This window comes from Desulfovibrio legallii (assembly GCF_004309735.1).
Taxonomy (GTDB): Bacteria; Desulfobacterota; Desulfovibrionia; order Desulfovibrionales; family Desulfovibrionaceae; genus Desulfovibrio; species Desulfovibrio legallii.
Window position 1 is genome coordinate 57,672 of the sequence record NZ_SIXC01000008.1, and the last position, 114,921, is coordinate 172,592.

Genomic DNA, 114,921 nt, shown 5'->3' on the forward strand with positions numbered 1-114,921 from the left:
GACCAGCCGGGTGGACGGGCAGCTGCTGCGTCTGCACTTTACCGAGGGCCAGCGCGTCAAGGCCGGCGAGCTGCTGGCGGAAATTGACCCGCGTCCCTTCCAGGCCGCTCTGGATCAGGCCCTGGGCACTCTGGCCAAGGACCAGGCGCAGCTGGACAATGCCCGCAAGGACCTGCGCCGCTACGCCCAGCTCTCCAAGGGGGACTTCATCGCGGCCCAGCAATACGAAACCCAGCGCGCTCTGGTGCGCCAGTACGAAGGCACGGTGGCGGCGGACAAAGCCGCCGCGGATTCGGCCCGCCTGCAGCTGGAATACAGCCGCATCACGGCCCCGGTGTCGGGCCGGCTGGGCCTGCGCAACGTGGACGAAGGCAATATGATCAAAAGCTCCTCCACCGAGGGGCTGGTACGCATTACCGAGGTCAGCCCCTGCGACGTGGTTTTTACCTTGCCCGAAAGCCAGGTACCCCTGGTGGTGCAGGCTCTGCGCCGCAGCGAACAGGAAGGTTCCGGCCCCCTGCCCGTGCAGGCCTGGGACAGAGAGCAGAAAACCTGTCTTGGCCTGGGGCGGCTGATTTCTTTGGATAACCAGATCGACGCCTCCACAGGCACGGTGAAGCTCAAGGCCCGTTTCGATAATGTGGCGGAAGCCCTCTACCCCAACCAGTTTGTCAATGCCCGCCTGCTGGCGCGCGTGCTGCCCGAAGCGGTTACCGTACCGGCCTCCGCCGTGCAGCTGGGCACGCGCGGCAGCTACGTTTATGTGCTGAACGCCGCGGCCGCCGCAACCGCCTCCGGCCCCAAGGCCGCCGCGCAGACTTCCGCTGTCGCCCCCAAGGGTCAAAAACCGGCAGCCGCCCTTCCGACGGGCACGGTCAGTCTGCGTCTGATTACCGTGGGTCTGACCACGGACAGTCTGACGGTAGTGGAAAAGGGGCTGGCCGCCGGCGAAACCGTGATAGTGGACGGACTGGACCGGCTGCGCGACGGCAGCACGGTGAGCGTGGCGGCCAGTGTGGACACGCCCAAGGCCGAAGCCGTGCCTGTTCTGCCTGCGCAACAGCGGGAAAGTGCAGGCAGTTAAACCGGCCGCGCCGCCCCTCCTCCACAAAAATTCCATCGTCCCGCACCTTACCCCGGAACCCGCATGAATTTTTCGCGCATTTTCATTCTCCGCCCGGTGGCCACTTCGCTGCTCATGGCGGCCCTGCTGCTTTCGGGGCTGTTGGGCTACCGCTATCTGCCCGTAGCGGCCCTGCCGCAGATCGACTACCCCACCATTCAGGTGCAGACCTTGTATCCCGGCGCGTCGCCGGACGTCATGGCTTCGGTGGTCACGGCCCCGCTGGAGCGGCAGTTCGGCGCCATGCCGGGGTTGGTGCAGATGCATTCGCAGTCCACAGCCGGCGCTTCGGTGGTGACTCTGCAGTTTGACCTGACCACAGCGCTGGATGTGGCCGAACAGGAGGTGCAGGCGGCCATTAACGCAGCGGACAATCTGCTGCCTTCAGACCTGCCCACGCCCCCCGTGTACAATAAGGTCAACCCGGCGGACCCGCCCGTGGTGACCCTGGCCGTCACCAGCGACGCCATGCCCCTTACCCGGCTGGAAGACTTGGTGGACACGCGCATGGCGCAAAAAATTTCGCAGCTGCCGGGCGTAGGTCTGGTAACCCTTTCGGGCGGGCAGCGCCCGGCAGTGCGGGTGCGGGTGAACCCCCGCGCTCTGGCCCACGCGGGCCTGACCCTGGCCGACGTGCGCACGGCCATAGACAAGGCCAACGTCAACGACGCCAAGGGCAGCTTTGACGGGCCGGAGCGCGCCAGCACCCTGGACGCCAATGACCAGCTGACCTCGGCAACGGAATACGGCCGCACCATCATCGGCTACAAGGACGGCGCTCCCCTGCGCCTGGAGGACGTGGCCACGGTGGTGGAAGGGGCGGAAAACGCCCGCCTGGCCGCTTATGTGGCTGGGGAAGGCGGAAATTTTCGCCCAGCCATCGTGCTTTCGGTGCAGCGACAGCCCGGAGCCAACGTCATTGGCGTGGCCGACGGCGTGCTGCGCCTGCTGCCCGTGCTGCAGCAGACCCTGCCCGGCCACGTCAACGTGCGCGTGGTCACGGACCGTACCGTGACCATCCGGGCCACAGTGCACGACGTGCAGCTGGAGCTGCTGCTTTCCATCGGCCTGGTCATCGGGGTTATCTGGCTGTTTTTGCGCAACGGCCGGGCCACGCTCATTCCGGCCCTGGCCGTGCCCCTTTCGCTGGTGGGATCGCTGGGCGTCATGCATCTGGCGGGCTTTTCGCTCAACAACCTGACCCTCATGGCCCTGGTCATCGCCACGGGTTTTGTGGTGGACGACGCCATTGTGGTCATTGAGAATATCGCCCGGTATCTGGAAGAAGGACACAAACCACGGGAGGCCGCCCTCATTGGCGCGGGGCAAATCGGCTTTACCATCATTTCTCTGACCATTTCCCTGGTGGCGGTGCTTATTCCCCTGCTCTTCATGGGCGACGTGGTGGGGCGGCTGTTCCGCGAATTCGCCGTCACCCTGGCCGTCACCATCCTCATTTCGGCAGTCATTTCGCTCACGCTCACCCCCATGCTCTGCGCCGTACTGCTGCGGCCGGAGGCGCAGGCCGCAGGCCAGGGCGGCTTTTTCCCCAAGCTGCTGGCCTGGTACGAGCGACGGCTGGACTGGGTGCTGGCCCATCAAGGCCTGACCCTGGCCGTCACCGTAGGCACGCTGGCGCTCACAGCCCTGCTCTATACGCTCGTGCCCAAGGGCTTTTTCCCCGTGCAGGATACGGGCGTCATCCAGGGTTTGGCCGAGGCTCCGCAGGACACCTCCTTCGCGGCCATGGCCGAGCGGCAGCGCGACCTGGCCCGGAGCATCCTGCAGGACCCGGCCGTGGCCGACGTGGTCTTTTTTGTGGGCGTGGACGGCGTAAACCAAAGCCCGGCTACCTCGCGCCTGAGCATCGCCCTCAAACCCCTGGACGAGCGCGACGCCCGCGCGCCGGCCATTGCCCGGCGCATTGCAGCCAGGGCCGCGGCCCTGCCCGGCGTGCGCCTGTATCTGCAGCCCGTGCAGGATCTGACCATTGAAGACCGCGTGGCCCGCAGCCAGTACCAGTTCACCATAGAAGCCCTCAGCCGTGCGCAGCTCGAAGCCTGGACGCCGAAACTGACAGCAGCCTTACAGCGGCGGCCGGAACTGGACACCGTCACCAGCGACCACCTGCCCCCCGGGCGCATGGCCTGGGTGGAAATCAACCGTGACGCCGCCGGACGCCTGGGCATCAACATGGATGATGTGGACAACGCCCTTTACGACGCCCTGGGCCAGCGGCTCATTTCCACCATCTTTACCCAGACCAACCAATACAAAGTGGTGCTGGAAACGGAAGAACATTTCCGTCGCACGCCGCAGGATCTGGAGCATATTTACGTTACCGGCGGGGACGGCAAGCCCGTACCCCTCACCAGCATCGCCAAGGTGGAAGAGCGCCCCGTGCAGCTGGCTCTGGCCCGGCAGGGGCAGTTCCCCGTGGCCACCCTTTCCTTCAATGTGGCGCAGGGCTCTTCTCTGGGCGCAGCCGTGCGCGCCGTGCAGGAAGAGGAACGCGAACTCCGCCTGCCCGCGGCCCTGCGCACCCAGTTTCAGGGCGCAGCCAGCGCCTTTCTGTCCTCCACGGACAATCAGCTCTGGCTTATTCTGGCCGCCGTGGTCACGGTCTACATTGTACTGGGCGTGCTGTACGAAAGTTACATCCATCCCCTGACCATCCTCTCCACCCTGCCCTCGGCGGGCATCGGGGCTCTGCTGGCCCTCATGCTGGCGGGCATGGAGCTGGGCGTGGTGGGCATTATCGGCATTATCCTGCTCATCGGCATCGTCAAAAAAAACGCCATTATGATGATCGACTTCGCCCTGGAGGGCGAACGACGCGAGGGCAAAACGCCCCTGGCGGCCATCCGGCAGGCCTGTCTGCTGCGGCTGCGGCCCATTCTCATGACCACGTTGGCGGCCCTGCTGGGGGCCCTGCCCCTCATGCTGGGCTGGGGCATGGGCGCGGAACTGCGCCGTCCCCTGGGCGTGAGCATGGTGGGCGGGCTGCTGGTAAGCCAGGTGCTGACCCTCTTCACCACGCCCGTGGTCTACCTTTGGTTTGACCGTCTGAGCCGTCGGCTGCGGGGCCGGGGCGCGGCCCTGCCCCGGACGGACGCAACGGGCGACGCAGACGGGCTGGAAGCCCCGGAGGCGCGACCGTGAATGACACGGCGCGCGGCGCAACGCCCGACAACGGCCGCAAGAACCGCGAGGAAGGGCGCGCCCACCGCCTGGGGCCGGAAATCCTGCCTCTGAACCTTTCCGCGCCCTTTATCCGGCGGCCCGTGGCCACGACCCTGCTGACCCTGGCCATTGCCCTGGCGGGCGTGGTGGCCTTTGGCCTGCTGCCCGTAGCCCCGCTGCCGCAGGTGGATTTTCCCGTGGTGGTGGTGCGGGCGAAACTGCCCGGCGCCGGGCCGGAAACCATGGCCGCCACCGTGGCCACCCCGCTGGAACGCGCCCTGGGCCGCATCGCCGGCGTGACCGAAATGACCTCCTCCAGCAGCCTGGGTTCCTCGGAAGTGGTCCTGCAATTTGATCTGGACCGCAATATCGACGGTGCGGCCAGGGACGTGCAGTCCGCCATCAACGCGGCCCGCTCCACCCTGCCCACCATGCCTTCCAACCCCACCTACCGGAAGGTGAACCCGGCCGGCGCGCCCATCATGATCCTGTCCATCACTTCCGGCGTGTTGACCCGCTCCCAGCTTTACGACGCAGCCTCCACGGTGCTGGCGCAAAAGATTTCACAGCTGCCCGGCGTGGGCGAAGTGGTCGTAGGGGGCGGGGCCCTGCCCGCCGTGCGGGTGGAGGTCACCCCGGACGCCCTGAGCCGCGCCGGCCTGGTCATGGAAGACGTGCGCAAGGCCCTGGCCGGGGCCAACGCCTTTCTGCCCCGCGGCATGCTGGAAAGCGACAAAAACTTCTGGCTGGTGGGGGCTAACGACCAGCTGCGCAAAGCGCAGGACTACAAAGACGTCATCGTGGCCCGCCGGGGCGACAAAACCATTCGCCTGGCCGACGTGGCCCGGGTGGAGGACGGCGCGCAGGACGTGCGCGCCATGGCCCTTTCCAACGGCAGACCGGCGGTACTGCTGATCGTCTTCCGCTCGCCCGGCGCCAACATCATCGCCACTGTGGACCATGTTAAGGCGCTCTTGCCACAGCTGCGCTCCTGGCTGCCCGAAAGCGCGGATCTGGAGCTGCGCATGGATCGCTCCCAGACCATCCGCGCCTCCCTGCACGAGGTGGAAAAAAGCCTGCTTCTGGCCATGACCCTGGTGGTGCTGGTGACCTTTCTCTTTCTGCGCAACGGCCGGGCCACGGCTATCCCCGCCGTGGCCGCGCCCGTATCCCTGCTGGGCACCTTCGGCGTCATGTACCTCTGCGGCTACAGCCTGGACAATCTTTCGCTCATGGCCCTCACCGTTTCCACAGGCTTTGTGGTGGACGACGCCATCGTGGTGCTGGAAAACATCGTGCGTCGGCTGGAAGCGGGCGAAAAACCCCTGCGCGCAGCCCTGCGCGGCGCGCGCGAAGTGGGCTTTACCGTGGTTTCCATTTCTCTTTCGCTGGTGGCGGTGTTCACGCCCATCGTGTTCATGGGCGGCATTGTGGGGCGACTGTTCCGCGAGTTTTCCGTAGTGCTGACCACGGCAGTGCTGGTTTCCATGCTGGTTTCCCTCACCACCACGCCCATGATGTGCGCGCGCCTGCTGCGCCCCCTGGAGCACGAAGCCAAGGCCCGCCAAACCGCCAGGCGCTGCGGGGCCGGGGGGCTGGTGGGCGCGCTGCGCCGTTTGCTGGCCCGCGTGGGCGACGCCTGGGGGCATGTCCTGGCAGCCCTGCAGACGGGCTACGCCCGCAGCCTGCCCGTGGTGCTGCGCCACCGCCGCCTGACGCTCTTTTCTCTGCTGCTGGTGGTAGCCGCCAATGTGTGGATGTACGTTGTAGTGCCCAAAGGCTTTTTCCCCGTGCAGGACACAGGCGTAATCATGGGCAGCGTACGCGCGGACCAGAGCGCGTCCTTCCAGGCCATGCAGGCCAAACTCACCCGGCTGGTCAACATCATTCGGGCGGACCCGGCCGTGCAGCAGGTTTCGGCCCACCTTTCAAGCAGCCGCGGCGGGGCCGGGGTCTTTATCGCCCTCAAGCCGCTGAAGGAACGCAAAATCGGCGCACAGGGCGTTATCGGACGCCTGCGCGGCAAGCTGGCCTCGGAGCCGGGCCTGCAGATCTTTCTGCAGCCCGCTCAGGACATCATGATGGGCGGCCGCGGCGCGCGCGCGCAGTACCAGTACACCCTCCAGGCCGACGACCTGGACGCCCTGCGCACCTGGGGCCGCCGCTTGCAGCAGGCCCTGGCTGCGGACGCCGCTTTCAAGGACGTGGACAGCGACATAGAAGAACGCGGCCTGCAAACCTTAATCAGCGCGGACCGCGATGCCCTGGCCCGCTACGGGCTGAGCATGAAGGACATGGACCGCGCCTTGGGCAACGCCTTTGGTCAGAGCCAGGTTTCCACCATCTATGAAGACAAGAACCAATACCGCGTGGTGCTGGAATACGGGCCGGACTGGCTGGCCGGAGCCGAGGCCCTGGAAAAGGTGCGTCTGCCGGGCACGGGGGGGCTGGTGCCCCTGTTGAGCGTGGCCCAGGTAACCCCCGCCTTTGCGCCTCTTTCCGTAGCCCATCAGGGGCAATTTGCCGCAGTGACGCTGGCCTTCAACCTGGCGCCGGGGGCTGCGCTTTCCCAGGCGCAAACGGCCATCGACGCCGCCAGGGTGCGCCTGGGCATGCCCTCCACCGTAGTGGGCAGTTTTCAGGGCACGGCCAAGATGTTCAGCGACACGGTGGGCAACCAGGTGGTGCTCATCCTGGCGGCTCTGGCCGCGCTCTACATCGTGCTGGGCATTCTGTACGAAAGCCTTATCCACCCCCTGACCATCCTTTCCACCCTGCCCTCGGCGGGCGGCGGGGCTTTGCTGGCCCTCATGGCCTGCGGCATGGAGTTCAGCGTCATTGCCCTGATCGGCGTGCTGCTGCTCTGCGGCATCGTCAAAAAGAACGCCATCATGATGGTGGACTTCGCCATTGAGGCCGCCCGCACCCGCAACCTGCCGCCGGAACAAGCCATCTACGAAGCCTGTCTGCGGCGCTTCCGGCCCATTATGATGACCACCTTCGCCGCCATTCTGGGGGCCGTGCCTTTGGCCCTAGGCCAGGGCGACGGAGCCGAAATCCGCCAGCCCCTGGGCGTGACCATCGTGGGCGGCCTGCTGGTGAGCCAGCTGCTCACCCTCTACACCACGCCCGTGGTCTACCTGACCCTGGACCGCTGGCGAAGCCGCAAAGCCAAACCGTAACGCGGCCTGCCGTGTAGCGGCACGAAACAACGCCCTATCGTTAAACGCAAAAACCGCAAAGCCCGGACGTAACGCCGCGTGCCGGGCACTGCCGCATCTTGCGCCGCCGACGCAATGGCAGAGGGCAACGGCTCCAGAGCAGCTTCCCTTTGCGAATATGTATTCTCAACGTTTCGGCACGCTCATTCCGGCGCTTACCCGCGCAAAGAACTTGCACTTGCGCCTCCACGGCGGGCGGCTCTTACGCAACCGCCAAAACATTGCAACGTTGCAACGCTCTATTCGCACTGCCCAAGGATATGGAACTGGTGCACCGGGGTGGTGTAGACAATACCGCTGCCGGGATCGCTGAAAATGCTCATGCTGCAGATGGCCGCCACAATGGTCTGAACCAGATCGGCCTGCGCCACAATCAGCAGCATTTCTTTTTGCGGCACCATGCTTATGCCGAAAAACTTCACGTCCTCTTCCGTGCCCGTGCCCCGCGCGCCCAAAACCGTGCCCCCACGGGCCCCGGCCTGCCGGGCAACGCTCATAATTTCATCCGCATGGCCCTCCGAGGCAATGCACGTAATCAGGATATTGTCGGTATTCATGCGTCCGCTCCTGGCGCAGTACAGTGTGCTGTCATAATCAAAATATCTCCTGCCGGCCGAAAAAGCCCCTGGCAAAGGCCTGGCGCCCATCCATGCCTGTCATTGCAGAAAGAAATACGCCATGGCGCCGCCTATGCTTGAAAGAACAATAAAATACGGTAACATCAGCTGCAACATGCGCAGATAGGACAGCCGAATCACCGGGGACAGGGCCGAAGTAAGCAGGAACAAAAACCCGGCTGTGCCGTTGGGCGTGCCCAGGGAGGGAATATTGGTGCCCATGTTGATGACCACGGCAATATTCTGATACCAGTCCAGGTCAAAGGCCCCGGCATTGTAGGCCTTGTCCATCTCGGAAAGAAAAACCGAAGCCACAAAAACGCTGTCGCTGACCATGGAAAGCAGCCCGTTGACCCCGTAGAGCACAAGCAGCTGCGTCTGCCCCTTGAAGGAAAGCACCCACTGCACCACCGGCGTGACCAGGTGCTGGTCGTGCACCACCGCAAGAATGGCAAAAAAGATCACGATGAGTGTGGCAAAGGGCATGGCGTTGTTGAAGGGTTCTGCAAAATCGTGTTCATGGATCATGCCGGTAAAGGCGGAAAGGACCACAATGACGCCAATGCCGATCACCCCCACCTCGGCCACATGAAAGCCTAAGGCCACAATGAGCAGCAGCGCCACCAGCCCTTGCAGCGCGTATTGATACACGCTTTGCCCCGTGAGTTTGCGGGCCCTTTTTTCATAATCCCTGACAATGAGCTGACGTATTTTGTCCGACAGCTCATAGCCGAAACCGGGAAAACGCAAAAGCTCCAGCAGAGGGCACAGAATAAAGCCGCCCAGCACCACAGGCACGGCAATAACCCCGCAGTGCCTGAAGAAATCGGCGAAATTCCAACCCATTTTCGTACCGATCATCATATTCTGCGGCTCGCCCACCAGGGTCAGGGTGCCGCCCAGAGCCGTGCCCACGGCCGCGTGCATGATCAGATTGCGCAGAAAACCCTGGAAGGCGGCAGTTTCCTGTTCCGCCTGCTCCTTGGGAATGCCCGCGTAGGCATTGCCCACCCGATGATAGATGGCGTAAAAATTAAAAATGACGGCAATAAGCACGGCCAGCACCGTCAGCGCGTCCAAAAAACTGGAAAGCGCGGCGGTGGCCACACAAAACACCAGCGAAACTTGCCATTTTTTCCTGAACTGCAGAAAAAGACTGGTGAAAACCAGCGAAAGCACATCCTTGAGGTAGTAGATGCCGGCCACCATGAAAATAAGCAAAAGCAGGGTGGGCAGGTTGGCGGCTATTTCGCTGTATATCGTTTCCGGCCGGGCCAGGCCGATGGCGGCGGCCTGCAGGGCCAGCAGCCCTCCGGCAGGCACAGGGTACACCTGCAGGGCCAGGGCCAGGGTAAAAATAAACTCCAGCAGAATCAGCCAGCCCGCCACAAAGGGGCTGACCAAGAAAAAGACGGCAGGATTCAACAGCAAAAAGCATAAAATTGAATATTTATACCATAGTGGGGCCTTTCCCAAAAAATTCCTGGCCATAATCCGCAGCATGGTATCCCCTGATGACGTCAAAAGAAGCTCTGGCAACGGCAAGAGCGCCCGCAAAGGGCAGCGCCGCAAAAATACTGCCGGGCGGAGAACCGCACGCAGAGTATCCGTTTCTTATGGAATCATACCTGGTTGTGCTGGGCAAATCAAGACAAGGGGATGCTGCTGAAAAAAGGGTTCACAACTTAATATCTATGCATTTTACACGTAACAATACAAAAAATAATTTTATTATATATCACTATAAATTATATACACATTATTACTTCTAGTCATTGCATAATTGTTAATTGAAATTTTACCATTCTACGGACAAAACAACCCTAATCCAACTCACGGCCCACCCACACGGCACGGCCGATAACCCGCACCAGGTCGGCCAGCTGCCCGCCGGTAGGGGCCTCAATGGGCGCATAAAGCGCGTTGGAGCTGCTCAGGATAAGCCGCCCGGGCACGGCATTGACAATTTTGAGATAGACCATGTCCTCCACGCCCACAGCATAGATGCGCCCCGGCACGGGCACGTTTTGGCTCTGGTCAATAAGCACCACGTCGTTGTGCATGATGCGCGGCTGCATGCTGTCGCCCGAAACCCGCAGCAGCACCATGCGCGAAGGGTTGCCCTTGCGGCGCAAAAAATCCCAGCGAAAGGCGTAGTGCCGCAACACCTCGTCGCTGGTCTCAAAGCTGCCCGTGCCCGCCGAAAGCCGGGCCTCCACCATGGGCACCATCACCAGCCTGGCGTCGGGCGTGTCCAGCACGCCGCCTTCGGCCTCGCCCTTGCCGGCCAGAAGCCAGTCCAGAGAACAGCCCAAAGTCCGGGCCAGGCGCACGGCGTGCCCGCCACGAGGCCACTGCCCACGCTCGTACTGCTGAATAGTGGTCAGGCTCAAGCCCATTTTTTTCGCCAGATCCTGCTTGCGCAGGCCCAGAGCCTCGCGCCGTTGCGCCAGACGCCTAGCAAAGGCTCCGGCCTCGTCGCGTCCAAGGCTCACTGCGTTCATGGCTGTCTACCTTTCTCGCGGTTGTCATTTCTTTTTCCTCTGTCACCGCAATGCGGCCGCCAGAGCCTTAGGGACCGGAAGGCCGCCAGGGCCGCCTTCCGCGGCGGAAAAATCTGAAGAACGCCCGTTACAGCAAACAAAACCGCGCACGCCGCCCCAGCACTGTACCCCGAAGCCTTTTTCTTAGCAAGGTTTTCCTATATTGATATAAAAAATTTTTTGCCTATATGGGCTATTTGCGCGGATATAAATATAATAATAGAATTAAAATAATATATTAAAACTTTTCTTTTATAAAAAAGTTTTCCTTGATTCAGAAACAAAAATTTGTAAATCTATTTTTACGCCATCCGGCAATATCTTCCACGGGAGCATAGCATGTACGCACTGCACGATGACATCCGTAACCTGAGCGCTGTGCTGGACCTCTTGCAGGCCCAGGCGGACGCCGCCCAGCGGCCCGTTCTGCGCCTTATGGGCGACCACCTCCGATTGCTGGCAGGACAGCTGGCGCAAAGACCTGTGGCAGAAGTTCCCTGGTCCGCGCCCCTTTGCCCACCCCCGCACAGCCTCCCCTCCCTGTCGCACCCGCTCCTGACGGAGGCCTGCCGTGTGCCCCAGTAGCGCCAAGCCCGCAGCCTCCCGGCAGGACCGCCAGGTGCGCGGGGCCTGGGGCCGCGCCCTGCGCCTGGCCGAAGAGGAACGCCAGTGGCGCGAGCTCGCGCGGCACCTGCCCGAAAGCGCCCGGCTTATCTGGGATATTCTGGATCACCCGCGCCAATTCCAGCGCGTGCTGCACCTCTACGGCGGCCAGAACCTGCATGTGCCTCGCCGCCTGCCGGACCCGCGTCACCCCCTGCGCCGCTCCCTGGGCACGAGCTGCCTGCGTAAACTCATGGCGGCCTTTGGCGGCACCAGCCTCTATGTGCCCCGCTGCGAGGCCCTGTTTCAGAAAATGCGCCAGCACGACATCATTGACGACTTCAGCCGCAGCACCCGCCAGGGCGTCAGCAGCACCGCCGCCGTGGCAGGTCTGGCCCGCCGTCACGGCATCTCGGAGCGCCGCGTCTGGCAAATCCTGAAAAAAGACGGCTCCGCTCCCCCGCAGGCCCGGCTGCTGCACAGCCTCCGAGCCGCTTCCAGACCCCCTGCACTTTCAGATAATACACCGTAATAATTCATTATATATTTTAATATTTATTAAGCAATACTCATAAGCCTATCATTTGACAGGCTTTTTTTGCACGCATCCGCGCACACGCCCCCGCCCCTGCCGCCGCAACCCGCACCAGGCAAGGTCTGCCCCCTGCTGAAGCCTTTCAGTCTTACACCAAACGCGCTTTGCGGCATGGTGGCTTCACGCGCCGCGCCCGCCGGTCGGATTCAGAACCCGGCGGCCGACAGCTAAGTCCACCAGCAAGGAGCCCGTCATGTCCGCTACCGCGTTTCAGAAAGCCCACGCCTTCACCGCCCTCTGGGAGGGCGGCCTGACCGACCATCCTGCCGACCCCGGCGGCCTGACCAACCACGGCGTTTCCCTGCGCTGGGTGCAGGATCTGGCCCGTCAGGCCAGAGAAGAATGCCTGCGCCAGCAGCGCAACTGCGCCCAGTGCGTCCGCCGCGCCACCGCCGCCTGCCCCTGCGACGGACTGGACCTGGATACGGACGGCGATGTGGACGCCGACGACATCCGTGCCTGCACCAAAGCGCAGGCGCAGGTTTTGTTCAAAAAACACTTCTGGGACGCCCTGGGATGCGCGGCCCTGCCCCTGCCCCTGGCCGTTGTGCTCTACGACGGGGCCGTAAACCAGGGCCCGGCGCGCGCCGTGCGCCAGATGCAGCAGGCCATGAACGCCACGGGTGAAGCCCAGCTGGACCACTACACGGCCATTGCCGAAGACGGTCTTATGGGCGAACGCACGGCCGAACTGGCCGCGGCTCTGGCCGCAGCCGGTTTGCACTGGTACGCAGCCCGCCAGACCTTGCGCCTGCGCGAGGCTTTTTACCGCGATCTGGCCGCCCGTCGCCCCTCCATGAAGGCCTTTCTTGCGGGCTGGCGCAACCGGGTGCGCGACCTGCACAACTATCTGGCCCGGCTGGAACGGGAGGAGGACTGATATGTGGACCCTGCTCGGCAAACTTTTCAGCGGCCTCGGCACCATGGCGGGATCGGCCCTGCAGCGCGTCCTGCCCGACCACAATGCGCAGAACGCGGCGCAAAGTCGTATCAATGAAGCGGAAGTGGCCGGCGCGCCCCAAAGTCGGCTGCGGCTCTGGCGCTCCTTTCTGGGCTGGATGCTCAGCCTGCTGTTCTGTTGGGAAGTGGTGGGAAGGCTCATTGTCATCCCCCTGTTTTTCGCCTCCTGGGGCGCCAGCCTGCCGCCCTCGGCCCTGGACCAGATCATGGGCCTGCTGCTGGGCATGCTGGGCCTGGGTTTTTAGCCGCACAAGGCTTTTGCCGCCGCCCCTTCACCTGCAACCACGGAGCGCAACCCATGCCTATCGACCTTTTTTCCTCCACGGGCGCAAGCCTGCTGGTGCTGGCGGTCCAGGCCCTGTTTGCCTGGGCCCTCTGGAGCCTGCGCCGGGCCTTTGTCCGCCAGGACGACTATCTGCTGCATTTGCAGCGCGAGGCCCGCTGCGAAGCCGCCACCAACCGCCGCCTGGCCGGGCTGGAAAATGGCCTGCGCGCCATCCCCGGCACGGCGGCCCTCACCGGCCTGCACAACGAACTGGCCGCCCTGCGCGGTGAGCTGCAGGCCCTCAGCGCCCGCATGAGCGGTCTGGACCGCCTGCTGACCCGGCTGGAACACGGCCTGGAGCGTCAGGAGGACCGCCTGCACAGCCTGCCCGTCCGCCGACAGCCTTACAGCGGCAGCGCCGCCGGAGCCCGCCGCTGATGGCCGCCCGGCGCGCCCCGGCGCAACCCCGTTCCGGCGTGCAGGGGCTGCTGCGCAGCCTGGAAGAACGCCTCGCCCTGCTCACCAACAGCCTGAATCGAGCCGACATAGCTGAAAAAAGCATTGATATCGTCAAAGAAATCAAAGAACTCCACGCCATCCTCGGCGCGTTGGACGCGGCCGCCGCGCCGGCCCAGGCCCCACGCCTGCGCGTAACCTGGGCCGGTCCCGCTCCGGATCAGCCCCCGAAAAAACCATAGTCGGATCAAAAAGAAAACCGCTCCGCCGGTCCAGGGGTAGCGCTCTTGGGAAACCCTTTTCCCATAAGCGCAGGCTGCCCACGCGCCATCCGCCCCTCCAGCGTGCTGGACCCGCCCGGCGCGGACCTTCAAACAGCAACCCGCAGGTCGCCATGCTCCACGTCATTCCCTATACGCCGCGTCCGTTACAGTGGCGTTTCCACCAGGAACGCACGCGCTTCTGCGTCATGCTCTGCCACCGGCGGTTCGGCAAAACAGTGGCGGCCGTCAACGACCTGATCCGTCAGGCTCTCCTTTCAGGCCGGGAGGACTGGCGGGCGGCCTACGCCGCACCCTTTCTGGGGCAAGCCAAGGCCGTAGCCTGGGACTACTGCCGCCGTTTTGCCGGGGCAGTACCGGGCACGCGCTTTCTGGAAAGCGAGCTCGCCTGTCTGCTGCCCACGGGCGGGCGCATCCGTCTGCTGGGCACGGAAAACGCCCAGGCCCTGCGCGGCCTGTACCTGGACGACCTGGTACTGGACGAACCGGCGGACATGCCCCGGCAGGTCTGGAGCCAGGTGTTGCGGCCCATGCTGGCGGATCGCCAGGGACGGGCGCTGTTTTGCGGCACGCCACACGGCACGGATAACCTGCTCTATGACGTCTGGCAGCAGGCCGGCGCGGACCAAAGCGGACTGTGGTCGCGTTTCCGCTTTCCCGCTTCGCAGACGGGCTACCTGCCGCAGGCGGAGCTGGAGGCCGCGCGCCAGAGCATGGAGGCGGCGGAGTTTGCGCAGGAATTCGAGTGCTCGTTCGCCGCTGCGGTGCGCGGGGCCTACTACGCGCCCCTGGTGGACGCGGCCGAACGCGAAGGGCGCATCGCCGCCCTGCCCGTGGCTCCGGAACTGCCCGTGCACACAGCCTGGGACCTGGGCATGGACGACGCCACGGCCATCTGGTTTTTCCAGGTGGAGCCATCGGGAACCTGGCGCTTTGTGGACTACTACGAAGCCTCAGGCGAAGGGCTGGCCCACTATGTGCGGGTGCTGGAGCAAAAAGCCCGCCCGGCGGGCCCGGCCGCGCCGGGGGAGGATCTGCCTGGCCGGGGCTTTTGCTACGGCCAGCATCTGGCCCCGCAGGACATCCGGGTGCGGGAACTGGGCACAGGCCAGAGCCGCTGGGAATGCGCGGCGCGCATGGGTCTGCGTTTCAGTCTGGCCCCGGCCCTGCCCCTGGCCGACGGCATCGACGCCGTGCGCCGCCTGCTGCCGCGCTGCTGGTTTGACGCGGAGCACTGCGCCACGGGCATCAAGGCCCTGCGCGCCTACCGGCGGCAGTGGCGGCCCGGCGGACCAGGCTCCGGCCCCCTGCACGACTGGACCAGCCACGGGGCCGATGCCCTGCGCTACGCGGCCACGGGCTTTCGTCCCGTGGCGGCAACCGTCGACGGCTGCCGCCGGGCCAGAACCCGCTACAACATGTTCGGAGAAGACTGATGCCCTGCTTCCACTACCTGCCCGCCCAGGACCAGGCCACGCGCGACGCCGTTTTTGTCCGCATGTCTGCCGAAGGGCTGCTGGGCTGCGCCATGAGCGCCTTTGCCGCCCCCAGCCTGGACGACTGGCAACGCATTACGGACCCGGCCCACGGCGTGCTGCTCTGCTGCTATCCGGCCGCAGGCGGGCACGACCCCGCCGCCATGCTGGCCTGCGCCCTGTTCACGCCGCGCCGGGGCAAGCTCTGGGAATTTGATTTCACCACCTTCCGGGCCGCGGCCCGGCTGGCCGTGCCCATGGCCCGCGACGGCCTGGCCTGGGCTTTTACCCGGCTGGACTGCGCGGCGGTGCTGGGCCTTTGTCCCGCGCCCAACCGCCACGCCTGGCGTCTGGCCCAAGCCTGCGGTTTTCGGTTGTTGGCCCGGCTGCCGCAAGCCTGCCGTCACGCCCGGAAAAACCGCTTTGTGGACGGCGTGCTGGTCTGCTGCACACCGTCAGACTTGCGCAACGTCAACCCCAAGGAGGCTCTTATGGGATTCGGAGGAGGCAGCGCCGACACGCCCAGCGTGCCCGAAGTGACGCCCGTACCCAAACAGGAAGTGCAGAAGCCCGTCACAGAAGCGGCCACGGCCGCCCGCCAGATCCAGAAGGACAAGGCCGCCCGCGCAGCCGGGCTCTACGCCGCTGTGCACACCAGTCCGCTCAACCGGGCGGAAACCACCCGCAAAACCCTGCTGGGGCAATAATCATGACCAACCGGGAAACACAGAACGCCCCCACAGGCGAAGACGCGCTACGCGCCCGCCTTCCGGATCTGGTCCGGCGTTATCAGGCCCTGCTGCGCCGACGCGCCCCCTGGGACACGGCCTGGCAAAGCCTGGCGGACCACTTTCTGCCCACCCGCTGTCGGCTGCAGCCCGAAGCGGACGCGGCAGAACAAGGCCCCCTGCTCAACCGTCGGCTGGTAGACGCTACGGGCATTCTGGCCATGCGCACCTTGGCGGCAGGGCTGCAAGGCGGGCTGACCAGTCCGGCCCGGCCCTGGTTCCGCCTCAGCCTGGATGACGCGGACCTGGCCCGCCAACGCCCGGTACAGGCTTGGCTGGACGAGGTGGCCGCGCGCATGCGCGCGGTTTTCCACCGCTCCAACTTCTACAACGCCATGCACACCATCTACGGTGAACTGGGCGCTTTCGGCACGGCCTTTGTGTTTGAGCTGGCCGACGTCCGCGGCGGCTTCCGCTTTCTGCCCCTCTGCGCCGGGGAATACGTCCTGGACTGCGACGCGGCCCGGCGGGTGGACACGGTCTTCCGCCGCACGGCCATGACCCTGCGCCAGCTGCTCCAGGCCTTCGGCCCGGCGGCCCTGCCGGAAAGCCTGCGCCGCCAGGCCGCGGTGCAGCCTGATGCCCGGCACAACGTCATCCAGGCCGTATATCCGCGCACGGAGCGCAACCCCGCGCTGCTCACGGCCCGGCATATGCCCGTGGCCTCGGTGTACTGGCTGGAAGGGCGCGAAGGCCAGGGGCACCCTTTGCGGCAGTCGGGCTTCCGCTCCTTCCCCGGCTTCGGACCACGCTGGGACGTGGCCGGCAACGACGTCTACGGCCGCTCCCCGGCCATGGACGCCCTGCCCGACTGCCGCATGCTGCAACAAATGGGCGTCACCACCCTCAAGGCCATCCATAAGGCCGTGGATCCGCCCATGAGCGTAGCCGCGGGCCTGCGCTCCGTGGGGCTCGACCTGACCCCAGGCGGCATCAACTATGTGGACAGCGCCCCCGGCCAGAGCCCCCAGGCGGCCACGCCGCTCCTGCAGGTCAATCCGGACTTGGCCACGGCCCGCAAGGCTATGGAAGCCGTGCAGAACCAAATCCGCAACGGGCTCTACAACGATCTCTTCAAGCTCATTCTGGAAGGCCGCAGCCGGGTCACGGCCAGCGAGATCGCCGCCCGCGAGGAGGAAAAACTGGTGCTCATCGGGCCCGTGCTGGAACGCCTGCACGACGAGCTGTTCATCCCGCTCATGGACCGCACCTTCCTGTGCATGGCCGAGCTGGACATGCTGCCGCCCTGCCCGCCGGAGCTCACGGGCCGTCGCCTCAAGGTGGAGTTCGTCTCCCTGCTGGCCCAGGCGCAAAAACTGGTGGGCGTGAGCGCCACAGGCCAATATCTGGCCTTGACCCTTAAAGCCTCCGCCGCCTGGCCCGAAGCCCTGGACGCCCTCAACGTGGACCGGCTGCTGGACAGCTACGCCGACAGCCTGGGCCTGCCCGTCAGCCTGAGCCGTCCCCTGGAGGAGCGAAAACAACTGCGGGCCGCCAGAGCGGAATCGTCCCGCGTGGCCGCCCTGACCCAAAACCTGCGCCAGGGCGTGGACATGGCGCGCCAGCTGGCCCAGACGCCGCTGCACGGCCCGCAAGGGCAGGAAGGTTCGGCCCTGGACGGTCTGGCCGACCTGATCCGCGGCCTGGGCCGCCCGGCATGGTCCCCGCCGTCTGCCGCGGCAGCGGCCCCAAGCCCAGCGCCTCCTCGTAAGGAGGCCCGCTGATGGACGCCTTTGCCCCATATGAACAGGCCGAAAAACGACAAAAATTGGCCCAAAGCCGCGTTCTGCAGGCGGAAGCGGCTCTGCGCGAGGCGCTCACGGGCCTTATGGCCCACCCCCAGGGCCGCCTGCTGCTGCGCTGGCTGCTGGAAGAATGCCGCTGCTTCAGCGCCCTGAACCTGGAAGACGCCCCGCCCGGCGCGGACGCCCTGCGCCTGGGCTTTACCGAAGGCCGCCGCTACGTGGGCGCGCGTCTGCTGCGCCTGCTGCGCCGGGCCGACCCGGAATATCTGCCCCGTTTGCTCAACCCACAGGAGGACGAAGACCATGAGCCAGACCACCCCTGACCTGCCCCTTGCCCCCGGCCCGGACACTACCGGGACCAACGGCGCGCCCGCCGCGCCTGCCCCCGCGGAAAGCGCCCCCGCGCCCGACATGCCCGCGCCGGACACAGCGACGCCCGACGCCCCGGCGCAGGATCCCTTGGCCCAGAAGCTGCGGGAGCACGAGGTCGCCCAGCGCGCCTCCTGGCAGGCCCAGGTGGACCAGTGGCGGCGCGAAGCCGCCCAGGATCCACAGCTGGGCGGCGAAAACCTCTCCGCCAGCGTGGCCCGCGCCCAGCTGGCCCTGGACCGCTTTGATCCGGATCGTCACATCGGCCGTTTGCTGGAGGAAACCGGCTACGGCAACAACCTGTCCATCCTGCGCTTCTTCAACAACATTGCCGACGCCCTCATGGAAGACGGCTTGGTGCGCGGCGAGGCCCACAGCGCCGCCATGCCGCCCCTGGAAGAACGCATGTACGCGGGCTGGTCCGCGCGGGGCTAGATTCCCCTTTTTTACTGTCACACCCTGCAACCAACGAGGCAACTATGGCCACTTCTTTGGGTTTTGTGGTTTCTTTGGCGGAAATGGAACAGTTCTACCGCGGTGAAAAAGCCGGGCAGATCATTGAGCTCATGAACAAAACCAACGACATCGTGGACGATGTGCTCTGGATGGAGGCCAACCAGAGCGACGGCCACCTCACCCGCATCCGCACCGGCCTGCCGGAAGTTTACTGGCGCAGGCTCTACCAGGGCACGCCGCCCAGTAAATCCCAGTGGAGCCAGGTCAAGGAAGGCTGCGGCATTCTCGAAGCCATTATGGAATTGGATGTGGAGGAGCTGCGTCTTTACGGCAGCCGCGACCGGGCCTTCCGCATGAGCGAAGGCATCGCCTTTGCCGAGGCCATGCGTCAGAAGGTGGCCGCCACCCTCTTCTACGGCAACAGCAATCTGAACCCTGACGAATTCAACGGCCTGGCCATGCGCTACCCGGCTCAGGACGCCAACAACGTGCTGGACGCCGGCGGACGCGACGCCACCGGCTGCACCTCGCTCTGGCTGGTCGCCTGGGGCGCGCAGTCCGTGCATGGAGTCTACCCCAAGGGCAGCACGGGCGGACTCTCTCACGAGGATCTCAAAACCTACATGACTCAGGATCCGGACGGCCGCAAATACCAGGTGGTGGGCGATAAGTACAACTGGCGTTGCGGCCTGGCCGTGCGTGACTGGCGCGGCGTGGCGCGCATCGCCAACCTGCCCGTGGCGGCCCTGGGCAAACGCAAGGGCCAGAGCGGCTTTGTGGACCTGCAGAAGCTGACCATCGAAGCCAAAAACCGCATGCCCCAGCATCTGCGTCAGAAAGCGGTGTGGTACGCCAATGCCGATGTGCTCACTGCCCTGGAATTGCAGAATTCCGACGCGGGCAACGTGCAGCTGCAGTACGGCGAATTTTTTGACGCCAAAGCCGTGCCCGTGCTTCACGGCCGGCCCGTGCGCCAGTGCGACGCCGTGCTTTCCACCGAAGACCCCGTCTAGCCCCGCGGCTTCCGCCCGGCGGGGCCCCGCGCGCCGGGCGGGGCCATCCTTCAGTTCCATCCCGCCCCTCACTTCCACATCCCGCAAGGAGATCCCATGGCCATCATCGATCGCAACGCCGTTTTTTTTGAAGGCTCCCTCACCGCCAACGCCACGGGCAACACCGTGGCCCTGACCGCCTGCAAGCTGCCGGGCCGCATGGAGCCCATGCCCCTGCGCCTCTCCGTTACCGAAGCCTTTCTGCCCGCCGAAGTCCAGAATCTGAGCATTGACATGGAGCAGGCCGCCCAGCCCGACGGCCCCTGGACCAGCGTGCCGGGCGGCAGCGTCAGCATTGCCCACAGCGCGGCGGCCCCCACTCTGGATCTGGGCGCGCGGCCTTACCTGCGCTTTTTGCCCCAGGGCGCGCGCCAGCCCTACCTGCGTCTGCGTTTTTCCCTCACGCCCGTATCCGGGCAGAACGTGAGCCAGGGCCGCATCTTCGCCGCCCTGACCAGAGAAGAAGACCTGCCCTACGAAGCGGCCCTCATGGTCCGCTGAGCGCGCACCTCTGGGGAAAAAGGGGACGGATGTCTCCCCTTTTCCCCTGCCGCCAGCGGCCTTGTCCCGCTGTCCTGGCCTCCGCAAACCATTTTTCAGGAGCGTGGCATGAGCATCAATCAAATCAGCATCTGGAACCGCGCCCTGGGTTTCCTGGGCGCACGCGGCGTAGCCGCGGAACAGGAAAATACACCAGAAGCCCTGCAGTGTCGGCTGTACTGGGATACAGCCCGGCGGCAGGTTTTGCGCGACTTTCCCTGGAATTTCGCCCAGCGCAGGGCCTGGCTCGCGCCGCAGGCCCTGCCCGAAGGCTACGCGCCCGAATTCGGCTTTGCCTATGCCCTGCCCGACCTGTGCCTCAAGGTGCACGCCGTACGGCACCAGGGCCTTGCGCCGCGCCCCTTTCGCCTGGGCCGCAACGCCGCCGGGGACGCCCCTCTGCTGCTGACGGATTCGGACCGCGCCCTGGCCCTGTACACAGAAGACGTGCAAAACCCCCGCCTGTTCGACGACCTTTTCGCCCACATTCTGGCCCGCAAGCTGGCGGCCCTGGTGGCCGTACCCCTGCTCAAAGATGCGGGCCAGCAGATCGCCGCACTGGAGAAGCTCTATGCCGCCGACCTGCCGCGAGCCCAGGCCGCCGACGCCTCAGAACGCAGGGAGCGCCCTGCGGAAGACCCCTGGCTTCTGGCCCGCTGACATTCTTTAAGGAGCCTCTGCCATGACCATGCCCTTCAGCCCCAGCCGCACCGTTTTCCACGGCAACGGCGTCGCCACCACGTTCCCCTTTGCCTTCAAGGTCTGGAGCGCGGACCAGCTCACCGTCACGGTCACCATGCCAGGCGCCACAGAGCAGACCGAGGAAGACGTCACCGCCCAGTGCAGCATCAGCCTTACCGAAAGCGGCGGCAGCGTCGTCTACCTGCGCGAAGGCAGCCCCTTGCCCGCCGGGGCCGTGCTCTCCATCACCCGCGACATGCCCTTTGTTCAGGAAGTGGACCTGGTTTCCGCCTCCCGCTTCGACCCCCAGGTTATTGAAGACGCCCTGGACCAGGCCGCAGCCGAACGGCAGCAGTTACGCGAGGGCTTGAGCCGCGCTGTCAAGCTGTCGGCCACGAGCGCGACCACGCCGGAGGACATGGTCGAAGATATCTTTGACGCCCGCGACCAGGCGGAACAATCCGCAACCGGCGCGGCCGCTTCTGCTACCGCTGCGGCTGACAGTGCTACAGCCGCAGCCAGTAGCGCGACTACGGCCAGCCAAAAAGCCACCACCGCCGCTGACAGTGCAGACCTCGCCAGCCAGAAGGCTACCGCTGCAGCTGACAGTGCTGCAAACGCAGCCACGCAGGCCGACAATGCCGCTGGCAGCGCGACCACAGCTACTCAAAAGGCCGCAGCCGCAGCCAGTAGTGCTACAGCCGCCGCTGGCAGCGCGACCACAGCTACTCAAAAGGCCGCAGCCGCAGCCAGTAGTGCTACAGCCGCCGCTGGCAGCGCGACCACAGCTACTCAAAAGGCTACAGCCGCAGCCAGTAGTGCGACTGCTGCCGCTGGCAGCGCGACTACGGCCAGCCAAAAGGCCATAGCTGCGGCTGACAGCGCCACCGCCGCCGCTGACAGTGCAGACCTCTCCCGGCGCTGGGCCTCTGAAGATGCAGATGTGCCAGTGCAGTCCGGGGAATACAGCGCCAAACACTACGCGCACAAGGCAAAAGACGCGGTGCCGGATAACCTTGTTTCCAGGGTTGAAGCAGTTGAGGGAAAAACGCAGTCAGCCACCACAAGCACGAGGGGAATCGGCCGTGTTGCGACGGCTGCGGACATGGTAACGGGGGCGACGCTTGACAACGGCCCGGCGTTTTTGAGCGTAGGCAGTGTTGTAACCCCCACGCCCACGGCCAACGCCGTGCCGCAGGCTGACGCAAGTGGGAAGCTGGACGATTGGATAACGAAAACGGATACAGTTGCCGCCACTGGCACGGCATTAGCAACGCAAAAATGTGCTTGGGACACAGCCATGCAGGTGGGTACATCACTCCTGTTGTCGACTAAGCCATCCATGCCTGGGGACTGGCAGATAACTGGTGTCGTAATTGGAAAGCCACTTTTTATAGTAATGAACAGGAGTACGCCCACAGGGATTGCAAAGCTAAAGACTATAAGCGGTGCTGACGGTGGACAAGGAGAAACAGGTACATCTGCAACATCTGGCTATGTACTTGGCTATAGTACCGATGGAGAATACGCATCGTCAAACTGCTACATAGTATTTCCAAATAAAGAAACAGTTATTATTCGCGTCATAGAACTCACTGCAGGTGCTAACATACAGCTAAAAGCCTATCAATAAATATGGAATGGTGAAATATGTACGGAATTTTCATAGCATCAAATGGCTTTGTATTGCGCGTAGCGAGCCAGGAGGACCGAATTGCGTTCCTCAATTCGCAATGGCACGAGCTATCAGATGCAGCGATTTCAGATGCTGGAATGTCGGTGTACGAAAGTTTTGTAGGACCTCACAACACATCAGTTGCAAAATATGGGAGCATTGTATTCATCCCACCGCCCCCGCCCACAGAGGAGGATCTCTTTACACAGCTCCGCGCCGTGCGTGACGCTAAGCTGGGCGACACGGACAAGTATCTGTTAGCGGATTACCCTAGTAGCGCTGACAGCCTGGCCGCCATCAGGGCCTACCGCCAGACACTGCGCGACTTGCCTGGCCAGGAGGGTGCGCCGTGGGACGGCGGCGGCGAACTGACGCCCTGGCCGGAACTGCCAGCCGTGCAAGGGGTCTGACCCATGCGCATAGCCCTGCAAAACTTTACCGGCGGCGAAATCTCCCCCACCCTGGGGGCGCGCTACGACCTGACCCGCTACCGCAACTGCGTGGCCTGCATGGAAAACATGCTGCCAGGCCTGCACGGCGACGCGGCCCGGCGCTCCGGCACCCGCTTTGTGGCCGACCTGGGGGAGGAAAATGCCGTGCTCATCCCCTTCAGCTTCAATGAAGAGGCCGGACAGAACTTTGTCCTTATCCTCTCGGGCCACCGCCTGCGCGTAAGCGACGGCACGGCCCTTATGGATGTGGATGTGGTCACGCCCTATACCGTTGCCGACCTGCTGCGTCTTTCCTACGCGCAAGTGGGCGACGTGGTCTATCTGGCCCATCCGGACTACCCCCTGCAAAAAATCCTGCGCACGGATGCGGAAGGCGGCGGCTACGCCTGGGAGATTGAAGAGGTCGTCCTGAACCAGAGCCTGGACGCCCCAGCCGCGCCCACGGTGAAGTTCAGCGGCACTGCCGGAAGTTACACACTGCGCTACAAGGTGGTGGCCGTGGACGACGACGGCCGCGAATCCTTGCCGTCAGAAGCAGGAGCCGTCACCACGGGCAAACATCCCTCTGACTGGGTGCAGGGCAACAGCGCCACTGTCACTTGGTCGGCCGTGGACGACGCTACGGAATACAACGTTTACCGCGAAGAAGCCGGGTACTACGGCTTTATCGGCGTCACCAAGGCCGCCAGCGCCGAGGGCGGCGAGCTGGCTGGCCTCAAAATGGGCAGTCTGACCTGCGACATCAGTCACTATGCTGGCAGCATTACCCGCACCGTGGTCAACGGCAATGGGCACACCGCCAATGTGGACAGCACCAGCAAGCTCAAAGTGTCCGCATCCACTACGCAGAACGCCTTTATCCTTGATAACAAGGCCTTTGTTCGGGTGACAAAAACAACGAATACCACCACCTGGAGATATCTCAACAACTCGAACGGGACAAAAACCTGGCTTTCTTCCACCTCCACGAGCAAAAGCTATTTTTGGGTCATGCTGCCCTGCGAAGACGGCGACCCCAGTGGCACATACAGCACCTATACCACCGGCCAGCTGGGCAACAACGCAGCCTACCCCTCCGGCACGGTGGGGGCTTATGCCGTTTCCCCCGTGTTTGCCGCCGGCGCAACCCTGAAATTTATCGATAACAATTACGAAGCCGACACCTCCGATACGCCCAAGGAAGACTGGGACCCCTTTGCCGACGGCAACAACCCCGGCGTCGTGGCTTTTCATCAGCAGCGCATGGCCCTGGGCGGCGGCAAAAAAAGCCCCGGCTACTTTTACATGTCCCGCACCGGGGATTTTGAAAACTTCCGCAAGTCCCGCCCCCTGCAGGACGACGACCCCGTGGAATACATGATTGCCTCCGGCTCCATTGACAGCATCCAGTGGATAGCCAGTTTTGGCGATTTGCTTTTGGGCACCTCCGGCAGCGAATACAAGGCCACGGGCACAGACGGCGTCATCACGCCTTCGGGCGTGAGCATTGTGGCCCAAAGCTACTGGGGTAGCTCTGGCGGGCTTGCGCCGCTCATTATCGGCAACTCCGTCATGCACGTGCAGCGCCACGGTTCGCGGGTACGCGACCTGTTCTATTCGCTGGAAAAAGACGGCTACGCGGGCAACGACCTCTCCATCATGGCCCCGCACCTTTTTGACGGCTACAGCATCTTGCAGTGGGCCTACCAGCAGACCCCAAGTTCCACCATCTGGTGCGTGCGCAACGATGGCACGCTGTTGGCCCTCACCTACATGAAGGAGCATGAAATTTATGGCTGGTCCCGCCACCCCACGGATGGCAAGGTGCGCTCCGTGTCCGTCCTCTCCGGCGAAGATTCGGACGTGCTGCTGTTGGTGGTGGAACGGCAGGTGAACGGCGTCACCCGTCATTTTCTGGAAAAGCTGGAAGCGCCCTTCGGCCAGGATACGGCCATTGAAGAGGCCTTCTTTGTGGATTGCGGCATCACCCAGCGCAGTGAAACAGGCCTGGACGTGGTGACGGGGCTGGACCATCTGGAAGGGCGGGAAGTGTCCGTGCTGGCCGACGGCAGTCCTGTGGAAGGCTGCGTGGTACAGGGCGGGCAAATCAGCCTGCCCTACCCGGCCAAGGTGGTGCACGCTGGCCTGGCCTACACGGCCGCCCTGGCCCCTCTGCCCGTGGAGGCCGACGCACAGACCGGTTCCACCCTGGGCAAGCGCCGGGCCTACGGGCGCTGCGCCGTGCGCCTCTACCGCAGCGTGGGCGGCAAATACGGCCCGGACCGGGAAACCCTCTACGACTTCCCCTTCCTGCCCGCAACGTATGGCGCGCCCTGTGAACCTTTCTCCGGCGACCTGGAGTTCACCCCCGGCGGCGGTCAGGACGCCCAGACCTCCGTATGGCTGGTGCAGGACAGGCCCCTGCCGTGGCGGCTCCTGGCCCTGGTGGTGGATACGGCCTTCGGCTAGAGCATTTACCACTTGAAATGCTTGCTTACGGCAGGCAAAAGCCTGCCTTCTCGCATTTCGTGGCAAGGATTTTCAATAAAATCCTTGTAGAGCAGTTAGCTCATTTCATTCGATAACTGCTCTAGGGGAAATAGAATTTTTTGTGGCGGCATTGGCAAACAGCGCCCGATCATGAACCTGTTTTTCAAGGAGGCAGTTGTGTTCTGCGTACAAAGCGAAACGTTGGCCGACGCCGGACAGGAAGCCCGCGCCCTGGCCGACGCCCATTGGCAGGAGGTGGAGGCCCCCTTGCACGGGCCGCAAAACAAGGTGCTTGACCTGGCCCGCTACGCCGAGCTGGAAGCCCTGCATATGCTGCACCTGAGCACGGCCCGGCAGGACGGAACGCTGGCGGGCTACGCCGCCTTTACCCTGGTGCCCTGTCCCCACCGCCGGGGCCTGCTGTTGGCCGCCCTGGACGGCCTTTATCTGCGCCCCGACCTCCGGCGCGGTCCCAATGCCCTGCACCTGCTGCACCACGCCGAAACCGCCCTGCGCCAACGGGGCGTAGGGCTCATCCAGTACAGCTCTCCGGCCTCGCGCCCCTGCGACGCCCTCTACCGTCGGCTGGGCGCGCGCCTTACAGAAACCGTCTGGCACAAGGAGGTGCGCTGATGGCCATAGCCACCAGCACGGCCGCCGCCATTACCGCCGCCGTGGCCCTGGCCGGAGCTGTGGCGGGCACGGCCAGCGCCCTGCAGCAGTCTGCCAACCAGCAGGCCCAGAACGACTACCAGTCCCGGCTGGCCAGCCGCAACGCCCAGGTTGCCGAGCAAAACGCCCAGGTGGCAGAAGAAGCCGCCCGCGCCGAGCGACGTCAGGGCTATGAAGACGCCGTGAAAAAACGTCAGGAGGCCGCCCGCATCATCGGCAGCCAACGTGCCGAAGCCGGAGCCGGCGGCGCGACCGTAGACGTGGGCTCCACCCTGGACCGCAACCTGGATACGGCCGAAAAAGGCGAACTGGACGCCCTTTCCCTCCGACAACAGGCCGAAAACAACGCCTCCAATCAGGACGTGCGCGCCTGGGCCTTGCGCAACCAGGCCACCGACGCTCAGCTGCAGTCGCAATACAGTAACAGCCGCGCCCAGACCGACTACCTGGGCCTTACCAGCACACTGCTCAACGGCGCTTCCCGCGTGGGACGCAACTTCTACACCATCGGCGCGCGCGGCGCGCAGTTGCGCTGACAACGAAGAAAAGGAGAAAAACAGGCCGCCTCCGGCGACCAGCGGATGCAGCCCCCATTCCTGAGCAGATTCCTTTTATAAATAGGTATGTTCAAAGTTTACGGGTCTCTTTTTTCTCCAGACAAAACACAACGCCGTTGCGGCCGGGACCGTACCAAAGGTACTTTCCCCGGCCCGCAACGGCGTTTTTTCTTGCCGGAACACGCAAGGGCGCAACGAAGCAGAAGCGCCCTTCCCCCGCCCTTTACACCTTGGCGGCGGTGCGCAGGTCGGCCACAGCGTCGGTTTTTTCCCAGGTAAATTCGGGAAGTTCACGTCCAAAATGGCCATAGCAGGAGGTTTTCTGGTAGATGGGGCGCTTGAGGTCCAGGCGCTTGGTGATGAAGTAGGGGCGCAGGTCAAAAACCTCGCGCACGGCGCGGGTAAGCACTTCGTCGGGGATGTGCCCGCTGCCCTGGGAGGAGACGAGCACGCTCACGGGCTGGGCCACGCCGATGCAGTAGGCGATCTGCACTTCGCAGACCGGGGCCAGACCGGCGGCCACCACGTTTTTGGCAATGTAGCGACCCATGTACGCGCCGGAACGGTCCACCTTGGAGGGATCTTTGCCGGAAAAAGCCCCGCCGCCGTGGTGGCCGCTGCCGCCGTAGGTATCCTGAATAATTTTACGCCCGGTGAGGCCGCAATCGCCCATGGGGCCACCCACCACAAAGCGGCCCGTGGTGTTGATGAAAATTTCGCAGTGCTTTTCATCAAAGTACCCGGTGGGTTCCAGTACAGGCCGGATGACGAGTTTTTTCACGGCTTCGGCCACATCGGCCTGACTGGCGCTTTCCGCATGCTGGGTGGAAACCACCACGTTGTTGATGCGCACGGGCTTGCCGTCCTGGTATTCAAAAGAAACCTGAGTCTTGCCGTCAGGGCGGAAAAAGTCCACCAGACCGTCCTTACGCACCTGGGAAAGGCGCTGAGAGAGCTGGTGCGCCCAGTAGATGGGGGCAGGCATAAGGGTGGCGGTTTCGTCACAGGCGTAACCAAACATCATGCCCTGGTCGCCCGCGCCCTGGTCTTCGGGCTTTTCGCGCCGCACGCCCTGGGCAATATCCGGCGACTGATGACCGATGGTGTTGATGACCGCGCAGGTCTGCCAGTCAAAGCCCATGCCGGAATTGCTGTAGCCGATGTTTCTGATGGTTTCGCGCACCACGCTGGGCAGGTCGGCGTAGCCGCTGGTGGTTATTTCTCCGGCTATAAGGGCCATGCCCGTGGTCACCAGGGTTTCGCAAGCCACATGGGCGTCGGGGTCCTGGGCCAGCAGGGTGTCCAGCACGGCGTCGGAAATCTGGTCAGCCACCTTGTCGGGATGACCTTCGGTGACGGATTCGGAAGTAAAGTAGTATTTGCCCTTGGTTTGCATGCGATTCTCCTTGGGTGCGCCGAGCGCGACGCGAAGGGGTTACGGACGGAGCAGAATGTTGTCGATGAGCCGGGCCTTGCCCATGCGCACGGCGCAGGCCATGAGGGCGGCGTCCCCCGCTTCGGTCAGGGGCGCGAGGGATTCGGGGTGCACCACGCTCAGGTAGTCCAACCGGCCCAGGGGCAGGCGCTCGGCCCAACGGCGCAGTACGGCTTCGCGCAGCAGGCTGACGCTGGTTTCGCCTTCTTCCGCCAGCTTGCGGGCGTAGAGCAGGCCCTGGCGAATTTCCGGCGCCTGGGCGCGTTCCTCCGGCGTCAGGTAAAGGTTGCGGGAAGAAAGGGCCAGGCCGTCGGCCTCGCGCACGGTGGGACGGGTCACGATGCGCACGGGCACATTGAGATCGCGCGCCATGCGGCGCAAAATGGCCTGCTGCTGCCAGTCCTTCTGGCCGAACACCGCCACGTCCGCCCCGGTGAGCAAAAAGAGCTTGAGCACCACAGTGCACACGCCACGAAAGTGCACGGGCCGGGTCTGTCCGCACAGGCCTTTGGCCAGCTCCGGCACCTCCACCCAGGTGGCGTGGTCCGGAGCGTACATCAGGCCGGGTTCGGGCCGAAACAACACGTCCGCCCCGTGTGCGGCGGCAATGGCTGCGTCGCGCTCCGGATCGCGCGGGTAGGCCTCCAGATCTTCGCCGGGGCCAAACTGGGTGGGGTTGACAAACAGGCTCACCACCAGCCGCCGGGCCAGACCCCTGGCGTGGGTCATAAGGTCTTCATGCCCGGCATGGTAGTAGCCCATGGTGGGCACCAGGGCGATGTCATCCCCGGCTTTACGCCAGGCGCGGCACTGCGCTTCCAATTCGTGAGGTGTAGTTAATATCTGCATATCAAGGTATTGTGATATAGTTAATGGATTCCCCCTTATACACGGGCCGCGCGCTCTTGTAAAGGAAAAGCGCCGTCCACCGTTGACAAGAGGACGCTTTTCTGACCACAAGCCCCAGGACGCGGACAAAACCAGAACGCCGACGCACCATGCGCCTGCGGCGTCCCGTCCCGCCGCGCCAGCCTGCGGCGTCCCGCAGCGTGGGGCCCGGCCCCCGCTCCACCTTATTCAAGCCAGAAGGAAACGCATGATCCCCTACGGTTCGCTTGTTGTTTTTGTGACGCCCAAGGGCCGCCGCTACATAAAACTCCTGGAAGAAGGCAAAGACTGGCACGGCAACGACGGCGTGCTGCGCGCCGCGGATGTGGCCGCGTCCCACTACGGCGACGTGCTCTATACCAATACGGGCGTGCCCATGCAGGTGCAGGAGGCCACCCTCCACGATCGCCTCAAGGGGCTCAAGCGCCAGACGCAGATCATCTACCCCAAGGACATCGCCTACATCTGCCTGCGCCTGGGGGCCGGGCCGGGGCGGACCATCATTGAAGCGGGCTGCGGTTCCGGCGGGCTGACCACCGGGCTTTCCTGGTTCTGCGGCCCCACGGGCCGGGTGGTCAGCCACGAGGCCCGCGAGGAATTTCTGACCCTGGCCCGCCGCAACCTGACGTGGGCCGGCGTGGGCCGGAACGTGGAGCTGCACCACCAGGACATTGCCAACGGCTTTGCCATAAGCGGGGCTGACGCCCTTTTTCTGGACGTGCGCACCCCCTGGGAATACCTGGACCACGCCCTGACCGCCGTGCGCCCCGGGGCCACCCTGGGCTTTCTGCTGCCCACAGTGGACCAGGTGGGCAAACTCCTGMTGGGGCTGGAGCGCGGCCCCTTCGGCGATGTGGAAGTCTGCGAAATCCTCATGCGCCGCTGGAAGCCCCTGGCCGACCGCCTGCGCCCCGAAGACCGCATGATCGCCCACACGGGTTTTCTTATCTTCTGCCGCCAACAAGACCAGAACGCCGACTTCCTCGCTCTGCGCCCCCTGGGCACCCGCGAACGCAAACAGGAAGCCGCCCGCCGCGCCCGGCTGGAAGAAGGCGACGAAGCATAAACGCCACTGCCGGTCCAGCCAGGACCACAGCCCAACGTTGCGTTCCGCCTTCCGGCGCACACTGGCAGAAGGACGCAAAATCGCCTCCACGGCGGGCGTCTGCGTACGCAGTCGCCCGGGCATTTAGAGCATTTAACACTTGAAATGCTCGCTTACGGCAGGCAAAAGCCTGCCTTCTCGCATTTCGTGGCAAGGATTTTCAAGAAAATCCTTGCAGAGCAGTTAGCTCATTTCATTCGCTAACTGCTCTAAAGTTGCAATGCCCTGCTGTCTGAGGAAAAAATTCTTTGAAGGATGGGGGGAGGGAGAAAACGTTTGGTCAGCTGCAGCCTTTGCGACGAAAAAAGCTACGGATGAAGGCAGCCGCGATCAAAAGTTCCCTTTCCCCCACAAGCATTCCCCCACAACTTTCCCCACAACCGTCCCACAGACTTCTCCCTCTCTACAGTCGTCCGCCCTGGGCAAAGGCCGCGGCGGCGGCGGCTTGGCGGTGGGCCGGGGGCAGGTGGGCGGTGGCGGCGAGGGAAAGCATCAGCAGGACGCGGGCCTTGGCAGGGGAAAGCATACCGGAGGGGATGAAAGGGGCGTAGCCCGGCAAAGGGGTGACGGGCCCCGCACCGGTGCGGCTGGCGCGGACCACGGTAAGGCCCTGGCCTGCGGCCTCACGCAGAAGGTCGCGCACGGCGCTGGGCATGGAGCCATTGCCCATGCCGGCCAGCACCAGGCCCTGGGCGTGGGCGGCGCTGTGACGCACCAGATCTGTGGCCATGCCGGCGCAGGCGTAGAGCACGTCCACCCGGGGCAGATCGGCCCGGCCGGCCAGGGCGGCATAAGCGCCGGCCAGGGGGGCCGGGCCGCCGCAGTCGGCGAAAAAGAGGGCCTGCCCGTTGATGGCCCGCCCAAGGCCGCCGGATTCGGGCGCGGCAAAGGCTTCCACGTCCACGGTGGCGATTTTTATGGCGGTGCGGGCGGAAAGGATACGGCCGTTCATGACCAACAGCGCGCCCCGGCCGCAGGCGGCGGGGCTGGCGGCCACGGCCACGGCGTCGCGGATGTTGATGGGGCCGTCTGCGCTGAGGGAGGTGGCCGGGCGCATGGCCCCGGTGAGGACCACTGGTTTTTCGGGGGGCAGAGTCAGGTAAAGGTAGAAGGCGGATTCTTCCAGGGTGTCCGTGCCGTGGGTGAGCACTGCGCCGCAGGTTTCCGGATCCTGCAGGGCCAGAGCGCAGCCCTGAGCCAGCAGGGCCCAGTGCTCTGGAGTACAGTTTTCGCTGGGCAGGTTGGCGCACTGGCGGCGGACAATGCGCGCCACGCCTTCAATGCCGGGCAGACTTTCGAGCATGCGTTCCACGCCCAGCACGCCGGCGGCGTAGTCGATCTGTTCCAGGGGGGAAGCCGCCACGCCGGCGATGGTGCCGCCCGTGGCCAGCAGGGCCACCTGGGGCAGGCTGACGGCGGGGGCGGCGGTTTGCACGTGGGAAACAGAGGGGCACAGAGGGGACATACGGGTCAGGACTCCTTGGCGGGGTGCGGCCGTTGCCGCGTTGCGGCTTCCTGGGGGGCGGCGTCCGGGGCCGGCTGTGCAGCTTCCGGGGCTGCAGGGTTGAGCGCTACGGCGTTGGGCTGCGGGGCGTCCGCGGCTGGCGTTTCAGGGGCATGGGGCGCATCCGCCGGGGGCAGGGCCGCGTCCTGGGCGGACATATCCGGGAAAAAGGCGTGGAAGGAGCCTGTGCCGGCAATGTCCGTCACCTCGTCAAAGAAGGTGTAGCGGTTTTTGCCCGTTTCCTTGGCATAGTAGAGGGCAGCGTCCGCGCGCTGCAGGGCCTCTTCATAATTGCTTTCTGTTCCGTCAAAGAGATAGACGCCGATGCTGGCGGTAACATCCACCTTCTGGCCCTCGCGGGCGTAGGAAAGACGCAACGCGGCCAGCACGGCCTCAGCCCTGGCCTGCAGCACCTCACGGGTGATGCCGCGCAAAAAGATACAAAATTCGTCGCCGCCGAAGCGGCCCAGAATATCCACATTGCGGAATGTGCGTTTGAGGGCCTCGGCCACGTCCACCAGGGCCACATCGCCCACCACATGGCCGAGAGTGTCATTAAGCACCTTAAAATTGTCCAGATCCATGAACATAAGTGCGTCCGTCCGGTTGCCTTCGGGACGCGCGGGCATACAGGAGCGCACCTGCTCTCTGAAGGCCGCCTTGTTCAGGAGGTCCGTAAGGCTGTCGCGTTGCGAACGGCGTTCCAGTTCGGCCCGTCGCCGCACCTCCTCATCAATGTCCACGATTTTGCCGATGAGGCGCAGCGGCGCGCCGTCCCTGCTGATGCGCGTGACCTGAATGCGGCACCAGATGTAGCGGCCCTCCACGGTGGGAATGCGCATGACGCTGAAGGCGGTGTGTTCGCCCGCATAGATCCTGCGGCGCAGTTCCAGCAAGGCGGGCTTGTCGTCGGGGTGCACCACATGGGCATTGCGCGGGCGGCCGCCGGAATTGAACAAGGGGGTGGCCTCGCGCCCGAATTTGGCGAAAAAGTTGGGGGAGCACTGAAACTGACGTTTTTCCGTATCCACATCAAAGATAATGTCCTGGGATTGCTCCACCAGGATGCGGTAGCGTTCTTTTTCCTGTTCCAGTTCGTCCTGCATATGTTTCTGTTCGGTAATGTCCACTACCACACAATGGAAGAGGGGGGCGGGACCGTCTTCTCCCGGCGCCGGCGCGCCGCGCAGCAGCACGGGCAGCCAGGTCTGGCCGCGGTGGCGCAGGCGCAGCTCCAGGCTCAGGGCGGTCGTGCTGTTGCTCATGGCCGCGCGCAGCCTGTCCGCGTCTTCCGGGGGCAGCCAGGTGACGAGGGCGTCTTCCTGGGGCGGCGCGCTGTGGCCCAACAGCCGCCAAAAACCCGTATTGGCCTGAGCGATATGCAGGGACGGATCCGCCAGGAGGCTGATGACGCCGCCGTTGATATTGGCCGTCAGGGCGCTCAGGCGGCGTTCGCTTTCCTGCGTGGCCCTGTGCGAACGTCGGCGCAGATATGCGGCATAGGTGGCAAAGACCGCCAAAAACAGCACCAGCTCCACTGCCAGCAGAATTGCGGCACGGTGCTCATAGAGCAGATCCTTCAGGGAACTTGGGGCCACCATGCTGGAAATGTTATCGGAAATGATCTGGCTCTTGTCCCGCTCGTCCAGGTCGTTCAGAGTCTTGTTGAGGATGGAAAGCAGTTGGGGCGGCATGGAGGGGCTCAGGGCCAGACGGTCGTCCTCGTGGTCCTGATATTCGGTCAGAAAGGTGATGTCCTTGTACTGTGGGCGGGTGAGCAGGTAGGTGACTTCCAGCGAGGTATAGAGCAGGGCGTCGGCCTCTCCGCGAACCACGGCGTCCAGGCAGGCGGCCGCGTCGGGATAACGTCGCAGCCGGGCTTTGGGGAAGGTGGCGCGCCCATAGTGGCTGCCGCCGCGCCAGCCGTCCAGCAGGGCCAGCGTAAAGGGTTTGTCCGGGGTCAGGACTGTGCCGCGGCGCACATAGAGGTGCAGGCTGCTGCGCAGCAGAGGGGCGGAAAGCCGCTGCAACGTGGCCTGTTTGAGCTGGTCCAGATACATAAGGCCGACGCCCAGGCCTATGCTGTCGTTGGCGAAGTATTCTTCCAGATCCCGTTTTTTATCCGTAAGCGGCACAAAGGTGAAGTTCAGGCCGCTGCGCTTGCCCAGCAGACGGACAATGTCCGGCAGGATGCCGCGGGCCAGACCCGTGGCGGGGTCGCGCCAGGACAGGGGCTTGCGGTCGGGGTTGTAGCCCACACGCAGCAAGGGCGCGGCGGCAATAAAGTCCTGTTCGCTTCTGCTCAGGGGGGTTTGGTAACTGCGGACCAGGTAGCTGCGGGCCAGGCGGTTTTCCAGGTCGGGCTGTTCCAGCTTTATCTGGGCCACGGCATGGTTCATTTCAGCCATGAGGGCCTGGTGTTGCGGCGTGGTGATGTAGTAGAAAGGCGCGGGGTCGTATTTGGCCAGCAGCTTTTCGTCATCGCGCAGGTTGAAGACAATGCCCAGGATGGCGTCCACCGTGCCGGCGCGCATGGCTTGGCGAGCGTCCTCCATGTCTTCAAAGACCTGCAGCGGGGGGGGGCTGAAGTCATTGCGCCGGGCAAAGGAGGCAAAGTTCTGGCGCCAGAAGGGAGCGCGCGCCGTACCGATGCGCAGCCCGGCAAAAGCCGGAAAATCCTCATAGGTAAGTGCGGTATTTTTGCTCAGGGTGACCAGGGCCGTAAAGGTGGTGCCGCTGGGGTAGAGGCAGAACAGGTAGCGTTTTTCCCGTTCCGGCGAATGCAGCGTGGGCCCCAGCAGGTCAATGCGGTCCTCGTCCAGGGCTTTCTGAGCTTCTGTCCAGTTGTTCAGCACCACGGGGGCGAGGGTCCAGCCCGTGTACTTGGACACTTGCTCCAGATAGGCAAAGTTGTACCCGGTAACAACGTTGTCTTCTATGCGGTTGAAGCCGGGCATAGGGAACACCCCCACCCGGACCACGCGGGATTCCTGAGTCATGGCGGAAACAGGCGCCGCCAAAACAGACAGGAGGGCGAGGAGCAGGAGGCTGAGGTGCCGGAGCATAGGCGGCCTTCGTGGTGGTAGACGTTGGCGCGCAACGACGCGCTGAGCGGGCGGAAACCACGCCGGGAGCCCGGCCAGAGGCAGCGCAGCCGGGGTGCCGCCTTTCCGCCCTGCGGCGCGCGGGCCTCAAAACGCGCGGGACATCAAAGAGCGCATGCCCTTGACGGGTCGCGCGGCCCGGCGAAAAACGGGCCGGGAAAAACCTTCAGGCCACGCCGCGTTGCCGCCGCAGCACAAACAGGCGCGCGGCCAGGGCCTCCAGCACTCTGGCGGGAGTGACCCCATAGCGCAGGGCTTCCTGCGCTTCCGCAAGCCAGCGGCAGGCTACGGCGCGCCCGGTCGCATCCAGCGGAGCCAGGGCCGCGTCCAGCCGTTGCGGCGTCGCATTGGCCGCCAGAACGCGGATCATGGCTTTCTGACAGGCCAGCAGCAAGGCGTCGGCGCCGGCCGCATCCATGGCGCCCTTGGCCGAGGCGCGCTCAAGAAAGCCTTGCCCGGTCTCCAAAAAAACGGCCAGGGCGTCCTCCCAGGGGGCCAAGGCGGCTTCAGCCGCCGTATCGGGCTGCCAGGGCAGCGTGAGGCAAAAAGCGCGCGAAACCAGGGTGGGCAAGAGCTGTTCCCGCTGGGGGGCCAGCAGCACAAAAACCGTGGTGGCCGAGGGCTCCTCCAGCGCTTTGAGCAGGGCGTTGGCAGCCTCGTCCCTGGTCTGGCCCAGCCCCATGAGCAAAACTACCCGGCGGCCCCCGCCGTGAGGAGCGTCGCGCAGCCGCCGACGCAGCAGGCGCACGTTTTCCATGGTAAAGGCGCGCACCAGGCCAGGGTTTTCCGTATCTTCCCGGTTGCTGATGCCGCCATCGTAGGCAGCCAGATCCAGATGCTCGCCGCCGGCCATCTGGCGGCATACGGGGCAGGCCAGGCAGGGTGCGCCCGCGACAGCGACCTGCGCACAATTGCAGCACATGGCCCAGTAGAGCGCCATATCCCGACGTTGGGCCGCACTGCCGCCTTCCAGCAGAAGCACCTGCGGCGGGGCGGCCGCCAAGCGGCACAATACGGCCTTGAAAGCGTCAAAGGCCGGAGAGGCCAGCGCGGGCAGCAGCGCGTCCATGGGGGCAGCCCGCAAACCCTCAGCGCACGATGGTCTGTCGACGCTCCGCGCCCACAGAAACCAGGCTCACGCGCACGCCCGTGAGCGCCTCAATGCGTTCCACATAGGCGCGCACTGTGGGGGGCAGGGCCTCAAAGGCGGTGCAAGCGGCAATGTCCTCCTCAAAACCGGGCAGTTCTTCATACACGGGGGTTACCCGCCCCAGGCCGCCTTCTTCCTGCGGGGGATACTCCAGGCGACGGCCCTCATATTCGTAGGCCACGCAAATGCGCAGGGCAGGCAGATTCTGCAGAACGTCCAATTTGGTCAGGGCAATATCCGTAAGGCCATTGAGACGCACGCTTTCGCGCAGGACCACGGCGTCCAGCCAGCCGCAGCGGCGGGGGCGGCCCGTGGTGGCGCCGAATTCGTGCCCTTGCGTGCGCAGGTAGCTGCCCGTGTCGTCCAGAAGCTCGGTGGGAAAGGGGCCGGAGCCCACCCTGGTGGTGTAGGCCTTGACAATGCCCACCACGCGGGTCAGGGCCGAAGGGGCCGCGCCCGCGCCCGCGGCGGCGTTGCCGGCCACGGTATTGGAAGAGGTCACGAAGGGATAGGTGCCGTGGTCGATATCCAGATGCGTGCCCTGCGCGCCTTCAAAGAGGATGTCGCCGCCCTGGCGCTGCACTTCCTGCAGACGGGCCTCCACATCTGTGAGGTAAGGGATGAGGCGCGGGGCCAGGGCCAGCAGCTCGTCAGCCACGGCGGCGGGGTCCAGGGGCTCAAATTTATAAAGATCCCGCAGAAGGACGTTTTTTTCCTGCAGGGCGTGAGCCACCTTGGCGCGCACCAGGTCGGGCGCAAGGAGGTCGCCGGCGCGCAGGCCCACGCGGGAGGCCTTGTCTTCATAACAGGGGCCGATGCCCCGGCCGGTGGTGCCGATTTTATGACCGGCGCGGCGGGCTTCGCGGGCCTGATCCAGGCTTTTGTGGTAGGGCAGAATGAGGTGCGTTTTTTTGCTGATGCCCAGGCGCGCGGGGCTCACGTCCACGCCACGGGCGGCCAGATGGTCTACTTCTTCAAGAAAAACGTGGGGGTCCAGCACAACGCCGTTGCCGATCAGACAGATTTTGTCCGCGTGCAGAATGCCCGAAGGGATGAGGTGGAGGATAGTTTCCTCCCCGCCCACCTTAATAGTGTGCCCGGCATTGTTGCCGCCCTGAAAGCGCACGATGGCGCGGCTTTGGGCGCTCAGCATGTCCACTATTTTGCCCTTGCCCTCGTCGCCCCACTGAGCGCCGATGATGACCGTATTCGCCATGATTCTCCCTGCCTGAAAGGCCGCGCAAGGGCGGCGGATAGTAAAAACCGCGTCCACGTCCGAGTAGTGGCGCGTCGGCCCGGAAACGGGACGCAAAGCCTTTGAGGATACCTATCCCGGATGCACGGGCAAGTCAAATGCCCGAATAACGCGGCGGACCACATGCCTGCGGCGGTCGTGTGGGGGCCGGGCGGGCCCAGGGCAACCCGCTGCGGGACGCGCAACGGCCCCGTCCTAGGCGCAAAAGCGGCTGTCTGCGCGGTTGCGGAGCGGGTGCTGGGCGGTTGAGGCCGGGCGGACGTCTGGCGCGCGGTTGCGGCTGTCGCCCGGCAGCAGGACCTACAGGGGCGGGGTTTCTGGGGTGGGATCCGAGTCTTCGGGGGCGGGGTCCACATCAGGGTTCACGCCCGGGTTGCCCGTCGCGTCCGCGTCTTCACGGGCAGGGCGAAAGGCCAAAACGCGGCAGTGACTGGGGGGCGGGGTTTCAGGCTGCTGCAGGTCAAAGTCGGGCAGCAGGGGGGCCGCACCGGGCAGATCGGCGTCGGGGGCCTGGCTCTGCCGGGCCCAGTGATAGTTGAACAGCTGATTTTTCCAGCGCTTGGCCTGGATAAGCGAAAAGACCAGAGCGGCCTCTTCCCAACGCTTGGTGGGCTCGAACCGGCTGGTCTGGGTGGCGTATTTGCTCCACAGCGACATGAGCGAGGCTTCGTCAATGGCGTCTAGTTGTCGGGCCAGACGGAGCAGCAGCTTTTCCATGATTCCTCCCATTGGGCGAGATAGTGTACGTCGCCCTGGCCGCCGCGTCAACGCGGGAGGGGCGCCAGTGCGCGGGGCTGGCTGTTTGCGGCGCTTTGTGCTATGCACCGACTTTCTTACCAGTCAAGCGCGGAGGCACTCATGGCGGACCTCAAATCCATGTACAGCACCGTCCACAAGGACGCTTTCCCCGATACCCTGACCATATTGCTGGGGGACGAAAAACTCGTCTACCACAAACGCACCTGGACCCTCGACAAGGAGGAAAAAGGCCTGCGTTACGGCGAAAATCCGGACCAGCCCGCCGCGCTCTACGCCCTGGCGGAGGGTTCGTTGAGCTGCGGGGGCCTCAACTGGCGGGGACCGGGCAACGGCATTGTTTCGGCCCTGACCGAAGGGCAGATGCTGCAGGCCGGCAAGCACCCCGGCAAGACAAACCTCACGGACGTGGACAACGGGGCCAACATTCTGCAGTACCTTACGGACCGCCCGGCCGCGCTCATCCTCAAGCACAACAATCCCTGCGGCGCGGCCTGGAGCCGCGAGGGCCTGGGTACGGCCCTGGACAAGGCTTTCTGGTGCGACCGCATCGCCGCCTTTGGCGGGGCTGTGGTGGTCAACCGCCCCTTTACCCGTGAGGCTGCAGAAATGGTGGCCGCCAACTACTTTGAAGTGGTGGCCGCCCCGGCCTTTGAGGAAGGCGCAGTGGACATCCTCAAGAGCCGCAAAAATCTGCGCATTATGGAACTGCCCGGCCTGGGGCGGCTGGAAGAGCTGACCCATTCGGCCTTCCTGGACGTCAAAAGCCTGGCGGACGGCGGCATCATTGTGCAGAAATCCTTTGTGAACCGCATTCTCACGGACGCGGACTTTCTGCCCGCCACGGCCTCCACCAGAGAGGGCCTTGCCGTCACCGCCCGCGCGCCCAGCAAGGCGGAGCTGGACGATCTGCGCTTTGCCTGGGCCGTGGAGGCCGGAGTGACCTCCAATTCCGTCATCTTTGCCCGCGACGGAGCCACCCTGGCCATCGGCACCGGCGAGCAGGACCGGGTGGGCTGCGTGGAACTGGCGGCCCACAAAGCGCGTACCAAGTATGCAGATATGCTGGCCTTTCGTGAAAAAGGCCTGTCCCTCTACGAGCTCAAACAAAAGGCCGTTACCGATGCGGACGCGGCCCGCACCCTGGAAGACATTGCGCGCCGCACCGAAGAAGCCCGCGGCGGGCTGACGGGTTCCGTGCTGGTTTCGGACGGCTTCTTCCCCTTCCGTGACGGGGTGGACGTGGCCGTGGCTCAGGGCGTGCGGGCCATTGCCCAGCCCGGCGGCTCCTTGCGCGACGCCGAGGTCATCATGGCCTGCAACGAAGCCCAACCCCAGGTGGCCATGGTCTTTACGGGCCAGCGCTCCTTCAAGCACTAGGCCATGCCGTCCTCCGGTCCCTGCGCCCTGCCCCGGCTCTGCGTCACGGCCCTGGCCGGAGGCGGCGGCAAGACCCTGCTGACTCTGGGGCTGGCCGGAGCTCTGCGCCGGCAGGGGCTTACGGTGCAGCCCTTCAAGAAAGGGCCGGACTATATTGACGCGGCCTGGCTTGCCCTGGCCGCCGGGCGGCCCTGCACCAACCTGGACCCTTACTTTCTGCCGCCGGAACGGCTGCGCGCCCTGTTTGTCCACACCCTGCGCACGGCCTGCGCGGTTTTTTCCGGACCCGGCGGCGCAGACGTCGCCGGACAGGCGGCGTCCGTGCTGGGCTTGGTGGAGGGCAACCGGGGCCTGTTTGACGGGCTGGACGTGGCAGGCAGCTGCTCCACGGCGGCCCTGGCGCGAGAGCTGGCCTGCCCCGTGCTGCTCAGCCTGGACTGCACCAAGATGACCCGCACGGCAGCGGCCGTGGTGCGCGGGGTGCAGGCCTTTGAACCGGACGTGCCCCTGGTGGGGGTGGTGCTCAACCGGGTGGGCTCAGCCCGGCATGAAAATCTGCTGCGCCGCGCCCTGGAAACCTATACGGATCTGCCCGTGCTGGGCGCGCTGCCCCGTCTGGCCGCCAACCCCCTGCCCGAAAGACATATGGGCCTGGCCGCCCGCGGCGACGCCCTGGGGCCGCAGGCCGCCGACGCTCTGGAGCGTCTGGCCGCCCTGGCCCGCGAACATCTGGACCTGCCCGCCGTGCTGGGCCTGGCCCGTCACGCCCCGCCCTTCACGGCGGCGGCCTTCTGGCCCGCTACGCCCGAACTAGCGGCCACAGTTTCTGCGGACCAGACAACGAGCGCCCCCCACGCCACGGGGACGCCCCCCCCCGACCCCGCCCCGGCGGTCTGCATCTGCAGCGCCGCGCCACGCGCGCTTGTTGTGCCCCCTGTTGTCGCAGAGCGCACGCCCTGCGCAGCGCCCGCTCCGGCACGGGAGACAGCCCCGCGCATCGGCTATGTGCGGGACGCGGCCCTGTGGTTCTATTACGGCGAAAATCTGGAAGCCCTGGAACGCGCCGGGGCGCGGCTCATCCGGCTTTCCACGCTGGACGCGGCCCCCTGGCCCGCTTTGGACGGCCTGTACCTTGGCGGCGGCTTCCCTGAAGACTGTGCGGCGGAACTGAGCCTTTCGCCGCAGCTCACGGGCCTGCGCCGCCTGGCAGACGCGGGCTTGCCCATCTACGCCGAATGCGGCGGTTTCATGCTGCTCTCCCAGGGCATTGAGCGCGAAGGCAGACTGTGGCCCATGGCCGGAATTTTCCCCGTGACGGCGCAGTTCCTGCCCCGGCCCCAGGGCCTCGGCTATGTCTGCGGCCGGGTTACGGCGGCCAATCCGTTTTTCCCCTTGGGGCTTGAACTGCGCGGGCATGAGTTCCACTATTCCCGCTGTCGCTGGCAAGGCAACCCGCCGCATTTTGCCCTGCGCCTGGACAAGGGCGTTGGTATGGGCCGGGCACAGGGGCAGACGCTGGACGGCCTGCTGCACAGGCAGGTCTGGGCCTCCTATACCCACATTTTTGCCCCGGCCGTGCCCTGCTGGGCACACAACTTTGCAGCCGCGGCCCGGGCCTTTGCCGAACGCGCCCGGAAAAAACGCGAAAACAGCGGCCAGGCCCGCGGCTGAAGCCTGTGCGTCTGCGGCGGCATTCCCTCCTTGGTTCTGCGCCGCCGGCTGGTCCGGCCACCGCGCGCGGCCCAGGCATTGCACCATTGCAATGCCCTGACGCTTGCGTAAGCAGCCGCCCGCCGTGGAGGCGCAAGCGCACCATATTTGTGCTGGCAAGCGCCGGAACGCGCGTGCCGCAACCTTTGCGAATGCCTATCCTCAAAGGCAATCTGCGCTGCTGCGCAAGGTCTATTCCTCCATCCCGCCCAAGCCCTTGCCCTGCTCCTCTTCCTTGATCTGGCGCATATAATTGTAGACAGTATAGATGGAAATGCGCATGGCGCGAGCCAGGTGCTGCACCATGCCCTTGACCTGAAACGCGCCTTCTTCGTCCATCATGCGCACAAATTGTTTTTTTTCTTCCCGGTTCATGGCGGCGGGGTGCTTGCCCGCCTTGCGGATAGCCGTTTCAATGATGGAATCACTGGTGTCGCTGAGGCAGGCGGGAAAAAGCTCGGTCAGTTCCCTGCCCGGAGCGTTTTCAAAGCGCATCAGCCCGTGCAGCACGCCCTGAAAACGCTCCAGATCCGTAAGGTCAAAGTGCAGGCAAATGGCGCCCACCACCTCGTCCCGACCGTTGCGCAGAAAGCAGATGGAGGACTTGAGCGTCAGGCCCGAAGGCGTGGTGGAGGCAAAGGCAAAGGCGTCCTCCACCGCGTCGCCGCCCCGACGCAGGGCCTTGGCTACCATGCTGGCGACGGGCGCGCCCACGCGCCGTCCCGTCAAAGAACCCTCAAGGTGAATGAGCGAATGTTGCATATCGCTGAAATCATGTACGGCCACTTCGCAAAAAGGCCCCAGGGTGCGGGCCACCATGCCGGCCACGCGCACGGCATTGGCGAAGATGGGGCCACTTTCGCCCTTGTGGAGGGCGACGCCGGGGCGGCGGGAGCGGGGTTTTACGGCGGCAGAGGTTTGGGGGCGGGGCGGCGCCGGAGGGGGCGGGGCGGCTTCTTGCTTAGACATGGGGGCCTCCCGTGGGGAAAAGGACTATGGATTTTGTATAGCATATACCAATAAAGCGATTTTGCCTACCCCTTGTTGCAGCGGCGGCAGACTTGCCAGCCGAGCGGGGCTGCTCTATGGTCCCATACTGACGTCCCCGCCGCGCCCTGGGGGGCGGCTTCTACGGGCGTTTGCGCGGCAAGGAGAAGGTATGGAACAGCAAAAAGCCACTCCAGCCAATGTAATCAAATCGTTGGGGCTTGTTTTTGGCGACATCGGCACCAGCCCCATCTATACTCTGGCCGTAGTCTTTATGCTTACGGCGCGTACCGAGGCCCATTTTGTGGGCATTCTTTCCCTGATCATCTGGACTTTGCTGCTGCTGGTCACCGTGGAGTACGCCTGGCTGGCCATGAGCCTGAGCAAGGGAGGCGAAGGCGGCACCATTGTGCTGCTCTCGCTGCTGCGGCCGCTGCTGCGGTCAAACCGCTCCGCGCGCGCGGCCACCCTGCTGGCCTATGTAGGCATTTCACTGCTTATGGGCGACGGGGTCATCACCCCGGCCATCAGCATCCTCTCCGCCGTAGAGGGGCTGACCGTCATTCCCGGCCTGGAGGGTCTGCCGCGCGGCGTGCTGGTGGGCATTGCCCTGAGCATCGCCCTGATTTTGTTTACCCTGCAGCGGCGGGGCAGCGGCGCGCTGGCGGCTGTGTTCGGGCCGGTCATGGCCCTGTGGTTCGCGGTTCTGGCCGCATCGGGCCTGGTGGCCCTGACGCAGGCCCCGCAGGTGCTCAAGGCCCTGAACCCCTGGTATGGACTGGACTTCATGCTGCACAACGGGCTGAAAGGCTTTTTTGTGCTTTCCGAGGTCATCCTCTGCGCCACGGGCGGCGAGGCTCTCTATGCGGATATGGGGCATATGGGCCGGAAGCCCATTCTGGTAGCCTGGGGGATGGTTTTCTGCGCTTTGGTGCTGCACTATATGGGCCAGACGGCCTTTCTCATCGGGCACCCACAAGTGGACAACGTGCTGTTTTCCCTGATTCACAGCCAGGCGCCGCTGCTCTACATCCCCTTTCTGACGCTCTGTCTTCTGGCCACGGTCATCGCTTCCCAGTCGCTCATCAGCGGGCTGTTTTCCATTATGTACCAGAGCATGGCCACCCACATCATGCCCCTGTTCAAGGTAGACTACACCTCGCCGGAGCTGCACTCCCAGATCTACATCAATACGGTCAACTGGGCGCTCTGCCTGGCTGTCATCATGGTCATCTGCGGCTTCGGAGAGTCGCACCGGCTGGCCGCCGCCTACGGTCTGGCCGTCACGGGCAGCATGACCATCACGGCCGTATTCATGGTCTGGATTTTTGGCCTGCGCGGCCGAAAGGGGCACTGCGCCCTGGCTCTGGGCATCTGCGCCCTGGACGTGGTTTACCTGCTGGCAAACTTTTACAAGCTGCCGCACGGGGGCTACTGGTCCATCGTCATTGCGCTGGCGCCCCTTTCGCTCATTTTGATTTATACTTGGGGGCAACGGGCCGTGTACGCGCGCATGCGGCCCATGCGGCAGAAGATCTTTCTGCCCGCTTTTGCGGCCCTGCGCCGCAAAAACCGCCCCATTTCGGGCACGGCCATCTTTTTTCTGCGCAGTTTGGACACTGTTTCGCCTTATATTGTGAAGACCATCTTCATGAACGGCATCATGTACGAGCGCAACATCATGCTGAGCGTGGCGCGCACGTATGAGCCCCTGGGGCTGGAATGGCAGATGACGGCGGGCCCTGCGGACGGGCTGAGCGTATTTGCAATCAGCGCGGGATATATGGAGGTTGTGGATATCGCCGCCATTCTGGCAGCGGCGGGCATCCGGCCCAGAGCCATCTTCTATGGCGTGGAGGACATCATCACCACCAGACCTCTGGGCAGGATTTATGCCCTGATCAAGCGCCTGGCCCCCTCTTTTGTGCAGTTCTACAAACTGCCCAGCCATGCGGTGCATGGGGTGGTAAGCCGGGTGACGCTGTAAAAAATCAGGCGGCTTCCTGCGGGCAGGGCAGGCCGGCGGCGCGGCGGCGGGCCAGCAAGTCTTCCAGAATATTCCAGCCCACAAACAAGCCGCCGTAGCCCTTGCCCAGGCTGATGGCAGGTTTGTTGGCCCCGTGGTAATCGGAACCGCCGCTGACGCCCAGGCCGAAGCGCTTGGCCAAGGCCAGGCAAGTGCGCACATCCTGCTGCGAGTGCTCACTGTGGTAGGCTTCAATGGCGTCCAGGCCGCAGTCTTTGAGGCGGCCCAGCATTTTTTCCAGCCAGCCTTCCGGAGCCTTCCAGAGCAAGGGGTGGGCCAGGCTCACGGTGGCGCCCAGACGGGCCAGCAAGGCCACGCCGTCTTCGGGCTCCAGTACGGCCTTGGGCAGATAGGCCTTGCCCTTGCATCCCAGATAAACGCGAAAGGCCTCGCCGGGGTCCCGCACATAGTTCTTGCGCACCAGCACGGCCGCAATGTGCGGGCGGCCCACGCTTTCCCCCTTGGCCTCGGCCCGCACCTCGTCCATACTCACCTCCAGCCCCAGGGCCTGGAGTTTGGCCACAATGCCCACGTTGCGCTCGTCCCTTTTAGCGCGCAGCCAGATCAGTTTTTCCTGCAGGGGGGCAACGTTCTGCGGCAGCCAGAGGCCCAGAATGTGCAGCTCGCCCAGCTCCGTGCCGGTGGATATTTCGCAGCCGCGCACCAGCATGACGCCCGCTTCTCTGCCTGCGGCGGCGGCCTCGTCCAGGCCGGACAGGGTATCGTGGTCGGTTACGGCCACAGCGGCCAACTGGGCTTTGGCCGCATTGCGCACGAGCTCGGCGGGGGTGTCGGTGCCGTCTGAAGCGGTGGTGTGGGTGTGGAGATCTATACGTCGCATGGCGCGTCCTGGTTGCAGATTTCCCTGGTCAGCCGCCGCGTCGCCGACCCCTGACGCGGAGTCGCACCGGCGCTGCCGGGCACTGCGAAGATACCAGTATACCGCAATGAGGCGCAAGCGGGCAAGTCTTGAACTCGCCGACACAAGCGCCTATACTGTTTTTTTACCTGTCTGGAGGAACCCATGCCCCTGGAAACCGGAGAATTGCTGCGTATTCTGGCCTGCCCGCGCTGCCTGGGCGGGCTCAAAGCCCTGGAAGAAAGTGGTGAAACCGTTGGTCTGGCCTGCCCGGCCTGCAAGGTGGTCTACCCCGTGCGGGAGGACATCCCCATCATGCTGGACGAAGAGGCCAAGGACCGCCCCACATGGGATGCCGGCCATCCCCAGGCCGTGGAGCGCGGCTGATGCGCCTGCTGGTAGCTTCGGACCTGCACGGTTCCTTGCCGGCCCTGCATTTTTTGCTGGAGCGGGCCAATGAGCTGCGCCCGGACCTGCTGGTGCTGCTGGGCGATCTGGTCTACCACGGGCCGCGAAATCCGCTGCCTGCGGGTTATGACACGCCGCAACTGCTGCGTACCATGCCGGATCTGACCGCTCTGCCCTGCCCGGTCACCGCCGTGCGCGGCAACTGCGACGCCGAAGTGGACCTGGCCCTGCTGCCCTTTCCCGTGGCGGACAACGCCTGGATCGCCGTGGACGGCCTGCGCGTCTTTGCCAGCCACGGGCACCATGTGCCCGAACGGCCGCCCTGCCCCGGCTTTGCGCGCGGCACGGTGCTGCTGCGGGGGCACACCCACGTGCCGCGCGGCGAAACCCTGGACGGGCTGCACTTCTGGAATCCGGGCTCCCTGGCCCTGCCCAAGGGCGGCTTTCCGCCCAGCTACGGGCTGTATGCGGACGGCGTCTTCCGCGTTCTGGACACGCACGGCGGCGAAGTGCTGCGCCACGCCCCCACGGTCTGAAACTCCCATGCCCGCCTCCTGTCATCCCCTCTTGTCTGCCCCGACGCGGCACGGTGCTGCGGCATGAAAGCATGGGCCCCGCTGTTTACGCTCCGGCCCGGCTGCCGCCTCGTGCTGGCTTCGGCTTCACCCCGTCGCCGGCAGTTCCTGGAAGAATGGGGGCTGCCTTTCACCCTGGCCCAGCCCACGGGGGCAGAACCGCGCCCCGCGCCCGGCGAAACCCCTGAGGCCTACACCTGCCGGGCTGCGGCAGCCAAGGCGACGGCTGCAGCCCAGGGGCTTGCCGCAACGGAGCGGGGCCACAGCCTGGTGCTGGCCGCGGATACGGTGGTGGCCCTGGAAGGCGACATCCTGGGCAAACCTCGCGACAGGGCGCACGCGCTGGAAATGCTGCTGCGCCTCAACGGCCGTGAACATACGGTAGTCAGCGCCGTGTGTCTGACGCCGCCGCAAGGGACAGTGCGGGTCTTCAGCGACGTAAGCCGGGTGCGCTTCGGACGCTGGCCTGAGGCGGCGTTGCGGGCCTACGCCCACACGGGCGAACCCGACGACAAGGCCGGGGCCTACGCCATTCAGGGGCAGGGAGCTTTTCTTGTGGACAGGGTGGAAGGTTCGTGGAGCACGGTGGTGGGCCTGCCGCTGGCCCCGCTGGCGCAGGCCCTGCTGGCAATGGGCTGGATGCGGCCCGCAGACGGGCACGGGCAGGGGGCCTGACGCTCCGCGTTTTGGGGGTCAGGTTGTTCTGCCGCCTTCAGATTTTTTGCGCCGCCCGTGGCGCGTCCTTACGGCAAATTCCTCACAGATGACGTCCCCTGGCCTGGAAACGGGCCCGCAATTCCCGCACATCCTGACGAGACAGGCCCAATACGGCCGGCACGCCCAGACAGAGCGCCCCCAGGCAGAAGGTGTACGCCGCGCCGGAAAGGATGAAGCGCGGGATGGAATCCACCCCACCCAGGCCCAGGCTGGGGGCCAGGTACAGGGTGCCCTCCCGGCAGGCAAAGGCCAGAGCCAGGAGCACGGCCAGACTCCAGACCTGGTGGGCCAGATTGCGCCAGAAGTGCAGGGGAATGAAGCGCGAGGCCAGCCAGAGATAAAGATTGACGGTGACTATCTGCACGGCCACGGTCTTGATGGCCAGGCCCACAGCCCCAAGGTTGCAGCCCCAAAGATCGGGCGGGGCCAGCAGAAACCAGGCCGTGCTGAAGCCATAGACGCATTCCAGGGCGGCCATGTTGCGCAGCACGCGGGTGCGCCCCGTGGCGTGGAAGACGGAGCCCGCCAACTGCCCGTAGGCCTGATGCAGCGGGTAAAGGGCCATGATCTGCACGGGCAGGGTGGCGGCGGCAAACTCCGCGCCGCCGAAAAAGCGCACCAGAGTCGCGCCTTCCGCCAGGGTAAAGCAGGAAAAATAAGCGGCCACCACATAGAGCAGCGGGGCAAAGCGGTCCAGCAGGCGGCCCATGGCCGCGCGGTCGTTGTGGCCCCAGGCAATGGAAAGCTCACGCATGATCAGGGGCGTCATGGCCGAAACAAACAGAAAACAGGCCATGCTCACCTTTTGCGACAAGGCAAAAAAGCCCTGCTGCACGCTGCCGTCAAACCACTGCAAAAGCCAGCGTTCCGCCGAGAGCAGCAGGAAGGAGAGCAGAGCCTGGACAAACAGAGGATGGCTGTAGGCGAAAAATTCCCGGCCGTAGGCACGGGTCTGCGCCGGGGTCAAGGTCAGGCTGAGAACCTGGCTGCGGCTGCGCCAATAGGCGCGGGTCACCAGCCAGTAGCCCAGGGCCGTGGCCCCCAGCATGAAGTACTGCTGGACAAAAAGGCTGTAGATGTTCAGCCAGTCCATCCAGAACAGCAGGCCCAGCAGGCCCACGGCCAGCAGAGAAAGGACCGTGCGCGTGAGCTCTGAGGAGACGGTGACGCCCACGGCGTCGTTCATGGAACGCAGCACGCGTCCCCACCAGGTCAGAAAAGCCCACAGGGCGGCCAGGGGGGCCAGCCACAGAGGCACGTCGGGCATGAGCAGCCCGCCCACATCCGGCAGTTGCAGGCAGAGGGCGGCCAACGCGCTGACGCCCAGCACCAGCAGACTTACCCGTAAATAAAAGGCGATGAGGCCGCATTCTTCCTGCCGCCGGGAAAGGGCATTATAAAAGCAGGTAGAGGTGCCCATGTCCAGAAAGCCGGAAAGCTGCTGAAAGAGATTGGTGGCAAAGCTGTAGTTGCCGTACATGCGCGGCCCCAGCGCGCGCGGCAAAATGGCTTCCATAGCCAGATAGACCGGGACGGAGGCGACATTGGCCAGCAGTTTGAAAACGTAACGGCGGGCCAGGGTGGGGGTGGCGCTTTGCATGGCCGGAAATTACCGCACTTCCGGACGGGCTACAAGGAAAACGCCGCGGGGCCGGGGCGCACGCCCATGCGGGCCGGCCAAAGCCAGGCGGCCCCTCTGCCCCCATCGCGCCCGGAAGACCCTGCGCCAGACTGCAGCAGAAATAAAATTTTTTGCGGGGTGCGCCGGAAAGGCGAATACGTTTTTTTACAGCCGCCCGCTTCCCCTGCAAAGCCCTTTTTCCCCCTCCTCGCCCTCCTCCGGAGGCAGAGGCTCGCCCAGCACGTCGGCTATGCGCCGGAGGCGCTGGACATAGCTGTGCCGGGCGCGCAGATGCCGCCGCCAAGCCAGACGCAAATCGTGGGCCTCCTGAGGCCGGGAACGCAGTTCCGCCAGGCGACGGGCAAAGTCTTCCGGGCCGCGCAGGGTAACGGGTTCCGTCAACTCACGGGGAAAGAGGTCCAGTCCTAGCGTGGCGTCGCTGAGCAGCAGGCCTCCGGCGGCCCAGACGTCAAAGTGGCGTTGGCTCAGACTGTGGGGCAACAACAGGCTGGTGACGTTGAGCACGGCCGCTGCCGTGGCGTAGAGCTGGGGCAGGCGGGTATAGTAGTCCACGGGCGGCAGCAGAGCGGCTCCGGGCAGCAGGGCCCGCCAGCCGCCGTCGCCGACCACGCGCAATTCTCCATCGGAACAGGCCCCGGCGGCCTTGAGCCAGCGCGCACGGTTGGCCTGGGAACAGCGCTCTGCACCGAGGCCCGCGCGGCGCACCTCATTGCCGGGCCAGGGACTGCGCAGCCCCAGGCTTTGCTGCCACCAAAAAAAGTTGGGACCGTCGGCCGGGCCCTGGCTTTGCTGCAGCAGGGCGGCGGCTTCTTCACCGACGGCCTGCGGCAGGCGCACGGCAGCAAAAAACCGCTCTTTTTCGGGAAAGGCCGAGCGCCCCACAAACAAAGGCGGGGCCGTGCCTTCCGGCAGGTCCGCGTCCTCCCCGCGCCACATGTGCGGGGCTGCGGCCAGGGGCAGATAGGTTACGTCCCAGGCGCCCAAGGCGCGCAGTCCGGAGATGAAGCCGGAATCGGTGACAAAAAGGTGCGCCTCGCGCCACCAGGGCAGGCGCAGGGCGGAAAGCACATGCCAGGGGTTGTCCACCAGCCAGATGGCCACGGGAATGCCCAGGGCGCGGCAGAGGTGGAAAACCCGGCCCTGTGGGTCCAGGCCGCGCAGGTTGACGGAAAGCAGCATGGCGGGCCGCCGCGCGGGCAACAGATCCCGCCAGGCCGCCAGGGCGTCCTCGGCGCGGGCGTGTCGGCCGGGCTGCAGATCCCGCCCCTGCTCCGGCCGGGGCAGATTGGTGAGCACGGGGCTGTAGCCGCAGGCCGCGCAGGCCTGACAAAGCTCGGCGTGCAGCAGCTGGTCCGCGCCGCCCGGCAGCAAAATGGGGCCGGGGCCCGTACTATCGGCAAGATCGGCGGCCGACAAGGAGTCGGGGCGTACGGCGTCCGTCTGTCTGGTCCAGGCCGGCGTGGCCGCGACGTCGCCGACGTCCGCCGAGAGCAGCGCAGCGTCCAGACGGCCCAGCAGAGGGCCCCAGAAGTCCGGGGCCAGCCGCAGACCGGGCAGGTAAAAACAGCAGCGACAGCGCGGGGCCAGGGCCGCGGCTGCGCGGGGCGAAACCTCGCGCCAGTGCGCGGGCAGCGGACGGCGGGCGGCGGCGGCCTCAGGGGCGCGCGCTTCCAGATTTTTTTGGGTGACTGCGGCCTCCAGCCAGAACACGGCGGCAGCGTCGCGCACAAAGGGCAGATCCTGCGGCCGGCCCGGCCCCAGGCCCAGCAGCAGCACGGCCGCCCCCTGGCCCCGGCATTCCCAGGCTTGCGGGCTGTGCGGCAAATGCACGTCCACGCCCGTGTGGTCGGGCAGACAGACACGGCGAGGGGCTAAGCCTGCGGCAGGACTGCGTGGAGCCATCAGTACACCACGCTGTAGGACATGACCTCTGGCCGGTGGAAGAAAAATTCCACCCGCCGGTTGGCGGCGCGGCTCTGTTCGTCCAGGCCGGGACGCAGGGGACGGGTATCGCCGTAGCTCACGGCGCGCATGCGGGTGGGCTTGACGCCATTGGTAGCCAGATAATTGACCATAGCGGCGGCGCGCGCGCCCGAAAGCTCCCAGGCCGAGGTGAAGGGCGGGCGTGTTTCAGTGGCGTCGGCGTGACCGCGCACCACCAGATAAAGATTGTACTCGTTCATGAGCTGCAGCACGGACTGCAGCACTTTGTCGCCCTGGGGCAGCAGCTCCACGCTGCCGGGCTTGAACAACACGTCGGAATTGACCCGCAGCTGCACGCCCACATCATCGGCGCTGATGCCCGAAGCGCTTTGCGGGACAGCGTCGGCCATAAGCAGTTGCTTGATTTTCTGGGCAATGGCGTAGTGGGATTTTTCCACTTCGCTGATTTTAAGGTCGCGGGTGTCGATTTTGTCTGTATTCTGAATAAAGGGATTGTTGGAAATGGGCGATGTGGAGCTGGAGTCAAAGTTGCGGTCGCCGCTGAAATAGGCGGCAAGGCCCGCCTTGGTGTCGGGCGGCACCATGCTGAGCACCCAAAGCAGCAAAAAAAAGGCCATCATGGCCGTCACAAAGTCGGCGTAAGCCACTTTCCATGCGCCGCCACCCATACTTCCTCCGTGTTGGTCATGGTCTGCCGAGCCAAGCGCGCCGTCACGCAAGGTTGCGGGGCCGGCCGCCGGCAAAACCGGAGCACGCCCGGGCGTGCCTCATGCAGGGGGGCCAGACGCAGGCCCGCCCGACTAGAGCATTTAACACTTGAAATGCTCGCTTACGGCAGGCAAAAGCCTGCCTTCTCGCATTTCGTGGCAAGGATTTTCAAGAAAATCCTTGCAGAGCAGTTAGTTCATTTCATTCACTAACTGCTCTAGCCGCTCTTGAGGCGTTCTTCCATCTCCGCAAAGGCGGGGCGGAAGGGATAGGGAATGGCCCTGCGCCCGTACTCCACGGCGATGAGCGGGGTGGAACCCCGAATGGCCGCAGCCACGGCCTCCTTGACCGAATGATAATAAAAATGTTCTTCGGCCACGTAGTTTTCCAGCTTGGAACCCATGGGACCGAACAGCCCGTAGCAGCACAAAATACCGAAAAAGGTGCCCACCAGGGCGGCCGCAATGTAGTGGCCCAGGATTTCCGGCGGCTCGTTGATTTTGCCCATAGCCAGCACCACACCCAGCACGCAGGCCACAATGCCCATGCCGGGCATGGATTCAGCCATGTGTGATACGGCGTGCGCCGGCAGAATGCCTTCTTCGCGCATGGTGTTGATGTCCACGTCCATAAGGCTGTCAATATCGGCCGGGTCGCCGGTGGTCAGGTAGACGCGCAGGGTATCGCCAATAAAATTGACCACCTTGGAATCTTTGGAAATATTGGGATATTTGCTGAAAATGGGGCTGGATTCGGGCTTTTCCACGTCGCTTTCAATGCTGATGACGCCTTCGCGGTGCATCTTGGAAAACAGGGCGTAGAGCAGGGCCAGGGTTTCCAGATAGCGCCCCTTGCTGGAGCCGGGGTCGGCAAAAAGGTGCTTGAGGCTTTTGACGATGAGCCCGAAGGTGTACTTGGTCTGCGAACCGAAAAACGCGCCCAGGCCGCAGCCCAGAATGATGATGAATTCAGCAGGCTGGAACAGCACCGCCCACTCGCCGTGGGAGAGCGTGTAGCCGGTAAACACCGAAAGCGCGACTATGACCAGACCGATAACTAGATACATACTGCCGCCTGTGGGCTCAGGGCTTGCCAGTGGTGGCCCCGCTGTCCGGGGGCTATGGGGCCGGCGTTCCGGCCCTGGGGGCCGTGTGGAGCGCGCCGGCCTTACGGGCCGATTTGTACGTCATGGTGGGCCCCGCGCGTGGAGTGCGCCGCGCCGCGTCGTTCCCGCCCCGACGAAAAATCCGCCGACGGAAACGGGACGTCTCCATTCTTAACGTCACAGTGTCTAAAATATTTAGTCCATATACACAAAAAGGCAAGACAATAGAAAATTCTTTTTTCGCAAAGGATTATCTGCCCAGCAGCCGACGCAGCAGTCCGCCCGCGTCTTTGACGGCCTCGCCGCCGGCTTTGCCCGCCTTGCCGCCCGTGTCCAGCAATGCGCCGGGCAGTTTGACGGCCATGTCCAGGGCAAAGCGAGGGTCCACGCCGTAGCTCAGATGCTGCAATGGCCCCTTGACCACCACCGGCACGCTCAGGCCCAAGGTGCGCACTTCGGCTTCGGCCTCCAGATACTGGCGCGGCAGGCTGAGACGGGCCTCGCCCCTGGCGTTGAAATCCGTGGCCGTGACAGTGACGGGCCGGGCGGTCAGCTGCCCGTTCTTGACCGTAAAAGGCGCGCGCACCAGGTCAAAGGTTTCCGGTACCAGGGCCCGTTTGCCGGTAAGGCCGGGAATGGGCTGGGACGCGGCGGCGCCGGGGCGCAGACGGCGGATTTCCAGCAGGCCGTCGCCCGTAAGGCTGCTGTTCAGGGCCGCCGCTGAAGCGCAGTGGCCGCGCAGGTCCAGGCGCAAATCCGCCAGCCCGTCCACCGATGTTCCTTTGCCAAGGGCTTCCAGCAGCGGGCCCAGACGCACCTGAGCGGCTGTGCCCTTGAGGGCGCAGCGCTGGTCCGGCACGTCCACGCTGCCCGTGGCCCGCAGCGTGCCGCCGGTGTCCAGCATTCCGGCGGCCTCGGCGATGTCATAGCGCCCGGCGCTCCCCTTGAGGGCCAGCCGCACGGCGTGCAGCGTCAGCGCCTCGTAGCGCAGGCGCTCCACCGCCAGGTTGAGGTCCAGGCCGGGCAGGGTCGAGCGCTGGGGCGTGGGGGGGGCGGCCGGAGCGGCGGCGACGCTTTGTGCCTTATCGTTGCCGTCAGCGGTCTGGGGCGCGGCGGGCCCGGCAGCGGCGGGCAGAGTCTTCAGGTCCAGGGTGTCCGCGCGCAGGTCGGCCTTGAGGTCCGCCGGGCCTGCGTCCGGCAGAGTCAGGCGCGCCGTGCCCGTAAGGGTAGCCGCGTCCCAGCGCGCCTTCAAATCATTGATGGTCAGAACGTGGGGGGCGTAGGCTATGCGGGCCGCAGCTGTAAGCGCGTCCTTGTCGCCTGCGGACGCAGGCTTAAAGGTCCGTCCCCAGAGCGCTGCCAGGGCACGCGGCGCGGCTTCAACGGTAACGTCCACGTTGGCGGCAAGCGGCGTCAGCCGCACATTGCCGCGGGCCTCCGCGTGGGCCTGGGGTGTGGTCAGCCGGGCCTTGTCCAGCCGCAACAGGGGGCCGGCCGCATCCAGAGGCAGCAGCGCGCCTTCCACGGCCAGCTGCAGGGGGCCCGCTTTTTCCGGCAGGGGGCCGCCCAAGGGCGTCACGGTGACGGAAGCCTGCCGGAAAAGCAGCTGGGGCGGGGCATAGCTCAGCTTGGCCGAAAGGGCCAGGGTTCCGGTCAGGGCTGCGGCAGGCCTTGCCGCGGCGGTTTCTTCGGGCGGAGCCGTACTGCCGCTCCCAACGGCGGTAGGCTCAGACCCGCCCACAGCCTGTTGCGACAGACTGAAAACAAAGTCGCACTGCAAGGTAGCCTCTTGGCCTTGGCGCAGATTTTCCAGCGAAAAATTGATGCTGTCAATTTGGGCCGTCCGCCCGGCGGCGTCGGTCCAGAGCACGCTGCCCTGGCGCAGTACCAGGCGGTCCAGCTCCACCGGCAGCGCGCCGGGCTGCTCTCTGGCGGCCTGTGGAGCAGCTGCGGGCGCAAGGCTCGTCTCATGAGGCGCGCGCGCCGCAAAAGCGGTGGCGTCCAGGCGCAGCACGGGGTTGTCCAGGCGCACTTCCCGCACCACCACCTTGCCGGCGAGCAGGGCGGCCCACTCCAGCTGGGCCATGCCGCCCTTGACAGTCAGCGTGGGGCCGCGGGCGGCCCGCGACGCTTCATCAGCCTTGGCGGCGGCCGGGTCGGCCCCCCAGCGGGCCGCGCCGAAACGCACGCCGGGCGGGAAAAAAGCGATGTGCGGCGCACTGGCAAAAACCAGCGGCTGCCCCGTGGCCTGGGCCGTGGCTGCAGCAATGCGGCGCACCACAAAGTCGGTGTCCACCCGGCCCAGCAGCACGGCCCCCGCGGCCCCCAAGAGTATGATGAGCGCCAGTACGGCGAGCAGAACCCTTCGCATCCCGTCTCCCTGGGCCGCCGGTTCCGTCCGCCGCAAGCGCGAACAGTTACCGGCAGCATTCTGAGTATACGGGATGCGTCCCGGTTAGGCAAGGCGCGGGGCAGGCCCGCCACAGGGGCGCAAACGCCGCGCCTCTGCGCTGTGGCACGTCAAGGAGCCGTTCCGGCAGTTCTGCGAATGTATATTCTTTAAATTGCCGGACGCTACAGGGCTTTACGGCGGACCCAGACGTGGCGGACGGCCAGGGCCGCCCAGGCCGCGCCGGCCAGCACATGCAGCCGCCCCGCTCCGGCCAGGCCGGCGGTCAGACAGACGGCAGCGGTTCCCAGCAGGGCGCGGACTTCAACCTTGCGCTGCGGGACGCCGCAAATGACAACGCGACCGTTTTTATCCCTGCTGCAGAGCGGCGCAGGGCTGCCCTGGCGGACTTCCGCCCGGGCGCGGGACCGGCGCAGGGCGCGCTTTGCCGCCCGTTCCGCGGCAACCACTTCAGCCACGGGCCTGCGCAGATCGGGCAGGGCGGCTTCTAGAGCGGCGCAGACGGCGGGGAAATCCGCCTCTGGACGCAGCAGCAGCAAAAGCGAGGCCGCCCCGGGCCGCACTTCCAGCACGCCGGGCTGCCCCAGGGCCAGATCGCGCGCCGCAGCGCGCCTGGCGGCGTCGGCCAGAACAGGGTGGCGCAGCCGCGCCCGGCCTTCCATCACATGCGCCACATACGGGCGTTCCAAAGCCTCTTTCATGACATCTCCTTGACGTTCGCGCCGCTACCCGAAAACCGTCGGCCCACCCGGAGGACGCGAAGAGTGCGTTGAAATTGATTTTCTTTTCTCTTGACACAAGTCCGACATGAGGGCAAGCTGCTTGGCGAGCCGTGCCCCTGGCGGGCAGCACCGCCATGACTTCCGCGTTCGGGCGGCGTCGCGGAGCGGGCCGGCGCGGGGCAACACGTCGCTTTGGGCATTTTATCAAGTGAGTACACGCATGAGCCAGATTGTCAATCTGCGTCAGATGCAGGTGGGCCAGCAGGGCAAGATCGCCGCTGTGGAAGCCCTGGGCGAAATGAACCGTCGCATCCGCGACATGGGCCTCATCCCCGGCACCACGGTTTCCATAGTGGGCCGCGCGCCCCTCAAAGACCCCGTGGCCCTGCGCCTTTCGGGCGTCACTATTTCGCTGCGCAACAGTGAGGCCGACTACATCAAGGTTGACCTCTCCGGTGCTGCCGGCTAATTTGACACAGCAGGGGTTCCTTCCCCTCCCGTAGTCCTCGGATTCCGTACTGCGGGAGGGCGCAGGCGAATCCCCGACGCCGTAGCCATCCCTTGCGGGACGGAAGCATCAGGCGTCGGGGCGTCTGTTGTGTTGTCCCTCAGAACCGCGTTTGGGGTCTGCTTCAAGGCGATGTTCGCCGTACGGTCTGCCGGGGCGCAGTTCGTTGGCTTACGACCGTCATTGAGGTTTTGTCACTGTAATGCCAGGAGATTTTATCATGAATAATGGCTGGAAGTATGCGCTGTGGTTTGTGGGCGGCGTGGTCGTGGGTGCTGTGGGCGCTGTGGCCGTGTCGCGCGGCAAGGTGAATTTTAAACCTCTGGCCACGGACCTCCTCAGCCGGGGCATAGACGTCAAGGACGCCCTCATGAGCAAGGTGGAGGCCCTTAAGGAAGATGTGGAAGATCTGACCGCCGAGGCGCGCCAGGCTTCCGAAAAACGTAAGACGTCCGCCAAGGACGCCGCCAAGGCGTAGGCGGACCGCGCATGCGTTTCTACATTGTCCATGAACTGCGTGGCCTTGCCACGCCCGCTTCCGGCAGAATGCGCGTGCGCGCTTCTTCCCCTCTTGCTCCGGCCAGCGGCGCGGCTCTGGCCGGAGCCCTGGCCACCCTGCCCGGCATTGAGGACGTGCGCTGCAACCCCGTTACGGGCAGCCTGCTGCTGTTCTATGCCAATGACAAAGCCCGCACCGATGCCCTGACCCTGCTGGTGGGCGCGGCCGCATCTTACGACAGCCTGGATATCCCCCAGGGACCGGACGAAGGCGAGCTCACCCCCGTGCAAGGGCTCATGCCTCTGTTCCGCTATATTTTTGTACGCCCTCTGCTGCCCTTTGCCCTGCGCATCGTTACCGCCGTGGCCGCGGCCGTACCCTTTCTCTGCAAAGGGGTAGGCGCATTGCTGCACGGCCGGCTCAGCGTGGACGTGCTGGACGCGGCCGCCATCGGGGCTTCGCTCGTCATGCGCGACTTCCGCACGGTGAGCATGCTCACCGTACTGCTGGGCCTGGGCGAAACCCTGGAATACTGGACCCGTCGCCGCTCCATGGCCACGCTCACCGAAAGTCTGGCCCTCAATGTAGAAAACGTCTGGCTGCTGGTGGACGGCACGGAAGTTTCCGTACCCCTCTCCCAGGTACGCGAAGGCGACCTGGTGGTGGTGCGCGATGGCGGTTCCATCCCCGTGGACGGCGAAGTGGTGGAAGGCTGCGCCCTGGTGAACCAGTCCTCCATGACCGGTGAACCCTTGGGCGTGCGCCGCACGCCGGGAGCCACGGTCTACGCCGGCACCGCCGTGGAGGAAGGCCGCCTGGTCATCCGCGCCAAAAGCGTGGGCGACGGCACTCGCCTGCGTCAGGTCGTCAGATTTATTGAAGAATCAGAAGCCCTCAAGGCCGGCATCCAGGGCAAATACGAACGCCTGGCCGACATGGCCGTGCCCTTTACCTTTGGCCTTTTCGGTCTGGTCTGGCTGCTGACCCGCAACTTCCGCCGGGCCTCCGCCGTCCTGCTGGTGGACTACTCCTGCGCCCTCAAGCTGGCCACGCCCCTGGCCGTGCTGGCCGCCATGCGCGAAGGCGCGCGCCACGGCATGGCCATCAAGGGGGGCCGCTACCTGGAGGCCCTCAGCGAAGCGGATACCGTGGTTTTTGATAAAACCGGCACCCTCACCCAGGCCAGCCCCGCCGTGGCCGGGGTCTTTCCCGCGCCGGGCTTTCAGCGGGACGAAGTGCTGCGCGTCATGGCCTGCCTGGAAGAGCACTTTCCCCACCCCGTGGCCCGTGCCGTGGTGCGCCAGGCCGCGCAGGAGGGCCTGCAGCACGAAGAAGAACACGCCCGTGTGGACTATGTGGTGGCCCACGGCGTGGCCTCCACCCTGCACAACAAAAAAATCCGCGTGGGCAGCCGCCACTATGTGGAACATGACGAAGGCGTGGACCTCTCCCCCCTGCGGGAAGAAATGGAGCGCCAAAGCGCCATGGGCCGCTCCCTGCTCTTTATGAGCGAGGACGACCGCGTGGCCGGCATGGTGGCTATTGAAGACCCCTTGCGCCCTGAAGCGCCGCGCGTGGTGCAATGCCTGCAGGACCTGGGCGTCAAACGCGTGCTCATGCTTACGGGCGACGACGAGCGCACGGCCCGCGCCGTGGCCGCCAGCGTCGGCATCAAAGAATTCCGCGCCCAGGTGCTGCCCGCCGACAAAGCCCGCATTGTTCAGGAGCTTACGGCCCAGGGCTGCAAGGTGCTGATGGTGGGCGACGGCATCAACGACGCCCCGGCCCTCTCAGCCTCCCACGTGGGCGTGGCCATGAGCGACGGCACGGACCTGGCCCGCGAGGTGGCCAACGTCCTGCTCACCCATCCCAGCCTGGAAGGACTGGTCAGCGCACGCCTACTGGGCCAGCGCACCCTGCAGCGCATCCGTTACAACTTCGCCGCCACCATGACTCTCAACAGCCTCTTTTTGCTGGGCGGCATGTTTATGGTTCTGGGCCCAGGCCTCTCGGCCCTGCTGCACAACCTCACTACCCTGGGCGTGGCCCTCAACGCCATGCGCCCCCACCTGCCCCCTGCCCTGCCGGAAGAGGAGATACGCTTTGAGCGCCCCCCTGCATCTGCTTAAATACGTACGCAGCTTCATGGACGGCCGCGTGCGCATCCGCCATCCTGCCCTGCTGCACGACCATGTGGCCCATACCGCCAAAACCGGCATGGAAGCCGTGCCCGGCGTACATGCCGTGGAGTGCAATACCCTGAGCGGCTCCCTGCTCATCCATTACGACAGCAGCGCTCTGCCCCGCGAACGCCTCTTTGCCCTCGGCGAAGCCTGGGCCCGATACCTGGACGCCGTCCTGGCCGGCAAGCCCGCCACCCCGCCGCAAGCGTAGGAAAGGCGTAGGGGAAGAAACCATTTTTGTGGGGGGAAGGGAACTTTTGTGAACAAAAGTTCCCTTCCCCCCACGCCCCTCATCCTTCAAAAAACGTTTTTCCCTACGCGACTGCGGCGTGCGTACCCTGGCCGGGTTTGTTTCTGGCAAATCGTGCTGGTTGCGTACAGAATAGGTACGGCAGGCAGCGTTCTGCGCGGCGGTCGGAGCCCAGACGCCAAAGGCCCCTGGGGGCGGGAAACGCGGTCTACGCGCCCCGGCCGCCAAGGGCCTCTGGACTTCGCCGGAGACGAAAAAGAGCTAATCCCAGTGCCGCTTGTCCTCAATGGGACGGATCTGCGGCGGCAGGCTGCCCGGCGCCAGCACGCGCAGTTCCGGACGCAGCTTGATCTTCTCACGGAACTGGTGCAGCAGTTCTTCCTCGCGCTTGAAGCCGCTGGTCTCCACATAAAGGGTCATTTCGTCGATGCCGCCGGGGTTGGTGACTTCAATCTGCCAGCGTTTGATTTCCTCAAACCGGCTCATGACCTGCTCCACCTGGTGCGGGTAGACGAACATGCCCATGATGCGGGCGGTAGTGTCCACGCGGCCCACAATGCTGCCCAGACGCGGGCTGGTGCGGCCGCAGGCGCAGGGGCTGCGATCAATATAAGAAAGGTCGCCCGTGGCCAGACGGATGAGCGGATAGGTCTTGTTAAAGGCCGTGACCACAATCTCGCCCACCTCGCCGTCCTTAAGCGGAATGCCCGTATCCGGATGGCAGATTTCCACATAGCAGCGGTTGGCAATGTGCAGGCCGGTCCTGTGGTAGCATTCATAGCCGATGCAGCCCACGTCCGCCGTGCCGTAGCCCTGGCGCATGACCAGGTCGTACTTTTTTTCCATCTGCGAACGGGTTTTTTCGGACAGGCGCTCGCCGGTAACAAAGGCCACTTCCAGAAAGAGATCCTTACGCAGATTAAGGCCTTTTTCTTCGGCCTTCTGCGCCAGGTGCATGAGAAAACTGGGCGTGCCCACATAGCCGGAAACGCGCAGCTTCTGCATGATGTCCAGCTGGGTGGCGGCGTCCGAGGGCCCGGCCGGGATGACCGCGCAGCCCAGGTTGCGCAGGGGCTCTTCAAACATGAGGCCCGCCGGGGTCAGCTGGTAGTTGAAGGTGTTCTGCACCGCGTCGCCGGGCCGGAAGCCCACGGAGTAGAAGGCCTCCGTATACCCCCAGTAGTCTTCGCCACGGTCTTCGGGATCGAAAATGGGACCGGGGGAAAGAAAAACACGCTTGAGTTCGCCAATGTCCTTGGTCAGCAGCCCACCCAGACGCGGTCCCATAGACTGCAAAAAGATGAGTTCCTTCTTTTTCAGAATGGGAATGTGCTTGATGTCCGAGAGCGTCTTGAACTTTTCCACATTGAACTGCGCACGGTCGAAGCGTTTTTTTACGTCTTCGGAATAGCGGTACGCATAGGCGAGCAGCTCCTTGAGCTGAATAAGGCAGTACTGGCGACGTTCGCTTTCGTCCAGCACTTCGCGACGGCTGAAAATGCCTTCGGTGCGGTCTTTACGGGTCATAGCTACTCCACAAGAGCCTAGTTGGCTTTATAAACGGTGACCATAGCCATTCAAAAACCAAAGCGCAAGCATTTTTTTAAAAAATCAGTTATTTCACCATGATATATGCCAATAAAGTCGTGTCGTCGGGGTGGCTCGCAGGGCCCGTCGCCCAGAGATCAAGACATGGCGGGCGGTCCGGCCAAGTCCAGACAGCGACGGCGCAGGCTATCATAGACGGGTTCCACATGCAGGGCATTGGCGGTAAAGGCCGCTATATAGGCCGTAAGCACCACCACCGGCGCGTTATGGAAGGCCCCGGTCATTTCCAGCAGCAAGGCCGCGCCCGTAAGGGGAGCGCGCACTGAGGCGGCAAACAGACCGGACATGGCCAGGGTCAGCACGGTGGCAGTCTGTGCTGGGGGGATAGGCAGGGCCAGGTTGAGCGCGGCCGCGGCGCAGGCCCCGGCCAGGGAGCCCATGAGCAGCAGGGGCATAAGCAGACCGCCGGAAACGCCGGAGGCAAAGCTCAGGCAGGAAAAAGCCATTTTGACGGCCAGCAGAAGCAGCAGTGCGTCCAGAGGCAAGGGCAGCGCCTCCAGGGCCGTCGCACTCAGCCCCACCCCAACGAGCACCTGAGGGTAGACGTAGAGCAAGGCCCCGGCGCAGGCAAAAGGCAGCAGCACCCGCAAAGGCCGGGGCAGCAGACGGCAGCGGTCTTCAAAACGGGTCAGCCGCAGCAGCGCCACATTATAGAGCGCGCCCAGAGCCCCCATGCTCAGGCCCAGGGTGGGGATAAGCCACCATTGGTCCCAGCGCAGGGCCGCCAGACTGTGGAAGGGAAACACCAGACCAAAACCGAACAGGCCCTCAATGACATACCAGGAAGAAAGGGCGCACAGCCCGGTAAACAGCAGCAACGGCACGCTGAGGATGGTCTTCATTTCCTCAAAGGCAAAGCACATGCCGGCCAGGGGCGCGCCAAAGGCGGCAGTCATGCCGGCCACAGCGCCGCCCACCAGGTAACGGGGCATGTGCCGGGCGTCGCTTTCCCGCCACAGACGCCCCACGCCTTCACCCACGGCCGCGCCCATCATGATGCAGGGGCCCTCGCGCCCAACGGAAAGCCCGCCGGTAAGGGAAACCAGCGTACCCCAGAACTTGGTCAGCAGCACGCGCCACCAGCACATGCGGGCCTGCCCGCGCACCATAAGTTCCACTTGCGGGATACCGCTGCCGCCCACCAGCGGCTCCAGCCGCAGGGCCAACAGGGCCAGACCCGCCAGCAGGACAAGGCCTGCGCCGATCAGGCCCATGACCAGCGGGTCGTGAAGGTCATAAGCGCGCAGCAGGGCCGTGGCCCGCTCGTTGATCAGATCGTAGGCCGCGCGGAATAAGCCGATAACGGCCCCGGTAACGCCGCCGGTAAGGACAGCCTGGGCCGCAACCCGCCGCACGCTCAGATTGCGCAGGGCCTGCAGATCGCGGAGCGTGGGCGGAATAGGAGCACGAAAAGGCACGTGAGTATCCTTGGGATGGGGTGACAACAGGGGCAGTATGGCCGGAAGTCGAGGGCTTTTCAAGCCGTTGGCAAAAAAATATGGCGCGAAACACTTGCCAAAGGAGGCCCAAGCGGGTACAAGACTTTTCCAGCCGCTGAATGTTTCAACTGAAGTGCGGCAGCCTGCGGGCCGAGGTAGCTCAGTTGGTAGAGCAGGGGACTGAAAATCCCCGTGTCGGCAGTTCAATTCTGTCCCTCGGCACCACATAGAAATCAAGGACTTAGGTAGAAATACCTGAGTCCTTTTTTCGTTTGGATAAAACCCTCTCCGGGTCTACGGGGGTCTACACCAAAGACGGGGGCAAGCCCCTTCAACGGGCAGTTTTTGGGGAAGTTGAGCGCGACATAAAGGGGCACAGTTCCGCTATCGCCCAGTCAGGATTGAGGAAAGGCTGACGGCAAACGCTGTGACAGCTTGTGGGGCAACGCTGCTGGCCAGTCATGGGCCGCGGCTGCGGCTACGGGCTGTGGGGGCTGCGGCTGTTGTGCCCGGCATAAGGGGGTACGGCGCTTATGCGCCGCGTCCCAGCCGCACCGGCCATGGTCGGGCTGTCTTTGGAAGCGGGGGTTATGGGGGGTGTGGGGGGCCTAAGGGGGGACGCAGTCCCGCCCTTGGCCCCCTGCCCTCGCCGGAGGCGGCCTAAACGCTGTATGCAGAAAAGCCGCCGTGCCCGCAGGGCAATAAAAAAATGGCAAGGGGCTCCCCCGCAAGGGGAAAATCTGCCGGGCGTAGAGCCCACCCTGGCGGCAGCAAAAAAACTACTGCCCTTCGCCCTCGCGTTCTTCCTGACAGGCGCGACACAACCCCACTCCGGGCAGCGCGTCCAGCCGCTTTTGGGGGATGGGATCCCCACACTCGCGGCAGCAGGCCACGCCGTCTATCCATTCCGGGCCGCCTCGGTCAATTGCGGCGCGCGCCCGCACCAGGGCCGATTCGCGGTCCAGACGTTCCAATTCTGTGGCCTGATCAAACACATCCATGCGTGACTCCTTGAAAAGGACTTTGCGTTCGGTATGTTGACGCCGCCCGACAGCGCAGTTGGACGGCGTTAAAGCAAGCGGCAACCCTCCAGAAGCAGGGTTGCCGTGTCGCGCCAGGCAGCGCGAAGTCGGATATGTATTCCAGCGGACGGGTTCTGTAAAGTCCCATGGCCGGGGCCTGGGGGCCTGGACCCCGTGCGGACGACACAAACGCCGCCCCACCCCCCATGAGCACGCGCGTCATCGGGGGGGGTGGAGGGCGTTAAAGGTCAGGCCAGTTTGGAGAGCAGGGTTTCCTTGATGGAATCAATGCTGCCTTCGCCGTTGAGCTCAATGTACTTGGTCTTGCCTTGAGCGGCGAGATTTTTGAAGAAATAGGCGGCAGCCAGGGTGCCGTCCGTGGTATTGTAATAGATGTCATGCCGTTTGTTGATGGCGGCCTCGTCCTGGTCGTCGGAACGAGAAGAAAGGTCGCCGCCACAGACGCGGCACTTGTCGCCATTGGGCTTGATGGCGTCAATGAAGATATTGTTGGGGTGGTTGTTGTTGTTTTTGCACAAGCGGCGGCCCATGATGCGGTTTTTGGCCACCTCACGGGGCAGCAGGATTTCCACTACGTAATCCAGAGGGATATTTTCTTTCTGCAGGGCGCCCCACAGTTTTTCGGCCTGCACCATGTTGCGGGGAAAGCCGTCCAGCAGCCAGCCGTGCTGCCCTTTGGATTTGAGGGTGTCCAGCACCATGGGGATGGTGATGTCGTCGGGCACCAGGTCGCCGCGGTCAATGTAGGCCTTGGCTTTTTTGCCCAGCTCCGTGCCGCCGCCGATGTGCTCGCGGAAAATGGCGCCGGATTCTATGTGGGCCAGGTTGTACTTCTGCTTGATAAGGTCGCCCTGGGTGCCCTTGCCGCTGCCGTTGGGTCCGAAGATAAGGATATTCACCGCGTCTCCTCCTGCTTACAGAGATTGTTTTTCATGGCGCGTGACAGGCCCGCCGCCCCGCCGCCGGCAAACGCCCGCGGAAGCCAGGCCGGTGCAGCGCCGCAATGCCCACAAGTATCGGGCAGGCTAGCACAGTCCGCAACAAAAAACCATGCCGCCACCGAACCGTCCGGCCTGCCGTCAACACAACCGCCGCAGGGGCTGGTTGTGCAAAAAAGAACACACGCTGACACTAGCCCCCGTCCGCGCTTATGTCAACGGGGCGGCGGGACAAAATCCGTTCCTTCCACAGCGGGAAAGGCGCATCGCCCACGGACTGGCCCAGGATGCGGCTGCCGTGGCCGACACGATCTTGTTCCATATGGGGATAGAGGAAGAACAGCAGCGGTGGGGCGTTTGTGATGGGCAGCTTTTTACCGGAACAGCCGCCACGTCCCTTCCACCACCCCGCCGAGGATGTCTATAAATCCCTGGGTGATGCCGCCGATGGTGTTGAGCAGCAAGGTGCCCGCGCCGATGGAAGTTTTGCTGTTGTCCAGGCTGCCGTACAGACGCAGGGGAAAATCCGGGAAATTCTTCATGTTGACGGTAAAGTTGCAGTCCAGGGTGTCGTTGTTGAAGTCGATCCAGCCGCCGCCCTTTACGTTCAGACCCTTGCCTTTGAGATAAAAATCACTAGTGCGCACTACACCCTTGGCGATGCCCCCTGAGGCCCCGGCCGCGTCAAAACGGGTGGGGCTGCCTTTGAGGCTGCCGTCCTCCGCGCGGCGCTGATAGGTGCCGTTGCGCACGGTAAAATCCCAGGCTCCGTCCAGCCGGGCGGGCATCTGCCCCGGCCCGTCCAATTGCCCGCGTACAGAGGAATGCAGCACGCCTTTGCCGCCCAGAACAGCGGCGCCGCCCCTGTCGCGGCTGGCGGCGGTAAGGTTGAAGCCCTCTGCAGCCAGGGTATTTTCAAACTCAAGACCTTTGTTAAAAGTCATGTTGCCCTGGTTGTGCAGGGGGGCGCCGTAAAAATCCGCAGCGCTGGCCTCGTAGTGCAGGCGGCCTTTTTCCAGGTTGCTGGTGAGGCGCAGCTGGCGGGTCCGCAACTTCCAGGAGGTCAGTTCGCCCACCTGCAGTTCGCCCTTGGCGCGGAAGGCGCGCAACCAGCGCAGATCCCAGATCTTGTCTGTGGTCTTGCGCGTTTTTGCGGCGGGGGTTTTGCTGTCGCCCAGGTAGCGGTCCAGGTTCAGCCGGTCCACAGCCAGCTTGTAGTTCAGGCTGAAGGCCTGCCGCCAGTCCAGCCCCAGACTGCCGGTAAGCAGGCTCTGGTCCAGCTTGGCGCGGATGCCGGAAAGATCCAGCTTGCCGGCCTCGCCCTTGAAGGCGGCGTCCATCTCCAGTTTGTTCCAGGCGGCGGGCACACTGACGCTGTAGCCGGCCAGGCGCAGACTACGGCTCAGGTCCGGGCTGTAAGCAGAAAGTTTGCCCTGCCAGGAAGGTGTTCCCCCCAGATTGACCTGCACGTCGCCGTGGGCCTCGGCCCCCAGGGCGTTGAAGTGCCCATTGCGCACGTTCAGCTGCCCGCGCGCCGCCCGACAGGTGAAGGCTCCGGTTACTGTGGCCCGCAGGGCCTCAGGGCGGCCCGTACGTTCCGGGCTCAGGGTCAGAGCCAGGGAGCCCGGCAGACTGCGCAGCTCCAGGTCGCCGCCGCCCGTGCCGTCGCCGCCGAACCAAAGCATGCCGTTGAGTTCGGTACCGGCCTCCAGGCCTGCGTCCGCCAGGGTGGCCGTCCACTGTCCGTCCAGCCCCAGACGGCCTTGGTCCCAGGCGCCGCCCTTGAGCTTGAGCCCCACGTCCAGCGCGTTGAAGGCCGCGCCGCCCGTATTCTGCCCGCCGTGCAGGCTGCGCAGCCTGCTTTTCTCGGCCCTGGCGCTCACTGTGCCCCGCAGGCTGCGCAAAAAAACGTCCAGCTCCCGGCCCTGGCTCATAATGTCCACATCCGCGCGCAGAGTGCCGCCGCTCACGGGCATGACGCTGAGCGCCCGGCCCAGATCCGCGCCGTTGACGTTGCGGAAGTGCATGCGGATGGCATAGGGCAGGCTTTTGTCCCCGCCCAGCACGGTCTCGCCCTTGACGCTGCCCCCGTACAGTCCGCCGGAAACCTCCAGCACCGTGTCCTCCAGCCGTGTGTTCGCATCCACCAGCCCTTGCCGGATGACCACCAGGGCGTCGTCGATGGCCAGGGGGCCGTAGTCCACCTTGTCCGCCGCCAGGCGGATGTTGTAGTCCAGGCCCACTTCCCCGGGCAGTACGGGGGCGCCGGGCAAGGGCGTGAGGGGACCGTGACCGTACTGCGGCTCGGCGGGCAGCGTGCCCAGAGATTCTGGCAGGGCGCGGCCCAGGTCCACGCGCGGGGCGCGCAGGTCCAGCACCAGTTCGGGCTTGCGCCATTGGGCCACGCCGCCGGAACCCGTAAACCGGCTGCCTGCGGCGCTTACCGCAATGTGCGGCACGCGCAGGCCTGTGCCGTCCAGCGTAAAATCCAGTGCGCCTTCGGTGAGATCGTCCAGGGCCCACTGCAGACCGGGCGCAATGATCCGGCCAAAACCCAGCCACTGGGTGAGGCTTACGCGGATGAGCCGCAAACGGCCCTCAAGGCTGAAGCCGCCGGGGGCCGCGGCGCCCAGCGCCAACTGCCCGTCCAGGACCACGTCGTCCCGGTCCAGGTGCAGACGCACGTTCTCCAGCAGTACGCGCCGGGCCGCGCGGTCGGGCATGGCCGCCGTGCCCGTGAGCCGGAAGGGCAGGACCACGCCGTCCTTGCGCAGCTCACCGCTCAGGACAGGGCGTAAGCGCCAGCCCTGGGCGTCGGTGGTCAGTGTGCTGTTCAGGCGCAGGCGTTCCAGCATGCCCGGCAGGCGCAGTTCCCCCGCCAGGGTAAGGCGGGGGCTGTGCTCCAGGGGGGCGACCAGGTCTGTGCGGCCTTCCGCATGCAGATCCGTAAGCTGCCAGGCGGCGCCGCCCGCGGGCTTCAGCCGGGCCAGGGCCAGACTGAGGCGGCCTTTGAGGCGGGCGGGCGGGGTCAGATCCAGATCGCAGTCCAGCTTCTCCAGCCGCAGCAGGGCCTTGTCTGCGCCTGTCACCAGGGCCGCGCCGTCCTCAATGCTCAGGCGGCAGTGGCCGGTCAGGCCCAGGGCCGTCAGATCAAAGGGCGCGGCTGCAACGGCCGCAGGCGGGTCGGCGGGCGGCTGTGGGGCAGGAGCGGCAGGGGAGCCTGAGGGCGGCGCGGTCTGGCTGGGGGACGGCACAGGCGCGGCGGAAGGGGCATTGGGCTGCGGGGCGTCGGGTTTGTCCGTGCTGCCGGGCGTTGCAGCGGCAGGCGCGGGCGGCACGGCTGTCTTGGGGGTTGGGGTGCCCGGTCCGGAAGTTTTGGGATCAACGCCGGGTTCGGCCGTGTCGGCCTGGGGCGGCAGGGTCGCGGCCAGCGGCAGGGGCAGAGTCCCTTCCAGACGGGGACGCAACAACCGGATGTGACGCGGGACAAATGCGCCGCGCAGCAGGGCCAGAAAGTCCGGCCGCACTGTGGCGTAAGCGGCGTGGAGCTGCCAGTCCGCGCCCTGCACTGCGGCATTGGTCAGGGCCAGGGAGGGCAACGGCAGCACGGCCACGCTCACGGCTTCGGCGCTTATGGTCAGACCGCTGCGGGCCGAGATCATGGCCAGGGCGCGGTCGGTGAGGTTGCGGGGGTTGCTCTGCGCCAGCAGCACCAGCCCAAGGGCCAGGAGGGCCAAGCCCAGAAGCAGGGCCAGCAGGACGCGCAGCAAAAGGCGTATGGGGCGAGGGCAGAGCAGCATGGCGATCTCGCGCCTTGACGCTGGTGCGCGTCAGGGCTAAGTCTTTAATTTATTGCATCCCGGGCAGCTTGGCAACAGCGCCTTCGGGACCGCGCCTTCAGGGCCCCGGACGACCGGATTCCGGGCGGACAGGGCAAGGTCTCCCCTTTTCCCCCTTTGCCCAAGGATGGTCATGCGGCGGCTTTTGTGGATAGGCAACCCTTTTTTTTGTCGCTCCCTGCGGCAGTGCGGCTGGGACGCGGTGGCCACACACAACTTTGAAACGCCTCAGGCCTACGGCTGGGACGATTTGTGTCGCTTGGCGGGCTTCACGCCAGACGTGCTGGTAGTGGCCGACAAAAGCCGTGCCCCCTTTGTGCTGGGGGTGGAAAAATTTCCTTGTCTCACGATTTTCTACAGCGTGGACGCCCATATCCACGCCTGGCAAGCCCTTTACGCTCAGGCTTTTGACGCCTGTCTGGTTTCTTTGCGGGACTATGTGCCGCGTTTTTCCGGACCCTTTCTGCCCGCCGGGCGGGTGTGGTGGTCGCCGGCCTTTGCCTGGCGCGAAGACGCCCCCCAGCCAGACGCGCCCAAGGAATACGACTGCCTGTTCGTGGGCAGCCAACGGCCGGAAATGCCCCGGCGCGCCGCCTTTTTGCAGGCTCTGCAGGCGCGTTTGCCCGGTTTGCGTGTTACCAGCGGCTCCTACCGGGCCCTCTACCCCCGCGCCCGCGTTATCCTCAACCACTGTGAGCACGGTGACCTGAATTTTCGCGTCTTTGAGGCCCTGGGCTGCGGCGGTTGCCTGGTAACGCCGCGCATCGGCCACGGCCTTACGGAGCTGTTTACGGACGGTGCAGAGCTCAGTTGTTACGAACCGGGCAATCCGGAGGACGCCTGCCGCCGCATAGTCCACTGGCTGGAGCATCCGCGCGCGGCCGCAGACCTGGGCCAAGCCGGATTGGCCGCCGTGGACGCCGCTCACAGAGAATGGCACCGTGCGCAGACCTTTACCCTGCGCACACGCGCCCTGCTTACGGCTGCGCCGGCCCTGCAGCGCCGACGTCGCCGCTGCGCCGCCCTGATCCGGGAGCGCAGCCTGCGCCTGCTCTATCTGCACTGGGCCGAGGCCGAACTTTGTCCCGGCCTGCGCCAAGCCTACCTGGACGCCGCCAGGGGCACGGTCTGACCCGTCTCGGCCGGAACGTTGCCGCGCTGTCACAATCCGCAGTGGAAAAGCTCCCTGCGGAGAAAGGCCCAAGACGCCGCAGGCGGATGCACGCAGTCGCGCCGGCACACAGCGCGCCGCCGGGCGAAAATTTGCGTTGAAATCGTCAGGCCAAACGGTCATCTTACCGGCGCGGCACGTCGTCTTCGGGATCAAAATGCAGGTCCAGGGCCGGGTCTACGCCCTGACCGTCCCGCGTCGCGTGTCCCGCCGAGGGCTGGTCCGGGGGGTCAAAGCTCAACCGCAGCAAGGGGTCTTCCGCAGGGGACGGACGGGCGCTGAGCTCCACGGCGTGGGCTGGAGAGGCCTGTTCCCCACGCGCGGCGCACAGGGCGTCCAGGCGGGATTCCAGGGCGCGCAGCAGCACACGCAGCTGGGCGTGCTCATCCCGCAAAGACTGACACAGCTTTTCCTGGCTGCGCAGCATATAAAAAAGTACGGCCAGGATGCCGAAAAAACAAAGAAAAATAAATAACATAAACGAAAACACGGCGGGCCTCCCAAACTGCGGGCCGGGCGGGCCCGGCCTGTTGTTATAGCCGTTCGCCCACGCGGGGGCAAGGAGGTTTTATGGCTGCCAGACACGTTACGCCGCACCTGGTCATGGCTGACGCCCAGGGCAATATTTATGACGATCCCCAGCTGTTGCTGGTCTGTCGCCGGGGCGCGGAATGGGGGCTGCCGCGGCCGGACGAACTTATCCCCCTGCCGGACGAAAGCGAATTTTTTTTGCTGCCCGGCCGCCGCGCCGTGGGCCTGGACCCGGAGACGGGCCTTATCCGCGAGCCCGAAGGCGAGGCCCCCTTGGCTGTGGCCGCCTTTGCCGCGCCGGGGCACACGTTGGCCGCTCACCCCGCCTACAAAACAGAGCCCGGCGCGCCCCTGCTGCCCCTCTTTGCTTACGGCGCTGTGGGTTTTGCCCACGGGCGTTTCTATATCTGCGCCCGCCGCGTAGACGACGACCCCCGTCAGGTTTTTGCCCACATCCCGCGCAAGCGCATCGAGCAGGGCGCGCGCCAACTGCTGCGCGACTATCCGCAGAACCGTCTTATCCGCCACATTCTGGATAACTGCGTGGCCCGCTACGACTGCCCCGCCGCGCGCAACTTCGCCTTGGGCCGCTACGAGGCCCCCTTGCCCACCTCCCGGACCTGCAACGCCCGTTGCGTGGGCTGCATCTCGGCTCAGGAGGCGGATTCTCCCGTTGTGACGACGCCCCAGTGCCGGCTGGAGTTCACCCCCACCCCCGAAGAAGTGGCTCAGGTCATGACCGTGCACGCCGCGCGTGAAACCCGTACGCCCATCTATTCCTTTGGCCAGGGTTGTGAGGGCGACCCCCTCATGAATCCCGATCTGCTGGAAGAAAGCGTCCGCCTTTTCCGCTCTCAGGGCGGCGAGGGCACCGTCAACTGCAATACCAACGCCTCCCGCCCCGAAGCCGTGGCCCGCCTGGCCACGGTCGGGCTCACCAGCCTGCGCGTCAGCCTCAACAGCGCCCGGCCCGACCATTACGCCCGCTACTACCGCCCCACCAACTACAGTCTGGAGGACGTACGCCAGGCCATCCGCACAGGCCGCAGCCTGGGGCTCTGGGTCTCCCTCAACCTGCTCTATTTCCCCGGCATCACCGACACAGAAGCCGAACTGGAAGCTCTGGCCCGTCTGGTGGGCGAAGACGGCGTAAGCATGATTCAATGGCGCAATCTGAATATCGACCCGGAATGGCACTTTCGGCAGATGCACGCCGCTACTGCTGCCCTTGCCCCGGACCCGACGCAGCCCCCTGCGGACGTGCCTGCGGAGGGCCTTGACCCGGAACCCGGCATGGGTCTGACCCGCTTTATGAAACGGCTTAAAAAAGTCTGTCCCTGGCTGCGCTACGGCTACTTCAACCCCTACCTGGGCACGCAGGCCGAGGTTTCCGCGCCCCTGCCGGGCCAATGGGAATTCCCCACGCCGGAAATCGACGCAACGGAAGAGTAGGAAAGGTGGGCAGTTGTGGGGAAAGGGGAGCTTTTGTTCTCAGAAGTCCCCTTCCCCCACAAAAAACTTCTACCCCTTTTTCTGCAGGCCCAGGCGGCGGACCACGGCCGCAGCGCCTTTGCGGGTAAAGTCTTCGAGGCTGCAGTCCTGGCGTTCGGCTTCGGGCAGGAGGAGCTCCGGGCGGTTGGCCAGGCTCTTGTCCGGGGTAACGCCGTAGGCCGGGGGAAAGCTGTCTGAAAAATACATGTCCTGGAAGCCGGAGAATTTGAGCGCGTGGGCTGTGGCGTCCAGCAGGGCGTGTTCGTTGTCGTTCATAAGACCCAGCTCGCGGGCGTTGCGCAGGCCGGCCAGGCATTCGCCGCCCTGGGTGCAGGCAATGTGCCCGTGGCGGTTGGCCAGGAGCATGGCGTCCATGATCTGCTGCTCGGTGACGCGCACCACCTGAAAGGCGCGTGGGCCGCCTTTTTCCACAAAACGTTCGGCCAGACGGCGCACGCGGGGGAAGGACACGGGGTTGCCGATCATGGCGGCCTGGGCCACGCTGGGCTGCACTGTAACGGGCTGCCAGTGCCGCGAGGCGGCGGGAGCGTCATAGTAGCGCCAGACCGGATCGGCGTGTTCGGACTGCACGCCGAAGACGCGCGGCAGGGCCGTGATGATGCCGAGATCCAGCAGCTTGAGGAAGCCGGACATAATGGCCGTAATATTGCCCGCGTTGCCGATGGGCACAAAGAGGCAGAGGTCGGCCACATTCCAGCCGTACCACTGGGCGGTTTCGTAGGCGTAGGATTCCTGCCCCAGGATGCGCCAGCTGTTTTTGGAATTGAGCAGGGCCACGCGGTAATTTTCGGCCAGCAGCTCCACCACCTTCATGCAGTCGTCAAACACGCCGGGCAGTTCCAGCACGGTGGCCCCGCTGCCCAGCGGCTGGGAAAGCTGCTGGGGCGTCACCTTGCCGTGGGGCAGCAGCACCACGGATTTGAGGGGCGCGCCCACATAGGCGGCGTACAGGGCGGCAGCGGCGGAGGTATCGCCCGTGGAGGCGCAGACCGTGAGCACTTCGTCCCAGTTATGGCGGCGGCAGAGCCATTTGAGATAGCTGAAGGCGCAGGCCATGCCGCGGTCCTTAAAGGACGCGCTGGGGTTCTGGCCGTCGTTCTTGTAGGCAAAGGGCTGGCCCACGAGGGCGCGCAGGGCCGGAGCGGCCTCCACGATGGGGGTAAGGCCTTCGCCCAAGTAGACGATGTCGTCTTCTTCCAGCAGGGGAGCCAGCAGCTCATAGTAGCGAAAAATGCCGCGCAGGGCAGTGGTGCGGCTGGCGGCGCGGCTGTCGAAAAGCGTGCGCCATTCCTGCCCGCTGCGGGCTTTGAGCTGGTCAAAGTCAAGGTTTTCCAGCAGGAAGACGCCGCCGCACTGGGGGCAGGTGTAGAGCAGGCTGTCGCCGGGGTAACGGGCCCCGCAGTCCAGGCAGACATATTCCATACGGCCCCTGTAGGCCGGAAAATCCGCGGTCATGGTCCAACTCCTTTTACTGCAGCGTGCTGCAACTTATTTTTTGCCCTTGCGCCAGGTTTTTTCCGTGCCGGCGCGCAGGCGGGCGATATTTTCGCGGTGCTTCCAGACCACCAGGGCCCAGACGCAGAGAGCCAAGGGCAGCCAGGCCCATTGGCCGGTCAGGCAGAGACCCAGGGGCAGGGCCGTGACCAGGGCGAGCGAACCCAGGGAAACGTAGCCGCTTCGCCAGATAATCAGCACACACAGCAGGCTGGCGGCCAGCAGGGGCCAGAAGGCCAGGGGCAGGAACACGCCTATGCTGGTGGCCACGGCCTTGCCGCCCCTGAACCGCATGAAGCAGGAAAAAACGTGCCCCAGCACACAGGCCAGGGCCACGGCGCTCACAAACAGGGGCGCGGGGTTGACGCGCAGGGCCAGCCACACGGGCAGCGCGCCCTTGAGCACGTCGCAGGCCAGGGTGACCACGCCCCAGCCAAAGCCGCAGAGCCGGGCCACATTGGTGGCCCCGGTGTTGCGGCTGCCGTCCAGGCGCGGGTCCACCCCGCAAAAGGTTTTGGCGATGACCAGGCCCCAGGGCACGGAGCCAAGGGCATAGGCCAGGGCGATGCACAGCGCTTCCAGCATGGGGATTCTCCGCGCAGAGGTAAAAACGGGCTCACTCCGCCGTCATGGCTTCGAGGATCTGCATCTCGTTGTACAGGGGCTGCACCTTGCCCAGGCGCAGGCGCACGGCCATGCCGGGGCAGGCCCGTTCGTCAAAAAGCCGCCGTTTGCCGCGCACAAACATGCCCTGCTCCGGCAGGCTTACGCTGACCATGACGTCGTTTTCTTCCGTAATGACGCCGGGCCACCAGATTTTGTCGCCCTGCTGGCGGAAGTAGAGCAGCTTCCAGTAGCGCGGGCGGAAGCGCTGCACCTGGCCTACGGCGTCCAGCACGGGGTGCAGGGTCTGCAGCAGGGCGGCGAGGGCCTCCGTATCCCAGCGGGGACCGCCGGTGCGCAGAAAATGCACCAGTTGGGCTTCGTTGACAAGGTCGGGATAGCGCCTGAGGGGCGAGGTCATGGGCGTGTAGCGGGGCAGGCCCAGGGCCGCGTGGGGCCGGGGCTGCACCTCCAGGGCCGAGGGCGTGAGCGCCCGCATGACGCGGGTCATGTCTGCCGGGGCGGTCCACACGCCGGCGTATTCTTTGGGCAGGGCCACGTCCTGGGTGCGGTGGAGCAGGGGCAGGCCTGCTTTTTGTGCCAGTTCGGCCACGGCGGCGCTGGCCAGGATCATCATTTCCGCCACCAGCAGCTGGGCGTCCGGAGCGTGGTAGTCCAGGGCCACCTCCACCTGCGGGTCTGTGGCTGGGCCGTGCAGATGGATGACCGGTTCCGGCCGGTCCATGATCACTGCACCGGCGGCGATGCGCGCGGCCTGCCGCCGGCGGGCCAGGTCCAGGCCCAGAGCCAGCTGGTCGGCAAAGGGCGCGGCGGCGTTGTCCGGCAGGGGCGTTTGCGCTGCCTGCGCGTCCAGCACAGCCTGGCAGTCCTCGTAGTGCAGGTTGGCGGCCAGGCGCGCGCGGGCCGTAAAAATTTCGCAAGGACCGTAACTGCCGTTCGCGTCCACGCGCACCCGCACGCAGAAGGCCGGGCGATCCTCTCCGGCCTGCAGGGAATAGGCCCCGGTGCCCAGGCACTGGGGCAGCATGTGGCAGTCGCCTTCGGGCAGGTAAATGCTGCTGCCCCGGTGGAGCACAAGACGGTCCAGGGGCCCGCCGAACTCCCAGCACAGGGCCGGGCAGGCCAGGGCCAGGGTCAGTTCCAGGCCGTCGTCCGTGGCGCGTACATAAAAAGCGTCGTCCACGTCCCTGGTGCTGGCGCTGTCAATGCTCATGAAGGGCAAGGGGCAGTGGGGCAGCGCGGCGGCTTCGGGGCCTGTGGCGGCCAGGCCCAGGGCCTGCACCTCATTCGTCAGGGGTTCCCACCAGGTGTCGCCCGGCGCGTAGTCCGCCCTGTCCAGCCAGAAGTTGTAGTGCGGCGGCAGCTTGCCCCAGGCCATGAGCAACTGCAGGGGCAGGTGGGGCACATCGGGCAGGCCTTTGCTCAGGCCGCGCCAAAGGGCTTCGTGCTCCTGCGTTTCCGGGTCGGCCATGCGGGCGCGCAGCGTTTCTTCCAGGCGGCGGGCCACATGGGGATCAGGCCAGTCTTCGCTGCCCGGCCCCGTGGCGGGGGGCAGAACACGTTTTTTGCAGGCCACATCCCAGAGCAGACGAAAAAAAGCGGCCCCGCCGGCCATGAGGGCCTCGCGCTCCTGCCGGGCTGTTTCCTCGGCGGCGCGCTTCTCGGCCATTTCTGCGGAAAAGACCTGAAACTCCGGCGGTTGAAAGCGAAAATGGCTTTTGCAGGCCAGCAGCGCCCGGCCCCAGGCGGCCACGGCGTCCACATCGGGGGCGCTCGCAAAAAGCTCGGCAAACCAGGGGGCCGGGGCGCTTTCCACCTCGCCTTGGGCCAGTTCCCAGGCATCCATGAGGGGCACGGCGGCCGCGGCGGCCTCGCGGGTCTCCCGGTGGGTTTCCAGCAGGCGTACGGCTTCCTCGCGACTCAGGCCCGCCGCCTGCTGCGGCCCCAGCCAGGGCAGCAAGCGGGAGGCGTTGAGGCGGGTTTCCCGCCGGTTGGGCAGGAGCAGACGCAAGCGGCCGCCCGCTTCTTCGGTGACCATGGCGATCTGGACGGCATTGCCCTCCATATATTCCACAACGCACCCCGGCGCGGGGTAGCGCACACATTCACTCATGCCCGCTCCTCAAAGGTAATGGCGCGCCACTCCGGCGTCCGGTCGCGCGCCTGCAGTATGGAACCCCGCGCGGGCGGACGCTCCGTCTGCGCTGCGGTCCGACGCGGCCCGGCGCGGCTTCAGCCCCCGACTTTCCTTCATTTTTCTCTGCCTGGCAAGTGCCCCGTGCCGCAGGCGCGCGGCAGTGCTGGACGCGCGGGGCTGAAGCCGCTATAAAAAGCCTGCCACAACAACCAGAAAGCCGCGCACGCAGAGCGCATACGGGACGGCCATGAGCAGCATTATCCACCGGAGCGGGAGCGATCGCACCCTGACCCTGCAGGATCCGGAAAAGCCCCAGCTCTATCGCGAACTTTTCCCTTACACCAGTGTCTGCCGCACCTCGTTTGACGAAGTGCTGCTGGCCCCCAGGCCGGCGGAGCAGATGCGCATCACCGACACGACCTTCCGTGACGGCCAGCAGGCCCGTCCCCCCTACACGGTCAAACAGGTCGCCAAAATGTTTGACTTTCTGCACCGTCTTGGCGGTAAAACCGGGCTCATCACGGCCTCGGAATTTTTTCTTTATTCCGCCAAGGACCGCAAGTGCATCGACGTCTGCCGCGCGCGGGGCTACCGCTTCCCGCGGGTGACGGCCTGGATCCGCGCTACCAAGGAGGACCTGCGCCTGGCCCGCGATATGGAATTTGACGAAACAGGCCTGCTCACCAGCGTGTCGGACTATCACATTTTTCTCAAACTGGGCAAAACCCGCCGCCAGGCCTTTGACATGTATGTGGATATGGCCGAGCAGGCTCTGGAATGGGGCATCATCCCCCGCTGCCATTTTGAGGACGTAACCAGAGCGGACATCTATGGTTTTTGTCTGCCCCTGGCCCAGAAGCTCATGGAGCTTTCGCAGCAGAGCGGCATGCCCGTGAAGATACGTCTCTGCGACACCATGGGCTACGGCGTGCCCTACCCCGGCGCGGGCCTGCCCCGCTCGGTGCAGCGCATTGTGCGCGCCTTTACGGACGAGGCCGGCGTGCCCGGCCAATGGCTGGAATGGCACGGCCACAACGACTTTCACAAGGTGCTGGTCAACGGCGTCACAGCCTGGCTCTACGGCTGCGGCGCGGTGAATTCCACGCTCTTCGGCTTTGGTGAGCGCACGGGCAACACGCCCCTGGAAGCCCTGTTGGTGGAGTACATCTCCCTCACGGGCGACGACGCCGCGGCAGATACCACCATCCTCAGTGAAGTTGTAGAATTTTTTGAAAAAGAGCTGCACTACCAGATCCCCCACAACTATCCCTTTGTGGGGCGCGACTTCAATGCCACCAGCGCGGGCGTGCACGTGGACGGCCTGGCCAAAAATGAGGAAATCTACAATATCTTCGACACCAGGCGCCTGCTGGGTCGGCCTGTGCCCATCATCATCACGGACAAGACCGGTCGTGCGGGTGTGGCCTACTGGATCAACGCCAATCTGCAGCTGCCCAAGGGCCAGCAGATTTCCAAAAAGCACCCGGCCGTAGGGCAGATCTACGACGCCATTATGGCCCTGTATGAAGAAACCGGCCGCACCACCAGTTTTTCGCACGAAGAAATGGAAGCCCTGGTGCAGCGCTTCATGCCGGAGCTGTTCGCTTCGGAATACGACCACATGAAGCAGTTGGCCGGGGAGCTTTCCGCCAACCTCATGGTGCGCCTGGCCCGCAGCAAGGATCTGCTGGACTTCGGCCCCAAGGCCGCGGCCCGCCTGCACCAGTTTGTGCAGGAATACCCCTTCATCCAGTACTGCTGCCTCACCGACGCCCAGGGCCGCCTGATGTGTTCGGCCGTCACCGACCCCGAATACAAGGAAACCTACGAAGCCCTGCCCGTGGGCTACGATTTTTCCCAGCGGGAATGGTTCAAGGTGCCCAGCAAGACCGGCGACCTGCACATCATGGATGTCTACCAGTCGCACTTCACAGGCAAGCTCATCATCACGGTTTCCTGCGCCGTGACCGACGAACGGGACAGCATCCTGGGCGTCATCAGCGTGGATATCCAGCTGGAGCAGCTGCTCAAGCGGGCCCGCGCCCTGCAGCAGGAAGTGGAATCGGACGACACGGACGATGCGGACGACAACGGCTCCGCAGCTTAACCCGCGCGTACCCCCGCCGCACACAACCAAGGATCGCTACCACCATGCGCACCACTGTTTACTGGATTGAAGGCGACGGCATCGGCCCGGAAATCTGGCGGGCCGCCCGCCCGGTCATTGACGCGGCGCTGGCTGCCGCAGCCCCGGACCACACCCTGAACTGGGTGGAACTGTCGGCCGGCGAAAAAGCCGTCAAAGCCACGGGCAGCCCCCTGCCCGAAGAAACCCTGCAGACCCTGCGCACCGCCGCCGTGGCCATGAAGGGCCCCTTGGGCACCCCCGTGGGCACGGGCATCCGCAGCCTCAACGTGGCCCTGCGCCAGGGCCTGGATCTCTATGCCTGCATCCGCCCCGTGACGCACCTGGCCGGGCTGGAAACCCCGGTCAAACATCCTGAGCGCGTCAACATGGTCATCTTCCGCGAGAATACGGAAGACGTCTACGCGGGGGTGGAATTTGCCGCCCGCACGCCTGAGGCCCGCAGGCTCATCACCTTTATGCGCGAAGAGCTGGGCGTGAACAAAGTGCCCGAAACCGCGGCCGTGGGCATCAAACCCATGACCGAAGAGGGCTCCAAACGCCTGGTGCGCCGCGCCCTGCGTTTTGCTCTGGAGCGCGGTTTGCCCAGCCTTACTCTGGTGCACAAGGGCAATATCATGAAGTTTACTGAAGGGGCCTTCCGCCAGTGGGGCTACGATGTGGCCGCCCAGGAATTCGGCGACCGCACCTGCACGGAAAAGGAACCCCTGCCCGGACGCCTGGTGGTCAAGGACCGCATTGCCGACGCCATGTTTCAGGAAGCGCTGCTCCGCCCCGAACAGTACCACGTGTTGGCCACCCCCAACCTCAACGGCGACTATCTTTCGGACGCCCTGGCCGCCCAGGTGGGCGGGCTGGGCCTGGCCCCCGGCGTGAACATGTCCGACACCCTGGCCTTCTTTGAAGCCACCCACGGCACGGCGCCCACCATCGCCGGGCAGGACAAGGCCAACCCCGGCAGCATTTTGCTCTGCGGCGCGCTCATGCTGGAGCACATCGGCGTGCCCGCCGCGGCTGAGCGCATCCGCACGGCCGTGGGTAAGGCCATTGCCGCCAAAGCCGTGACCCCGGATCTGGCCGACCAGGTGCCCGGCGCGCGCGTGGTGGGCTGCCGGGAGTTTGGCGAGATCGTCGGCGGTCTCCTGTAACCGCACGCTTTTGCCGGAGCGCGGGCCGGTCTGGGTTCGCGCTCCGTATGGGGCTGCCATGATACCCCTGGAAACCCTGCTGTTGTTCGTGCCCTTGGCCGCCCTGTTGGTGGTGCTGCCTGGCCCGGACTTTGCCCTCATTGCCAAAATATCCCTTTGTGACGGCCGCCCCCAGGGGCAGGCCGCCGCCTGCGGCGTGGCCGTGGGCATCTGCCTGCACACCACGGCGGCCATGCTGGGCATTTCTGCCCTTATTGCCCAATCCGTCCTTTGGTTCGGCATTCTCAAGTATGTGGGCGCGGCCTACCTCATCTGGATAGGCCTCCAGGCCCTGCGCTGCGGCCCTGCCACGCGCGCGGCCGTGGTCCGCGTCGCGCCGCAGACGGACGCCGCAGCCCCGGCCCCGCGCCTTTCGGCCCGGCAACGACTGCACTTTTTTCGTCAGGGTTTTTTGACCAACGCCCTCAACCCCAAGGCTGTACTCATCTTTCTGACCTTTCTCCCCCAGTTTATGGATCCGCACGCCTCCCTGGCCCCGCAGTTTTTGTTGCTGGGCGGCATTTTGTCCGGCCTGTGTCTGCTTTGGTATGTGCCCCTGGCCTACATGCTGGGCCGCGTCCGGCGCGTGTTTGAGAACAGCCGTTTTCAGCTTTGGCTGCAACGCTGTACCGGCTTTGTTTTTATCGCCTTCGGCTGCAAACTGGCCGCGGCGCAGTCCCGCTAACCCGCGTCGCGCCAGCGACCGCCAAACGCTAAAAGGTCTTTTCCATGATTGAGCTTGTGAGCAACCCCGTGGTCATTGACGGCGCAGCCCTGCAAAGCGCCGAAGAAGCCCGCGCCAAAGGCGTGGATCTTGACGCCGCCCGGCAGAACACCCTGGCCGCGCGCATTCTGGCCGCGCATAACACGGCCCCGCAAGGCGAAAACGTGCTGCGCATCCGCTTCGACGCTCTGGCCTCCCACGACATCACCTATGTGGGCATTATCCAGACCGCACGGGCCAGCGGCCTTAAGGAATTTCCCCTGCCTTACGCCCTCACCAACTGCCACAACAGCCTCTGTGCCGTGGGCGGCACCATCAACGAAGATGACCACCTCTTCGGCCTGGCGGCCGCGCGCAAGTACGGCGGCATCTTTGTGCCCCCCAATCTGGCGGTCATCCACCAGTATGTGCGCGAAATGATGACTCAATGCGGTGGCATGATTCTCGGTTCGGACAGCCACACCCGCTACGGCGCCCTGGGCGTCATGGGCGTGGGCGAAGGCGGGCCGGAGCTGGTCAAACAACTGCTGGGCAAGACCTACGACCTGCCCCGCCCTCAGGTGGTGGCCGTGTGGCTGGAAGGCGCGCCCCGCCCCGGCGTGGGCCCGCAGGACGTGGCCCTGGCCCTGGTGGAGGCCGTGTTCAAGTCCGGCTTTGTGAAAAACAAGGTGCTGGAATTCATGGGTCCCGGCGTGGCTGGCCTCTCGGTGGAATACCGTTGCGGCGTGGACGTCATGACCACGGAAACCACCTGTCTTTCCTCCATCTGGACCACAGACGACAAGGTGCGCGACTACATGCGTCTGCACGGCCGCGAAGCGGACTACGCCCCCCTGCAGCTGGAAGGCCCGGCCTGTTACGAGGCCTGCATCCGTGTGGACCTGAGCCGCGTGACGCCCATGATCGCCCTGCCCTTTCACCCCAGCAACGCCTGGCCCGTGGCCGAGGTGGTCAAACACCCCAAGGACATTTTCGCCGCAGTGGAGGCCGAAGCCGTGCGCCAGTTCGGCGACGTGGCCAAGGGGCTGAACCTCTGCGCCAAGATCCACGACAAAGGCGTGTGGGTGGACCAGGGCGTTATTGCGGGCTGCGCCGGCGGCAGCTTTGAAAATATCTCTCTGGCCGCCGCTGTGCTCAACGGCCAAAGTACGGGCAACGCGGCCTTCAGCCTCTCCGTCTACCCGGCCAGCGAACCGCAAAGTCTGGCCCTGGTCAACAACGGCTCCTACGCCAAACTCATGGCCGCCGGAGTGTTGCTCAAAAATGCCTTCTGCGGCCCCTGTTTCGGCGCGGGCGACACCCCGGCCCACGGCGCGCTTTCTATCCGTCACGCCACCCGCAACTTCCCCAACCGCGAAGGCTCCAAACCCGCCAACGGCCAGCTCTCCGCCGTGGCTCTCATGGACGCCCGCTCCATTGCCGCCACCGCCGCCAACGGCGGCCGCCTGACCCCGGCCACGGATCTGGACTGGTCCGCTCCGGAGCTGTCCCAGGTGGACCTGCACTACCGCTTTGAGCCGCTTATCTACCACCGCCGCGTCTTCAACGGCTTTGGCCACGCCCAGCCCGAAACGCCCCTGGTTTTCGGCCCCAATATCGCGGACTGGCCCCGCATGAGCCCTCTGCCCCAACACTTGCTGCTCCAGGTGGCCAGCGTCATCACCGACCCCGTGACCACCACGGACGAACTTATCCCCTCTGGCGAGACCTCTTCCTTGCGCTCCAATCCGTCCAAACTGGCGGAATACACCCTCTCACGCAAGGATCCCGGCTATGTGGAAAGGGCCAAGGCCGTGCAGCAAATGGAAAAACGTCGTCAGGAGCACCCCGATGACCCCCATCTGCTGGCCACGGCGCGCGCGCTCTTTGCCCTTTGCGGACAAGACCTGCTGCCCAGCGGCGCGGACCTCAAAAACGTGGGTCTGGGTTCCACCATTTTTGCCCTCAAGCCCGGCGACGGCTCAGCCCGCGAACAGGCCGCCTCCTGCCAGAAGGTACTGGGCGGCTGGGCCAATCTGGCTGCGGAATACGCCACCAAGCGCTACCGCTCCAACCTCATCAACTGGGGTATGCTGCCCTTTATCGTCAGCCCGGACCTGGCACAGACCCTGCGCGTGGGCGACTGGCTGGCCGTGCCCCATATCCGTGACGCCGTGCAAAACGCCAGCCCCGGCATTCTGGCCTATGTGCTGCGCCCCGACGCCCCCGACGGCGCCAAATGCGAACAGATCGCCCTGACCCTGCGCGAACTCACCGCCGACGAGCGTCAGATCATCCTCGACGGCTGCCTGATCAACTTCTATAATAACAGCAGGGGGAAATAGGGGTAGTTGTGTGTGGAGGGAAAACTTCCTTTTCTCAGGGGACGCGCAAGGCGTATCCTGCCGGAGAGGCAAACAGACCTGAGAAAGATTGCGCCGCGTTGACGACTGAAAAGTAAGTACGGGTTCTGCGGGCGCAGACGGGCAACGACCGAAAAAGCAGGAAACCACCCGATGGACGGGTGGTTTCCTGCTTTTTCGGTCAGGGTACGCCCTGTGCGGCGCGTATGGAGAGAAACGTTTTTTGAAGGGTGTGGGGGGGCTTTGGTCGGCTTCGCCCGTTATAACGAAGGCCGTTCCGAGCGAAGACAGCAACGCTCACAGTCCCCCTCTCCCCGCAAAAAGCATCCCTTACAAATTGGCGGCGTACCAGTCACCGGCCAGGCGCAGGCCCTGGCGCACGTCATACTGGGGGTCATAGCCCAGCAGGGTTTTGGCGCGGGTGATGTCGGCCAGGGAGTGGCGCACATCGCCGGCGCGGAAGTCGCGGTGCACCGGTTGGGCCGTGGCGGCCTGGGGTTTGTGGCGGGCCACTTCTTCGCGGATGAGGGCGAAGAGTTCGTTGAGGGTGGTGCGCTGGCCGAAGGCCACGTTGTAGATCTTGTTTCTGGCAGCCCCGCCGGCGCAGCTGGCCAGCAGGTTGGCCTGCACCACATTGTCAATGTAGCAGAAATCGCGGCTGGTTTCGCCGTCGCCGTTGACATAGACGGTTTCGCCTTTGAGGCAGCTGGCAAACCATTGAGGGATGACGGCGGCATAAGCGCCGTAGGGATCCTGGCGTTGGCCGAAGACGTTGAAGTAGCGCAGGCCCACGCTGGAAAAGCCGTAGCAGCGCTGGAAAACGTCGGCGTAGAGCTCGTCCACATATTTGGTGACGGCGTAGGGCGAGAGGGGATGGCCGATTTTGTCCTCGACCTTGGGCAGCTCTGGAGAATCGCCATAGGTGGAGGAGGAGGCGGCGTAGACAAAACTTTCCACGCCTTCGTCGCGGGCGGCTACCAGCATGTGCAGAAAGCCCGTGATGTTGCAGCTGTTGGAAAGCAGCGGGTCGTCGATGGAGCGGGGCACGGAACCCAAGGCGGCCTCGTGCAGCACATGGTTGACGCCTTGGCAGACCTGGCGGCAGGTATCCAGATCACGGATGTCGCCTTCCACAAAGGTGAAGCGACTCCAGGCTTCCGGCCCCACCAGGTCGCGCACCATATCCAGATTTTTCTGGTAGCCGGTGAGAAAGTTGTCCAGACCCACCACGGTCTGGCCCATGCGCAGCAGGTGTTCCAGCAGGTTGGAGCCGATAAAGCCGGCCACGCCCGTGATCAGCCAGCGCGAGGGCTGCGCCGTCAGGTTAGCCTGTAGTTGGGAATACGCGCTCATAAAAATTGCGTCCTGTAGTTGCATGTTGGCGGGAGCGCAGGTGCGTGCTCCGGCAATGATATGCCGCGCGCCTTGTGGCGCAGGGCAACGCTCCTTGGCGTCGTCCCGCTTGTACTCCGGCCGCCCGGCCCTGTAAAGCGACGCGGGCGGCCGGCGGCCTACAGACTTGTGGCCGGTAGCGCCGGGGCCGGATCGGGGGCCGGATTTTCCGAGGGCGACGGCGGGGCTGCGGGAGCCGGATCCGCCGGGATCGCCGGGGTCTGCGGCATGGGCGTTTCCGGCGATTTGATTGCAGGGGGCGCTGTCGCTTCGGGCGCGACGCCGGAGGCGGCCCCTGCGGGAGCGGAGGGGGCAGACATTTCGGGCGCGGCTGTTTCCGGCGCGGGCGTCGGCGTGGAGGCTTCTGGTGCGGCAGGGGCCGAAGGCGCGGACGTCTCCGGTGCAGCCGTTCCCGGCGTCGTGGCTCCCGGCGCGGCAGGGACCGGCAGGGCCGGGGGCGGCGCGGTCAGGGCGTCCAGGGTTTTGAGTTCGGCCTGGGGCAGGGCGTCCAGCCGGGGGCCCAGCAGCAAAGCTGCGCCCAGCGTCAGGACCACGGCCAGGCAGGCCCCCAGCAACAGGGTGTTGCCCATGCCCGCGCGAACGGGCCGGGCCAGCAGCACAGCCGCCAGCAGGCAGAGGCCGCCAAGAATGGGCAGGGCCGTAAGCCCGGTAAGGGCGGCGGCCAGTTCCGGCGCAAGCGTGAAGGGCAGCAGGCCGGCCAGCCAGTTGAGGCTGAAGCTGAAGCTCAGGGCCGCCAGGGTCAGACCGGCCAGCAGCAGCAGCACGGCCGCCAGCCAGCGGAAGATCTGCCCGCCCGTGGACGAGAGGCGCAGCATGGCCTTGCCCAGCAAGGGCGCGGCCAGGCAGGCCAGGCAAAAGGCGGCCGCCGCCGGGTGGGGCATCGCCAGACCCAGCAGGGCTGCCAGGAGGCAGGCTATCCAGAGGAAGGCCACACCCGCCCGCTCCCGCCGGGAGGCCGCCGCGTCCCGTGCGGCCGTGCGCAGCACGCGCGTCCAGGAAACGCAGAGCAGCACGCCCAGCCAGGGCAGCAGGCCCAGACCGGCCAGCAGCCAGGGCAGCCACCAGCGGGCGGGGTCAGGCCGCAGCCACAACTGCCCGCCCAGGCCGGAGAGGTAGCCTTCGGGCTGGCCGCCCAGCATAAGCGCCCCCAGCCAGAGGGTCAGGGTCAGCAGCAGCAGGGCAAAGCCCACAACCCCGTCCAGCCTGCGGGCGCGGGCAAAACCGCCGCTGCGCCAGGGCAGAAAAGCGAAGCTGGTCAGCAGGGGCAGCAGGACGTGGAAGAGCCCGCCTGTAAGCCCGGCCAGCGCTGCCAGCACAAAGCCCAGGGGCAGGCGCAGCCAGGCCTGAGGGCGTTGCCAGCCGCCGCAGAGGCAGGCCAGAGAAAAGAGGGTCAGGGCGGCGGCCAGACTTTCCGGCCCCACAAAATAGGCGGCGGGTACAAAGATGGGCGCGGCCAGCAGCAGCAGGCAGCTGGCCAGGGCTTCCCGCCGGTCCAGACCCGCCGCGCGGGCCAGAACCCACACGGCCAGGAGGGGCAGCAGTGCGCCCAGCAGCGCCGCCACGGGGAAGAACACGGCCAGCCACTGCGGCGCGGCGCTTTCCATCAGGGCGTGCAGCCCACCCAGATACCAGAAATAGCCCGGCCAGAGACCCGACCCCGCCCCGGCGGCCAGCCAGAGATTCTGTTGCAGCCCGCCTTGAAAGGCAAGAATGGCGGCGGTTTCGCGCGAACAGTACAGGCCGTTGCCCAGCAGGGCGGGCCAGGCCAGGGCCAGCAGCAACAGCAACGGCGCAAGGGGCCCCAGCCGGCTCAGAGCATTGAACAACCCGTCCGCAGGCGCGGCGGCTGAACCGTCAGCCGTGGATTTGGCCTGGCCCTGGGCTGGCCCCTGTTTCTCGGCGGCATTGCCGGAGGGCGGCGTAAGCGTCAGGGGCGCGTCCTGGCCTGCCGCGGCCTCTGTTGCGGCGTCCGCGTCCGCAGGTTCTGCCGTCGGCGCAGCACCGGCCGTTCCGGCCGCAGCAGCTGTGGAAGCGCCGTGTGCGGGCGCGGATACGTCGGGCGCAGGTGCAGCCGGACCGGCAAGGGGTATTGCGGCGCTGTCTGTAGCGGCTCCGTCCCCCTTGGGCGGGTCTGCTTCAGGCGCGTCCTTTTCGGATGCGGCAGGCGCGGAAACGCCCGGCGTTGCTGCGGTGGGTCTTGCAGCGTCGCCCGGCGCAGTGCTTTTGAAGGCTGCCCAGGCGTCGCCGGAATCCGTGGTGGAAGTGAGCGGCGCGGCCGCCGAGGGCGTGGCGGCTGTTTCGCCGTTGATCGTCGGCGCTCCGGCGGCCGCCTGTGCGGGCGTCCCGGCGTCGGGAGCGTCGCCCGCCGCCGCGCGGACAGGAGATTCAGGGGCGCTGTTCTGGGTCATGGCGTGGCTCCTTGCGTCTTGTACGTTACGCCCACCAGGATATGCCGGGCTTCGCGGGCGTCAAGATCCACCTCCAGGGCGCGTCCCTGCCGGACGACGGACCGGCCGTCCAGGTCCTGGGCTGTGCCGGAAGCGGCGGCGGGCAGCGTGCAGACAAAGCGCTGTCCGTGATCGGAAAAATTGGCGGTCAAAAGCCAGTAACCCCCGCTGGGCAGGGCGCTCAGCACGGCCAGGCAGCCGGGCGGGCCGCTTATGACGGCCAGCGCCTTACCGGCGGCCAAACCTGCCGCCCGACGCGCCGTAAGCAGGCGAGCCGCCTGCCGGGCAAAGCTGCCTGCTTCGGCCCATTGATGGGGCAGCGGGCCGAAAGCCAGGGGCAGGCCGGGCCTCACGGTCGCGCGCTCTTCCCACAAAGGCGCGGTCCGGGCCGCGTCACCCGTCAGAGCTCGGCTGCCGGGAAAAACCAGCGCGCCCGTCAGATCCTGCGGGCTCACAAAGGTCAGACCGGGCAGCCCTGCCCGCCAGGAAAGCAGCAGCAGCGCGGCGCGGGCCAGAGCGGCGTCCGCCTGGCCCGTGGCGCTGCCATCCTTGCCGGAAACCGCTGCCTCAGAACGGGCCGGAACAGTCCGGGCTGTAGCGGAATGACCAGCACCGGAAAGCGGCACTTGCTTCTGCGCCGCCGCGTCGGCCGACGGCGGTCGGCCCAATGCCCGCGTTGCCAGACCAGCCAGGCTGGCGTCCAGATACGGGGCCTCCGCCGCTGCGCCGACCTTTTGCCGCGCCAGCCGCTTCCAGGCCGTGAATTGGGGGCTGTCGGGCAGGGCACGCAGGTCCACCCGCAGGGCCTCGTGCAGGCCGCGGGCCTGGCGGCTGCAGTCCACCCCGGCATGCAGCGCCTCGCGCAGCAGGGCGGCCAGGGGGGCGGCGTCGCCAGTGAGCAGGGCGCAGGCCGCGCCCGCCGTAGTGGCGGCGTCGCGGGTCACGTCCACAGCCGTGCCCTGCAGACGGGACGTCAGGGCGGCTGGCAGCGCGTCGTCCAGCATGGCCCAGCCGCCGTAGCGGTGGATTTCTCGCGAGAGCGCGTCCAGGGCCTCCGGGCCGGGACTCAGGGCCGGAGAGCCAGATGTCGGGGCTTCCGCCGGGGCCATGCCCGCTGCGGCGGACGTGCCCTGCGGCGCCGGAGCGTCAGGGGCTGCATTCTTTTCCACAGGGCCCACGTCCAGCCCCATGAGGGCCTCCAGCCGCAGGCCTGCCAGGGCCTGACCCTGCAGGCCCGTATGCCGGATGACGGCGGCGGAAAAGACGCGCCTGGCCTGGCCTGAAGGATCCTGCCAGAGCAACACCGGCCGCAGGACATGGCCGTGGTAACGGTAGGCCCAGCGCCGGGGCTGACCATCCGCGCCGCGCACCTCGCCGGTGACGGCCCAGCCGCCGGGCGTGGTCCAGCCCAGTCCGTCCCTGCCCAAAACGTCGGGCAGCACGCCGCGCTGCTGCAGGGTCTGTACGGCCTGCGGCCGCAAGGGCAGGCAATCCCATTCGCCGCCCGTGACGGGCAAAACGTCCCAATCCTTGCGCGGTACGGCGATCATGGCATAGAGCCCGTCAAAACGCGAAGCGTGCCGCGCCTGAAGGATGAAATCCGGTCCCAGGCCTGTAGCCGCCGGGGGCAACTCGCCGCCCAGCTGCACATGCAGGGCATCCAGCTGCCCGGCAAGCCGGGCAAAATCTTCGTCCGCACCCAGGACAGGGTCAAACTGCAGGCTGGTGGTGTTTTCGCCCGGCAGGGCGTAACGGTCCGGCGCAATGGGCGCGCCATCGGTCCAGATGTCGCCCCGTTCGCCGCTGGGGGCAAGAAAAAGTCCGTCCAGCCCGGCCTGGACCATGAAACGGGGTACGTCCTGCAGGGCCAGGGCCCGCAGCAGGGGTTGCCCGGCGTACAGAGTAAAGGGGTTCACGTCCAGCCAGTTGGGCGCGGCCGTGAGCAGCAAGGGCAGCCGACGGGCCGTGGCGCTGTTGCGCCAGACCCGGTCCGTGCCGGAAACCTGGCCCGTCAGCGCCGGTACGGACCCCAAAAAAGACTGCCGTTCCAGCCACTGCAGGTAGCCTGGGTCCACGCGCGGCAAGCCGCTTTGGGCCACGGGCGCAGTGCCCCTGCCTGCGGCCGGACGGTGCGGCGCGCAGGCCGTAAGCCCCCAAAGGAGCGGCAGCAACAGCAGAAGGGACAGCGTCCGCACGGCCAGATACGCAGGCGGCCGACGACGGGCGGGCCCGTGGGCCGCAACCGTTGGCGCAAAAGCGCGGACGCCCGCCCGCAAGACTGCCGCAATCCGTTCGGCGGTGCATATTCTGACAATGGACCTGCGCCGACCCCTTGGTGGTAGTCCCCAGCTCAGGTTGCGGACCAGGTTGCAGCCCTGCCCGCACGCTGGGTAGGTCTGGACGGCAGCGCCTGCGGGGCGGAATACGCGGCGTGCGGTGCGCGCGGCCCTGTTCATCTCAGTTCTGGTCCGTTTCCGATTCAGGGGCCACTGCCCCCACTTCACGTAGGGGCTGCGGGGGCGTCCGGTCGGCCGATGCCGCGTCCGCCTGGGGCGCGGCCACTGCCTCCTGCGCCTTGGCCGCGTTCCATAATTCGTCCTTGTCGTCCAGGCTCAGGGCGGTAAAGTCCTGCCCCTTGGCCGCGGCCATGGCCTCCATGGCGGCAAAGCGGCGTAAAAAGCGCAGGGTGGCCAGGTCTAGCGCCTCGCTGGCCTTGATGCCCTTGCGTCGGCCCAGCTCTGTGATGCTGAAGAGCAGGTCGCCCAGTTCGTGCTTCTGCGCCTCTTGATCGCCGTTGGCAGAGGCGTCCAGCCATTCCAGCCATTCGGCTTCCACCTGCTGCTCCACCTCTTCGTCGTCCTGCCAGGTAAAGCCCACGCGCGCCGCTTTGGAATTGATGCGGTAGGCCTTGATCAGCGGCGGCAGGCTGGCGGGCAGGCTGGCAAAAAGCCCCTGCGGCTTTCCTTCGGCGTCCTGGTGCTCGGCGCGCTTGATCTGCTCCCAGGCGGCCAGCTGGGCATCGCGGCTGTCAAAGGTGACGTCGCCGAAAACGTGCGGGTGGCGGCGTACCATTTTGGCCCGGTTGGTGTTCAGGGCGTCGTCCAGGCTGAACTGGCCCTGGCGTTCGTATAACCGGGCCACGAACAGTAGCAGAAAGGCCACGTCGCCCAGCTCTTCGCGAATGTCCGCCACATTGCCGGAGCGGATGGCGCTGACCAGCTCGTGACTTTCTTCGATGATGTAATCGGCCAGGCTTTGGGGGGTCTGTTCCTTGTCCCAGGGGCAGCCGTCCGCGGCGGTAAGGCGRTCGATAACGGCTTGCAGCGCTTCAAGAGCGGTAGGTTCCATGAGCAATCCTTACGGCAGGGGTTAGAGGCCCAGGCGGGCCAGCAGGTCTGGCGGCAGCCAGCCGCGCACCTGGGCGATGAGCGCGTTGAAATACGGCAACGTCCGGGAATGTTGCATAAACGCCGCCTGGGCAAAAAATTTTTGCAACAGCAAAAGCGCCAGAGCGCAGAGCAGGGTGCCCTTGGCCAGGCCCACGGCCCCGCCCGCCAGCTTATCCGCCCAGGCCACAAAGGAAAAGGAAAGGATTTTTTGCAGGATGCGCGCCACCAGAGCCACGGCAATGAGCACGGCCAGAAAAATCAGCACGTAGGCCGCGATGCCCCGCCAGGAGGGATCGGCTATGGCCGTGAGGCGAGGGGCCAGCAGGGCGTGGTAGTGGTGCGCGGCCCAAAAACCGCCCAAAAGCGCCACCAGACCCGCCACTTCGGCCACAAAACCCTGAAAAAAACCCCGCCCGGCAAAGACCACCAGGGTGAGCACCACCAGAAGATCAAATACGTCCTGCCCCATGCCTTCGTTCTCCGTGGCCCGCGTTGGTCGGGCGCAGCCGGGACACGCCCCGGCGCGACGCCTTGCGCGGTGGCTTGGAGCATAGCAGATGCGCGGACCGGGCACAATGCGCGGACAGGCCCGCCTTGTCCCGCCGCCCTGCCCCTTGGCGTTGCCCTGCGCCGTTATGCGGTTGCCCTGTGCTGACCCCCACAACCCCTGCCCTGAGCTCCTTGCCTGTGCCGTTACGCCATTGCTCCTTGGGGGAATGCCCAGCATTTTATAGGGGGCAGATATTTTGCCTCGACGCCGTTGCCCCGCCTGGGGGTCGACATCTACAAAAGCAAAAAGCTTGCCTTGACGCCGGCGTTGTTTTTTTTTGGGGGGGGGGGGGGGGGGGGGGGGTTTTTTTTCCCTGCGACGTGCTCCGCGCGGCGTGCGGGTCTGGCGCTCCTGCACGGACTTCTTCGGCCCCGCTCAGGGAAGGCCGACTTTGTTGGCGGCCCTTACCCATCGGATACGCCCAGCCCGGCGACGCTGCCTTGCGCATGGGCGGCGTCTGACATTGCCGCTACGGTCATCGCCTAAAAAAAATCGCAAAAAAACAAATATCGCTTGACAGCCTCTGGGGTAAGGGCTACATATCTTTTCTCGCAACGAGAAAGGTTGCGACATGGCGCGGGGTGGAGCAGCTCGGTAGCTCGTCGGGCTCATAACCCGAAGGTCGTAGGTTCAAATCCTGCCCCCGCAACCAGATAATACAAGCCCTTACGGAGACGAGCCGTAAGGGCTTTTTCTGTTTTTCTAACCTATTTCTGACCAGGGAGACTAAACGCCCTACTCAGCAATGGGATCGCTCAAGCCCGGCACTTGAGGTAGATATGTCACTACCTGGCTTGCGTGTTGTGCGAGTGTTGGTGTGAAGAGGCAGAAAAGGTGAGAATTACTGTCACGGAACTTGAGAACCATGCCGTTACACCCCCAGCACCTTGAGGATGATGTCCGCCACACTCCCGTTGCCGTCCGTCTGCGCATTTGCCCACACATACAGCCGCTCCGCCTCGCCAATGGTCAGGTCCGTGTCTGTGGTGGTGGTGTCGTAAGTGCGCTCCCACTCCCCGGTATCCCGGTTGTATGCACCTGTGGACATATCGTCTGGACGGTCAGCAATTGCTATGTCCGCCGCTGTACGGGGTCTGCTGCTCTGGTAGGTACTGCCGTTGGCGGCAAGCCAAGTTACAATCTGCATATCGGACTCCTAGTAGCGTTTTTTGGCGACGATGTAGATGTTGGCGTTAATGGATGTATTGCTGATGGACGTGGTATTATGTCGTGCGGTATGTATCGACAAAAAACTGTTGGCCGTCTGTATAATAACGGACTCCGGGCTTTGGTAGATAGTTTCGCCGCACCACACATTGCCTTCGGAGTAATAGTTTGAAGACTGACCAATAAACCGCCTCTTAACCTGATAGTCATTTTCTTCATCGACGAATCCACCTGCATCAAATGCCACGTTGGCGAATGGAAGCGGAATCTCAATCTCGTTGTTCACTGCCGCAAATATGGGGCCAATGCTGAACACGCTGCCTATACAATAGCTGGATACACTAAGCACCTGTGGCTTGCTGCCACGCATAGACAGAATTGCCCGAGTGCAGGTGTATCCATAGTCCTTATACCATGTCACATCAGCCTTTGCAGGGAAATCAAGCCTGTAATACTGATATGCCGTAGGGTTGTCATAGGTGAATGTCTTGTAGGAAACCGCATCATAGACATTTGGTACTGTGAACTCGCTGTCGGAGAGGAATCCACCATCATCAACAAATGCCGTGCGGTCTATCAGGGTTGTCCATGTTGCGCCATCAACGCTACCGGACAGTGAGAATTTGCAGGGATAGGAGGTCCAGGAGAAGCCCGCACTCGGCCCAAGCAGTTGCATGCGGTCAAATGTCATGGGTTTGTCCAGTCGCCATTGCGCATAGTGTGCCACCGTAGCATCATTACCAGACACATAGGCGTTAACGCCAGAGTCCCCGAAATTGAACAGGCTGGCCGGGGTGCGGTTTGTATTGTGTGAGCTGTCTGTCAGGTAGCCCGCCGGGTCTACATACTTGGTGTGATTATTGAGATAGGTGCCAAGGGGCTGGTCCGTAAGCAGATGTTCGCGCCGGTCCGTATCCACATGCCCAATCGGCAACATGGGCGTATCCAGCCATGTCCGCGTGTCTGCCTGCCACTCTTTGACCACTCCGGCAGCGGCGTCATACCACAATGTTTTGTGGGGGATATATGTTTTGTAGAAGGTCGGGGTCACGGTGTAATCAGCAGCCTTATACAATGCCGTTCCAAGGGTAAGCCTGAAGTTGTTGAGGTAGCCATACCAAGGCCAATCATTGGATGCAATTATCCTGCCTAACATCCAATAGCGATAATTGGGGTTGCCAATGGGGACATTGTTGTAAGCTCCAAGGCATACCCCATCAACATGAATATATACACATTCGTTGTGCATAGATACGGATACTGTGTGCCAATTATCATCATTAGCATTAAATGGTACATGATACACAGGGGCGTTTGTTTTGGAAGTCCCCAAGTGCAGCGTCAGACATTTCCGGCGATTTCTGTAGACCAAGCGCCAGCCACGGTTCGTATATTCGCCATTGTCAAATATGCAGTAATTCCCATCTGCCGTTGTATCCGCCGGGCCAGTCCATTTGAAGTCAACCTCTACAGTCATCTCGTTGCTGTACGGATGAGCATTTTTGGCGGGGAATGTAGTCAGGAGTGACGCTCCGGGGCTTATCCAGCCGGATGGCGACCCCGGAAAATAGTAGCTGCTGATTGCCCCACGAGGTTGCTCCGTAAGGCTTATCTGCACGTTAGCATTATTCACGGGGTAGTCCATGGACCCCATGTTGGATTCCGCCTTGGCCGCACCGGCCACCGTGTAGCGTGATTGCAGCAGGCCAAGGCACTCCGCCGAAATATCATGGACAGTGCCATAGTGCAGTTTGCGGGTATCCGTATACAAGTACGCCGCCTGCCCTGGCAGGGGCACAGCCTTGGTGCAATCCAGATTTGCGGGGAGGCTGCCCTCCGCCGTGGCAGGCACAAGATACATATAGTTGCGGGTCAGTTCGGTCAGCATTGTGCCGTCAAACACTACAGGGGTTGTCAGCCAGACGGCCTTGTCCACGGTGCGATTACTGACGGGGGATAGACCGCAAGCGATTGTGGCCGCAAACGGCTGTGCCTCACTGGCATACAGGGCCACGTCATACTTGTGCATACCGGGCAGCACCGCCTCGTAAAAGCGGATAACACCCAATGATAGATACGTGCCCCCCCAATTGGCGGTGATGTTAAGCCGGATTCTGTCATATGCCTTGATGTTGTCAGCAAACCAGTACATGCGACCATACTGCATCAGGTTGTTTGAGGCTCCCCGCAGTTGGCGGTCTTCCGCCTCCGCATAGATGTTTTCCCACATGCCGATAGCAGTGTTCCAGCCTTGGAGTGCCCATGTTTTGGGGTAGAATGTCGGCTGGTTATCACGCGGACACAAAAACATGCCGGACAGTACGTGCGCGCCGTCAGCGAAATCATACTGCCACCAGCCGGACGGTACGGTTTTGGCTGTCAACCAGCCCTCCGACTGGTAGACGACCTGATTGCGCAGGGGCTTAGTAGCCGTATAGGCGGTGGAATATTCCGTGCTGGCGCTGACGGTGCCGCGCTTGGTGTTGTACACGCCATTTTCATGCTGCATATCCAAAAACTCATGCCCCACCAGATACGCCGGATAACCGTCTTTTGTACGGCCAGACAGGACGGCGTTGCGCAGGCGCTGGGAGTTGCTGCCCTCCATGTCGGCTTGCCATGCGGTCAACCCGAGGGATTCCAGCGCGCCCGCCGGGGTGGACGCACCTGTGCCGCCATGGTCGATAGAGAGTGTACCGGAGGCAATCGCGGAGGCATCCACGCCCACGCTGTTGGCGGTGGGGTCTATGGTCAGGCCGGGGCCAGCGTTGAGGTCAAGGGTGCCGTCAGATTGCACGGATAAGGCCGCGCCCGGCTTGACGCCGCCAATAAGATCCGGGCTTGCCGGGCCGTTGTTGCTGACGCCTTCGGCGCGCTGCGCCCAATATTTGGCATCGGCGGCGTGGTTGGCCGCCTGTGCCGCGTCGGCGCTGGCCTGTGCCGCCTCCGCCCCGGCGTTGTCTGCGCTTCCGGCGGCCGCCCCGGCGCTGGCTGCGGCCGCGTTGGCGTATCCCTGGGCATCGTCAACAACCGCAGTCAACACACCGAACATCGCCCCGGGATCAATGCTACCGTCGCTCGGTGCCAGCACCGCACGATCTATCTGCTCGTCAAGCTCTTGTACCATGGCCGTGAGACGGTCGAAGTCCCGTTCTACCACGTCCGCAGGGAAGCGCCCGGCAACCGGATAGTCGCTTTCCTGCACGCGGGCGGTGCGCCTGCGGACAACCAGGGGCTTGCCCGCAGTCGGGGGCGTGGAGAAGGTCACGTGGTCATCGAAAACGGTGAAGGCCGTCAGCAACGTTTCCGTCAGTCCGTCCACCTGCAGGCATTCCACATCGCCTTCGTCGAACACGGGAAAGGGAACGGAAAATTGCGTCTGCGTGCCGTCAGGCAGGTATACGACTTTTGTCGTCCGCATGGTGATGGTCATCTGAAACCGCCTCCCTTCCTTATATATAGTGATGGCCTGAAGTACATGTCCTGCCCGTATTCCTTCTTCAGCCTGCGCTCGCTCCGGGCCAGCGTCCCTGGGCTGACCATTTCACGCAGGTGGTAAAAAACAAGCCAGTTCAGCGCCTCACGCGTGTACCACAGGTTGACCATGGGCGCGGTGTCCATGCCCATGCGCAGCAGTTCTTCCCCGGCATCGCCAAAGTTGCCGCGCAGCGCGTAGCGCACGGCGTTGACGGGCTTTTCCAGGTCGCCCAGCGCGGGCCCGGCAAGCGCCCCGGCCACGCTGCCGCCCGTGCGGCTGGCCGCCGAAAAGAAAAAGTCGCCCAGTATACCGAGCCCGCCGCTCTGCATGGCCGCCGCGAACCATGTTTCCAAGCGGGCCGGATCCTTGGGGCCGCGCCCGCGCGACATATCCTTGAGTACGGAAGCGAGGTAACCGAACGTCATCATGGCGATGCCAAAGCCAACGGCCCCGCCCACATCATAGCGTCCCTCGGCGGCAAGATCCGCCCGCTTCCAGCGTTTGCCGCCCATGATTCGCTGCATGTACACGAAGGGGAAACTCTTGAACTGGGATGCAAAGCGCAAAAATTCGCCCAGCAGAGTCCCGGGCCGCGAGCCCTGCGTCATGAGGGCGCGCGTTTTTACGTCCGGTTCAAGTACGGAGCTTGTCGTTTCGTCCGTAATCATGCCCATAACCAGGCCCCGCAACTCGTTGCGCTTGCGGTCAAGCAGTCTGGCTTCCGCCGGTTCGGTAACGGAAACGTCGCCTTCCGCCGCCTTGCGTATCTCCGCTATTTCGTCGGTCAGGTGCGCACGCAGCGTCGCTTCCGGGATGTCGTCAGCCTTGCGCGGCACCAGCAGGGTGCGGCCGTCCGGGTGCTTTTCCGTCATCAGCCGCACAAGATCCCAGTTCGTTTCCGTTATGCCGTGGAATTGCAGTGTTGCCCGGCGCGTCTTGTCCACCTCGGCCCAAGGCTTTACGGTCGCCTCGCCCATGTGGCCGGAAAACCACATGGCATAGCCTGCTTTACCGACCTCGGTAATATAGTTCAGGCCGCTCCAGCGAAAAAATCTGTCCTGCCACTTTGCCGCCACGGCGGGCAGGTCGTCGGCTTCGTTCCAGCGCAGGCGCATTTCGCCCAGGGTGTCGTCCAGCATAACGCCCATGTCGCGGCACAGGTTTTTTTTATTCTTGTCGCCGTAGCCCTGAAAATACTGCGCGACGCTCCGCGCCATGGCTTCGGGCCAGTTCAGGCCATGCACGCGCATGCCGGCGGCTTTTGTCGGGATGTCTGCCACGGCCGAAAGCGTTGCCCCTCCCAGTTTTCCCGTGCTTTCGATGGCGCGAATCACAGCGCAGGCCCGCGCAGCGCCCACGTTCACTGGCACGGATACCTGCCCCGAAAGCACGGCCCACCAGTTGCCGATGTTGTTGATGCCGGCCCCCTGGGCGAGGCCCTGCTTCAGGCGCGCCAGGGCCTTCATTTCCTTTCGGCCCGCCGTTCCCCCAGCTTCTGCCGCGCGCAGTTCGCGCGTTTCCTGCGCCATAAGGCTTTGCAGCATCATTTCCGGGTTGGTGCCCAGGCGTTCCATCAACGCCGTGCTGCGCGCCGCGGCGGAAAGATGGTCCACCACGCCGGTCAGCGCGCCGCCGCGCCCGTAGGCCGCCTGATATTCCATGTAGGCATCCGCGTCCTTGAAGTGCAGCACGCGGTGCCGCGCCACGCGGTCGGCCAGGCTGGCCGGGCCGGTGTGCTCGCCTTTTTCGGCGGCGGTCACGCGGTCCTTGCCCATCAAAATATTGTCCCGGGTCGCTGTCAAAAAATCCTGTATTTTCCTTTGCCCTTCGGGCGTGGCGGCGGCTGCGGCGTCCAGACCGAACGTTTTTTCCGTGTCCAGCCGCTCGCGGATAAAATCGATCCAGCGCGGCGCGGCCTTTGCGCCGCCCGAAGTCATTTTCCAGGCATCATGACTCTGCGGCATATAGCCCTCAAGCCTGCCGATGCTGGCTCCGGCCTCGTTCATGCGCAGCCGGGCCTTTTCCATGTGGCGCGAAAGCAGGTCGGCCACGGCACGGGCGTCAGCGTCGCCCGTGCTGTCCGGCGTAATGACCTCGCGCACCACATCCTTGCCGAAGCCCTCGTCCATCAGCAGCAGTTTGCGGGCCGGAACGCCGCGCGTCTCCAGCGCCTCAAGGTCGTTGATCAGTGCGCCCTGAAAGTCGCGCCGCAAGGCCGTGATGCTGTTGGCGATGCTGTTGCGCGCGCCCTCGAAGCGCTTGTTGCTGCCCACCATCAGCCCTTCCAGAAAATCGTAGGCCGTGCCGCCCTGTTCCTTGACGCGGGCCAGCCCGGATTCCAGCGCGTCGCGCCGCAGGGCGTTGACGGCGGCGCGCTTGCGGGCAATGGCCGCGGCTGCCGCCGCATCGTCCATGCGCACGGCCCAGGCCTTGGCGAGCGCCGCTTCCTCGCTGACTTCCGCGCCCCGCGCCACGGCCGCGCGCGCCAGGCGTTTGTCCTCAAACATGGCGCTGACGGCGGTTTCAGCCTCCGCTTTCGACAGTCCGCCCTTCATGGCGGCGGCGATGCAATCCTGTTTTGTCGCCATGGTCTATCCCTCCGCCCTTACAACGCATTCCAGAATTTCCAAGCCCTTTTCCTCAATCCGTTTCACGGATGCCTCCGCATCGCGGGCCGCGTCCAGCTCCGCCATTTCTTCCAGTATGGGCAGGTTTCCGGAGCGTTCGCGCTCCGCGAGAAGCTTTTCTTCCATGCTCATGCCGTCCTTGCCGATGCCCTGTTCCCGCAGCAGGGCTTGCGCCGGACTCTCGCCCGCGGGGCGCGCGATGTCGGCCGGGGTCGGGGTGTATGTCTCCGGCGCGGCTACGGAGTAGTTGACGGGCGCGGCCGCGTCGTATATCATTTTTGTGTCCTGAAGAGCAGAAAGTCGTGCAGCTGCCAAAGGCGGCGAGGCCTCGCCGTCGACCGTATGGGGGATTGTGCGCCCCTCCTGGACATTTTTTGAAGACAGGCTCTTTCCGAGCCTGTCTTTTTTTTCGGGGTACAGACTCTTGACCACCGTTTCGCCGGTGGCGGGGTTGACGCTGATGAAGCCCACGTCGGCCATGTCGCCGCGCAGGCGCACCAGCGCCTGAATGTGCGGAAACCGCGTCCCGGAGGCAAAATCCGCATCCCCGTGAAATACGGCCAGCAGCAGTTCCGCCAGTCGGTCGGCGCTCATGCCTTCCTGCAATATGCGCTTTTCGTACAGCTTGCGGGCAACGCGGGCCGGAATGATCAGGCTGTCGCCTTCTATAAGCGGCACGCCTTCCTCCGTGCGTATGGCGTTGAGCGCTGCCCGGTAGTCCGGCCGCAGCGGGCCGAAGTCCACATCCGTATAGCTCCCGAACTCCAGAGCGTGCGCCAGGGCTTCCACGCGCAGCCGTCCCTCCACAGCGCCCCCCCGCAGCAGCGGCCCCACGTCCACGTCCCGGCCTGCGGCCACATCCCGCACGGCCCATTCAAAGGCCTGCAGCAGGTCGGCCCGGTCGCGTCCGTGGATATTCATGCGCACCCATGCCGCCGGGCTGACAAGCTCCCCGCCGGGGACGCGCGCGGCATCGCCGGAACGGTTTTCTTTCAGAGAAGTTGAGAAATCTTCGGAAAGAAACCGGTCGGGAACGGCGTCAAAACTGGCTTGCGGCGGGGCAGTACGCCCATCGGTGGGCACGTTGCCGCGCCGCCTCCCCGACAGATACCTGTGCAGTCCAGCCCCCGCAGCCCCCAGCAACCCGCCCAGCGCCGCACCCATGGCGGCGTCCAGCGACAGGTCGGAGAATCCCAGATCTTCGCCGCGCGCGCTCAAGGAGGGGAAAACGATAGCGTCGGTGGCCAGGGCTCCGGCCGCCCCTTCCACGGCACCGGCGCGCGCTCCGGCCAGCAGCGCCGTGCGCAGCCCGGCGTTGGCCGTCTTGCCTGCGGCCGCCAGCCCGCCTCCGAAGGGGATCAGGTTCACCGGGTCTGGCAAACCGCCCAGCATGCCCGCAAAAAATCCCGCCGCCTGACCGCCCAGGCCGTAATGCTCCGCGCCCGTGGTCAGCGTCACGTCCCGCGCCCGACGCTCGTCAAAATCTTCGGCGTAGATGCGGGCGCGTTCTTCGGTAAAATTTTCGCGCCAGGCGATGCCCTTGCGGTAGTACCGGTTGTTTTCGTTCCAGTCCTCTTTTCCGATGAAGGCCGGGGCCGTGCCCTTCTGCGGCAGCAGCCTTTGCGGCACGGGCGCTCCGGCCCATTCTCCCGTCTCCGTCGCGGCTTCCGTCAGTGCGGGCGCATAGTCGCCGTAGGCCGCGCGCTCCGCGTCCTGTACGCGTTTTTCGGTCAGAACCACGCTGGCGGTGGTGTGGTCAAAACCTTCCGCCACATGTTCGCCCAGATACTGGCCAAAGGTCGGCTCCGGGGTCTGGAACCGCAGCACGGCGTCCGGCGTGCTCATAAAATCGCGGCGTACTCCTGGCAACAGCATCAGTCGCTCTCCATCAGGTTATAGGCTCGGGGATCCCCGGCGCGTCGCACTATTTCGTCCCGGTGCAGGCGTTCCACTCCCTGCCCCGTGGCCGCGTCAACAAACAAAAAATACCCGTCAGCGTCGTAAACCCAGGTGCCGTTGCGCCACAGGCTTTGTTCTCTGAGGGCCTTTGTTCGGGCTTGCGGCGTCTTGCCGGTATTGATGGCGGAGAGGTGGTCGCGCACCACGGCGTCAAGTCCGGCCTCCAGCGCGCTTTCCTGATCTTTCGTCACAATTTTGCGGGGGGCCGCGATGGCGTAGCCAGGGCCTTCCAGCGTCCAGAATGCGTCGTCAAGCCCGGACGGATCGCCGCCCGCGGCCGCGTAGTGTTCCCAGGCCCTGGCGGTTTTGGTCGCAAAGGCCATCTGCGCGCCGCTGCGGTACATCACATCACCGGTATGGCGCAGGACGCGCAGCACGGGGCTGTTCGCGAGCTGGTCCTTCTGATCCTTCGACGGGCTGGGCAGATCCTTGTCCTTCGCTTCGGCGGCCAGCACCATGCGGGAAATCTGCGCGGGCGCGAGGGCATCCAGCACGGGGGCCACGGCCAGCAGGGCGCTGGGCAGCTTGGCCTGCTCCAGCACGGCGGGCAGATGCCTGCCGTATTGGGCCCGCAGTGTTTCCAGCATGCCGGCCTTTGCCGCCGCGTCCGTGCTCTGCGTCCAGCGGGCGTTCACATCTGCCGCGTTTTCCGCCGTCATGGGGCGCGGCACAAAGCCGGGCACGCCTGCGCCCATGGCCTCCTGCTTCGCCATCAGCCTGGTGACGTTGGCTTCCGTGATTTGCTGCGGCGCTTCGCCCTGCAGGGCCTGCCCCATGGGATTTTTGAGGAACAGAGCGGCACGGTGCTGGTAAATATCCGTTCGGGTGGATATCTCCGCGTCGAGCTGGCGCATCTTTCGCGCGTCCGCCTCGGCTCCCTGGGTTTGCAGCGTCCGCAGTTCCGTATGCAGTCCGTTGATGCTCTCCGCCAGATCCGGCAGCGTCTGCGCGTTGCTTTCGCGTATGGCGACCTGGTTGTTTTCGTAGACGCTCGCGCGCCGCTCCAGAATTTCGGCCCGCTTGGCGTCGCCCAGGCGTCGCAGCTCGGATGCGGTTTTCATGAGGCTGGAGACATCTCCGGTCATTTTTGCCGTGTAGTCGTCATCCTCAATGGTGGACAGCAGTTCCGCCTTGCGCTCGTTGGCGGCCGCCCGCGCCTGCGCGGCATCGCTGCGCACATCGGCCTGATACCGCTTTTTCGCCTTGGCCTGCTGCGCGGGCGTGAGGCCCAGGGCTTCCATGCTGCCCATGGCCCGTCCCCGGTCCATGGCGTACATATTGTCAAAGGCCGTCAGCGACAGTTTTTCCCGCGCGTCGTGCAAGCGCGCCTTCGCTTCTTCGGGACGAAAAAGGCCTTGTCCCACGCCCATGGTAAATGCCTCTTCCAGTTGGCCTGCGGCGTCGCCAAAGGCCGCCGGGTCGCGCTCCAGTCCGTCGGTAATGCCCTGAATACGCTGTTCAAACATATCCTTGCCGTGCGCCAGCATCTGCCCATGCTCAAATCTGGAGGCACCGGCAAGCCCCTGTACGGCCCGGCCTTCGGCCCATCCGGTGAAAGCCCGCAACGCGTTGCCCGATCCGCCGTTCTCCCGCAACCAGGCGGCTGTTTCGTCCCGCGTTTCGCCGCTCCTTCCGGTAAAATCCCGCGTGAAGCCCCGCGCCTTTTCGCCGGTGCGGCTTGTTTCCGCCTCCGTGGAAAAGGCCGTCATGGCGTTTGTATAGCGGTTCTGCGCGTCCACCAGCAGATCATGATCGCGCTGCTGCTGCATGACCAGCCCGCTGCGGACTATTGTCTGCATGCTCTGACCCAACGCTTGCCACGCTTCCGTCCCGGCGGATGCGGCGGCCGCGCCCGGCGATGCCGCCGCTGGCAGGTTGGTAGCCAGGTAGGCGTATGGTCTTTCAGGAATCTTTACCATGTTCGGTCCTGATTATTTCAAGGCTCCGGCAATGGAGGTGTTGAAGAGGTTCTTGCCAGCCGATGCCAAACCCGTGTTTGCCCCGCTGCCCAACAGCCCTTTGAAGACCCCGGCGTTGGCAATGCCCATGCCGAGGGCCCCGCCCATGCCGCCAAGGATGCTTCCCGTCGCGGAGCCCTGCGCCTGGTTCTTCACCGCAGCGGCCCGCTGCCGGGCGCTCCAGTTTTCCAGTTCCCCGCTGTACAGCAGCTGCATGGCGCTGACTTCGCCCTCGGCGTCCGTGGCGGCCAGCACGTCAAGCGGGCTGCCGCTGTTCACGTCCACGCCGCTGGATCCATAGGCGGCGCGCTGCTGCGAGGCCAGCCGCCGGTACTTGTCCCGTTCCTGGGCCGCTTTGTTCTGCGCCTGCGCCAGAGCCGCGGAACCTTGCGCCTTGTAGGCGCTGGCCTGGGCGTCCGCCGCCTGACTGGCGGACCCGGCCTGCGCCAGGCCGCCAATCATGCTCACGGCCATGCCTGCCGCCAGTAATGCCGCGCTTGCCATACCGCCTCCTTAGAATATTGCGTTACACCTTCGTGGCGGGCGTCTACTTCCGCAGCCGCCAGAGCAAGTTCAAAGCGAACTTGCTCTAATTGTTGATTGTGACTTCGGGAATGATCATGAGCAGGCTTACAGGCAATACCCCGTCTCCGTAGAACCTGACGCGCGTATCTTCGTTCCAGCCGCCGGGCAGGGGCAGCCGCACGCTGCCCGTAAACAACGGGGGCGGCGAATCCATGAAGTCCTGGCCGTCGCGGAAGCTGATGGTATAAGCGCTCCCGTTGCCCCCCGCCCGCGTGTAGGACACGCCGCCAGTCATGTAGAACCGGGCAATCACCGCGTTCACCAGGGCCTTTTTGCCCTGCATGGCCCCGCGCGGGCTGATGCCTTCGATGCGCATGGGCGCTACGATCCAGCGGTAGGGCAGACCGACCACGATATGTGATGCGGGGGCGTCCAGCGTAATGCTGCCGTTGTTCACCGCCAGCAGGGGATGTTCCGCGCCGTCGGCCAGTACGGCCACCGTATACCCCTCCAGATGTTCCAGCCCGTGCAGCGTCCGTACAGGCTCACCCGTGTAGAAAAGGCCGCAGTCCACATACATGGGCGGAACGGCGGACTCCGTCAGGGAGACCGTTTTTTCCGAAGAGAGAGGATCCCGGTATGCTTCTACCAGTGAAAACCGCACCATGCCGTTTTTGCCGCGCAGCGCGGCAACGTCCGTATCGTCTTCCGTCGTGTAGGGGCAGACCTCGGGGCACCAATTCAGCCCGCTTGCGTCCGCAATCTCGCTCAGGGGCTTTGAGGTAGGATGCCATATAATACTGATCCCGTTTTTACCGCGCCCGCCCGCGCCCGCGTCCGTTCCGTCCACCGGCCCGGCATCGCCCACGCCGCCTGCGCCGCCGTAGGCATTGCTCGAAGCGGCAAGGCCCTGATACACGGATTCACTGGTGACAGCGCACTGTCCCTGCCCGGTTGCTCCGGCTGCTCCCGGCGATCCGTCGCCGACGACGCCTCCGGCCACGCTCCGCCCAAGTATGGAGGTCGCGCCCCCGGGGTTGCCCAAGGCATCCCCCGGACCGGTGGGTTCGGCTCCCCCTTCGCCTACGGTAAAAGGAACGGGAACTCCGGCCGCAAGATACGCGTAAAACTGCAAGCGTTCCCCGGCCCCGCCGCCAGTCCCCCCATCGCCGCCGCGAGCGTCTGCAACGGCGTCCACGCCCGGATCCTGGCTGGCGCGCCAGCTTGTGACGGAAAATCCTTCGTTGGAAATAGCGCCGCTCGCGCCGCCGCCTACGATGTCAACGGCATAGGTGCCGTTTACCGAGGCGGCGAACGTTCCTGATTCCCTGAAATCGTGAGGAGGGCCGGAGTCGTTGTTGACGGATGCAACGGCCTGCACCCGGTCCCAGGGCGCGGCCATCATTTCGATGCACGGCCCGTTTCTGCGTTCCACCAGCAACCAGGTGGCCGTATAACCATCCGCCGGGATGCAGCATACGGACCTGACAAGGCCCTTTGTCTCGAACCGGTGCCAGCCTACCACTTCCTGTTGCTTGAGCCATGTGCATCCGGCCATGGTGCCGTCCTGCATCACGCACCAGATGATGCCGTCCGGGTTCTGATAGTTGGCTATGGACACGATGCCCGGCTGCGTCAGATGCTCGGCCAGCAGGCTGAGGTCTTCCACGATGTGCGAATCGGACCCATAGTCGTAGGTAAGGCTATACAGCCGCCGGGAATCGGCGCTTACGGCCACGATGGAGGCTCCCACAGAAAGCGGCGTAACCGAGGTGCTGCCGTAGTTGCTGTTCAGCACGGCCTGTATGTTTTCCGGCGTCACGCTCCCGTTTCCGTCCCCGATGAGCCATTCTCCGCCGCCAGTCCCTGCGATAAGCCGCTTGCCAGGGACAAACCAAAGAATGTCGTTGACCTGTTCGCTGACCAGGCTGAAGGACATGGACGCGTCCTGCGTGTCCGAATCGTCTTCTTCCTGCGCCGTGGGGCCGCTGAAGTTCTGAAAATCGCCGGTACGGCTTGCCCATAGCTTGTTGGGTTTGCCGGGCACGCCGCCCAGCCACAGTCGCTGCTGAAAAAACGTGCCGCAGCCTGGCCATGTGTCGTCGCCCCATTCCGCAGGTTGCGCCGTAAATTGCACGACCTGCAGTTCAAACGTGTCCACGCCCGTGCGCATCAGCTTTCTGGGGGCCGTGGAAGCGCAAAACATATACATGACGTCCGCAGCCTGGCAGAAAGACAGGCCCATATGCTGCTCCACCGACCACGGCGTATTGATATCCTTGCCCGCCAGATAGCCGCCGTCCCGGAAAAACCGGATCTTGCCCGGGCACAGCTCCAGAACGTAGGCCTGCGTCGAACTGAAGACGAAGGGCAGCAGCCTGGAACGGGGAGACCCCGCCTGGGCCACATAGTATGTTCCCATGCGCCGTACGGCGGGGCCGTGCGGCATCAGCGACATGTTCACAAGCTCGGAACAGGCGCTCCCATACTTGGCAAGATCCGCCCGCCCATACAGGCGCGGGCTCCATTCGCCGCCGGTAAAACTGGTAATAGCAGGGGTCGCGGTACTCATTTTCAGCCTTTTTCTTCAGTTGCGATGCCGCCGGTTCCTAACCCATTTTGGCCGCCGCCCACTCCGAACGGCCCCACTGTGCGGGATCCTCCGCGTCCATGGCGTCCAGATGCCGGGAGTCACGCAACTTAAGCGCGTAGCGCTCTTCAAGGCCCTGCACAAGGGCTGTTGAGGCGCTGGACGCAAAGGCCAGGGTTGCCGCCAGCTTCAGCGCCATGCACTGCACAAGCGCCGGGTCGTAGGACGCGGGATCTTCCAGCCGCCGCACATAGGCGATGGACATTTGCGGCTCGTCGGCCAGCAGATGGGGTCCCTCCACGCGGCAGCGCGCGCCTTCCGGGCAGGTGGATACCAGGCGCAAAAAATCCGGCGGCAGCGCGTAGGAATATGCGAAGCCGAACGTCGGAACGGAGCCCGTTCGTATGAGGGCCGTGCGGGCACATGCGCACTTCCACACGTGCGACCGCAGCACTTCATCGCGCACCATAGGCCACGCGCGGCGCACCCGCTCCGCCAGGGGGGAGGCCTGCGCCGCATCAGTCAGGGCTTCTTCGCCGATGTAGTCCAAAGCCAGGTTGAATATGTGTATCAGCCCGTTGACCGCCATGGCCGCCTAGTCCTTCACCACTATCAGCCGCACGTCTTCGCGCGCCGCCAGAATGACCACGTCGCCGCTGCGCATGCCGTAAGCCCGCCGCGCGTCGTCCCACCAGCCGGGACCGCAGGCGGGCGGCCAGTCGCCGTCGTGCGTGTACAGCCACAGCCCCCGCGCCGCCTGCCGCAGACAGTCACGGTTGAAGACCGCCGCGGCATCCGCCGTTTGGTCCGCAGCGGCAGCGGCAGCAACCGGAGAAGCGGGGATTTCAGTGTCGTTGTTCTTTTTGCTCATGTCTTGCTCCAGTTTTTAGGGCGCTTTCCGGCTGTTGCCAGTAAACTTGAGAATTGGAAGTAAAAAAACGCCCCCGTGTGAAAACAACATCTCACACGGGGGCGTAAAAAAGCCGGGGCGATTCGCATCGCCCCGGCCGGTTGTGTTGCACTAAACCTTTCGGAGTAATCTTCTTATGTGAAAACCGCGTTCCTAGTCAACCTCCCGGTCTCCGCCTCCGGGCGCTGCTTACGCTGCCTTCTTGTTGAGCGCGTTGATGCGCACCACGCCCAGGTCATCAATGCGCACGGCCCCTGCGCTGATCATGTTGTTGCAGAGATAGGCGACCTTTTCCGGCACATAGTTGATTTCGCTGACGACCCCCTGGCCGCCTTCGGCCAGGCCCAACGCTGTCTTGTGGAAGAGATAGCAGCCGGTATAGGCCGCCGCCGTGCCCGCGCCCGTAACCGGCAGGCCCGTGTGCATAAGCCAGATGATGTTCAGCCAGCGCTTGGCTTCGGTCCCGCGCAGCCAGACCGGCGCGTCCGTACCCACATAGTCGCTTTTGGCGAACTGGTCGATCAGCAACAGCTGGTTCCACTGTCGCGGCCCCACCACGGCATAACGCTGCCCGTCGTCGGGCACCTCCCCTTCGTTGAACAGGGCAAAGGCGTCCATGACAAGATCGAGGGTCATTATGCCGGTGCCGTCGCCCATCACCTGCCCGGCGGGCAGGGCCGCCCCGGCGGCTCCAATGATCAGCGAGTCCACCTTGCGCCCGATGGCCGCGGCCCCGCTCCAGGTCAGGGCCCGGCGCTCGTCATGCTTGATCTTGTATTCATCCAGCTTGTCCACATAGTCCGGCGCGTACCAGTCTTCCAGCGTGGCCGTGGCCTGGCTGTGGTCCACATCCATGGGCACCACGGCGGCGTGGCGGGTTTTCTGCGTGGCCTCGCCCTTGCCGATCTTCGTAAACTTGTCCGAACTGCCGACCACGCCGGGGCGCGTGCGCACCAGGTTGCGCAGTTTGCTGGCCCCCTGCTGGTAGGCCATAAAAACTTCCGCTTCGTACTGCGTGACGAAGGCGGCGGAAACGTCGTTAGGCATATTGCTTGCTCCAAGGTCTCGTCCGGCGTGGGAAAAATTCGCGTGGAATAGCCCCGTGCCGTCTGAAACGCTGTTTTATGCGTCATTTCATGGTTTAAAGATAAATACCGGTTACAACCCGATTCTGCGCGATTTTTGACTATTTCATGTGTACCCGTGCGGAGAGGGCTTCGGCCCGGCGCTGCGCCTCGGGATCATTGTTGCGGTACGCCTCGCTGCCCACAACGCGCAGCAGTTCCTCGCGGGCCGCCGCCCCCATGGGCAGGGCCGCGCCTGCCGCCTTGCCCCCGCGCACGCTGTCCTCGCCCAGGGCCTCTCCCAGGGCGTGCGCCAGGCGCAGCACCAGCGGGTTGCCGGACAGTCCGGCCGCGTCCAGCTCGTCGCCCAGGCCAGCGGCCCTCGCGCCGCGCCGCGCCGTTTCAAGCCCGGTCTGGGCATTCTCTCCCCACAGTTCCGCCATCACCTTTTCCGGCGCGGCCACGGCGTCGGCGGCGCTTTTTGCGCCGATATGCCGGGCCAGCAGCCCCCCGTAAAGTCCGAACAGCGTCTCGCTCTGCTTCTGGGTCAGGTCGCAACGCCGGGCGATGTCCGCAAACTGTTCCCGTTCCCCGCTGTCCGTCAGGTATTTGTTCACTGCGGCGGTCACGTCCGCGTCGGCGTCGTCGCCCGGGCCGTCGGGCGTCCATGTCTTCCCCGACCACGTTTCCGGCAGCTTGTAGCCGCTCTTGTCGTCGGGCCTGCCCAGGGCCTTCCAGGTCTTTTCCCAATCTTCGTCGCTGACCAGGCTTTCCGGTTTCGTGCCCCTGACCGCCGCCAGTTCCGCGTCCATCCCCTTGAGCCTGGACACATCCGCCCAGAAAGCGGACGGCTCTTCGTAGCCTTGAGACAGGGATTCCAGCCCCTCCGGCAAAAATCCGAAAGGGTTCTGCGTTCCGTCCGCGCTTCCCCCGGCGGCAGCGCCGCCCCCGTTGTTGTTCTGCATTCCGTCGTCCGCCATATCGGTTCCTCATTGTTGCGTCGGCCGCGAGGGGGCTTCCCTCAATCGGTCGGCATCGCTGTTCATTCAAAGTTTCCCGGAATCGTGCCGTATATGTCTTCGCCGCGCCGTTCAGGGCGGCGTTCTTCCTTCAGGGCCATGCGCAGCAGTTCGAGCAGCACGCTGCGGCGGCCCTCGCGCCAGGCCATGTCCTTGGCGCTAAATGGCCCATATTGTGGGCGCAGACAGTCCGAAAGCGTCCCCATGAGAGTTAATCCGTCTTCGCTGAAAACGATGCGCCTGACGGCGTTCTCGCGCGTTTTCGCATCGGGGCGCGGAGCCTCCCCGTGCAAGGCGTCGAACAGCCGCGCCCGCCAGTATGTCCTGTCGCTCATCTGCCTTTCTCCTGTTCCGTTGCGGCTGAAGCGAGGGCGGGCCCGGCCTGTTCGGCCATCCGCGCCAGCGCCGCCGTTTGCGCCTGTTGCGCGCGCTCCTGTCGGTTTTTTTGCACCTTGCGCTCGTCCAAAAGGTATTTGCGCGGGTAGCCGAACAGCTCGCGACTGTCGCGGGCCGCCGAATTGAAATCAAAGTTGTCCATGATCGTGGGGTCCGCCTGCGTGAACCCCGCCAGATACTGCAACGCCAGGCCGAACGCCTCCGCCGCGGACTGTCGCTGCGCCCGCGCCAGCGGCGAAACATAGCGCGCCCGCAGCTCACGCCCGGCCAGCCCAGGCGGCACGGCAAAGGCCCCGGCCCGCAGCAGCAGCATGAAGACCCTGTCCGTCAACGGCCCCAAAAATTCGCTTTCCAGCCGCCCCAGCACCGGTCCCAGCACAAGGTTCTGCTTGCGCTCGCGGGCCATCACCTCCGTGGCCGTCATCTGCGGGCCGCCCGCCATCTGTATGCGGTCGTTCAAAAATGCCCCGCGCACGGCCCCGCGCCGTTTTTCCAGCACGGCCTCGGCCACGTCCAGGCGAAAATCCACAGGCAGCTGCATAAGCCCGCGCCCTTGCTGCAGCGCGTCCGGGCGGACATAGGTTATGCCCCCGGCTCCTGAGCGTATGCGGCCCACCACGCTGTCGTCCGCCGCCAGCAGGGGCGGATCGGCCAGTTTCTCGGCCCCCACCAGCTGCGCCTGGGCCACGCGGTTCAGCACCCGCATGTCGGGCAAACACACATGCCCAGGGCCGCGCCCGTAGATTTCGCCGCTGCGCTTGCTCCAACGCGGGCACATGTACGGCAGTTCGTCAAAGCCCCCGCGCGAAAGGCAATGCCCGCCTTCCGTCTCGTAATACAGCGAGGCAAAAGGTTTTTCCGCCTTGCCGCCCCGGTTGCGGGCAACGTCGCTCCGCACGCTTTCCGGCAGCCGTGAAAGCGGGCACACCAAGTGCGAAACGCCCACGCGCGCACCGGGGGCCGTGCCGTTCTCCACCGCGTTCCGCACCTTTTCGGAAACAGCGTCCTTGCCGAATTCCTCAACCAGCGCGGCCGGGCTCATGTTCCAGCGCCGCAGCACCGAATCCACGCGGCCCCCCGCGTTTTCGTCCAGGGCGCACTGCGACGGGTTTATCGCCCGAAAACACGGCCGGTTCCCCCGGTCTTCAACCAGAAACACAGCCCAGCCAAAACATGCCAGGTCAAGGTAAAACTGGTTCACTTCCTGATGAAAGCCCCCCTCGTGCGAGGCAAGCGCCGCCGTTACCGCCGCTTGCGCCGATTCCATGAAGGCGGAAATTTCCGCGTCATCCCGGTCGGCATCGCCATCCAGCTCAAGGCTCAGCCACTCCGTGGCCGGGTTGGTCAGCATGCCGTGCAGGGCCGCGGCCAGGGTCAGCGCAGCGTCTTCCGGCGTGGAATCCCATATTTTCTGCCGTCCGTCGTCGCCGGGCGAAGGCCCCATGCCGCCGAACCCGGCGCGATCCGGCGCGGCGTAACGCGCAATTTCGTCAAGCTGCGCGTTCACGGCAGTGCGGCTGTCCCACAGGGCGTTGCACCAGGTCAGCAGGGGAGCGGGCAGCGGCCCGCGCCTTTCCTCTGCCGTCGGGCTGGCGTCGCCCAGCTGATCCGGCGGGATATCGTTTCGTCCGCCGCGCATCCTATTCCCCCAGCAGCTTCTTTTTCTTCAGGCCGCTTTCGTCGCCCTCGCTGCCGCCCAGAATGGTTCCGGCCATGCCCTTGTCCGCCAGCGCCGCGCGTTTTTGCCGCGCGGCCGTTTCCTTGGCCTTTCGTTCGGCTTCATAGTCCGGCACTTCGGGCATGGCCGGGGTTTCAACCTTGCCCCCGCCGCCGAACAGCGAACTTACCGCCTGTGCAACTCCGCCCATGTCTTTTACCTCCGTGAAAAGTCTCATTTTCGCTGCAAAAAAAATCGCTTATCCGCGCGAAAGAACTCCCGTCCTTTCCTGGCGCGGCTCCTGCCGCTCCGGCATCATGCCCACCACCGCATAGCGAAAGGCGTCGGCCGCGTGGCTGGTCCAGTCGTGCACGGGCCTGCCGAACACATCCAGCCGTGCATTGAAGCTTTTGCGGTACTGGCGCAGGGCCTTGATTCCCGGCGCGCAACGTCCGGCATCGAACACGCAGCGCGGCAATTGCCGACGCACCGCGTCCACGCCGTCAATGACGGGCAGGTTCCGGCAAACGGCAAAGCGTATTCCCATGTCCCGCGCGGTCTCGTACCGGCTCTTGCCCGTGCCCAGCTCACGCACCATGATATCGTGCGGGCCGATATGCCGCCCGTAGGCGTAGCCCTTTTCCCGCAGCATCCGCGCGTAATGTTCCAACCCCTCGCCCGAGGCCTCGTAAAAATCCACAATCCGCCATGTGCCGGAGGGTTCCACCTGAAAAAACCAGATGGCCGTGGCGTCGTCCATGCCCAGATCCCAGGCCGTGTTGACGGGCAACTGCGCCGCGATCGGAACGGAGGTCACGCGGCCCAGCTGTTCCAGGGCGTCGATTTCCCGCGCCCAGTAGGCCCCGCGCACGGCGGCGGCAAAGGAACACTCGAATTCCTGCAGGTATTCCGCATCGCCCATGGAGGCACGCGCCTTTTCCAGCTCTTCCGGCGGCACATAGCCGGTTTTCGACGCCGGGTACACAAACAGCGCGCACTGTTCCGGTTCGGCCTGCGAAAGCTCCAGCGCCTCTTCGTACACGTCGTACAACAGGTTGTTCATGCCCTGCGGCGTGCCGGTGAACGCATAGCGCCCCTGCCTGTCCGCCAGCATGGGCCGGATGTTCAGCGTCCACACGCTGCGGCTGATGTTGGCCGCCTCGTCCAGCACCACATCATCGAGGTACTGGCCGCGCAGGGCGTCGGCGTTGTCCGCTCCATACAGCCGGATGCGCGCCCCGTTGCTGAAGTCCGCGCGCAGCTCCGTTTCGTTGAAGCGCACGCCCGGCAACACCCCGGCGTAGTATTTCAAAAAGTCCCAGGCCACGTCCTTGGCCTGCTTGAGAAACGGGGCCAGGTAGCCGCCGCGCCAGGCGCGGAGCGTGTTGCCGCGCAGCACCGCCGACCGTATGAGGTCGTTGACCATGCACACCGTTTTACCGAAACGCCGGTGCGTCAGCAGCACGGTCATGCGTTTGCGCCCGTCGTGCACGGCCTGCTGCAGGGGGCGGGGATGGTACGGGATGATTATGCGTCCGTTCATTGCCCGTCGCTCCAGGCCACCGTCACCGCGCCGTTGTCGGCGTTTTCTCCGCCGCGCAGTTCCGTCAGCAGGCGGCGCGATTCGTTCAGGTCTTTCATCAGCCGCAGAATGTTTTCGGGCGGGCAGGACAGCAGATCCGAAAGCCGCCGGTTGATCACGTCTTCCAGCAGCGCCGCGCGCTCTTCATCGTTGCGAGGCAGGTCTTGGGGCTTCACTGCCGGGGAGGTCACACCAGCGTTCTGCCGCGCGCCGGAAAGCCGCAGTTCGGCCAGCGCCCGGCGCTCCTTCCATTCCCGTTCCTTTTCCGCTTTGCGCAGGCGGCGATCCTTCTCGCGTTCCGCTCGCCGCAGCTCGTTTTCTTCCTGCAGCAGCGCCAGGCGTTCCAGCGCGGCGACGGCATAGGCATCCTGCGATTCGCCGGTTTCCAGCAGTTTTTTGAGCACCTGCGACCGCGCCAGCACACGGTCCACCCGCAGCGCGCTTTCTGTCTCGGCAATGCGCTCGCGCTTGCCGCGCCAGTCCATGCGGTCGGCCCAGCGCTTGAGGGTCGAGGCGGCCACGCCGGTTTTTTTCGCGACGGCGTCAAAACTCAACCGGTCAATGCAGTACAGATCCTGCGCTTCCCAGACCGTGCCCGGTTCGTGCTCGCGGCCCATGGCGTCAGCCTTCCAGATCCCGCGTCAATATATCCACCTTGCGGGCCAGGCCCTTCAATTCCGCAAGCCGCTCGTTCAGGGTGATCGCCAGCGTGACCACATGGTCACCGGCCAGTTCCCAGGCGTCCGCCGTCAGCGGCAGGGCCGCCCGCAGGCTGTCCCGCAGGGCGCATATCTCGGTTTCCACACATTTCAGGCGCACGCGGTAGTCCTCGCGCTCGCCGATTTTTGCATGACGTTCACTCATGACGCCGCCGCTCCGTTTCTATGATGGTGATCAGTCGCTCCAGGGCGCGGGTATTGTTGGTGACCAATGCCTGCAGGCTGTCCGTCATCCGTTCGTAGTTCTTCACAAGATCCACGTTCCGCTCGTAGAACCCCTTGACTTCAAGGTGCTTTGCCCCGATGTCGCGCAGCATCCCCTGCGTGTCCTTGCGGTAGGCTTCCAGCGCCGCTTCGGATGCGGCATTGGCGCGTTCCTGCGCAAGCTCCGTCGCCAGCGCCTGCCGGTGCGTCAGCAGCAGCACGGTGATCAGCACGCAGGCTGGCCCGGCCAGGGCCAGGGCTATCAGGCCGGGAAGCCCCAGCCCCGCCAGCACGGATGCGATGGTCTGCACGGCGCGCACCAGGGCGTCCAGTTCTTCGGGATTAATCATCCGGGTTTTTCTCCAGCTGTTTTTCGTAGCAGTCCAGGGCCGCTTGCAGCCCCTTGATGTAGCGCCGCATCAGTTCGTCGCGGTATTTGAGTACGGTGTAGCCCTTGCCGCTTTCCAGAAACACGCCCTTGAGGGGCGGCAGCCGCGGCACGGCCGGGAGCGGGCATTTCTCCACATGCAGGATGATGGGCGCCGGGGTCCGCTCCTGAGAGGGGGACGGAGCGGACCCGGCGCAGCCGCCGACCAGAAGGAACATGACCAGCCCCACGCCGCCAATGGCGGCGGTATTGCTACAGGGGGCGGTCCAGGTCGGCGGCAAGCGCGTCGCGCGTTTTCGCGTCGGGAACATCTGTTTTCTCGCTTTCGGTCATGGGGCAGGCTTGCGCCCCGTTAAGTATCTGCGCCCATTTTTCGGCCATGGCCGTGCCTTCGGCCTCGCGGGCAAGGCAGGCGTCCGCTTCCAGGCGCAGCCCGGCGTTGCCCGCCTGCGCTTGTTCCGCGGCTTTTTTCCACGCGCGGGCATCGCCCGTGGCCACATCGCGCTGCAGCTCCGCCACGCCCAGTCGTGAGGTAAGGGCGGCGTTTTCCGAACGCATGTCTCTGATTTTAAGTGCCACCCCCCCCACAAAAAGGGCTATGGCCACCATGGCGATAAGCGCGCCCTTGTTCATCAGTCCCGCCTCCCGTATTCGAAAAAGCCCTGAAGCGCCTTGCCGCCCAGGGCGGCCATGAGCACTTCGGCTTCGTGCTGACCCAGGGGAACGTAGCTGCCGGAGCGCACATTGCCCGCCACCCATACGCCCACCACGGCCACCACAACCACGGCTACCGCCAGCCGCATGCAGGACAGCGCCCCCACATCGTCGCGCAAAAACTCCCCCGGCCCGCTCACGACAACACCCCAACAAACCGCCGCAAAGCCGTGCAGCGGTTCAGCCAGCCCTTCAGGAACGGCTGGAAGCTCGGCTTGCTGTAAACCAGATTTCGGTAAAACCGTTCGCGTTCCATGATCAGGCCCAGCGCCAGGGGCTTGCCCACGCCCAGCCGCAACGCTTCCCGCGTGGCCGAGCCAAACACGCCGTCTACCCGCAACGGCGCGGGGCCGGGCAGGCACTCGGCGTTGAAGGCCCGCTGCGCAATGCGCGCCGTCTGGGCCGGGCCGGTATTCACCATGCAGTCGTACACGACGTCGGCCATGATCTGCGGCAGTTCGCCCAGGCGATACACGTCCCAGAACTTCCGGCGGAACAAGTCCGCCGCCGTTTCCGGGGTCAGGGCGCGCACGTCGTCGGCGTCGATGTCGCCGTCGTGGTCGATGTCGCCGCATACGATCCCAAGGTCTTTCAGCCAGCGCAGGCTGACGCCGTAGTTGGTCAGGCCGCCCGGGTCGGCGGGGTGGTTGGTAAGGCCGCCTTCCCATTGGGCGGTGAACGCATGGGCCGTGGCGAAGTCGGCAAGAATGTTGGACATGACAAAGCCTCCGTACAGCTGTGATGCCATACGAAGGCCGGGCGCGCGGGGGCGGTGCGTGACGCCCCCGCGGATGGGGGGGCGTATTCTGTGTATACCGTTTTTCAGAACAGTTTCAACTGCCGCGTTTTTTGCGGCCGCATGGAGGCCTTGACCACCTGCACATAGCGCCGCGTCACTCCAAGGGTCATGGCGATCTTGCACAGGCTTTCGCCCTGCTGCAGCAGGGCTATGATGTTTTTCTTTTTCACCTGCACGGGGGCGTCGCGCGGCAGGTCAATCTTCATGCCGCCATATTCCCCGCACAGCGCCGCCAGCGCGTGCATGCCCAACAGTTTTTCCAGTTCATGCCCCGTGTAGGGGCGCTCCGGAACATACACGCGCGCGCCGCCATACTTGTCCAGCAGGGCCCGGGCGGAAAAGTCGCCCAGAACCTGGTTTAATTCAGCCGCCGATACATACATGGCGCTACTCCAGACCAGCCGCTTTTACGCGCTTTTGCAGGTCGACGATCAGCCGGGATATCTGCGCCCCGTCGGCCATCCACACAAAGCGCGCGCAGCCGAATGCCCGCTTGCAGCGGGTGTCCAGGCTGTTCATGGAATACCCAAGTTTGCGCCACAGGGCGGCGATCATGCGTTTTTCCGCCGCAAAGGGGCTGTTGGTCGGCACTTCAACCCAGTCTTCGCGGCTCAACGACTTGACGCCGGGATTGCGGCTTTTCTTCCCGGCGGTGAAGCGCGCGCCGTCCCGGGCCAGATCCTGCACCAGCGTGGCCAGCTGATGCATATTCAGATCCTTGCGGCTGTCCACGCCGAACGAGCTGCGCAGCCGCTCGCGCCACACGCCGTCATCGTCAAGACCGGGCAGCTGCTTGCGGGCTATCTCTATCTTGCGGTACAGCCCAAGACGCATGGGAGAGGTTTTCGATGTTTTCATGGTTCGCTCCTCGGTTTGTTGCACCATGACGACCGCCCCATGCGGGGCAGATATTGTCTATGCCCTTCTTCACATGCTCTCATGCTCAAGCAGCCTGCCCCCAGCATTCCAGCGCATGCGCAAATCCAACCTTTCAGCTTCATAAGCACGGCATACGGGCCAGGAGTAGGAGTCCATGCCGCCCAGGGCGTGCTGGCCAAGGCAAAACATGACAAAACGTCGTGCCATTGGGAGTTCAAGGAAGCGCAGGGCCGTCCCGCGCATAACCATACCCGCCATAGTCTTACTGTATTCCATCGTCTTCTCCCGTTGGCTGCTCGTCAGGCCGGAGCCGCCACGCCCCGGCGACCGCCCCGCAGGGCGGTTTCGCATTAATCTTCAGAGTCCGGGGCGACGTTGGTCTCGCCCGTGAGCCACATGTGCATGTCCGTGATCCCTTGTTCGTAAGTCATTCCCGCGAACTTTGTGCCGTTATCTATGCCCTCGGCAGCCCAGTTCAGCACGCGATCTATTTCCTGCTGTGTGCGTACAATCGGCATGGGTTCCCCCTAGTTGAGCGATTCCTTAAAAATCCTTGCTCAGGCTCACGCCCAGCGCCTGCCGGGCCGGGATGTCCACCGGCTCACCGGTGCGGGGGTTGCGCCCCGTGCGGGCGGCGCGTGCCTTTATCACCAGTTTGCCCACGCCGGGCAGGGGCACGGAACCGCCGCCCAGAAGTTCCGCGGCCACGATGTCGCCCAGCCGCTCCAGGCATTCCCCGGCGTCTCCCACCGGCAGTTGCGTGGCTTCCGCATACAGTTTCACAAGTTCGGCCTTGGTCATGATGTCGCTCCGTAATGTTAGATTAATGAACTGTTGCGCCTTGTTCTGCGTGTTCGTGCGCTTTACTGCAGGCGGCGTCCTTTGCCGTCTGTTCCCTGAGTTCTTTGACGTGTTTCAGCATTCTTTGGCAGGCAAATTCTATTTCTTCCCTGGAGATTCTTCCGTAGGCCTGATTACTGGAGTGCAACATACTGTCTGCGTCCTTGACTGTAACTGTCAGAATAAAGCCGTGGTTGGAGTCATCCCCCAGCATTTCATGCAGTTTGTTCAAGGCGCGTTTTTGCGCTTCCGCTACAGAGGGCCCTTGCACCACGGTAAGGTCAGAACTCTTTTCGTCTTTCAT

The 114,921-nt window shown here is 64.7% G+C and carries 99 protein-coding genes, 2 tRNA genes and 1 other RNA gene (2 of these 102 running past the window's edge); 41 read left to right on the plus strand and 61 right to left on the minus strand.

The genetic code is table 11. The features are described 5' to 3' along the window. The 3 genes from EB812_RS07605 to EB812_RS07615 form a co-directional block, all read left to right on the plus strand. Window positions 1-1,084, plus strand: the 3' portion of a protein-coding gene (locus tag EB812_RS07605) for an MdtA/MuxA family multidrug efflux RND transporter periplasmic adaptor subunit (protein WP_118229731.1). 224 nt of this gene lie to the left of the window's left edge; the window shows 1,084 of its 1,308 coding nt (coding positions 225-1,308); the start codon falls outside the window, past its left edge; the stop codon is at window positions 1,082-1,084. Window positions 1,085-1,147: 63 nt separating this feature from the next. Then, a complete protein-coding gene (locus tag EB812_RS07610) occupies window positions 1,148-4,285 on the plus strand; it encodes a multidrug efflux RND transporter permease subunit (RefSeq protein ID WP_130958006.1) in 3,138 nt (1,045 codons plus the stop codon). A gap of 83 nt (window positions 4,286-4,368) precedes the next feature. Further along, window positions 4,369-7,488: an efflux RND transporter permease subunit gene (locus EB812_RS07615; protein ID WP_270229366.1), complete on the plus strand. Its 3,120-nt coding sequence runs from the start codon at window positions 4,369-4,371 to the stop codon at window positions 7,486-7,488. A gap of 278 nt (window positions 7,489-7,766) precedes the next feature. On the opposite strand, the gene EB812_RS07620 is transcribed toward EB812_RS07615, so the two are convergent. The 3 genes from EB812_RS07620 to EB812_RS07630 form a co-directional block, all read right to left on the minus strand. Next, a complete protein-coding gene (locus tag EB812_RS07620; protein ID WP_118229733.1) occupies window positions 7,767-8,084 on the minus strand; it encodes a P-II family nitrogen regulator in 318 nt (105 codons plus the stop codon). A gap of 99 nt (window positions 8,085-8,183) precedes the next feature. Beyond that, a complete protein-coding gene (locus EB812_RS07625; protein WP_118229734.1) occupies window positions 8,184-9,647 on the minus strand; it encodes an SLC13 family permease in 1,464 nt (487 codons plus the stop codon). 320 nt (window positions 9,648-9,967) lie between these two features. Further along, window positions 9,968-10,648: an XRE family transcriptional regulator gene (locus EB812_RS07630; protein WP_118229735.1), complete on the minus strand. Its 681-nt coding sequence runs from the start codon at window positions 10,646-10,648 to the stop codon at window positions 9,968-9,970. A 378-nt stretch (window positions 10,649-11,026) separates the two neighbouring features. Here EB812_RS07630 and EB812_RS07635 point away from each other — a divergent pair, with 378 nt between their 5' ends. From EB812_RS07635 to EB812_RS07730, 19 genes are all read left to right on the plus strand, one after another. Next, entirely contained in the window at window positions 11,027-11,272 is a 246-nt protein-coding gene (locus EB812_RS07635) for a hypothetical protein (RefSeq protein WP_118229736.1), read from the plus strand. Further along, the gene (locus EB812_RS07640; protein ID WP_118229737.1) at window positions 11,259-11,822 is read left to right on the plus strand and encodes a Mor transcription activator family protein; all 564 of its coding nucleotides are present in this window, start codon (window positions 11,259-11,261) and stop codon (window positions 11,820-11,822) included. The genes EB812_RS07635 and EB812_RS07640 overlap by 14 nt, the downstream gene beginning before the upstream one ends. A 256-nt stretch (window positions 11,823-12,078) precedes the next feature. Next, window positions 12,079-12,765: a glycoside hydrolase family 108 protein gene (locus tag EB812_RS07645; protein WP_118229738.1), complete on the plus strand. Its 687-nt coding sequence runs from the start codon at window positions 12,079-12,081 to the stop codon at window positions 12,763-12,765. Between the two features lies 1 nt (window position 12,766). Next, window positions 12,767-13,090 (plus strand): hypothetical protein, encoded by a 324-nt coding sequence (locus EB812_RS07650; protein WP_118229739.1) that lies wholly within the window; start codon window positions 12,767-12,769, stop codon window positions 13,088-13,090. Between the two features lie 53 nt (window positions 13,091-13,143). Beyond that, window positions 13,144-13,548, plus strand: a complete 405-nt coding sequence (locus tag EB812_RS07655; RefSeq protein WP_118229740.1) for a hypothetical protein — start codon at window positions 13,144-13,146, stop codon at window positions 13,546-13,548. After that, on the plus strand, window positions 13,548-13,808 hold the full coding sequence (locus EB812_RS07660; RefSeq protein ID WP_118229741.1) for a hypothetical protein: 261 nt from the start codon (window positions 13,548-13,550) through the stop codon (window positions 13,806-13,808). Before EB812_RS07655 ends, EB812_RS07660 begins: the two co-directional genes overlap by 1 nt. Before the next feature lie 152 nt (window positions 13,809-13,960). Beyond that, window positions 13,961-15,283 (plus strand): terminase large subunit domain-containing protein, encoded by a 1,323-nt coding sequence (locus EB812_RS07665; protein WP_118229742.1) that lies wholly within the window; start codon window positions 13,961-13,963, stop codon window positions 15,281-15,283. Beyond that, window positions 15,283-16,029 carry a GNAT family N-acetyltransferase gene (locus EB812_RS07670; protein ID WP_118229743.1) on the plus strand — a complete coding sequence of 249 codons (747 nt, stop codon included), beginning with the start codon at window positions 15,283-15,285 and terminating at the stop codon, window positions 16,027-16,029. The genes EB812_RS07665 and EB812_RS07670 overlap by 1 nt, the downstream gene beginning before the upstream one ends. A 2-nt stretch (window positions 16,030-16,031) precedes the next feature. Continuing rightward, window positions 16,032-17,834, plus strand: coding sequence for a portal protein (locus tag EB812_RS07675; protein WP_118229744.1), 1,803 nt, complete (start codon window positions 16,032-16,034; stop codon window positions 17,832-17,834). Beyond that, complete coding sequence (locus EB812_RS07680) at window positions 17,834-18,178, plus strand: Bbp19 family protein (RefSeq protein ID WP_118229745.1); 345 nt, start codon at window positions 17,834-17,836, stop codon at window positions 18,176-18,178. Before EB812_RS07675 ends, EB812_RS07680 begins: the two co-directional genes overlap by 1 nt. Then, window positions 18,159-18,659 (plus strand): hypothetical protein, encoded by a 501-nt coding sequence (locus EB812_RS07685; RefSeq protein WP_207287344.1) that lies wholly within the window; start codon window positions 18,159-18,161, stop codon window positions 18,657-18,659. Before EB812_RS07680 ends, EB812_RS07685 begins: the two co-directional genes overlap by 20 nt. A 44-nt stretch (window positions 18,660-18,703) precedes the next feature. Next, window positions 18,704-19,693: a major capsid protein gene (locus EB812_RS07690; protein ID WP_118229746.1), complete on the plus strand. Its 990-nt coding sequence runs from the start codon at window positions 18,704-18,706 to the stop codon at window positions 19,691-19,693. Between the two features lie 96 nt (window positions 19,694-19,789). After that, complete coding sequence (locus EB812_RS07695; protein ID WP_118229747.1) at window positions 19,790-20,233, plus strand: hypothetical protein; 444 nt, start codon at window positions 19,790-19,792, stop codon at window positions 20,231-20,233. Window positions 20,234-20,341: 108 nt separating this feature from the next. Next, entirely contained in the window at window positions 20,342-20,932 is a 591-nt protein-coding gene (locus EB812_RS07700) for a phage connector family protein (protein ID WP_118229748.1), read from the plus strand. 22 nt (window positions 20,933-20,954) lie between these two features. Beyond that, entirely contained in the window at window positions 20,955-22,586 is a 1,632-nt protein-coding gene (locus EB812_RS07705) for a hypothetical protein (protein ID WP_130958007.1), read from the plus strand. A gap of 260 nt (window positions 22,587-22,846) precedes the next feature. Continuing rightward, window positions 22,847-23,038 carry a phage tail assembly chaperone gene (locus EB812_RS11845; protein WP_242621236.1) on the plus strand — a complete coding sequence of 64 codons (192 nt, stop codon included), beginning with the start codon at window positions 22,847-22,849 and terminating at the stop codon, window positions 23,036-23,038. A 3-nt stretch (window positions 23,039-23,041) separates the two neighbouring features. Then, entirely contained in the window at window positions 23,042-25,528 is a 2,487-nt protein-coding gene (locus EB812_RS11720; protein WP_207287345.1) for a phage tail protein, read from the plus strand. Window positions 25,529-25,726: 198 nt separating this feature from the next. Then, a complete protein-coding gene (locus EB812_RS07725) occupies window positions 25,727-26,182 on the plus strand; it encodes a GNAT family N-acetyltransferase (RefSeq protein ID WP_242621237.1) in 456 nt (151 codons plus the stop codon). Beyond that, the gene (locus EB812_RS07730) at window positions 26,182-26,757 is read left to right on the plus strand and encodes a hypothetical protein (RefSeq protein WP_118229957.1); all 576 of its coding nucleotides are present in this window, start codon (window positions 26,182-26,184) and stop codon (window positions 26,755-26,757) included. Before EB812_RS07725 ends, EB812_RS07730 begins: the two co-directional genes overlap by 1 nt. A gap of 244 nt (window positions 26,758-27,001) precedes the next feature. Here EB812_RS07730 and metK read toward each other — a convergent pair whose 3' ends face one another. Together metK and panC are read right to left on the minus strand one after the other, a co-directional pair. Beyond that, window positions 27,002-28,174 carry a methionine adenosyltransferase gene (gene metK, locus EB812_RS07735; protein ID WP_118229956.1) on the minus strand — a complete coding sequence of 391 codons (1,173 nt, stop codon included), beginning with the start codon at window positions 28,172-28,174 and terminating at the stop codon, window positions 27,002-27,004. Window positions 28,175-28,213: 39 nt separating this feature from the next. Then, the gene (panC, locus tag EB812_RS07740; protein WP_118229955.1) at window positions 28,214-29,062 is read right to left on the minus strand and encodes a pantoate--beta-alanine ligase; all 849 of its coding nucleotides are present in this window, start codon (window positions 29,060-29,062) and stop codon (window positions 28,214-28,216) included. Between the two features lie 247 nt (window positions 29,063-29,309). On the opposite strand from panC, the gene EB812_RS07745 reads away from it, so the two are divergent. Beyond that, window positions 29,310-30,167, plus strand: coding sequence for a tRNA (adenine-N1)-methyltransferase (locus EB812_RS07745; RefSeq protein WP_130958008.1), 858 nt, complete (start codon window positions 29,310-29,312; stop codon window positions 30,165-30,167). Between the two features lie 442 nt (window positions 30,168-30,609). On the opposite strand, the gene EB812_RS07750 is transcribed toward EB812_RS07745, so the two are convergent. The 5 genes from EB812_RS07750 to EB812_RS07770 all read right to left on the minus strand — a co-directional run bounded on the left by EB812_RS07750 (window position 30,610) and on the right by EB812_RS07770 (window position 37,936). After that, window positions 30,610-31,671, minus strand: a complete 1,062-nt coding sequence (locus EB812_RS07750; protein WP_118229953.1) for an asparaginase — start codon at window positions 31,669-31,671, stop codon at window positions 30,610-30,612. A gap of 5 nt (window positions 31,672-31,676) precedes the next feature. Beyond that, window positions 31,677-34,709, minus strand: a complete 3,033-nt coding sequence (locus tag EB812_RS07755; RefSeq protein ID WP_165450918.1) for a transporter substrate-binding domain-containing diguanylate cyclase — start codon at window positions 34,707-34,709, stop codon at window positions 31,677-31,679. A 271-nt stretch (window positions 34,710-34,980) separates the two neighbouring features. Continuing rightward, a complete protein-coding gene (locus EB812_RS07760; protein ID WP_118229951.1) occupies window positions 34,981-35,883 on the minus strand; it encodes a DNA polymerase III subunit delta' in 903 nt (300 codons plus the stop codon). Between the two features lie 19 nt (window positions 35,884-35,902). Then, window positions 35,903-37,180, minus strand: coding sequence for an adenylosuccinate synthase (locus EB812_RS07765; RefSeq protein WP_118229950.1), 1,278 nt, complete (start codon window positions 37,178-37,180; stop codon window positions 35,903-35,905). A gap of 339 nt (window positions 37,181-37,519) precedes the next feature. Beyond that, entirely contained in the window at window positions 37,520-37,936 is a 417-nt protein-coding gene (locus EB812_RS07770; protein ID WP_242621238.1) for a hypothetical protein, read from the minus strand. Window positions 37,937-38,077: 141 nt separating this feature from the next. Here EB812_RS07770 and EB812_RS07775 point away from each other — a divergent pair, with 141 nt between their 5' ends. Both EB812_RS07775 and EB812_RS07780 read left to right on the plus strand, forming a co-directional pair. Next, window positions 38,078-39,355 (plus strand): IMP cyclohydrolase, encoded by a 1,278-nt coding sequence (locus EB812_RS07775; RefSeq protein ID WP_118229949.1) that lies wholly within the window; start codon window positions 38,078-38,080, stop codon window positions 39,353-39,355. 3 nt (window positions 39,356-39,358) lie between these two features. Next, on the plus strand, window positions 39,359-41,026 hold the full coding sequence (locus EB812_RS07780) for a cobyrinic acid a,c-diamide synthase CobB (RefSeq protein ID WP_130958010.1): 1,668 nt from the start codon (window positions 39,359-39,361) through the stop codon (window positions 41,024-41,026). Window positions 41,027-41,257: 231 nt separating this feature from the next. Here the strand turns inward: EB812_RS07780 and EB812_RS07785 are convergent, their stop codons facing one another. Beyond that, on the minus strand, window positions 41,258-42,034 hold the full coding sequence (locus tag EB812_RS07785) for a helix-turn-helix transcriptional regulator (protein ID WP_118229947.1): 777 nt from the start codon (window positions 42,032-42,034) through the stop codon (window positions 41,258-41,260). Window positions 42,035-42,224: 190 nt separating this feature from the next. Here EB812_RS07785 and EB812_RS07790 point away from each other — a divergent pair, with 190 nt between their 5' ends. After that, entirely contained in the window at window positions 42,225-44,039 is a 1,815-nt protein-coding gene (locus tag EB812_RS07790; protein ID WP_130958011.1) for a KUP/HAK/KT family potassium transporter, read from the plus strand. 4 nt (window positions 44,040-44,043) lie between these two features. Here the strand turns inward: EB812_RS07790 and EB812_RS07795 are convergent, their stop codons facing one another. Further along, window positions 44,044-44,919, minus strand: coding sequence for a PHP domain-containing protein (locus tag EB812_RS07795; protein ID WP_118229945.1), 876 nt, complete (start codon window positions 44,917-44,919; stop codon window positions 44,044-44,046). A 183-nt stretch (window positions 44,920-45,102) separates the two neighbouring features. Between EB812_RS07795 and EB812_RS07800 the strand changes: the two genes are divergently transcribed. The 3 genes from EB812_RS07800 (at window position 45,103) to EB812_RS07810 (ending at window position 46,595) form a co-directional block, all read left to right on the plus strand. Next, window positions 45,103-45,324 (plus strand): Trm112 family protein, encoded by a 222-nt coding sequence (locus EB812_RS07800; protein WP_118229944.1) that lies wholly within the window; start codon window positions 45,103-45,105, stop codon window positions 45,322-45,324. Continuing rightward, complete coding sequence (yfcE, locus tag EB812_RS07805) at window positions 45,324-45,881, plus strand: phosphodiesterase (RefSeq protein ID WP_118229943.1); 558 nt, start codon at window positions 45,324-45,326, stop codon at window positions 45,879-45,881. The genes EB812_RS07800 and yfcE overlap by 1 nt, the downstream gene beginning before the upstream one ends. Before the next feature lie 63 nt (window positions 45,882-45,944). After that, window positions 45,945-46,595: a Maf family nucleotide pyrophosphatase gene (locus tag EB812_RS07810; RefSeq protein ID WP_118229942.1), complete on the plus strand. Its 651-nt coding sequence runs from the start codon at window positions 45,945-45,947 to the stop codon at window positions 46,593-46,595. Between the two features lie 82 nt (window positions 46,596-46,677). On the opposite strand, the gene EB812_RS07815 is transcribed toward EB812_RS07810, so the two are convergent. The 6 genes from EB812_RS07815 to EB812_RS07840 form a co-directional block, all read right to left on the minus strand. After that, a complete protein-coding gene (locus EB812_RS07815) occupies window positions 46,678-48,237 on the minus strand; it encodes a lipopolysaccharide biosynthesis protein (protein ID WP_118229941.1) in 1,560 nt (519 codons plus the stop codon). A gap of 186 nt (window positions 48,238-48,423) precedes the next feature. Beyond that, window positions 48,424-50,181 (minus strand): glycosyltransferase family protein, encoded by a 1,758-nt coding sequence (locus EB812_RS07820; RefSeq protein WP_130958012.1) that lies wholly within the window; start codon window positions 50,179-50,181, stop codon window positions 48,424-48,426. Then, window positions 50,181-50,942 carry an OmpA/MotB family protein gene (locus EB812_RS07825; RefSeq protein ID WP_270229423.1) on the minus strand — a complete coding sequence of 254 codons (762 nt, stop codon included), beginning with the start codon at window positions 50,940-50,942 and terminating at the stop codon, window positions 50,181-50,183. Before EB812_RS07825 ends, EB812_RS07820 begins: the two co-directional genes overlap by 1 nt. 206 nt (window positions 50,943-51,148) lie before the next feature. After that, window positions 51,149-51,997: a flagellar motor stator protein MotA gene (motA, locus tag EB812_RS07830; protein WP_118229938.1), complete on the minus strand. Its 849-nt coding sequence runs from the start codon at window positions 51,995-51,997 to the stop codon at window positions 51,149-51,151. A gap of 289 nt (window positions 51,998-52,286) precedes the next feature. Further along, window positions 52,287-54,407: an AsmA family protein gene (locus EB812_RS07835; protein ID WP_118229937.1), complete on the minus strand. Its 2,121-nt coding sequence runs from the start codon at window positions 54,405-54,407 to the stop codon at window positions 52,287-52,289. A gap of 203 nt (window positions 54,408-54,610) precedes the next feature. After that, a complete protein-coding gene (locus tag EB812_RS07840; protein WP_118229936.1) occupies window positions 54,611-55,147 on the minus strand; it encodes a hypothetical protein in 537 nt (178 codons plus the stop codon). Window positions 55,148-55,388: 241 nt separating this feature from the next. Between EB812_RS07840 and EB812_RS07845 the strand changes: the two genes are divergently transcribed. The 4 genes from EB812_RS07845 (at window position 55,389) to EB812_RS07860 (ending at window position 58,569) form a co-directional block, all read left to right on the plus strand. Continuing rightward, window positions 55,389-55,637: a FeoA family protein gene (locus tag EB812_RS07845; protein ID WP_118229935.1), complete on the plus strand. Its 249-nt coding sequence runs from the start codon at window positions 55,389-55,391 to the stop codon at window positions 55,635-55,637. Between the two features lie 259 nt (window positions 55,638-55,896). Further along, window positions 55,897-56,154, plus strand: coding sequence for a hypothetical protein (locus EB812_RS07850; RefSeq protein WP_118229934.1), 258 nt, complete (start codon window positions 55,897-55,899; stop codon window positions 56,152-56,154). Between the two features lie 11 nt (window positions 56,155-56,165). After that, complete coding sequence (locus EB812_RS07855) at window positions 56,166-58,304, plus strand: heavy metal translocating P-type ATPase (RefSeq protein WP_118229933.1); 2,139 nt, start codon at window positions 56,166-56,168, stop codon at window positions 58,302-58,304. Then, window positions 58,279-58,569 (plus strand): HMA2 domain-containing protein, encoded by a 291-nt coding sequence (locus EB812_RS07860; RefSeq protein WP_242621239.1) that lies wholly within the window; start codon window positions 58,279-58,281, stop codon window positions 58,567-58,569. Before EB812_RS07855 ends, EB812_RS07860 begins: the two co-directional genes overlap by 26 nt. Window positions 58,570-58,869: 300 nt before the next feature. On the opposite strand, the gene EB812_RS07865 is transcribed toward EB812_RS07860, so the two are convergent. Further along, entirely contained in the window at window positions 58,870-60,135 is a 1,266-nt protein-coding gene (locus EB812_RS07865) for a phenylacetate--CoA ligase family protein (RefSeq protein WP_118229932.1), read from the minus strand. 158 nt (window positions 60,136-60,293) lie between these two features. Continuing rightward, window positions 60,294-61,634, minus strand: a complete 1,341-nt coding sequence (locus tag EB812_RS07870; protein ID WP_118229931.1) for a chloride channel protein — start codon at window positions 61,632-61,634, stop codon at window positions 60,294-60,296. A 170-nt stretch (window positions 61,635-61,804) separates the two neighbouring features. Here EB812_RS07870 and EB812_RS07875 point away from each other — a divergent pair. Continuing rightward, window positions 61,805-61,880, plus strand: a tRNA-Phe gene (locus tag EB812_RS07875). 554 nt (window positions 61,881-62,434) lie between these two features. Here EB812_RS07875 and EB812_RS07880 read toward each other — a convergent pair. The 3 genes from EB812_RS07880 to EB812_RS07890 form a co-directional block, all read right to left on the minus strand. Continuing rightward, the gene (locus EB812_RS07880; protein WP_118229930.1) at window positions 62,435-62,656 is read right to left on the minus strand and encodes a TraR/DksA family transcriptional regulator; all 222 of its coding nucleotides are present in this window, start codon (window positions 62,654-62,656) and stop codon (window positions 62,435-62,437) included. 269 nt (window positions 62,657-62,925) lie between these two features. Beyond that, window positions 62,926-63,597 carry an adenylate kinase gene (locus EB812_RS07885; RefSeq protein WP_118229929.1) on the minus strand — a complete coding sequence of 224 codons (672 nt, stop codon included), beginning with the start codon at window positions 63,595-63,597 and terminating at the stop codon, window positions 62,926-62,928. 413 nt (window positions 63,598-64,010) lie between these two features. Beyond that, a complete protein-coding gene (locus EB812_RS07890) occupies window positions 64,011-67,436 on the minus strand; it encodes an AsmA family protein (protein WP_130958013.1) in 3,426 nt (1,141 codons plus the stop codon). 172 nt (window positions 67,437-67,608) lie between these two features. On the opposite strand from EB812_RS07890, the gene EB812_RS07895 reads away from it, so the two are divergent. Further along, on the plus strand, window positions 67,609-68,607 hold the full coding sequence (locus EB812_RS07895; RefSeq protein ID WP_118229927.1) for a glycosyltransferase family protein: 999 nt from the start codon (window positions 67,609-67,611) through the stop codon (window positions 68,605-68,607). 163 nt (window positions 68,608-68,770) lie between these two features. Here the strand turns inward: EB812_RS07895 and EB812_RS07900 are convergent, their stop codons facing one another. Next, window positions 68,771-69,124 (minus strand): hypothetical protein, encoded by a 354-nt coding sequence (locus EB812_RS07900; protein WP_207287346.1) that lies wholly within the window; start codon window positions 69,122-69,124, stop codon window positions 68,771-68,773. 92 nt (window positions 69,125-69,216) lie between these two features. Here EB812_RS07900 and EB812_RS07905 point away from each other — a divergent pair, with 92 nt between their 5' ends. Beyond that, window positions 69,217-70,629, plus strand: a complete 1,413-nt coding sequence (locus EB812_RS07905; protein ID WP_118229926.1) for a radical SAM family protein — start codon at window positions 69,217-69,219, stop codon at window positions 70,627-70,629. A 69-nt stretch (window positions 70,630-70,698) separates the two neighbouring features. Here EB812_RS07905 and thrC read toward each other — a convergent pair whose 3' ends face one another. Genes thrC through EB812_RS07920 form a run of 3 tightly spaced genes read right to left on the minus strand, consistent with a single transcriptional unit; the run spans window position 70,699 to window position 74,920 of the window. Continuing rightward, entirely contained in the window at window positions 70,699-72,144 is a 1,446-nt protein-coding gene (gene thrC, locus EB812_RS07910) for a threonine synthase (RefSeq protein WP_165450919.1), read from the minus strand. Between the two features lie 33 nt (window positions 72,145-72,177). Further along, window positions 72,178-72,768 (minus strand): glycerol-3-phosphate 1-O-acyltransferase PlsY, encoded by a 591-nt coding sequence (gene plsY, locus EB812_RS07915; RefSeq protein ID WP_118229925.1) that lies wholly within the window; start codon window positions 72,766-72,768, stop codon window positions 72,178-72,180. 31 nt (window positions 72,769-72,799) lie between these two features. Beyond that, a complete protein-coding gene (locus tag EB812_RS07920) occupies window positions 72,800-74,920 on the minus strand; it encodes a ribonuclease catalytic domain-containing protein (protein WP_118229924.1) in 2,121 nt (706 codons plus the stop codon). A gap of 271 nt (window positions 74,921-75,191) precedes the next feature. Between EB812_RS07920 and EB812_RS07925 the strand changes: the two genes are divergently transcribed. The 4 genes from EB812_RS07925 to EB812_RS07940 are packed head-to-tail and all read left to right on the plus strand — an operon-like array spanning window position 75,192 to window position 81,325. Continuing rightward, window positions 75,192-77,051 (plus strand): triose-phosphate isomerase, encoded by a 1,860-nt coding sequence (locus EB812_RS07925; RefSeq protein WP_130958014.1) that lies wholly within the window; start codon window positions 75,192-75,194, stop codon window positions 77,049-77,051. A 44-nt stretch (window positions 77,052-77,095) separates the two neighbouring features. Continuing rightward, the gene (gene icd, locus EB812_RS07930; RefSeq protein WP_118229922.1) at window positions 77,096-78,238 is read left to right on the plus strand and encodes an NADP-dependent isocitrate dehydrogenase; all 1,143 of its coding nucleotides are present in this window, start codon (window positions 77,096-77,098) and stop codon (window positions 78,236-78,238) included. A 58-nt stretch (window positions 78,239-78,296) separates the two neighbouring features. Continuing rightward, window positions 78,297-78,962, plus strand: a complete 666-nt coding sequence (locus tag EB812_RS07935) for a LysE family translocator (RefSeq protein ID WP_118229921.1) — start codon at window positions 78,297-78,299, stop codon at window positions 78,960-78,962. A gap of 44 nt (window positions 78,963-79,006) precedes the next feature. Further along, a complete protein-coding gene (locus EB812_RS07940) occupies window positions 79,007-81,325 on the plus strand; it encodes a hydratase (protein WP_118229920.1) in 2,319 nt (772 codons plus the stop codon). 348 nt (window positions 81,326-81,673) lie between these two features. On the opposite strand, the gene EB812_RS07945 is transcribed toward EB812_RS07940, so the two are convergent. The 5 genes from EB812_RS07945 to EB812_RS07965 form a co-directional block, all read right to left on the minus strand. Further along, window positions 81,674-82,696 (minus strand): NAD-dependent epimerase/dehydratase family protein, encoded by a 1,023-nt coding sequence (locus EB812_RS07945; protein WP_118229919.1) that lies wholly within the window; start codon window positions 82,694-82,696, stop codon window positions 81,674-81,676. 158 nt (window positions 82,697-82,854) lie between these two features. Further along, window positions 82,855-85,164, minus strand: coding sequence for a hypothetical protein (locus EB812_RS11920; protein ID WP_130958015.1), 2,310 nt, complete (start codon window positions 85,162-85,164; stop codon window positions 82,855-82,857). Further along, a complete protein-coding gene (locus EB812_RS07955) occupies window positions 85,161-87,398 on the minus strand; it encodes a hypothetical protein (protein ID WP_130958016.1) in 2,238 nt (745 codons plus the stop codon). Before EB812_RS07955 ends, EB812_RS11920 begins: the two co-directional genes overlap by 4 nt. 262 nt (window positions 87,399-87,660) lie before the next feature. Next, complete coding sequence (mazG, locus tag EB812_RS07960; RefSeq protein ID WP_118229916.1) at window positions 87,661-88,551, minus strand: nucleoside triphosphate pyrophosphohydrolase; 891 nt, start codon at window positions 88,549-88,551, stop codon at window positions 87,661-87,663. A 21-nt stretch (window positions 88,552-88,572) separates the two neighbouring features. Further along, the gene (locus EB812_RS07965; RefSeq protein WP_118229915.1) at window positions 88,573-89,061 is read right to left on the minus strand and encodes a CvpA family protein; all 489 of its coding nucleotides are present in this window, start codon (window positions 89,059-89,061) and stop codon (window positions 88,573-88,575) included. A gap of 656 nt (window positions 89,062-89,717) precedes the next feature. On the opposite strand from EB812_RS07965, the gene EB812_RS07970 reads away from it, so the two are divergent. Continuing rightward, window positions 89,718-89,794: transfer RNA gene (locus EB812_RS07970), tRNA-Met, on the plus strand. 219 nt (window positions 89,795-90,013) lie between these two features. On the opposite strand, the gene EB812_RS07975 is transcribed toward EB812_RS07970, so the two are convergent. Next, window positions 90,014-90,289, minus strand: coding sequence for a ribonuclease R (locus EB812_RS07975; protein WP_130958017.1), 276 nt, complete (start codon window positions 90,287-90,289; stop codon window positions 90,014-90,016). A 9-nt stretch (window positions 90,290-90,298) separates the two neighbouring features. Then, a complete protein-coding gene (locus EB812_RS07980) occupies window positions 90,299-93,742 on the minus strand; it encodes a discoidin domain-containing protein (protein ID WP_130958018.1) in 3,444 nt (1,147 codons plus the stop codon). Continuing rightward, window positions 93,739-96,375 carry a hypothetical protein gene (locus tag EB812_RS07985; protein ID WP_130958019.1) on the minus strand — a complete coding sequence of 879 codons (2,637 nt, stop codon included), beginning with the start codon at window positions 96,373-96,375 and terminating at the stop codon, window positions 93,739-93,741. Before EB812_RS07985 ends, EB812_RS07980 begins: the two co-directional genes overlap by 4 nt. Before the next feature lie 3 nt (window positions 96,376-96,378). Next, complete coding sequence (locus EB812_RS07990) at window positions 96,379-98,289, minus strand: hypothetical protein (RefSeq protein ID WP_130958020.1); 1,911 nt, start codon at window positions 98,287-98,289, stop codon at window positions 96,379-96,381. After that, window positions 98,289-100,172 (minus strand): hypothetical protein, encoded by a 1,884-nt coding sequence (locus EB812_RS07995; protein WP_130958021.1) that lies wholly within the window; start codon window positions 100,170-100,172, stop codon window positions 98,289-98,291. The genes EB812_RS07990 and EB812_RS07995 overlap by 1 nt, the downstream gene beginning before the upstream one ends. Before the next feature lie 132 nt (window positions 100,173-100,304). Beyond that, the gene (locus EB812_RS08000; RefSeq protein ID WP_130958022.1) at window positions 100,305-100,835 is read right to left on the minus strand and encodes a hypothetical protein; all 531 of its coding nucleotides are present in this window, start codon (window positions 100,833-100,835) and stop codon (window positions 100,305-100,307) included. A gap of 85 nt (window positions 100,836-100,920) precedes the next feature. After that, a complete protein-coding gene (locus tag EB812_RS08005) occupies window positions 100,921-103,428 on the minus strand; it encodes a phage tail protein (protein WP_130958023.1) in 2,508 nt (835 codons plus the stop codon). Between the two features lie 37 nt (window positions 103,429-103,465). Beyond that, the gene (locus tag EB812_RS08010) at window positions 103,466-104,035 is read right to left on the minus strand and encodes a phage connector family protein (protein ID WP_130958024.1); all 570 of its coding nucleotides are present in this window, start codon (window positions 104,033-104,035) and stop codon (window positions 103,466-103,468) included. 6 nt (window positions 104,036-104,041) lie between these two features. After that, on the minus strand, window positions 104,042-104,317 hold the full coding sequence (locus EB812_RS08015; RefSeq protein ID WP_130958025.1) for a hypothetical protein: 276 nt from the start codon (window positions 104,315-104,317) through the stop codon (window positions 104,042-104,044). Between the two features lie 228 nt (window positions 104,318-104,545). Further along, a complete protein-coding gene (locus EB812_RS08020; protein WP_130958026.1) occupies window positions 104,546-105,403 on the minus strand; it encodes a phage capsid protein in 858 nt (285 codons plus the stop codon). A gap of 139 nt (window positions 105,404-105,542) precedes the next feature. After that, complete coding sequence (locus EB812_RS08025) at window positions 105,543-106,400, minus strand: hypothetical protein (RefSeq protein WP_130958027.1); 858 nt, start codon at window positions 106,398-106,400, stop codon at window positions 105,543-105,545. Window positions 106,401-106,462: 62 nt separating this feature from the next. Continuing rightward, entirely contained in the window at window positions 106,463-106,774 is a 312-nt protein-coding gene (locus tag EB812_RS08030) for a hypothetical protein (RefSeq protein WP_130958028.1), read from the minus strand. Next, complete coding sequence (locus EB812_RS08035) at window positions 106,771-108,474, minus strand: portal protein (RefSeq protein WP_130958029.1); 1,704 nt, start codon at window positions 108,472-108,474, stop codon at window positions 106,771-106,773. The genes EB812_RS08030 and EB812_RS08035 overlap by 4 nt, the downstream gene beginning before the upstream one ends. Before the next feature lies 1 nt (window position 108,475). After that, entirely contained in the window at window positions 108,476-108,703 is a 228-nt protein-coding gene (locus EB812_RS08040) for a hypothetical protein (RefSeq protein ID WP_130958030.1), read from the minus strand. Between the two features lie 48 nt (window positions 108,704-108,751). Continuing rightward, window positions 108,752-110,035: a terminase large subunit domain-containing protein gene (locus EB812_RS08045; RefSeq protein WP_130958031.1), complete on the minus strand. Its 1,284-nt coding sequence runs from the start codon at window positions 110,033-110,035 to the stop codon at window positions 108,752-108,754. Next, window positions 110,032-110,691 carry a hypothetical protein gene (locus tag EB812_RS08050; RefSeq protein WP_130958032.1) on the minus strand — a complete coding sequence of 220 codons (660 nt, stop codon included), beginning with the start codon at window positions 110,689-110,691 and terminating at the stop codon, window positions 110,032-110,034. The genes EB812_RS08045 and EB812_RS08050 overlap by 4 nt, the downstream gene beginning before the upstream one ends. Before the next feature lie 4 nt (window positions 110,692-110,695). Then, window positions 110,696-110,938 (minus strand): hypothetical protein, encoded by a 243-nt coding sequence (locus EB812_RS08055; protein ID WP_130958033.1) that lies wholly within the window; start codon window positions 110,936-110,938, stop codon window positions 110,696-110,698. Next, complete coding sequence (locus EB812_RS08060; protein WP_242621240.1) at window positions 110,931-111,347, minus strand: hypothetical protein; 417 nt, start codon at window positions 111,345-111,347, stop codon at window positions 110,931-110,933. Before EB812_RS08060 ends, EB812_RS08055 begins: the two co-directional genes overlap by 8 nt. Continuing rightward, complete coding sequence (locus EB812_RS08065; protein ID WP_130958034.1) at window positions 111,340-111,603, minus strand: hypothetical protein; 264 nt, start codon at window positions 111,601-111,603, stop codon at window positions 111,340-111,342. The genes EB812_RS08060 and EB812_RS08065 overlap by 8 nt, the downstream gene beginning before the upstream one ends. A gap of 34 nt (window positions 111,604-111,637) precedes the next feature. Further along, window positions 111,638-112,018, minus strand: coding sequence for a hypothetical protein (locus tag EB812_RS08070; protein WP_130958035.1), 381 nt, complete (start codon window positions 112,016-112,018; stop codon window positions 111,638-111,640). After that, window positions 112,018-112,239 (minus strand): hypothetical protein, encoded by a 222-nt coding sequence (locus EB812_RS08075; protein ID WP_130958036.1) that lies wholly within the window; start codon window positions 112,237-112,239, stop codon window positions 112,018-112,020. Before EB812_RS08075 ends, EB812_RS08070 begins: the two co-directional genes overlap by 1 nt. Further along, window positions 112,236-112,817, minus strand: coding sequence for a glycoside hydrolase family 108 protein (locus EB812_RS08080; protein ID WP_130958037.1), 582 nt, complete (start codon window positions 112,815-112,817; stop codon window positions 112,236-112,238). The genes EB812_RS08075 and EB812_RS08080 overlap by 4 nt, the downstream gene beginning before the upstream one ends. Before the next feature lie 104 nt (window positions 112,818-112,921). Continuing rightward, window positions 112,922-113,281, minus strand: coding sequence for a hypothetical protein (locus tag EB812_RS08085; RefSeq protein ID WP_130958038.1), 360 nt, complete (start codon window positions 113,279-113,281; stop codon window positions 112,922-112,924). Window positions 113,282-113,285: 4 nt separating this feature from the next. Next, the gene (locus tag EB812_RS08090) at window positions 113,286-113,756 is read right to left on the minus strand and encodes a phage protein GemA/Gp16 family protein (RefSeq protein WP_242621241.1); all 471 of its coding nucleotides are present in this window, start codon (window positions 113,754-113,756) and stop codon (window positions 113,286-113,288) included. Window positions 113,757-114,063: 307 nt separating this feature from the next. Next, window positions 114,064-114,128: hammerhead ribozyme type II (locus tag EB812_RS08095), an RNA gene on the minus strand. Next, window positions 114,128-114,295: a hypothetical protein gene (locus tag EB812_RS11675; RefSeq protein WP_165450920.1), complete on the minus strand. Its 168-nt coding sequence runs from the start codon at window positions 114,293-114,295 to the stop codon at window positions 114,128-114,130. Before EB812_RS11675 ends, EB812_RS08095 begins: the two co-directional genes overlap by 1 nt. A 25-nt stretch (window positions 114,296-114,320) precedes the next feature. Further along, the gene (locus EB812_RS08100; RefSeq protein ID WP_130958039.1) at window positions 114,321-114,578 is read right to left on the minus strand and encodes an HU family DNA-binding protein; all 258 of its coding nucleotides are present in this window, start codon (window positions 114,576-114,578) and stop codon (window positions 114,321-114,323) included. A 22-nt stretch (window positions 114,579-114,600) separates the two neighbouring features. Next, entirely contained in the window at window positions 114,601-114,921 is a 321-nt protein-coding gene (locus EB812_RS08105) for a hypothetical protein (RefSeq protein WP_130958040.1), read from the minus strand. After that, window positions 114,918-114,921, minus strand: the 3' portion of a protein-coding gene (locus EB812_RS08110; RefSeq protein ID WP_130958041.1) for a host-nuclease inhibitor Gam family protein. The gene runs 539 nt beyond the window's last position; the window shows 4 of its 543 coding nt (coding positions 540-543); its start codon lies off the right edge, out of view; it ends in the stop codon at window positions 114,918-114,920. The genes EB812_RS08105 and EB812_RS08110 overlap by 4 nt, the downstream gene beginning before the upstream one ends.

Coding starts and splice junctions, on each gene's coding strand:
- EB812_RS07770 (WP_242621238.1), bottom strand. CDS start 37,936: ATGGAAAAGCTGCTGCTCCGTCTGGCCCGACAACTAGACGCCATTGAC.
- EB812_RS07675 (WP_118229744.1), top strand. CDS start 16,032: ATGACCAACCGGGAAACACAGAACGCCCCCACAGGCGAAGACGCGCTA.
- EB812_RS07845 (WP_118229935.1), top strand. CDS start 55,389: ATGAGCCAGATTGTCAATCTGCGTCAGATGCAGGTGGGCCAGCAGGGC.
- EB812_RS08100 (WP_130958039.1), bottom strand. CDS start 114,578: ATGACCAAGGCCGAACTTGTGAAACTGTATGCGGAAGCCACGCAACTG.
- plsY (WP_118229925.1), bottom strand. CDS start 72,768: ATGCTGGAAGCGCTGTGCATCGCCCTGGCCTATGCCCTTGGCTCCGTG.
- EB812_RS08050 (WP_130958032.1), bottom strand. CDS start 110,691: ATGGGCCGCGAGCACGAACCGGGCACGGTCTGGGAAGCGCAGGATCTG.
- EB812_RS07905 (WP_118229926.1), top strand. CDS start 69,217: ATGGCTGCCAGACACGTTACGCCGCACCTGGTCATGGCTGACGCCCAG.
- EB812_RS08090 (WP_242621241.1), bottom strand. CDS start 113,756: ATGAAAACATCGAAAACCTCTCCCATGCGTCTTGGGCTGTACCGCAAG.
- EB812_RS07750 (WP_118229953.1), bottom strand. CDS start 31,671: ATGTCCCCTCTGTGCCCCTCTGTTTCCCACGTGCAAACCGCCGCCCCC.
- EB812_RS07635 (WP_118229736.1), top strand. CDS start 11,027: ATGTACGCACTGCACGATGACATCCGTAACCTGAGCGCTGTGCTGGAC.
- EB812_RS07790 (WP_130958011.1), top strand. CDS start 42,225: ATGGAACAGCAAAAAGCCACTCCAGCCAATGTAATCAAATCGTTGGGG.
- EB812_RS08105 (WP_130958040.1), bottom strand. CDS start 114,921: ATGAAAGACGAAAAGAGTTCTGACCTTACCGTGGTGCAAGGGCCCTCT.
- EB812_RS07880 (WP_118229930.1), bottom strand. CDS start 62,656: ATGGATGTGTTTGATCAGGCCACAGAATTGGAACGTCTGGACCGCGAA.
- panC (WP_118229955.1), bottom strand. CDS start 29,062: ATGCAGATATTAACTACACCTCACGAATTGGAAGCGCAGTGCCGCGCC.
- EB812_RS07850 (WP_118229934.1), top strand. CDS start 55,897: ATGAATAATGGCTGGAAGTATGCGCTGTGGTTTGTGGGCGGCGTGGTC.
- EB812_RS07975 (WP_130958017.1), bottom strand. CDS start 90,289: ATGCAGATTGTAACTTGGCTTGCCGCCAACGGCAGTACCTACCAGAGC.
- EB812_RS08080 (WP_130958037.1), bottom strand. CDS start 112,817: ATGTCCAACATTCTTGCCGACTTCGCCACGGCCCATGCGTTCACCGCC.
- EB812_RS07685 (WP_207287344.1), top strand. CDS start 18,159: ATGAGCCAGACCACCCCTGACCTGCCCCTTGCCCCCGGCCCGGACACT.
- EB812_RS08085 (WP_130958038.1), bottom strand. CDS start 113,281: ATGTATGTATCGGCGGCTGAATTAAACCAGGTTCTGGGCGACTTTTCC.
- EB812_RS07940 (WP_118229920.1), top strand. CDS start 79,007: ATGATTGAGCTTGTGAGCAACCCCGTGGTCATTGACGGCGCAGCCCTG.
- EB812_RS07785 (WP_118229947.1), bottom strand. CDS start 42,034: ATGTCTAAGCAAGAAGCCGCCCCGCCCCCTCCGGCGCCGCCCCGCCCC.
- EB812_RS07920 (WP_118229924.1), bottom strand. CDS start 74,920: ATGAGTGAATGTGTGCGCTACCCCGCGCCGGGGTGCGTTGTGGAATAT.
- EB812_RS08045 (WP_130958031.1), bottom strand. CDS start 110,035: ATGAACGGACGCATAATCATCCCGTACCATCCCCGCCCCCTGCAGCAG.
- EB812_RS07840 (WP_118229936.1), bottom strand. CDS start 55,147: ATGAAAGAGGCTTTGGAACGCCCGTATGTGGCGCATGTGATGGAAGGC.
- EB812_RS07995 (WP_130958021.1), bottom strand. CDS start 100,172: ATGCAGACAATAGTCCGCAGCGGGCTGGTCATGCAGCAGCAGCGCGAT.
- EB812_RS07895 (WP_118229927.1), top strand. CDS start 67,609: ATGCGGCGGCTTTTGTGGATAGGCAACCCTTTTTTTTGTCGCTCCCTG.
- EB812_RS07625 (WP_118229734.1), bottom strand. CDS start 9,647: ATGCTGCGGATTATGGCCAGGAATTTTTTGGGAAAGGCCCCACTATGG.
- EB812_RS08070 (WP_130958035.1), bottom strand. CDS start 112,018: ATGAACAAGGGCGCGCTTATCGCCATGGTGGCCATAGCCCTTTTTGTG.
- EB812_RS08035 (WP_130958029.1), bottom strand. CDS start 108,474: ATGCGCGGCGGACGAAACGATATCCCGCCGGATCAGCTGGGCGACGCC.
- EB812_RS07620 (WP_118229733.1), bottom strand. CDS start 8,084: ATGAATACCGACAATATCCTGATTACGTGCATTGCCTCGGAGGGCCAT.
- EB812_RS08040 (WP_130958030.1), bottom strand. CDS start 108,703: ATGGGCGGAGTTGCACAGGCGGTAAGTTCGCTGTTCGGCGGCGGGGGC.
- EB812_RS07935 (WP_118229921.1), top strand. CDS start 78,297: ATGATACCCCTGGAAACCCTGCTGTTGTTCGTGCCCTTGGCCGCCCTG.
- EB812_RS11675 (WP_165450920.1), bottom strand. CDS start 114,295: ATGCCGATTGTACGCACACAGCAGGAAATAGATCGCGTGCTGAACTGG.
- EB812_RS07610 (WP_130958006.1), top strand. CDS start 1,148: ATGAATTTTTCGCGCATTTTCATTCTCCGCCCGGTGGCCACTTCGCTG.
- EB812_RS11920 (WP_130958015.1), bottom strand. CDS start 85,164: ATGACCCAGAACAGCGCCCCTGAATCTCCTGTCCGCGCGGCGGCGGGC.
- EB812_RS07965 (WP_118229915.1), bottom strand. CDS start 89,061: ATGGGGCAGGACGTATTTGATCTTCTGGTGGTGCTCACCCTGGTGGTC.
- EB812_RS08005 (WP_130958023.1), bottom strand. CDS start 103,428: ATGAGTACCGCGACCCCTGCTATTACCAGTTTTACCGGCGGCGAATGG.
- EB812_RS07780 (WP_130958010.1), top strand. CDS start 39,359: ATGCCGTCCTCCGGTCCCTGCGCCCTGCCCCGGCTCTGCGTCACGGCC.
- EB812_RS08060 (WP_242621240.1), bottom strand. CDS start 111,347: ATGATTAATCCCGAAGAACTGGACGCCCTGGTGCGCGCCGTGCAGACC.
- EB812_RS07900 (WP_207287346.1), bottom strand. CDS start 69,124: ATGTTATTTATTTTTCTTTGTTTTTTCGGCATCCTGGCCGTACTTTTT.
- EB812_RS07985 (WP_130958019.1), bottom strand. CDS start 96,375: ATGGCGACAAAACAGGATTGCATCGCCGCCGCCATGAAGGGCGGACTG.
- EB812_RS07660 (WP_118229741.1), top strand. CDS start 13,548: ATGGCCGCCCGGCGCGCCCCGGCGCAACCCCGTTCCGGCGTGCAGGGG.
- EB812_RS07765 (WP_118229950.1), bottom strand. CDS start 37,180: ATGGCGAATACGGTCATCATCGGCGCTCAGTGGGGCGACGAGGGCAAG.
- EB812_RS07655 (WP_118229740.1), top strand. CDS start 13,144: ATGCCTATCGACCTTTTTTCCTCCACGGGCGCAAGCCTGCTGGTGCTG.
- EB812_RS07795 (WP_118229945.1), bottom strand. CDS start 44,919: ATGCGACGTATAGATCTCCACACCCACACCACCGCTTCAGACGGCACC.
- thrC (WP_165450919.1), bottom strand. CDS start 72,144: ATGACCGCGGATTTTCCGGCCTACAGGGGCCGTATGGAATATGTCTGC.
- EB812_RS08015 (WP_130958025.1), bottom strand. CDS start 104,317: ATGAGCAAAAAGAACAACGACACTGAAATCCCCGCTTCTCCGGTTGCT.
- EB812_RS07630 (WP_118229735.1), bottom strand. CDS start 10,648: ATGAACGCAGTGAGCCTTGGACGCGACGAGGCCGGAGCCTTTGCTAGG.
- EB812_RS11720 (WP_207287345.1), top strand. CDS start 23,042: ATGCGCATAGCCCTGCAAAACTTTACCGGCGGCGAAATCTCCCCCACC.
- EB812_RS07680 (WP_118229745.1), top strand. CDS start 17,834: ATGGACGCCTTTGCCCCATATGAACAGGCCGAAAAACGACAAAAATTG.
- motA (WP_118229938.1), bottom strand. CDS start 51,997: ATGTATCTAGTTATCGGTCTGGTCATAGTCGCGCTTTCGGTGTTTACC.
- EB812_RS07990 (WP_130958020.1), bottom strand. CDS start 98,289: ATGCTGTTGCCAGGAGTACGCCGCGATTTTATGAGCACGCCGGACGCC.
- yfcE (WP_118229943.1), top strand. CDS start 45,324: ATGCGCCTGCTGGTAGCTTCGGACCTGCACGGTTCCTTGCCGGCCCTG.
- EB812_RS07705 (WP_130958007.1), top strand. CDS start 20,955: ATGACCATGCCCTTCAGCCCCAGCCGCACCGTTTTCCACGGCAACGGC.
- EB812_RS07925 (WP_130958014.1), top strand. CDS start 75,192: ATGAGCAGCATTATCCACCGGAGCGGGAGCGATCGCACCCTGACCCTG.
- EB812_RS07760 (WP_118229951.1), bottom strand. CDS start 35,883: ATGGACGCGCTGCTGCCCGCGCTGGCCTCTCCGGCCTTTGACGCTTTC.
- EB812_RS07700 (WP_118229748.1), top strand. CDS start 20,342: ATGAGCATCAATCAAATCAGCATCTGGAACCGCGCCCTGGGTTTCCTG.
- EB812_RS07980 (WP_130958018.1), bottom strand. CDS start 93,742: ATGACCATCACCATGCGGACGACAAAAGTCGTATACCTGCCTGACGGC.
- icd (WP_118229922.1), top strand. CDS start 77,096: ATGCGCACCACTGTTTACTGGATTGAAGGCGACGGCATCGGCCCGGAA.
- EB812_RS08025 (WP_130958027.1), bottom strand. CDS start 106,400: ATGGCGGACGACGGAATGCAGAACAACAACGGGGGCGGCGCTGCCGCC.
- EB812_RS07945 (WP_118229919.1), bottom strand. CDS start 82,696: ATGAGCGCGTATTCCCAACTACAGGCTAACCTGACGGCGCAGCCCTCG.
- EB812_RS08020 (WP_130958026.1), bottom strand. CDS start 105,403: ATGCCTAACGACGTTTCCGCCGCCTTCGTCACGCAGTACGAAGCGGAA.
- EB812_RS08030 (WP_130958028.1), bottom strand. CDS start 106,774: ATGAGCGACAGGACATACTGGCGGGCGCGGCTGTTCGACGCCTTGCAC.
- EB812_RS07800 (WP_118229944.1), top strand. CDS start 45,103: ATGCCCCTGGAAACCGGAGAATTGCTGCGTATTCTGGCCTGCCCGCGC.
- EB812_RS07835 (WP_118229937.1), bottom strand. CDS start 54,407: ATGCGAAGGGTTCTGCTCGCCGTACTGGCGCTCATCATACTCTTGGGG.
- EB812_RS07820 (WP_130958012.1), bottom strand. CDS start 50,181: ATGGCTCCACGCAGTCCTGCCGCAGGCTTAGCCCCTCGCCGTGTCTGT.
- EB812_RS07815 (WP_118229941.1), bottom strand. CDS start 48,237: ATGCAAAGCGCCACCCCCACCCTGGCCCGCCGTTACGTTTTCAAACTG.
- EB812_RS08065 (WP_130958034.1), bottom strand. CDS start 111,603: ATGTTCCTTCTGGTCGGCGGCTGCGCCGGGTCCGCTCCGTCCCCCTCT.
- EB812_RS07755 (WP_165450918.1), bottom strand. CDS start 34,709: ATGACTCAGGAATCCCGCGTGGTCCGGGTGGGGGTGTTCCCTATGCCC.
- EB812_RS07650 (WP_118229739.1), top strand. CDS start 12,767: ATGTGGACCCTGCTCGGCAAACTTTTCAGCGGCCTCGGCACCATGGCG.
- metK (WP_118229956.1), bottom strand. CDS start 28,174: ATGCAAACCAAGGGCAAATACTACTTTACTTCCGAATCCGTCACCGAA.
- EB812_RS07775 (WP_118229949.1), top strand. CDS start 38,078: ATGGCGGACCTCAAATCCATGTACAGCACCGTCCACAAGGACGCTTTC.
- EB812_RS07670 (WP_118229743.1), top strand. CDS start 15,283: ATGCCCTGCTTCCACTACCTGCCCGCCCAGGACCAGGCCACGCGCGAC.
- EB812_RS07865 (WP_118229932.1), bottom strand. CDS start 60,135: ATGACCCGTAAAGACCGCACCGAAGGCATTTTCAGCCGTCGCGAAGTG.
- EB812_RS07690 (WP_118229746.1), top strand. CDS start 18,704: ATGGCCACTTCTTTGGGTTTTGTGGTTTCTTTGGCGGAAATGGAACAG.
- EB812_RS07645 (WP_118229738.1), top strand. CDS start 12,079: ATGTCCGCTACCGCGTTTCAGAAAGCCCACGCCTTCACCGCCCTCTGG.
- EB812_RS07730 (WP_118229957.1), top strand. CDS start 26,182: ATGGCCATAGCCACCAGCACGGCCGCCGCCATTACCGCCGCCGTGGCC.
- EB812_RS07695 (WP_118229747.1), top strand. CDS start 19,790: ATGGCCATCATCGATCGCAACGCCGTTTTTTTTGAAGGCTCCCTCACC.
- EB812_RS08000 (WP_130958022.1), bottom strand. CDS start 100,835: ATGGCAAGCGCGGCATTACTGGCGGCAGGCATGGCCGTGAGCATGATT.
- EB812_RS07810 (WP_118229942.1), top strand. CDS start 45,945: ATGAAAGCATGGGCCCCGCTGTTTACGCTCCGGCCCGGCTGCCGCCTC.
- EB812_RS07855 (WP_118229933.1), top strand. CDS start 56,166: ATGCGTTTCTACATTGTCCATGAACTGCGTGGCCTTGCCACGCCCGCT.
- EB812_RS08010 (WP_130958024.1), bottom strand. CDS start 104,035: ATGGCGGTCAACGGGCTGATACACATATTCAACCTGGCTTTGGACTAC.
- EB812_RS07890 (WP_130958013.1), bottom strand. CDS start 67,436: ATGCTGCTCTGCCCTCGCCCCATACGCCTTTTGCTGCGCGTCCTGCTG.
- EB812_RS08055 (WP_130958033.1), bottom strand. CDS start 110,938: ATGAGTGAACGTCATGCAAAAATCGGCGAGCGCGAGGACTACCGCGTG.
- EB812_RS07665 (WP_118229742.1), top strand. CDS start 13,961: ATGCTCCACGTCATTCCCTATACGCCGCGTCCGTTACAGTGGCGTTTC.